Here is a 114,200-nt window from a genome sequence, read left to right as displayed (position 1 = left end):
AATTCCGCGACCGAAAGAACCGTCTTCCAAAAAGACTTCTGCTTCAACAGTCGGATTACCGCGAGAATCAATAACTTGACGCGCTTTAATATCTTTAATCAATGACATGATGATTTTCCTATTTTCTTCACTTAATTTTTTCGGCAATAGTTTAAAGGCCCGTTATGACATCAAGATGACAAACGCCTTTAAACACCAAGCAATTCGTTTTCAATGAAACCGTGCGACTTGACAGCGCTATCGATGGCTTTCAACGTTTCCAGCAACGGCTTCAGATTCCCCAACGGCCACATATTCGGACCATCACTCAAAGCGTTCTGTGGATCAGGATGCGTTTCCATGAACAGTCCGGAAATCCCGGACGCCATAGCCGCACGGGCCAGAACCGGAACCATTTCTCTCTGTCCGCCGGAAGTCGTTCCCTGTCCACCCGGTTGCTGAACCGAATGCGTCGCATCAAATACAACCGGACAACCGGTTTTTCTCATGGAGGCCAGCCCGCGCATATCGGAAATCAAGGTGTTGTAACCGAACGAAGTTCCTCGATCACATACCATAATGTTTTCATTACCGACTTCATGAGCCTTCGCCACCACCTGATCCATATCCCATGGAGCCTGGAACTGTCCTTTCTTGATATTGACCGGAATTCCTTGGCGGCAAACATTCTGAATGAAGTTGGTTTGGCGAACCAAAAACGCTGGCGTTTGCATGACGTCAACAACCGAAGCAACCTCATCCAATGGCGTGTCTTCATGTACATCGGTCAAGACCGGTACGCCGACTTCATCTTTGACTTTTTGCAGAATTCGCAGACCTTCTTCCAATCCCAGACCACGGAAACTCTTGGTTGAAGAACGGTTGGCTTTATCAAAAGAGGATTTGTAGATAAACGGAATACCCAACTCATCAGTTAATTCTTTCAATTTCGCAGAGGTTTCCATCGCCATGGTTTCAGACTCGATGACGCATGGGCCTGCAATCAGAAAAAACGGTTTGTCGATACCGACATCAAAATGACACAATTTCATATTCTTGGATTATCCTTGGTGATAACGATTGGCAGCTTCAACAAATGCCTTAAACAATGGGTGACCGTTTCGTGGTGTAGAAGTAAACTCCGGGTGGAACTGGCTGGCAACAAACCAAGGATGGTCCGGTAACTCAATTGTCTCGACCAGATTACCATCTTCGGAACGTCCGGCAAAATGCAGCCCTGCCGCTTCCAGTCGGGCAACATAGCCATCATTGACTTCATAGCGGTGGCGATGGCGCTCGCGAATATGCGTGCTTCCGTAGATAACCGAGATCTTGCTGCCCTCTTCCAGCTGGCAGTTCTGGCCTCCCAAACGCATGGTTCCGCCTAGATCGGTGGTTTCATCACGTTCGATTGTCTGTCCGTTTTCATCGGTCCATTCGGTAATCAGTGCCACAACCGGATGCGGTGTTTGAGAATTCAATTCTGTACTGTGCGCACCTTTCAGACCGGCAACATTGCGGGCAAATTCGACGACTGCCATCTGCATTCCAAGGCAGATCCCCAGATAAGGCACTTTATTTTCGCGTGCAAATTTAATGGCGCTGATTTTCCCTTCAACACCGCGCTCGCCGAATCCACCCGGAACCAAGATCGCATCTTTGTCCTGCAGGCAATCAACCCCTTTGGTTTCCAGTTCTTCGGAATCAATATATTCAATATTAACCTGAGTATGAGTGTGAATACCGGCGTGTACCAGCGATTCGATAAGCGATTTGTAAGCTTCGGTCAAATCAACGTATTTGCCGACCATAGCAATTTCGACGGTTGTTTTCGGGTGCTTCTGAGCATCGACTACCGCATCCCAGTCACTCAAATCAGCCGCCGGAACTTTCAGACCAAGTCGGTCGACAACCAATTCATCCAACCCCTGCTCATGCAACATGCGCGGAACTGCATAGATACTTTCGGCATCCAGCGAGTTAATAACGGCACGTTCTTCAACGTTGGTAAATAGGGCAATTTTACGTTTCTCGGCAGCTTCCAGTGCTAGCTCAGAACGACAAATCAAAATATCCGGCTGAATACCGATAGAACGCAGCTCTTTGACCGAGTGTTGTGTCGGCTTGGTTTTCACCTCGCCGGCAACTGCAATATAAGGTAATAGTGTCAGATGCATGAACAAAGAGTGACTGCGCCCGACTTCAAGGCTCAGCTGACGAATCGCTTCCAAAAACGGCAGTGATTCGATGTCACCAACCGTTCCACCGACTTCTACCAAAGCAACGTCATACCCTTGAGCGGCGCTTTTAATGCGATTCTTAATTTCATCCGTAATGTGTGGAATGACCTGAACAGTCCCGCCCAGGTAATCACCGCGGCGCTCGTTACGAATGACAGTTTCGTAAACCTGACCGGTCGAGAAACTGTTATGGCGAGTAAAGTGGCGCTGTACAAAACGCTCGTAATGCCCTAGATCCAAATCGGTTTCCGCACCGTCATCGGTTACAAATACTTCCCCATGCTGTAAAGGACTCATGGTTCCCGGATCAACGTTAATATACGGATCCATTTTTAACATACTTACTTTTAGGCCTCTGGCTTCCAGCAAAGCTCCAAGAGAGGCCGCCGCAATTCCCTTTCCTAAGGAAGAAACCACGCCACCTGTCACGAAGATAAATTTAGTCATCTATTCACACTTTTTAATGTTGGGAAATCGAAAGATTCGAGATATCAGAATGGAAGCGCATTATAGCTGATTTACGGATTTCCATCAATCAAATTTATTCGTTTGCATACTCAAAACTACCGATAAAATTTCTTGTGTAGCCCGCTATTTTTCAGGGTTGAACAACCCCATCCAACTCCAATAAAGCTTTTGCGAAACACCCCATTCCTTTTTAACAAAAAATTCATCGATGGAGGCATCGCCATGCAAACAATTTTGACAGCCTAGAACGGCAACAGGAACACCTTGCAAAGTTAATACCGGCCAATATTTTCTTTCCCAGACGGGAATGGAGCGCTGTTGAAAAAAGCCTTTCATTTGTTTGTTTTTAAAGCGATTTTTTTCGCTGATGCGATCAAGCGATTCAATCTTGTAATCACCGAACCTTTCAGCTGTTGGCACCGCATCCATATAAAAATACCAATAACCCGAACATGCATCACACTTGACAGAGAGTTCAGCCTTTCCTGCATAACGGTTATCCCAGCCAAGAGCAACCTTCGTTTGGGCAATGAAATCATCAAAGGGAATCGAAAAACCGTTCGGATTAGCCTTCAGGCAGTACAGACGATTGTGGTAAAACCATAAACTAGCTTGCGCCAAACGATATTCGGATTTCGCAGTCGATAAGTTCGCTTCACGAATTTCTCTCAGCCATTGATAATGTCGTTCCGACAAGACCAAACCGTGAACGCTCATCAACCAGAGACTGATAATATTCTTTAATTCTATCCAGTCGATATTCGGGTAATCCGTAAAATCAAAATAGAGAAAGTGATGTCCTTTGTCAAGTAGACTTCGTTGCGCCATTCTACGCAATAAAATATCCGCCTCACCCAAGTGTGAGCAAGCCTTTTGCACCTGCTCAAAGGCATGTTCCTCAAACTTGAGAACATGCGGTAGCAATTCATGCCGCACCCGGTTTCTTTCAAATGAATGATCCTGATTGCTAGGATCCTCGACCCAACGAAGTTGATAATAACTCGCATAGGCTTGCAATTGGGAATAAGGTACCTTTAATAACGGCCGCATAAGACTAAGTGTTTTCCGTCCATGATCATTAAGAGGCAACTCTACTTCTTGCCTGATCCCGGCCAACCCTTTAACCCCGGCTCCCCGCAGCAACTTTAGAAAAAAAGTTTCGACCTGGTCCCGTTGATGATGTGCCGTCAGCACTACATCATGTGGATGATCAAGAAGATCAAAAATGGCTTGATAACGCAGTTGACGAGCTCTGGCCTCAAGACCTGTTCTATGAGCTGAGTCGATTTGAATGGATTTTACGCGACAGACAACGTCGTAATCTTGACTCTGTCTAACGCAATGCTGACACCATTGTTCAGCCTGTTCGACCAATCCGTGGTTAATATGCACTGCATAAAATCGACCCTGCAACGAGGAAGAGGCTTGCAACAAATGCAGTAATACCGAGGAATCTAAACCACCGCTGTAGGCGAGAGCGAAATGTAAGTTTGGCGGCAGCCGCTCAAAAAAATCTGCGAACGACTGCTCAAGTTGAATAATTTCATCGGGCTTCGACGGATAATCCATACCAAGCCTCTAGGATTTATTGAATCTCAAAATTTCCGTAATCCATGTAACGCTGATAGCGGTTACCGACCAACTCTTCAATTGGCGACTGTTTCAGGCTGTTCAGCTGCGCAATCAGAGCATTTTTGACATTGTTGGCAGTTTGCTGCGGATCACGATGCGCACCGCCCAAAGGCTCGTCGATAATTTCATCAACCAACCCCAGAGATTTCAAACGCGGTGCAGTGATTCCCAGAGCTTCGGCCGCATCGGCCGCATTCGCGGCGTTTTTCCATAAAATTGAAGCGCATCCTTCCGGAGAGATCACCGAATAGGTGCTGTATTGCAGCATCATAGTGACATCGCCAACACCAATTGCCAGAGCCCCGCCGGAACCACCTTCACCGATTACGGTACAGATAATTGGAACTTTCAACTCGGCCATTTCAATCAGATTGCGAGCAATCGCTTCACTCTGACCACGCTCTTCGGCGTTGATCCCAGGATAGGCGCCCGGAGTGTCGATAAAAGTGACGATCGGCAAACCGAAACGTTCTGCCATCTTCATTAGGCGTAGCGCTTTACGGTAACCTTCTGGTCTCGGCATACCGAAATTACGACGGATTTTTTCTTTGGTATCACGTCCTTTTTCCTGAGCGATGACCATAACCGGCTGCCCTTCAAGGCGAGCCAGACCGGCAACAATCGCTTCATCGTCTGCAAAAGCACGGTCACCATGCAGCTCTTTAAAGTCGGTGAAAATTTGCCCGATATAGTCTAAAGCATACGGACGTTGCGGGTGACGGGATACCTTGGCGATCTGTACGTCGCTCAACTGGTTAAAAATGCTTCTGGTTAGATTTTTACTTTTTTCTTCAAGTGCCGAAATCTCTTGCAACAGATTCATATCTTCGCCGTCTAAGTGACGAAGTTCTTCAATTTTGGCTTCCAGTTCGGCAATCGGCTGTTCAAAATCTAAAAAATCCAATTTCATTCCGTCTTTCCGTTTATTCTAATAGGTTGAAAATTCCGCTATTCTAGCACCCTTTATCCAAGTTTGCGGTGAAAATCACCCTATAGCAGTTGATCTCATCAGTCGCCTTAAGCGATTTACTCTTCTGAATATTTTCGATTCGAAAAGCGAGATGGCTTTTAACCGATCCTCACTTGAGATTTGAGAATGAGCACGTACAATGCGCATTCGTTAATCGGGCTTAAACACATTAAAAAGAGATACAAACAAAATGAAACAGCGTTTTATTCGAACTATCATTGTGGCCGGTATGGCCACACTTCCATTCTCCGCCTCGGCAGTAGATACGGACTTAAAATACGGGCTAAGCGGTTCTGGCGAAATCGGCTTCACTAACAATACCGGTAATACCGAAAGCACTATTCTATACGCAGGTTTAAAAGGCAAATATGTTCAACCAGTGTATGAAATTCGCTCTCTAATCGAAGCGCAATACCAAAGTGAAAACAGCGTGCAAACTCAGGAGCGTTACCTTTTGGACGTACAGGGAAATCGTTTCTACTCGCGCGACAGAGGTTACTATAGTTATGTCGGCGCACGCTTCGAGAAAAGCCGTTTCGAATTTATCGATTTAGACTCGATTTACTCGTTAGGTCTGGGTAAAGACCTGTATAGAACTGAACAGACCAAGGCGACCGGTGAGATCGGTATCGGTTATCAGATTACCGATTACAGCTCATCAACCACAGAAAAAGATAGCGATCAATTGATTGGCCGTTTGAAAATCGATCTGGATCATAGCTTCAACGATGTTACCGCTTTTCATCAAGACCTGACCTTAACCACCGGCTATGACCAAAGCAAAGTTGAAAGCAATACCGGCCTGAAATTCAAAATTGCCGATCAGCTTAAATTATCGGCAACCTACAAATACCGCTATAACAGCAAACCTGCTGCGGGAATCAAGGATGTCGATACTCAAACCATCCTGACCCTGATCTACGATTTTTAATCGTCAACGATCAAAAAATCAAAACGCCCTTTAAAGGGCGTTTCAGCTTTATATCGATTAGCTCTGTGAACATTCCATACCAAGGCCTTGAAAAGTTTCCCCATCCTCCTTTATAGAGACGATTCTTTATAAGGCTTTAAATTACGATAAATTCGTAACATTGCTTGATGTCGTTTACTCTTCGAGAAAATCTCCCGCCCTGATTCAGCCCCCCAAAACAACTCTTCACCCTGCAAATTTGCCAAGGCTTTCTCAGTCAGTTCGGCACCAAATAGCAGCTGCATACCTTCAAGCAAAATTTCATTTTCCAGTACCGCCTCCAAACCATAATTCAAACTCTGATAAACCTTCGCCCAAGGGCTATCCGGCGAGACGAAATAGCCTATATCGCGGCCTAGATCCAACGCTTCCTGCCATTCTTCAGCAGCCAGACAACACCAGAATTTCAATTGAATAACATTCACATGCCCCCAAAAACTACCCGGATCCGGCATCAAGCCAATAATGGAAATAACTCCCTGATGATCGCTGTAACCAGCCTCATCTAACCAATCAACCAGCTGCATATAATTTTGTTTCTTAGGCAACTCAAGCAGCATTTGTCGCAAATGGCGACCCTGACTTTGATTTGAGTGCAACAGCTCATCTACAGGATAAACTTCCGACATGCCTGGAACGACTATGCGACAAGTCTCAAAGCCAAACTGGTTGTAATTCGCGGTATACACCTCATAACCAAGCTCATGCACCGTTTGACACAAAGCATCCCACTGTTGTCGAGTATCACCCGAAAAATCCCACTGTGTGAATTCATGATCATATTGGTGGCTAATGAAACGAGCATGAATCCAACCACTGGAATCGATAAAATGGTTCTCGAGGTTTTCCGCCGAAGCAACCAATTCTTCATCAAAAATCGGCACTTGAAAGCCATCCAGTTCACCCAGTTTCCGACCTTGCAAGGATTCGGTCAAGGTACGTTCCAAAGCAACTTCGAACATCGGATGAGCCCCGAAGGATGCGAAACAGCGCCCATACTGCTGCTCAAACAAAGTGACATTGATGACCGGAAAACGCCCGCCAAGAGAAGCATCTCTCACCGAAACTTCAATCCCTTCTGCCTTTAAAGCCTCAATCGCACTACATACGTTCGGATATTGTTGCAGAACCGATTGGGGTACTTCCGGCAGGCAGATATTCTCCTGCAAAATCGTATTTTTGACCCAACGTTCAAATACCTCTGACAATCCCTGCACCTGAGCTTCCAACGCGGTATTACCCGCCGACAAGCCGTTACTGGCATAGAGGTTACTCAACAGATTCATCGGAAAATAAACCGTTTCTCCACTCGACTCTTCGCTCATCGGAATGGCTCGAATAAAATCGCTATGGTCGTTAAAACTAAGTAAGTCGCTCCAATCCAGTTCATGCTGCTCATCATAGAACTTCCAAAGCCCGGGCGTCAGACAGAGACGCCAGTCTGTTTCGTTGAAATGCTTTTCCTGCGGGTAGTAGAGCCATTCATCTTCTTGTTCCATCAGCCAGTAGTCGGAAAAAAAGTAATTGGTCGACAAGCGTTCGAGAAATTCACCCAAAGCACTGGCCAGCGTCGCTTTCTCACTGGCTCCCTTGCCGTTTGTAAACAAGCCGGGGCAATGCTCATCAAAAATATGCAGCGAATGAATGTAAGGCACCGGATTTAAATGCGCTTTGTCATTAATCTGGAAATCGAGTTTTTGCAAAATCGATTGCATATTGGAAATCGAATTTTCCAGACACTCTTCTTTACCTTTGATATAGGTTAATTCACTCACTTTTCAGACTCCGTTCCTGGGCCAATACCGACCCGCCATAACCACAAGTTATGCAATAAATTTACTCTTAGCATGAACAAGTATTTTTTAATCCAATTCATTAGAAAAAGTCAGTAGAATCGAATATGACCTGTTTCCTTACTTTGAGGCTATTTTTATGAAAAACAAAACACTTCCGCTTGTTTTAGGATTAAGCTTTGCATCTTCTTTAAGCATTGCAGCGCCTCATCCAGGCCAGGAACTGCATGAAGCTGCTAACTGCATGTCGTGCCATGCGACGAAACCTTACAGTCCAGAAAAGACTACCAGCTTTCCCAATCTGGTCAAAACAGTCCAGTTCTGTAACGACAATTTGAACGCCGGCATGTTTGAAGATGAGATTGAGCAGCTCGCCGACTATCTGAACCAAACCTACTACCATTTCCCAAAATAGCGCTACGCGTATATTACAAAACAAAGGCCCTTTAAAAGGGCCTTTTATTTATAAAGATTTTTATTTATAAACAATCTTTATTTATCACGCTGCAAGTTGGCAAGATGTGCTTTCAGTGCAGCTATTTCATCTTTTCCTGCACGTTCAATACCCTCTTCGTACAACTGATTGCCTGCATCCGCGATGGCTTTATCAATCGCGTGAATCAAGAAGAGATTGCGCATGCTTTCATTAATCGCTTTCCAATTACGCTGCTTCTGCTTCCACAGTGAATACAATTGCGGCTCCTGTTTAAACAGAGCTTCGATATGTGACAGCAACTTGTTTAAAGGAGCAATCGTCTCAAAAGCATAGTAAGGACGACTGTTTTCACCGTAAAAGCTCTGACGATCCAGAATGGCGACATCCAGTGCCGGCCATAAAGCTTCAAGGCCGATCGCTTTGGCTTCTCGCTTGGCATTCTCAAGACGGTCTACCGTCATCATCGGCGCATCCGACTCCCAACGACCGAAGGCAATCGCCAGATTATAGCGTTCGATAAAGTAGTGTTTGCCATAATCCAGCTTCATCACGTCCTTGGCTTTTACAACATAATCCAAATCGGAACTGTCCAGATTAGTGGTATCGGTCCAGGCTTTCCAACCATTGCCTAAACTGGATTCCTGACCATGAACCGACTCTTCCTTAAGCATAGGCACACAGGACAAACCATAATCGTGACCGTGAACATATTCGGAGACGGAAATCCGGTAATCGCCATCAGACATTACCTTGACAACGGTACCGATAATAAAAGCATCACTACCAATGTCTGCAGCCGGAAAGCCGACAAAAACGGTTTCGCCTTCCTTAAAATCCGCAGCATGTACCTGAAAGGTCAGAAGCAGCAAGCTCAGAAAAACGCCTATAAATCCGTAACCATTTGGTTTTAATCGCCCACGCATTTTCATCAACATTCTATTTTTATCCTTTTATTTTTAGCCGGGTGAAGCGCATTCGACGGTCAGCCCCTGCTCATCAACTAAAAAATGACGTCACATCATAAATCAGTCAATAGCCATAGTGTCTTGAGGAACAGTGACGATCCAACCTCTAGGAATCGGTTTTTACTGCCAGGACATCGCATTTAGAATCATGTATTACCGCGTTGGTTGTCGAGCCGATCAATCGTCTCCAACCTGAAGTACCGTGATAACCCATCACAATTAAGTCGGCGCTACTCTGCTCGGCAAAAGCCAATATTTCGGAGGCAGGGTAACCGATTAAAGTCCGAAAGCTGTCTGCTTTATACCTTGTCGCCAATTCCGATAATTTTTCATCCGAACGTTTTACCCACCCGGTAGTAATCTCATCGTCCCATATTCCCGGCATGCCTGTTACGGCAATATCTTCCAGAACAGGATAAGTCGGCGCTTCTACCGTATGAATCAGAGTCAAGTGACTGGATTCAGCTTGCGCCAGAGCACGTGCGCGCATAATCGCTTGCACGCTCGATGGCGAAAAGTCTACCGCAACCACTATCTGCTTATATAAAGACATGATGATCTCTCCTTCACCTTTAAACAGGGCGCTTTCAGCTTATTCACAATTACTGTGGATAAGTGTGTGTGTAATAAAATAGTAACCGAAAAAAAACCAATAAAGTCTTAAACTTCTCTATCCCTGATTACTTTTTAAGCAATACTGTCCGTTTCTCACAAAGCCTGTCTGGCTCTACGTTCTTCCAGCGTTTCCGCGACATTATTGCGTAAATACAATGGCGCCGGAATTTGCTGATCGACGGTTTTCGCTTCTGCCATTTTCATTTGCGCCAGACGGCAAATTCCGTCAGCATGCGGCAGACTTGATAACCAGAATCCGGTACTTTTTGTCAGTTCAGGACAACATTGCTCGACATCTCCAACCCCGAATGCTGAAGCAGACAGGGAATTCAAAGCATCCTGCGGTGACAGCAATTGAACCGAATCGGCTTGCCAACCAGCCGATTGTGGAAAATAACGCCCTTTTTGTATATAAACTTCACCCATCCGCGCATCCAGCAACGCATTCCACTCAACCGCCTCACCGTCTGACAGTTCTTCAGGGTTTGCATTCATCAAAGCGCTATATGCCATCGCTTCCAGAGAAGATACAGCGATAACCGGGCAGTTCCAGCCAAGCGATAACCCCTGAATAACGCCGGCAGCGATACGAATACCGGTAAATGCACCCGGCCCTTCACCATAGGCTAACGCATCCAATTCGTTTCCTTCGATACCGGCTTCCTGCATAACCTCATCAACCATTTGCAAAACACGATGTGCATGCTTCTGCGGCAAGATCTCGTGGCGAACAAATAAGTTTTCACCATACGCGAGAGCAACAGAACAGGCTGCAGTCGAAGTATCGATACCCAAAATAGACCTTGTCATTTCATTTCTCCGACAATGCAAATATTTATAAATCTCAGTTAACCGTTTGATCGGTGACGGTTAACACTTCCAGAGCCGCTCCGGCCTCATAAACCCAAGGGAAATCGGGAAGACTATCGCGGATAACGTTACCGTATCCCTTGGTTGATAATCGGGGGTCACATAGCATTAAAACACCGCGATCTCCAAGATCACGAATCAAACGTCCTGCCCCTTGCTTCATAGCGATAACCGCTTCGGGCAGCTGAAAATGCACGAAACCGTTTAATCCTTTCTCTTTTAAATAGGCCTCGCGCGCCTGAACAATCGGATCGTCAGGCGGGGCAAACGGGATGCGGTCGATAACCACAAGCTTAAGTGCATCCCCTTTTACATCCACCCCTTCCCAGAAACTGCTGGTTCCGAGCAGGATCGCACTATTCGCTTCCTTAAAACGCTGCAATAACGTCAGTTTCGGCAGATCGCCCTGAACCAGAAGATTCCCCTTCCAATGCGTCTGTAAAATAGCCCTGGCCTCCTGCATCGCTTTATGACTGGTAAACAGCATAAATGCGCGACCGTCGGCGGCCTTGAGTAGAGGCCAGGCCGCCCGCAAACAAATTTTGATATAGTCGGGATTTCTCGGTTCAGGTAAACCGATTGGATGGTAGATGACACCTTGGGTTTGATAGTCGAACGGACTGGCCCAATTCACGCTCTTGGCATCATCAAGGCCTAACCTTTTGGCAAAATAATCGAACTGACCGCGGACGCTTAAAGTTGCCGAGGTAAACAACCAGGCCCCGCCTATTTCTTCACGTTGCCGGCTAAAAGCGGCTGCGACATTCAACGGGGTCAAAAACAGACGAAAACGGGCTTGAGAAGATTCGATCCAGCGCACGTTATTTTCCGATTGACTGTTTTGCCATTCTTTTAGCTGCACGGCGTACTCCTTGCAACGTTTATGGACGGCGCTAAGCTGCTTGCCACGTTCTTCCACGGATTTTAACGCATCGGTAACGGTATCCATCACCGCCAGCATACGCTTGAACGTTTGCTGGAAAGCGGTTTCACTTTCCAGCTGCGTCCAGGTCCAGCGCTTTTCCCACTTGCCGAGCGCCTGGTTTACCGCCAATAACTGTTCGGATATTTTATCCGCCAAATCCGCAAGTTGTTTGGACTCAGGGGCCTCCAAGCTTTGTGCCTGTTTGATATCACGCACCAGTTCTTCCAGTTGCGAACGGCTTAGCGAAAAGCCCAAAAATTGCGCGGCGATATCCGGCAGCTGGTGCGCCTCGTCAAACACATACACATCCGCCTCAGGCAAAAGCTCACCAAAGCCTTGCTCCCGTAAAGCCAAGTCCGCACAAAAAAGATGATGATTGACAACCAGGATCTCGGCTTCAGCCGCCTTTTGCTTGACTTGCGGGTAAAAGCAGCCGCCTTCTGCACTACACTCGGCCGATTGGCAAAATTCCATTCTGGCGGAAACCTTGCGCCAGATAGGGTCATCCTCTGCTACAGAATCCAGTTCGGCCCGATCACCGTTTAAGGTCTTGTCGTCGACCCATTCGCGAATTTTTGCCAGCTTTTTCCAGTCTTCGCGACTGTGCTGTTCGACGGTTTCGGCAATTTCCAAACGTTGCGGGCAAACATAGTTATCGCGCCCTTTAAGCAACCTGGCTTTGGACTTGATATCACATGCTTTCATCAGCATCGGCAGATCCTTCTGGATCAGCTGTTCCTGCAGAGTTTTCGTTGCCGTAGATAAAATGATTTTTTTCCCCGACAAGAGCGCCGGAATCAGATAGGCGAAAGTTTTCCCGGTTCCCGTACCCGCTTCAGCCAGGAGTGTAGAATCCTGTTGTATGGTTTCAACCACTTCAAGTGCCATGGCAATCTGCGCCTCTCGCGGTGCGTAACCCGGAATAGCCTTTTCCAAAGTGCCGCCGTTTTGCAGAACTGCACGCACCCGCTCCGCTAGCGGTTTGTTCGTTTTTTTCGCTTTGGCCGATTGCATGATCGGTTACAATCTCTTTACCCTAAATCAGCGCATTATACGCTATTCATCTTTCCTCTGGAAAAAGCACCAAAATGCTTTTCACCAGAAATTTTCCGGAAAACCCGGCAAAACACTGATTTAAAGCGACTTTTGCAGCAAAAATACTAGACAAAAAGCGTCGACACCACTATAATTCGCGTCTTCAAATATTTGAACCTAAGTCAGGTTGGTGTTGAATACCTGGCAATTATATGGATATATCTAATGAAAATTTTATCTTCTTTGAAATCCGCAAAGACACGTCACAAGGACTGTCAAGTTGTTAAACGTCGCGGTAAAGTATACGTTATCAACAAAACCAACCCTAAGTTCAAAGCTCGTCAACGTTAATTGACTGATGCGCCCGATATCTTTCGGGACAGCTTAGGAAACAAAAAAGGCGCACTGATCATGCGCCTTTTTTTATGCCCGAGTGGCAAAGAACTCGATCATGACCGGTAGAATTGGCGATCGATTTTTTCAACGATTTGTGAAATCTGGTCGGTATCGACCTTACCGATAAAATAATCGGCTCCCATATCCAATACCTCCCGAGTGTTGTTTTCACTGGTCATCGAAGTATGCACCACGATCGGCAAATGTCGGGTTCTGGCATTATTCTTCAACTCCTTAATCACCGTATGCCCAGAAGCTACCGGCATCTCCAAATCGGTAAACACGATTGAAACGGTGTCCAAGTCTTGCAACGATTCAATATAATCCAGCAACAATCTACCGTTATCAAAACTTTTGAACTTCAAACCAAGCTCTGTGAATACCATCGACATGTATTGCTGGATCGCCTGACTGTCTTCAGCAAACAGAATGGTTTTGTTGAGGAGAGATTGACTTAGATTAAGCTCTTTATTTTTAAGCTCTTGGGTACTACCGAGAATTTTTTTGGCCATGGTCGGCATGGCTTCAATCAATAGTTTTTCGATATCAAGAATAAAACAGAGTGCTTCACTGTCATCCAGATAGGTGTGATTGACGATCTGATTACGATTAACATCAACATTGTAATTTCCGGCAGGATGGATATTCGACCAGTCTTTCTCTTCAACGCCGTGGATATATGCCACGCGGAGACCAACCAGATGATGACTGAAATCGGAAACGATAATAATCGATTTTTCTCGTTCCTTTTCACTCATCGGAAACCCCATCCATTTCGGCAGATCAATGACCGGCAAATAGGTACCGCGTAATTCAATCATGCCTTCAATGAGATTGTTGGAATCCGGCACATGAGATAACGGATAAACCCTTCCCTCCAAAACTTCGCGCACTTTAAACACGTTCATACCGTAGTAAGCCGGCCGGACATCGTTGTGCGGAAACTGTACCTGAAAGACCATCAGACTCATTTGATTGTTTTTACTCAGGCGGGCGGTTTTTTCAATCTGGTCAAGAGAGGAAGACATGGATACTGACATAGAAGGCTCCTTAGCTGATGACTAAGGTAACGGCAGAAAACTCAGAACTTAACCGTTTTCACACTAAAAGCGGCTATTCTGCCTCGTCGGATAATAAAGCTTTAACGGGCTTAAAACTTCGACGGTAATCGGCAAGCAAACCATGATCGCGGATCGCTTGCAGGTGTTGCGGTGTTGGGTAACCTTTGTGACGGTCAAAGCCGTAATGGGGATAGCGTTCGTGCATCTCAAGCATCTGCCGATCACGATACACCTTTGCCAGAATCGAGGCAGCACTGATTTCAGGGATCTTATCATCCCCTTTGACGATTGCACGGCATTGAAACGCAACGTCCGGACAGCGATTGCCGTCGACATACAGATAATTAAACACATGCTTCGAAGTCAGTCTCTCAATAGCCCTTTTCATGGCAAGCATCGAAGCATGCAAAATATTCAATTGATCAATTTCTTCAGGTGTTGCGACTTCAATTGAATAGGCAATCGCTTGCTGCTTAATTTGCTCGGCTAGAAGCTCACGCTTTTTTTCCGAAAGCTTTTTAGAGTCGCGTAAAGGCAGGTCGCAGCCTGCCGGTAGTATTACCGCTGATGCCACCACATCGCCAACAAGAGGTCCACGACCTACCTCGTCAACACCGATGGTTAAGCCGTCCAGACATGGATAAGGATTCTGTGAGTCCAGATCAAAAAGCGAAATTTGCCTTTCCATTTAAACCAGTTTCGCCCAATCAATCACGGCTTCGGTCGCCAAGTTTGAGGCATCGCAGTTTAATGAATGATACTGTTTTTCAAATGCCTGCAATTGCTTTTCCCGCAACACCGGATCTTCAATCAGACGTTTCAACTCCTGATAAATGGCTCCGGAGGAGGCTTCATCCTGTATCAGTTCGGTAACCAATGTCTCCTGTGCCAATACATTCGGCAGCCCGACCCATTCTGTAGTTGACAAACGCTTCATAATCCAATGGGTGATCGGATGCAATTTAATGGCCAAAACCAGTGGACGACGCATCAAGGCACACTCCAAAGTAGCGGTCCCGGAGGTTACCACAGCCTGATCGCAGGCTTCCAAAGCCAGTTGAGACTGACCGTCAAGAAAATTAATGGCTAATTGAGGCGCACAACTTTGTTTAATTTCCTGCAAACGCAATCTGGCTCTTTCGTGTACACACGGCACCACAAATTGCATCTGCGGGTAATCCGTCTGTAAACGCGCGGCAGCGAGAAAATAAGGTTCGGCCATCTGTTCAATTTCACTCATTCTCGAACCGGGAAGAATTGCGGTTAACGGAGCTGATAAGTCAATTTGCAACTGCGCTTTAGCTTGTGCTTTATCAGGGAATTCAGGTACCTGATTAGCTAGAGGGTGACCGACAAATCTGGATGCAATGCCGTAACGGTCGTAATAAGGTGTTTCAAACGGAAACAAAACCAAAACGCCGTCAACCGCTTGCTTAATCTTAAGCAGACGCTTTTCTCGCCATGCCCACACTGACGGTCCGACATAGTGAACGGTAGGAATTCCCAACGACTTTAAGCGTTTTTCGACGGTGAAATTGAAATCGGGTGCATCAACACCGATAAAAACATCTGGACGAACTTCAGTCAGTCTCTGGATGAGTTGCTTGCGTAAACGAAGCAATTCCGGCAAACGTTTAAGAACCTCAAAAAACCCCATCACCGACAGACGTTCCATCGGAAACCAGGATTTCAGTCCGAGTTGTTGCATTTTAGGGCCGCCAATCCCGATAAAACGGGCTTGGGGAAAGCGTTTTTTGAGGCCGGCCATCAAGTCGGCGCCCAGAGTATCTCCGGACGCCTCGCCGGCAACCATTGCGATTAATGGAGAGGCATTCTCCGGCAGGGATATAAGATCCGAGTTATCGGACGATGCCACGTTTGGACTCTTCCAAGAAATCAATTAAAGGCGTCAGAGTTTGCTTTTCATCATTGATTGAACGCAATTCTTCAATCGAATCGGTCAAACGCTGACCAGAACGATACATACTTCTATAGGCGTTTTTAACCAGACGCAATTGATCGCTGTCAAAACCGCGACGCTTCATCCCTTCCAGATTAATGCCACGCGCCTGCGCCAGATTCCCGGAAACCACAACAAAGTTCGGAACATCCTGATTAATTACACTGCCCATACCGCAAAAGCTATGCGCACCGATTCGGCAGAACTGGTGAACCAGGCTATAGCCACCTAAAATTGCCCAGTCGTCGACAATAACATGTCCGGCTAAAGCAGCTGCATTGGCAAAAATACAGTTATTACCGACGATACAGTCGTGAGCAATATGCACTCCCGCCATAATCCAGTTACCGTTACCTATGACGGTTTTACCGATATCCTGGATCGTGCCACGATTTACGGTGACGTTTTCACGGAAGGTATTATCATCCCCAATGATCAAAAGAGTTGGCTCGTCACGATATTTTTTATCTTGAGGAGCCGCCCCGATACAGCCAAAAGGATAGAAACGATTGTTTTTTCCGATTTGAGTAGGACCTTGAATCACTACGTGAGAGTCCAAGATACATCCTTCTCCTAGAGTAACTTCACCTTCAATCACGCAATAAGGGCCGATTTTAACTCCCTCGGCAATCCGGGCCTTGGGATCGATTACCGCTGTTGAATGAATCAAGAGTTATACCTTTCTTTCCGCACACAAAAGATCGGCCGAAGCAATGATTTTGCCATCGACTTTAGTTGTACATTCGAACTTCCAGATACCGCGTTTGTTACCCAGAGTTTTAACTTCAAAATCCAAACGATCTCCAGGAACAGCAGGTTGACGGAAGCGACAGTTATCTACCGCAGCCAAATAATACATCGAGGTACCGTCCGGTTTAACACCTTGGCTACGAAAGGCTAAAATTCCCGTACATTGAGCCATGGCTTCAATAATCATCACACCAGGCATAATTGGGTTGTTAGGGAAATGTCCCGTAAACTGGGGCTCGTTGAAGGTTACGTTTTTATAGCCTTTTAAGCTTTCACCCTCAACATACTCCGTAACCCGATCAACCAATAAAAACGGATAACGGTGCGGTAAATATTCAAAAATTTCCTTAACTTCCATCATGCTTTACAAATCCAAGTTAATTGTTATGTTTTATCCTTATCCCTATAAGGCGGTATCAATTCTTCAGTCTTGTGAATCTTTTAAAGCCTGCAACTCTTTTTTGAGGGCTTTTAGTTCTTTAAACATCGAATCCAGATTTCTTGCTCTCGCAGCATTTCTTTGCCAGTCTTTGGCGTCTGTCACAGGGAAACCGCTATAAACACCAGGTTTGGTGATATCACTGGTTACACCGGACTTAGCCATAAAATGCACATTATCGCAAACCGTCAGGTGGCCGGCAAAACCAACCTGTCCGGCAACTGTGCAATTCGCACCCACTTTAGTCGTGCCGGCAAAACCGCTTAAGGCTGCAACGGCCACAGACTCACCCAAATAGCAGTTATGTCCGACATGTACCAGATTATCAATAATACAGTTATCATCCAGAACTGTATCTTCTATCGCGCCACGATCAACCGTTGAATTATTTCCGATAGAGACCCGATCACCTAGAATGACCCGCCCTATTTGCGGAATTCGATTCCACTGTTTCCCTTCTCTGGCCCAACCAAATCCTTCTCCGCCGATCGTCGCGCCGGATTTGATGTTGCACTCGTTGCCGATAATGCAATCGTTTTCGATGACGACATTCTTGCCGATGTAACAATTGGCACCGATTTTAGTCCCTTGAGCAATCGAAGTCCCGGCCTGAATATCGCAATCATCACCAATTTCCACTTCGGCTCCAATGACGACATACGGACCTATTCTGAGATTTTTTCCAAGCTTGGCCGTATCATCAATTAAAGCTGTAGGGTGAATTCCTCGCGGAGTTTGAATACGTGGATAGAGATATTGTGCACTCAAAGCGTACACATAGTAGGGGTTTTTAACTGCGATCGTGGCTGTTTTTGACGCCGAAACAAATTGCGGCGCTAAAATCACCGCCGAAGCCCGGGTTGTTTCCAGAGCTGACAAATATTTTTTATCATTAAAAAAGGCCAAGCTGCCAGGTTCAGCCTTATCTAAAGGCGCAACTTGCTGAATTTGAGTGTCAGCATCGCCGTTAAAAGTGAGCTCTATCCCCTTGGACTCTAAAAAACGAACCAGTTCGTTCAGTGTCACGATCCACTCCGTCGACTATTGATTAAACTCGGTACGCTGTTTCTGGCTTAACTCGGAAAGATGTTTTAGCACATCTTCGGTTACATCAATACGCTTGTTGGTATAGGCGATTCCTTCATACAGGATCAAATCGAATCCCTGCTGGCTGCCGATTTTTTTGATTGATTCGTTAACCAGTTTTTGCAATTTGGCTAATTCTTCATTGCGACGCAGATTTAAAAGTTCTTGGACATCATTGCGACGGCGTTGAATTTCTCTGGTTAAAAGGGCGATTTCCCGCTCTTTAGAAATCTTCTGAGCGTCACTCATGACAGTCTTGTTTTTTTGATAATCGTTTTGTAATTTTTCCAGATTAGCCCCAAGCTTTTTCAACTCTGCTTGTTGCGGTGCGAACTCTTTTTCCAGTTTGGCTGTTGCCGATTTAGCCTGCGGAGCTTGCTCCAATAACAGTGCAACATTCACCACTCCCAGCTTCACTGGCTCTTCTGCCGCCATACTTACCGGTGAAGACAAAGCCAGAATCATGGCCAAATAATAATTACGCAGTTTTAACATGAAAAAGCTTCCATATATTTTTTAATAACTTTTTGGATTGTACCCTAAATCCGGTCCCTGAGGACACAAAAGCAGGACAAAAGAAGTAATTTCCCCGGCCTTTGGCCCGGGTTTTAGAAACCGACCCCCAAGGTGAATTGGAATACCTGGGTTCTATCCGTACTGCGGTAGATGACTGGCTGAGCGAAACTGAACGATAGAGGCCCGACCGGAGTAATCCATGACACGCCCAGACCGGTAGAAGCACGCAATTCAGCGCTGTCAAAAGCATCCAAGTCCTTATAGACATTCCCGACGTCAAAGAACCAGCTCAAGCGAATATTACTGGAATCTTCAATGAATGGAACAGGGAAAACCAAACCTGTGGTGGCAACCGTTTTCAAGCCACCTCCTTTCGGGCGATCACTACCGTCAAGAGTCAGATCATAGCGCTCACCAAGTGAGTTCGGTTCAAAGCCGCGAACCGAACCGATACCGCCGACATAGAAGTTCTCATAGAAAGGCAACTCGCTAATATCACCGTAACCGTCTCCGTAAGAAATACCGGCTTTGAATTGTAAGGAAATATTTTCACTCAGCGGATAGAACCAGCTCTGGTCGGCGTAAACTTTATAGAAAGAGGCCTTGGAGGTTCCCGGCAGGACCGCCTCGAAAGAAAGACTGGTTTTCAATCCTTTAGATGGGAAATAGAACGAATTGGTCGAGTTATGAGACCACCCCATACTCAACTGAACCGAATTGGTGCTCTTGCCATATTCACTAACATAATCATGACAATAGGTGAAGCTGTCGGAACAGACCAGATCTTGCGAATCGAGTTTCAAACCGTAATTAATCGAGTTAGTCTCACTTAACGGATAACCCATTGAAAAACGCAAACCGAGGTTGTTGGTGGTGTAATCCGCAATATCCAACTCATCAGCATTGATCTCACGGAAATAGAAACCGGCTCCCAAGCTGACACCATCAGGTGTAAAGTACGGGTTGGTTAGACCGATATCGGCACTCTTTTTCGCATCAGTCGTAGCAATATTCAAATCCAGTTTATTACCGCTACCGATAAAGTTACGCTCTGACAAACCGATATTGAAACCTAACCCGTCAAGCTGCGATAAAGTCACACCGGCGCTGAAAGATCCGGTCGGTTGTTCTTCAACCTTGACAACCAGATCCACTTCATCATCCGAAACACGTTTGCTTTGGATATCACTCGATTTAAAGAAGCCAAGACGAGCCAAGCGCTCTTTGGATTGACGCACCGCTTTCAAGGAATAAGGCGCGCTTTCCAATTGGCGCAATTCACGACGAATAACATCATCACGGGTACGCGTATTACCCTCAATCTCGATACGGCGAATATAGACGCGACTTTTCGGCTCGACCTTGACACTTAGATCAATCGTGCGATTTTCTTTATTCAATTTCGAATCCGGTACCACTTCGGCGAAAGCATACCCTTCTTCACTCAAGCGTTCGCGTAAGTCCTTAACCCCGTCAATAACCGCACTGCGCGAAAATACATCGCCCTTTTTAAAGGTGATCAAACGCTCAACCTCTTCCTGAGGAACAATCGTGTCTCCTAGGAATTGAACGCTATTAATCGTATATTGCGGGCCTTCATCCATATTGATGGTAATAAAGACCTTGGTCTTATCATCTGACAAACTGACCTGACTGGATAGGATCTTAAATTCCGCATAACCGTGATCCATATAATAGGATTTAACGGTCTCGATATCGGCTTCCAACTTCGGTTTTGAGTATTTATCACCGTCACCGAACGTCGCATTTTCACTCATCTGCAGACGAGACTTCAAACGCTTGTCTGAATAGACATGGTTTCCGACCAGATTGATTCGACCAATCGTTGCGGGCTCACCTTCAACAATCTTAATTTTTAAATCGACACGGTTACGCGGTAACTCTTCGGAAATAATCTCAACACTTGCAGCGTAATACCCCTGGTTGTGATAACGACGCTTCAAATCGATAATGATTCTGTCCATATCCAACTGGTTGTAGATGCGCCCTTTTTTCAAACCCAAACTATCCAAAGCGTCTTTCAATGCATCGGAATCGATCAGATTATTCCCTTCCATCTTGATCTCGGCGATCGATGGACGTTCGACCACTTTAATGACCAGAGTACTATCATCTTTCTGAAGGAGAGAAACATCCTTGAAAAAACCGGTTTTATAGAGTCGTTCGATGGTTTCACGCGTCAGGCGACCATCCAAATTCTGCCCTGTGCGAAAAGGAAGGTAAGTACGAATGGTTTCTCCGCTAATACGGTTACCGCCCTCAATTTCAATTTTATCGACTACAAATGCATAACTGATGCTTGGAGCCAGTAATAGTGAAGCTAAAGCAGCAGAAACGGCCGCTTTCTTAAAACGAGCCCCATTAATAGAACGCTTATTTCGATTAACCATGAGATATTCTTATTAAATCATTAAACAGAGCGACAAACGTCAAACTCATTATCACAAAAAGACCGATCATCTGACCGATCTGCATAGCATTCTCGCTTACCGGAGAGCCTTTGACGATTTCGATCAGGTAATATAACAAATGACCACCGTCCAATACAGGGATCGGCAACAAATTTAAGATGCCGACACTTAAACTTAACAAACCCAAAAGACTTAAAAAACTGATCCAACCACTTTGTATGGCCTCGCCAGAGTATTGCGCGATACTGAGCGGCCCGGAAAGATGGCTTAGGCTAATATCGCCAAAAATGACTCTTTGCAGCATTTTAAGGCTCATTTCAAACATCGAACGACTATAGTTCCATGCTTCATTCAAAGAACCCCAAACGCCATAATCCAGATTCTGCACATAAGGCTGCATCGCTTCCTCTGTTACCAGCACGCCGACACCAGCCTGACCGATGGCTTTTCCATCCGCACCTCGGACCGAATTCAGCATAAGTTCATATCGCTGCTCCACACCGGCCCTTTCAATTTTCAAGGTAACTTGCTCGGCCGGACGGGCTTGCACCATCGCAACAAAATCCTGCCAATGTTGAACCGTCGTGCCGTTAAATGCCAAAATTCGATCGCCTTCGCGTAATCCAGCAAGCCCTGCGGGGCTATCCGCCAGTACTCGACCGACAACGGCGGGCATGGCAATGGCGGCAGGTTTTAATCCTAGCATTCCAAACCAAGGCTGTTTTTCTTCATCCAAACTCAGTGAAGCCAACGGAAGATTCAAAAAGAGACTCTTGGCTTGCAGCCCCGTAACCGGATCATACGGCTGTATTGTAATTTGCAAAGCAGTTTCTTGGGCAATTAAAGCCTTGAGTAAAGCTTGATGTAAAGACTTCCACCCCTGAATTGACTCGCCATCGGCTTCAGTAATTTGCCACAAAGGTGAAGAATCCAAATTCTGATTTTGCGCTTCCAGTTCCGCTGCCAAAGGTGAAGACGGCGGAACACTGTTAATCAGGGCTCTGACTTCAACCGGACCGCTCAAAAACATCAGCCAGAAAACGCCCAAAGCCAGAATAAGATTAATTAACGGCCCTGCCGAAACAACGGCTATACGCTTATATACCGATTGGCGATTGAAGGCCCGGGGCAGATCTTCAGCAGCGACATCCCCCTCACGCTCATCCGCAAACTTGACATATCCGCCTAATGGAATAGCGCCAATCTGGTAATCCGTCTCACCAATTCGACGCTGAAAGATCGCCTTGCCGAACCCGACTGAAAAACGCGTAACCTTGATATTAAACCAACGCGCTACTTGGAAGTGCCCCCACTCATGGACGGTCACAATCACACCCATCATCAGAACAAAACCGATTAGAGACCAGAGTACTGACGTCATAAGCTATGCCAAAGACCACATAAGATAGCTAAGAGGAAGCGCAATCAATAAGCTGTCGATACGATCAAGAATACCGCCGTGCCCCGGTAATATCTTGCCACTGTCTTTGATCGATACCTGACGCTTCAAGACACTTTCAAAAAGATCGCCGAACACTGATAAAACGGCAATAAAAGCCAACATAATCGCTGCCGGCAGGGCCGAATAATCACTACCTGCAAACATAGCAGACAGGCTCAGCCAACTGAAAACAAAGGCGACAAGAGCACCGCCGACCACGCCTTCCCAGGTTTTGCCGGGACTGACATGCCGGGCTAGCTTGTGTCTACCAAAGCGTTTACCGCTAAAGTAAGCACCTGTATCCATTGCCCAGACAACAGCCAAGCTGATCAACAGTATCCAAGGCGAAAAATCTTCTCTAAAGAAAACCAGTACATTAGTAAATACCGTGATTGCCAAAACACCACTGAGCAAAATTCCCACATCGATTTTCAGCCCAAAGCGACCGCCGGTAAATTGATAGCGCAACACAACCAATGCAGCCACAGCCAATTCAATCAATCCGAGCATCCACAAATCTTCCTGTTTAAGTAGATTCAGGAAAATAAAACTCAATCCGGTAACAAAAGCGCTGAAGACGCCACGCTGTAATTTTGAAGTCCAGCGACTAAAACCGGCCCACTCCCAAGCTGCCACGGCACCAAGCAACAATGCCAGCAACTCCCATAACCATTCTTCGATAAAGAACAGTGCCAGTAAGGATAACAAGGATAAGACCAGCGCGGTAATGACTCGCTGTTTTAGCATGATTGCACCTGCTCACTGGTTTTGCCGAAACGTCTTTCACGCGAAGAAAAAGATTTAACCGCTTGATCGATAGAGGCTTCGTTGAAATCAGGCCAGAGAGTGTCGGTAAAATAGAATTCGGCGTACGCCATTTGCCAAATCAGGAAATTACTGATTCGTTGCTCGCCGCCGGTACGGATCAGCAGATCCGGCTCCGGCAAGTCCGCCAGACTAATGTGTTTTGAAATATCGACTTCCGTCATATCTGCGATAGTTGACTGCGGATTGTGTTCTTGCCACTGTTTGACGGCATTCGCAATATCCCATCGTCCACCATAATTTGCCGCAATCGTCAGCACCAGGCCGGTATTGTTTTGCGTCATCTCTTCCGCTTTGGCTATGTGCTCCTGAAGAACCGGACTGAATGCACTGCGGTCTCCAATAATACGCAGCTTAACGTTATTATCATTTAGCTTAATAACTTCCTTTTGCAGCGCTTTCAAAAACAACTGCATCAACTTATTCACTTCGTCTTCAGGACGACGCCAGTTTTCAGTACTAAAAGCAAACAGAGTCACAGCCTTTACACCTATGACTGAACAGTGACTCACAACGCGTTTTACTGCATTCAATCCCTTCTGATGACCAACAAATCGAGGCAAAAAACGCTTTTTTGCCCATCGACCATTGCCATCCATGATTATGGCGATGTGTTGCGGAATAGAACGGTCCTGATCTGTTTTCGCCAAAATTAAACCCCATCTAAAAACAAAACGGCCGCAAAGTGCATTGACGCATCAAGCGACTTTGATAGGCCGTTACAACCAAGCGACTCTAAGAAACCACCCGGAATGAAATTCTGTCAATTATGCCGTAATTGCGCACAAATTTCGACTTTAATTTAGCAGCGTAAACCCTTACCGGCACTTCACAGGCCGCTAAAAACAAAAATCCGCGGAACGACTTATCATTCCACGGATTCTTTCGCTCGCTTTTAAACAGCGATTTCGAGCATAAAAAGAACTCAGCCGGAGTTAAACTTCCATCAAGGTGTTTTCTTTCTCGGCCAGAAGATCATCAACCTTCTTAACCATCTCATCGGTAATTTTTTGAATTTGATCCTCCGCGCGACGTGCTTCATCTTCGGTAATCTCTTTATCCTTAAGCAAAGATTTAATATCACCATTCGCATCGCGACGGACGTTGCGAATCGCTACACGCGTCTGCTCAGCTTCGGAGCGAGCAACCTTAGTCAAATCACGTCGACGCTCTTCTGTCAAAGGAGGCATCGGAATACGCATCATGTTACCAACGGTAACTGGATTAATCCCCAGATCCGACATCATAATCGCTTTTTCCACCTTAGCAACCATCGGCTGTTCCCATGGCTGAACCGTTAGAGTTCTGGCATCTTCCACGTTAACATTCGCAACCTGACTGATTGGAACTTCAGAACCATAGTATTCAACCATAACCGCATCCAAAATAGACGGATGAGCACGACCGGTACGAATTTTAGCAAAGTTCGCTTCCAAGTTTTCGATCGACTTCTGCATTCTGCTTTGCGCGTCTTGACGAATTTCATTTAACATATTTTTATTCTCCTGCACTTACCAGAGTGCCTTCATCCTCACCCTGAACAATTCGAATTACCGCTTGATCTTTAAACATATCGAACACGCGAATCGGCATATCATGATCACGACACAGCACGAAAGCGGTCATATCCATAACCTGAAGATTTTTCTGAATCACTTCGTCATAGCTCAACTTCGCGTAGCGGGTTGCCGTTGGATCCTTATTAGGATCCGCAGTGTAAATCCCGTCCACTTTTGTCGCTTTTAAAACAATATCCGCTCCAATCTCGACGCCGCGCAAGGCCGCTGCCGTATCAGTGGTGAAAAACGGACTGCCTGTACCTGCTGCAAACACCAGCACCTCTCCGTCAGACAGCTGTTTTTTTACCGCATTGGCATTAAAACCACTGGAGATTCCTTCAATCGACATAGCCGACAAAACCTGGGATTTCATTCCCATGCTCTCAATCACATCACGCAATGCCAGAGCATTAATGACCGTTGCCATCATTCCCATATGATCGCCAGTCGTTCTTTCGATGCCCGATCCCTGGATTTGCGCACCGCGAAAGATATTGCCGCCACCGACAACAATCCCGACTTCCACCCCTAAGTCGCGCAAAGCTTTTACTTGAGAAACCACATGTTTTAAGGTATTTGCATCCAAGCCAAAATCACCGTCACCCATTAGAGCTTCGCCACTAAACTTTAATAGTATTCTTTTGTACTTTAACGCCATCCTGGTTTCCTCATATTTCAAAGTAATTTTGTAAAAAGACGTCGTTCAAATCGACCCTTTACAAAAACACCTAAAACTAGCAGCAAGTTTGAACCTGCAAAAACCACATACAAAAAAGCCATAGCGACACCTATATAAATACAGATATCCACTATGGCCATTAATCAAGAAATGATTAACCGGTTACAGCTTTAGCTGCCAAAGCAACTTCTTCTGCAAAATTGGTTTCTTCTTTCTCGATACCTTCGCCAACTTCCAGACGGATGAAAGCAGAAACTGTTGCGCCGTTTGACTTCAACAACTTCTCAACCGTTTGATCCGGATCTTTAACGAAAGGTTGACCAACAAGAGTAATGTCTTGCAAGAATTTACGCATACGCCCTTCGATCATCTTCTCGATGATTTCCATTGGCTTGCCTGAAGATTGAGCTTGTTCGATTTGGAACGAGCGCTCTTTCTCGATAACGGTAGGATCCAGCTCGTCAGAAGAAACAGCCTGTGGCTTAACTGCTGCAACGTGCATCGCGATATCACGAGCCAATGCTTCGTCACCACCTTCAAGACTAACGACTACACCAATCTTCTCACCATGTTGATATTGACCGATTTGACCGTTGGTTTCAATCAATTCAACGCGACGGATACCCATGTTTTCACCGATCTTAGCGATCAATTCACGACGGGTTTCATCCACGGTTTTACCGGAAGCCATTGACTGAGCCATGATCGCATCAATGTCAGTAGTGTTGTTCGCAAGAGCGATTGCCGCAATTTCATCAGCGAAGTTTTTGAAATCAGCACCTTTCGCAACGAAGTCTGTTTCACAGTTAACTTCTGCGATCGCAGCCTTTTTCTTATCGTCAGCAATAGCGATAGCGATGACACCTTCAGCAGCAACACGACCGGCTTTCTTATCTGCACCAGCCATACCTTTTTTGCGAAGAAACTCGATGGCCGCTTCCATATCGCCATCGGTTTCATTCAACGCTTTTTTACAATCCATCATACCTGCGCTAGTGATTTCACGCAGTTCTTTTACCATTGCAGCAGTAATTGCCATGTTTAAATTCCTTTGGTTTTGGGTTAGAAACAGGGGATTCGACACCTCACCTTTTGGGCTGGTGCCGAAGAGGTTTGAAATTATTCAGCCGCTTTTTCTTCAGCTTCTACAAAATCATCACCTTCGATCGCAGTCGTGATAGTCGCCTTACCTTCATTGATCGCGTCTGCTGCTGCAGATAGGTACAATTTGATTGCACGAATCGCATCATCGTTACCAGGGATTACATAATCAACACCACGTGGGTCGTTGTTGGTATCAACAACACCGATTACTGGAATACCCAGATTTTTAGCTTCTTGCAAAGCAATTTTTTCATTACCGGTATCGATCACAAAAATGGCATCCGGCATAGCGCGCATATCTTTGATACCGCCCAATGACAACTCAAGCTTCTCTTTTTGACGAGAAAGCATCAACGCTTCTTTTTTAGTGATCTTTTCGAAAGTACCGTCTTGTTCCATTGCTTCAAGCTCTTTCAAACGCTTGATAGACTGTTTGATGGTTTTGAAGTTAGTCAACATACCACCCAACCAACGGTAATCAACATATGGCATACCGCAACGTTGCGCTTCTTCGGCAACCAACTCACGCGCAGCGCGCTTGGTACCAACAAACAAAACCTTACCTTTATTGGCAGCGATGCCGCCCATGTAGTTCAACGCATCATTGAACATAGGAAGGGTTTTTTCCAAGTTTACGATATGAATATTGTTACGCGCGCCGAAAATGTACTCAGACATTTTTGGGTTCCAATAACGAGTTTGGTGTCCGAAGTGAACACCTGCTTCAAGCATTTGACGCATGGTTACTTTAGCCATGAAAAATTCTCCAATTTTGGGTTAAGCCTCCATTTACCCCATAAACCGAACCAAAAAAGTCTCGCAATTTTGGCACCCCGCTTTATGTGTCGGTAAACGTGCGGATTTTCTGTTAAAATTCCTCTCAATCGAAAGGCGCGGCATTTATACCATATTTCTGCCTATTTCACAAATTCCAGACCCGTAAATCTATAAAAAATTAACCAAAAAGAACCTAAAGATGGCCATCAAAATCAAGACACCTGAAGAAATCGAAAAATTGCGCATCGCCGGTCGACTTGCGGCAGAAGTTTTAGAAATGATCGAACCCCACGTTGAAGTCGGTGTTTCAACCGGGGAACTGAACCGCATCATGCACGACCATATGGTCAATAAACAAGGCGTGATTCCGGCAACGCTAAACTATCACGGCTTCCCCGCTTCTAGCTGTATTTCGATAAACCAGGTCGTCTGCCACGGAATTCCGGATGACGGAAAAAAACTCAAAGACGGTGACATCGTCAACATCGACGTTACCGTTATCAAAGACGGTTATCACGGCGATACCAGTCGCATGTTCGAAGTCGGCGATGTCAAACCTTACGCCTCAAGATTGTGTCAGGTTGCACGGGAATGCATGTGGCTGGGAATCGAACAGGTAAAACCCGGGGCCTCACTCTACGATGTCGCTTTAGAAATTCAGAAGCATGCCGAAAAAAACAACTACAGCGTGGTTAGGGAATATTGCGGTCATGGAATCGGCGCCGATTTCCACGAAGAGCCGCAGGTCCTCCATTATGCCGCTCCTGAATTAAAAGACATTGTCCTTAAACCGGGCATGGTCTTCACGATCGAACCGATGATTAATTTGGGTAAAGCCGCCGTTCGCTTGCTTGGCGACAATTGGACGGTCATCACCAAAGACCGAAAATTATCGGCACAGTGGGAACATATGCTGGCGGTAACCGAAGACGGATACGAAATTTTCACTTTACGCCAGGGCGAAGAACCGGTTTTACCAGAATAATACCAGACCGCTAAAAGCCAATAACTACAAAGCAATCCGAGACCTTTTGTTAAATGAATTCAAACAATCGCCCATCACTGCCTAAATTTATTAATGCACTAAACGATTCGGAGTTATGTGACCGCGAAAAAAGTGCAGCCGGCAGAGAGGTCTTGAAGCGCTTTATCGACTATCAATTCCATCAATATGACGAAGGCGCGCCTGTTGCCGATTTAATCAAGGAACGCGCAACTTTCGTTGATCAGTTACTGAAAAAAATCTGGCACAGTTTCATCTGTAACGAAAACGCGGTTCTGGTTGCCGTCGGTGGTTACGGACGCGGGGAATTGCATCCCTATTCAGACATCGACCTGCTGATTCTTTGTGAAGATCCGAACCGTAACCAGACACCTATTTCAAATTTCATCACTTTTTTATGGGATATCGGCTTTGATGTAGGACACTCGATCCTCAGCATCGAAGAGTGTGTTGAAGAAGGCTCTCAGGACGTTACGGTTGCCACCAATCTGCTGGAAGCCCGCTGGATTACCGGTGATTACAGCCGCTTTCAGGCCTTGCAGGGCATCTGGAGACGCGAAGATTTCTGGGATAACAAAGACTTCTTCCAAGCCAAGTATGAAGAACAATTAGCCCGTCACAAGCGGTTTAACGACACCATTTATCAGCTGGAACCGAATATCAAGGAAAGTCCGGGTGGTCTGCGGGATATCCAGATGATCTACTGGGTAGCCAAACGTAAATTTCGGGCAAAATCGATCAACGAGCTGGTACAGCGCAACTTTCTGACTACCGAAGAATATTTGGAAATCGAAGCGGCAAACAAATACCTGAACCGCGTCCGATTTGCCCTTCAACGTTTGAAAAAACGTCGCGAAGACCGCCTCTTATTCGAACACCAGCAATCCATTTCCGAAAGCTTCGGTTACGTAGACAGTCCGGACAAAATGGCCGTCGAACAGTTTATGAGCGGTTATTACCGGAATGTTCAGAATGTCGTCAAATTGAACGAAATTCTCCTGCAACACTTCCGGGAAGAGTTTTTTGAGGAACATCTTCCGGTTATGAAGCCGATCAACAGCCGTTTTTGCTTGATAAACAATTATCTGGACATTGTGCATCCGCAAGTATTTTCGGATAATCCGACCGCCATACTCGAAGTGTTTATCGTTCTCGAGAGCCTGCCGGAAGTTCAAGGACTGCGCTCGAATGCAATCCGCTCCATTCGCGATCACCTGCACCTGATTAACGATGAATTCCGCCGCGATCCGATCAACAAAGCGCTCTTCATGGAGATTTTCCGCCAACCGAAAGGAATCAACGCCGCCGTTAAACGCATGCACGGTTACGGTATTCTCAGCGCCTATTTACCGGTTTTCAAAAAGATTTCCGGTTTAATGCAGTTTAATATCTTTCACGCCTACACCGTTGATGATCATACTATTTTGGTTATTCGCAACCTCAGACGTTTCTTTGTAGACGACTTCTCCTACGAATTCCCGACCGCCCACCAGATTGCCAAAACAATTTGTCGCCCCGAACTGCTGTTTTTAGCCGGTATGTTTCACGACATTGCCAAAGGACGTAAAGGCGATCACGAAATCCTCGGAGCCGCCGATGCACTGGAGTTTGCGCAAAATCATAATCTTTCGGAAAAGGACGCCAACCTGATCAGCTGGCTGGTTCGCTATCATCTTGAATTCTCTCATGTCGCTCAGAAAAAAGACCTCAGTGACCCGAAAGTTATTAATAAATTTGCGGAATTAATGCAGGATCAGGAACATTTGGACTATCTGTACCTGCTAACCGTTGCCGACGTCTGCGCGACGTCAAACGAAGTATGGAACGACTGGAAAAATTCGCTGTTTTTAGAACTTTACAACGAAACGTCAAATCGCCTTGCTCAGCAATCGGATGCACCGAAAAGCAAAGCGAAAAAAGCCCTGGTAACCCAAGAAAAAGCCAAAGAGATGCTTACCAAAAAGTCGCTTGGTGCCGAAAAATACCAGAAACTTTGGGACAGCTTAAGCGAAAGCGAGTTTTTCAGCCGACAGTCGGCTGCCGATGTGGCGCGTATTACTGAAAAACTCTATTCACTGGATAAAAACGCAACGCATATTTTTGTGCGCAGCCAATCGGCCCGCGGTGCCTCGGAATTAATGATCTATATGCCGGACAGGGATTTCCTGTTCGCCTATATTGCCAATGCGCTTGACCATCTTGGTCTGGATGTCATGGAAGCTCAAATCTTCAGCACCAGTGACAGCATGACATTGGTATTGATGTACTTTCTGGATAGAGAAGCTCACCAACGCATTGATTCACGAACCGAAGAGACCGTTTGCGATACCATTCGTGATCAATTGAACCATGACGATCTTCTGCCTGTAATGGGCTCGGCACGTTTGACTCGACGTATGCGCTGTTTTGAAACACCAACGGAAATCCTGTTCAATCACCTGAACGAGAAACGCAGCGAATTGATCATTAATACCAAGGATGTCCCCGGCTTGCTTTCACGTATCGGTCAGGCCTTAATGAAATGCAATATCCGTTTGCATGATGCAAAAATCATGACAGTCGGAGAAAAAGCCGAAGATGTTTTCATTATCAGTGATACTGATGAACTAGCAATCGATGATCCGGAATTAAAACAAAGACTTACCCATACATTGGCCGAATCAATCGAAAATTAAAACAGCCAGAGTGCACTCTGCGTATCTCTAACAGTCGGTCAATTTCGATATTCGAACAACTCAATGGCGTTTTGATCAAGATCCCGGAAAAACAGCGCTTGGCGACCGGATTTACTGCGAGTAAAAGCAATCCCTTTCGTCGTTAACCGGTCAGCAAATTCTTCGATAGAACTCACTCTTAAAGCCAGATGTTGATCTCGGCCTCCGTGTTGCGGTTTTTCAATAGTGGCATAAGGATTCGACAATTGCATTAAATGCACGCTCTGTCCCCCGCCAAGATCGAGCCAGTAGCCGGGAAACGCCAATTCAGGCCTTTGCAGCAGACTTACCTGCAAAATGTCCTGATAAAAATCCAAGGCTCTATCGGCGTCGGCAACCAGCACACTAACATGATCTAAACCAAGTACTTTAGACATAGGACAACTCCTGAAGGAGAGGGAATACATAAGCCATCTCTGATCAGAGATGGAAAAGAAGACAGTTACTCGGCCAGCAATGCCGAGTAACCAAACACGATATTTAAGTTTGAGCCAATCAGAACGATTTTCTCAACTTAAAACTAATCGTTGCTATGAAGCACACTATTCAAACCACCCCACAGAGTCCCGTCGGTCATGATCGCTTGAACTTTACCGTTCTGGCTATGACGGCGGAACAACAGTTTGGACTGGCCGGAAAGGTCACGTGCAGACACGATCGAACCGTCCGGCATTTCAACCTTGGTTCCCGCAGTCAAATACAGTCCGGATTCCACGATACAGTCATCACCCAGTGAAATACCCAAACCGGCGTTCGCACCCAACAAGTTACGCTGTCCCATGGAAATAACCTGCTTACCGCCTCCGGACAAAGTACCCATAATAGAAGCGCCCCCACCAATATCAGTGTGATCATCCACCACAACACCGGCAGAGATACGACCTTCGACCATCGATTGTCCAAGTGTACCAGCATTAAAGTTCACGAAACCTTCGTGCATAATGGTTGTCCCCGGAGCCAAATGTGCACCTAAACGTACACGATCCGCATCACCGATACGCACACCTTCCGGAACAACATAATCAACCATACGCGGGAATTTATCGATTGAAGTAATCATCAATTGAATCGGCTCTTCCGCAATGGCTTCACGCAGATTTTCTACTTCAGAAGGCAGAACCGGACCGGCACTGGTCCAGGCAACGTTAGTCAATAAACCAAATACACCATCAAGATTAATTTCATGCGGCTTGTAAGCGCATTCAGATAGCAAATGCAGACGCAGGTACGCATCTTCAGCTGATTGCGGAGCATCATCGACGGAAGCAATTTCTACAGTCACAAAATCACTTTTGATGATACCGGCCTTCAGAGCCAAACAGTTGCGGGCAATTTCTTTGTTGGAACGAGGGAACCACACATCCAAGGTTGCGCCGGTTTTCGCATCGCTGTAACGGTGTCCAATTCGCTTGATGGTCATAATTCTATTCTCTTTGAAAAGGTTAAAAACAAATAAACAGTGAAGTATACCTTCTTGCATGGAGAGATACAAAATTCCCCCGCTTCAATACATGAAACTCGCCACTGTTTTTTTATAAAAATTTAAAGTTTGGTGGTAGCTGAGACAGCGGGTATTTCTTGAAAATGTGGCTTTTAAATTTGTAGACCCAGAACAGGAAATTCTAATAAATTCCTAATGACTTCGACGATATTCAATGAGAAAGTTATGCATTTCTTCGGCCGGGATCGGCTTGCTAAAGAAGTAACCTTGAAAATTTGAGCAGCCCAATTGGCTGAGAAAATCGACTTGCTGCAAATTTTCCGCACCCTCAGCAATGATGTCTAGATTGAGGCTTTGCGCCAGCGCGATAATCGCTCGGACAATCGCTTCATCTTCTTTATCAAACGGCAAACCGTCGACAAAGGATTTATCGATTTTCAATTTGGAAATCGGCAGTTTTTTCAGATAAGAAAGAGATGAATAACCGGTACCGAAATCATCCAGGGATAATTTAACACCCAGACTTTCTACCTGCTTTAACACATTGATCGCTTGTGAAGGATTATCCATCAGTTCACCTTCGGTGACCTCAAGTTCAATGCAGGAGGCCGAAAAGCCCCCTTGCTCGATAAGGCCACTTAAATAACTGACAAAATCTTCGCGGATCAACTGCTTCATATTTAAATTGATCGACAAATGCCCCGGGTCAAGGCCTTCGTCAATCCATGCCGCAAATTCCTTGAAGGCTTTTTTCATGACATAGCGATCAAGATCGATAATGCTGCCGGTCGCGATCGCCAGCGGAATAAAGCGCCCTGGTGTGATAAAGCCAAGGCTCGGACTATTCCACCTGACCAAAGCCTCCATACCGATAATTTGCTGAGTGGAACTGTTTATCTGTGGCTGATAGTAGACGATAAATTCCTCGTTTTGAATTCCGGAACGGATATTGGCTTCCATATTCAGGCGTTCGAAGGCTTCTTCGGTCATCTCCTTGGAATAGTACTGAAAGTTATTACGCCCCAAATTTTTGGCACGATACATGGCTGCATCGGCATTTTTGAGCATATCGGTTGGAGTCTCGCCATTGTCGGGGTAGATACTGATACCGATACTGCAGCTAAGATGTAATTCATGATGATCTACCCTAACCGGCTGACGGAAGTTTTCAATCACTCTATCGGCAATATGGGACGCACTCTGCTCGTCCGGAAGATCGTCCATCAAAATCGTAAACTCGTCGCCTCCAAGGCGAGCTATGGTATCACCGCCGCGAATGAGGTGCTGCAGACGCTTGGCAATCGACTGAATAACCTTATCGCCGATATTATGTCCGAGAGAGTCGTTAATCTCTTTAAAGTAGTCGAGGTCGATAAAGAGGACTGCCAGCTTTTCGCCGTTACGTTGCGCCTGCTTAATACTATGCATCAATCGATCGTTAAACAGGCTTCGATTAGCCAGATTGGTCAAAGTATCGTGATTCGCCAGGTACTGGTGAAGATCCTTCTGTTTTTTCAGCTCTTCCTGTTGCTGAATGAGTTTTGACATATCCGTGTTAAAGCCGACAAATCGCACCGGATTCCCTTCATCGTCAAATATCGCTTTACCGCGCGAGGTTATCCATAACCATTGACCGGACTTGGTACGCATGCGGAACGTATTCTCATACACACCCTGACCTTTACTCTCCAGATAACGTTTAATTTCATACTGAGCTTTGTCGACATCATCCGGATGGATCATTTTTAGCCACTCTTCAAGAGTGTCAGGCATATCTTTACTTTGATAACCCAACATCGCTTCATACTGTTCCGAAACGTAGATTTTTCCTTCCTTGGCATTCCAGTCCCACAACCCGTCTCGAGTGCCATCGATCGCAAGCTGAAAACGCTCTTTAGCCGCCCGCAAGGCATCGCTTTTATCCATGAGCTGCTGCCTCGAAACCCGGGTTGCTTTGATCATATGGTTAATCGTCTGGCTCAGTACCCGTATCTCGTTAGGCCCTTTTATCGGTGCATATTCCAGCGGCAACCCTTCCGAATCACGCTGCGTGATCGCTTCGATAATATTCGTTAAGGGTTCGAGAAGGTGTAAACGCATCATTAAAAACAGCGTCGCCACCAGCAAGGCCGAGATCGCGAAAGTAGCCAGCAAATTTCTGTATATCAGATTATCCAGACGCTGGTGAAATTCGTGATCAGAGACTACTACGATTATCTTGCCGATTGACTGGCCAAGATTATTAACCAGCTCTTTTTCCGAAGTAAAATAGGCGTTTTGTAATTGCTCTCTTTGCAGAGAATCCTCCGGATCATAATCGACGACTTGCCAATTTTCGTCACGGATTTTTCCCTTTACATACACCTTCTTTCCAAGAATAGCCCCCATGTTTTTATCTTCGACAATCATCGCAAACAGGTGGCGATACTTAACCTCACTACCGATAAACTTGCTGTATTCGTTCACCGAGTAGGACGAGATCAAATCCTCGATATGCTCTTCTATGGTCAGCAAAGTATCCTGAACATTCGCTTTAATTTCCTGATCTATCCTCTGTTTTTCACCATGGTATGAAAGGAAAGTGGAAACCGACATAATCGCCAATACAGACAATACGATGATCATCCCTGCGATAACATAAATAGAATTGATTGGTTTGCGAATAGTTTTAAACATAAATTGTCATTCTAGCGGGATGAAACACCTAATACATTTCGCCGGATGATCGGCAGCAAACTGTCGATATTCTCAGCGGAAACAGATAGAACGGAAAGTTTTATTTCGTGTTTGACGGCTTTCCCCGTCAAGTGATCATCCAAAGCCTGCACGGATTTCTCTCCCATTAGAAACGGTTGTTGCATCGCAGCGCCAACTAGAATGTTTTTAGGAATAAGATCAAGAAAAACAGGTTCTGCGTCAAAGGTCAACAGAAGAATTTCACCTTCTTTTCCCGCTTGATGAATCGCATCCACCGCCCCTTGATAGCGATCCGATCCTTGTAACCAGATTGCGCGTAGCTGTGGCGTATTGCGAATTAACTCAAGACTATAGTGATAAGTTTCCCCGTAAGAAAAATCCTTTTGCTGGCGTATTCCAGCTCCCTTGATACCAGCTTCATCCAGTGCTTTGATAAAGCCGGCCGTTCTAGCTTTACCGTTTTCCCTCGATTGCGGAATGGCAATTATGCCAACGCTACCCTTCTCCCAACCCAGAGCTTGCATTTTTTCGGTCAATACTTTGCCGATCTCATAAGCTCCCTGATAATTATCCGAAGAGATATAACTCACATAATCACCGCTTTCGGTACCAATATCGGCTATGACAACCGGAATGCCCGCTTTTTGCGCGAATTCAAGAATCGTCGAACACGCTGAAGAATTCGTGGGGGAAACAATTATGCCGCTAACACGACTTTGAATCGCCTTAATAGTGTTTTGCAATTCCTGTTTAGCCAGGTTCTGCGCACTGTAAATTTCGATTTTGTAGCCGAGCTCTTCTGCTTGCTTGCGAATGCCGCGACTCATAATTTCCCAAAAAGGGATACGAATATCGGATACCAGATAAGCAAGCGTTTTTGTTTCTTGCTGCATTGAAACATCAACCTCGGCTTCAACTGCCAGAGAGCCTCTAAAAAAGAATAAAGATATAAAAATCAGTAAAATATGGACCGTTTTTTTCATGCTCGGATAAGGATTTCCTTGTACTTCATTTTATATATCGGCACTTTCTTAAAAAATTGTCCATTAAATCGGGATTTTCCTGAAATGAAATTTGTTTGCTCATTTCACAAGATCTAGAGGTTTGATGAAATACTTTACACTAACTAAAATCACCAAGGCTACTACGTTTGCCTTTAGAGAGTTAACCATTGGTTTTTAAATTACCTATTTTATGAGCATCTCTCTCTAGCATTCACAAACAAACCTGTGCAATTTGTCTATATAATGACCCCTCTTACCATGACTGACTCGACTATGTTTACTATGAAAATGTACGGCATTCCCAACTGCGACACAGTGCGTAAGGCGCGCAAATTTCTAGATGAAAAGCAGATTTCTTATGACTTCCATGATTTCAAAAAACAGGGTCTGTCTCTGGAAATCATTCAGCAATGGCTTGAACAACAACCACTGGAAATTTTGCTGAACAAAAGAAGCACCAGCTGGAAACAACTCGATGATCATCAAAAAGATTCCTTAACAAATGGTACGGATTTATCCATTCTGGTTGAAATACCGACGCTTATTAAACGCCCGGTTTTAGATACCGGCAGCAAGCTCATCGTCGGTTTCAACAACCAAATTTACGACGAATTGTGATCCTTGCTTTCAGCAGTTCCGTGCTTTCGAAAACAGCGGCCGTATAAAAGTTGATTAGACGCAAAAATCTTTTGCAGTTTCCTTCTCAACTAGGCGAATTCCTCCTACAATACGGTTATATTCTAATTTTACCTACTCAAAGTTAAAGATTGATGCCATGACCGAGACAATAGAACTTGCGCGAAAACTGATTCAAATCGATTCAGTCACCCCTGATGATAAAGGGTGTCAAGACCTCATTGCTTACTACTTGCAATCTCTAGGCTTTAAAAACGAATTCATGCCTTTTGGCGAAGTCAGCAATCTCTGGTCCCGTTTAGGTGAAAACAAACCTTGCCTGGTTTTTGCCGGCCATACTGACGTCGTTCCTACCGGCCCTGAAAGTTCTTGGACTCACCCTCCTTTTGCCGCACATATTGACGGAGATATGCTGTACGGACGTGGTGCTGCGGATATGAAAAGCTCCATTGCCTGCTTCATGGCTGCCTGCAAACGTTTTCTTACCAACTATCCGAATCCTAAGGGTTCGATCGCCTTTCTCATAACCAGTGACGAGGAAGGTCCGGCAGTGGACGGTACGGTAAAAGTCATTGAAAAGCTGGAAGAACGTGAAGAAAAATTCGAGTATTGCCTGGTCGGCGAACCGTCCAGCAGTAAAAAACTGGCTGACTCGATCAAAAACGGCCGCCGAGGTTCCCTGAGCGGAGCCTTAACCGTCAAGGGGATTCAAGGGCATATTGCCTACCCCGAATTGGCTGACAACCCGATCCACAATCTGGCTCCGGCACTTGAACAGTTAGTACAGGTTCAATGGGATCACGGTAACGAATACTTCCCGCCAACTTCCTTCCAGATCTCCAATATCAACGGAGGAACCGGAGCAACCAACGTAATTCCGGGTGAAGTTACAGTCTTGTTTAACTTCCGTTTTTCTACCGAACACACCGCAGAAAGCCTTCAGGAAAGCGTGCATGCGATCCTCGACCTTTACAATATCGACTACGAAATCGAATGGACGCTATCCGGTCACCCATTCATTACCGAAGCCGACGGCGATTTGATCAAAGCCGTTAACCAATCGGTAAAACAACGCCTTGGCTATGAACCGAAACTTTCAACCGGCGGTGGAACTTCAGACGGCCGTTTTATCGCACCGACCGGTGCGGAAGTCATCGAACTGGGGCCGCTAAATGCGACCATCCATAAAGTCGATGAATGCGTCAGCGTTACCGATTTGAATCTCTTAACAGATATATACTACGACCTGCTGGTCGATTTGATAGCTTAAGATTAAGCGGATACCACTATGACCGAAAGCGAATTGCCGTTTGAAATTCAAATGCTTCTGATCGTCCTGCAACTCTTCGCACTGGGCGTCTTTCTCTACCTGATCTGGCCCAACATTAAATCGGAAGAGTGGCGTAAAAAATTCATTGAAAATCGTACGGCCCGCTCAATTTTGATCGTATTTGTCTTGATACTGCTATTTGTCACCGGCTTGGGAAGTTTCTTCGACTATTTCTTTCCGGTAGAGCGACTGAAATAAACAGGCGTTTTTTGTTTACAGTACACATTAAAAAGGGGCTAAAAAGCCCCTTTTTAATTCCCTCTACTTCTTATGCACTTTTCAAAGCACTCAACGAACGCTGAATAAAGAATGCATACAGAAGCAGGATCACACCCAAGAAGACAATAACATATTGCGACGAAACCAGATTAGTGGCAAATACCAGCATAATCGCCGGCGGAGCAATCCATTTCAGATCGAACATTAAGGCACGTCCCCAGCCTGGCGATAATTGAATCTGGTTCTCTCTGATCATCGGCGGCAAACTCCAGGCGACAAACACCGAGATCAACAAACCGCCTAGAGGCAGCATGATATTTGCGGTCAGATAATCTACCGTATTGAAGAAGTTGCGATCTCCCAGAATATGCACATCCTGCCAGACATTGAAAGACAGAACCGACCCAATTCCTAACAACCAAATCAACAGCCCCATCCCCCAACTGGATTTAGCTCGACTGAAACCCCAGTTTTGCTCCAGCCAGCTTACTACCGGCTCCAGTAAAGAGATCGCCGAACTCAATGCCGCCATCACAACCAGAGCAAAAAACAGCGTACCAAAAAACCAGCCCCCGGTCATTTGTCCAAAGGCAACCGGCAATGTTTGGAATAATAGACCCGGTCCGGCACCAGGCTGCAGTTGATTAGCAAATACCACGGAAAAAATCACCAGACCGGCTAACAGTGCAACCAGAGTATCGGCAAAGGCAATTAATAACCCTGCCTTGGCGATCGACTGTTTTTCGGAAACATAGGAACCATACACCATCATGGTTCCCAAGCCGATACTTAAAGTAAAAAAGGCATGTCCCATAGCAACCAAAACCGCTTCCCAACTCAACTTGCCGAAATCGGGAGAAAACAGAAAACTGAAACTTTGACCAAAATAACCGGTGGTACTTGCATAGCCCAGTAGAACCAGCAAGATTAAAAACAGACCGGGAATCATAAAATTAATCGCCTTTTCCAAGCCGCTTTTGATCCCTTTGGAAACGATAAACACACTGATAAAAAGCGTAAAAGAATGCCAAAAGAGTAACTCGTACGGATTAGCCAACATACTGCTGAAGTGAGTTCCGGCATTTTCGGCACTGATATCGATAAAACTACCTTGCAGACTGTCGATAAAATAGGCAAAGGCCCAGCCGGCGATCACGGTATAAAAGGATAGGATCAACGCACCGGCCAAAACCCCGTTTACCCCCAGCAATGCCCACAGCTTGCTGACACCACTCTCCTTCGCAAGGTTGGCCATCGCCTGTACCGGATTTGCCTTGCCTGCACGGCCGAGAGCAATTTCCGACATCAGAACGGGAATCCCGATCAGTAATACACAAGCCAAATAGACTAAAACAAATGCACCACCACCATTTTCACCGGTGATATAGGGAAACTTCCATATATTACCCAAACCGACCGCAGAACCGACCGCCGCCATAATGAAAACAGTTTGCGACGACCAGGACACCTTAGAAAGTTTTAGTTGGCTCATCTATCTTCCTTTATAATAAAACCCACTTCTAAATTTATTATACATACACTAAAACACTATGCACATTCAGGCCAATTACTCGCTATTGCCGCATAACACCTTCAAAGTTCAAGCCAAAACGCTTTATTACGTTGAAATCAATAAACAGAGCGATATCTTGACCTTGAGAACCGATTTAACCCTTGGCTCGCTACCATGGAGAATTATCGGCGACGGCAGCAACCTGCTGTTCACCCAGGACTTCGAAGGCGTGACGATTCGCTGTACCTTCAATAAAATAAAAATCGTCAAGGAAGACGACGAAACCGTATGGATCAGCGTCGGCGCAGGTGTGAAATGGCACGATCTGGTAAGTTATACCGTGGAAAACGGTTGGTGGGGCCTGGAGAACCTGGCGTTAATCCCGGGAACCGTCGGCGCTGCTCCGGTACAGAATATCGGAGCTTACGGTTCGGAAGCGCGGGATTCGATCACCAGAGTACAAACCCTGCATATCTACAGCGGTCAACCGCGGGAATTTAGAAACGCCGAATGCGATTTCGGCTACAGAACCAGTATCTTTAAACAGGAATATCTCAACAAACTACTGGTACACCGAGTTACCTTTCGTCTCAAGAAACTCGGCCACGGCAAACCAAACCTCGTCTACGATCCACTTAAAAACGCTTTAAACGATTATCGTAAAGAAGAATTAACTCCGAAACACATCTTTGACACAGTGGTGCGTATTCGCCGCGAACGCCTGCCGGATCCCAGCCAACTGGGCAATGCAGGAAGCTTTTTCAAAAATCCCGTCGTCGATGCCGACTATCTGGAAAAACTGCAAGCCGACTACCCTGACATCCCGAGTCATAAAACCCTCGAAGGCAACTTTAAAATTCCGGCGGCCTGGTTAATCGAGCAGTGTAACTGGAAAGGTCACTCACGGGGACCTTGTGCTGTTTCCGGCAAACACGCTTTGGTGATCGTCAATCTTGGACATGCCAAAGGAAAAGACATCGAAGAACTCGCTCACCTAGTGCAGGAAGACGTTAACCATAAATTCGGCATCCACCTTGAACCCGAAGTCATGATTCTATAATAAAAAACTTATAACAATAAATACTGAGGAGAACACTCATGATGAACCGAAAACTTCGCCCGTTGCTGGCGGGAATGCTTATCTCTGCCAGCCTGTCTTACATTGTATGCCCTTCTTACGCTGCTACAGCCGATTGGCAGGTTCAAGAAGTCGAAGAAGGCAGTCCGGTACAAGTCTGGACCAAGGAAGTCCAAGGCTCGAACTTCAAGGCCTTCCGCGGAAGCGTTGAAATCAATGCCCCGCTTAAATCGGTTTTACAAACCATTCACCAAACCGACAAACTGCCGGAGTGGTATCACAATACCATCGAAGCCAAGAAACTCAAATCCATCAGCGAAGACGAATCGATCAACTATTCGGTCACGCATGCCCCTTGGCCGGTAAGCAACCGCGACAGCGTCGTGCATTCAACCACCAAGCATCAAGCCGACGGCAGTGTTCTAATTACTTTACAGGCCGAACCGAACGCCTACCCACCTCAAGAAGGCCGCATTCGCATCAGTAAACTGGATGGCTCATGGAAGCTGCAGCCGATCGATGACAATCACACCAAAGTCACCCTGCAAATTGCTGCCGAACCCGGTGGAGAAATTCCCAGCTGGCTGGCGAATGCCATGGTAGTGGATATGCCGTTTAATACGCTGAACAACCTGAAACAACGTTTGGAAAAAAAATAAAAACCAATTCATTCTTTCTCACACATCAAACAGTAAAAAAAACCGGCTTAATGCCGGTTTTTTTACTTTTAACTCTGTTTACTTTCAGATTGCCGAACGGTCGATATTGGAAAATTTTCCGGCCAGGATTCCAGATGTAAGCTGCGCGTCGGGAAGGCCATTTCCGCACCATGCAATTCAACGATTTCGCTGACCTTTAACAATACGTCCTGTTTGATCTCGTGGAACAAAATCCATTCGGTGGTTTTGGTGAAGGTGTAGATAAAGAAATCCAGCGACGATGGTCCGAACTGATTGAAGTTAACGATCAGTGTCTGTTTGTCATCGATATCCGGATGATCGATCAACATCTGTTTTACGTCGGCAATAATCGCGGCTATCTTGCCGACATCACTGTAACGGATTCCCATCGTCTCCTTAATTCGACGATTCGTCATGCGCGACGGGTTTTCGATAGAAATATTAGCGAAAATCCCGTTCGGAATGTACAAAGGTCGTTTATCGAACGTACGCACGGTTGTCATACGCCAGCCGATCTCTTCAACCGTCCCTTCAATATTCTTATCCGGGGAGCGAATCCATTCTCCTACCGTAAAAGGCTTATCCAAATACAGCATCAGGCCGCCAAGCACATTGCCAAGCAAATCCTTGGCCGCAAAACCGACTGCGATCCCCCCGACACCACCAAATGCCAGTAAACCGGTCAGGCTGACACCGAACGCATTAAGGAAAAACAGTCCCGTAAGAATAAAGGCCAATAGCTTGATAATTTTTGCCAACGCCTCGACGGTGACCTCATCCAGATTGTCATCCGCTCTCGCAACACGCTTCAGATGTTTTTCCAGACGTTGGACCAGACGGATGACAAACCAACCGAATGATAGTGTCAGAATCGTCGATTTAAAGGATTGGATATAAGGAATCAGGTCTGTATAAACATTCAACTGCAAAAGTAAGCTGGTTAAAGCCAAGACGGTACCGTTGACCCAAATAAAGAACGAAGCCGGCGACCGCGCAGCATCGACAATACTGTCCAACCAGATACGATTGCGCTTTAATAACTGCTGATGCAAGATTCTTAAAACACGACGCTGTATTGCATCGATCAGCGCCGTCAGCAGCAAAATACCACTGACAATCAACATCCAAACTTGCCCGCCAAACAAGGTAACCAAGTCACTCCATATCTGTGCTAGCCATTGCTCCATCTTATAAAAGCTCCTGCTGATCCAATGATTGATTCAATTTCTCGACCGTTTGCACGGCAGCCTGCCATAGTGGTTCATAGCGTAAACGGTCGTAGTGATATTTTCCATGTCCGTGCAAACGAATTAATCGAGCATGGTTTAAAGTCGTCGAATGCCATCTTAGTTGGCTCAGCACTTCGTCGGCTGCATTCGGGTCGTTACACACCAGCACCAGATCACAGCCGGCCTGCAACGCACTGTGCACTCTTTGCGTGACATTACCGAAAACCTGCGCCGCCTGCATACTCATGTCGTCGCTGATAATCGCCCCTTCAAAGCGACATTGCTTGCGTAATACCTGTTGTAGCCAATATTCCGAGAATCCGGCTGGTTTGGAATCGATTTTAGGATAAATGACATGCGCCGGCATAACGCCATCGATGCCCTTTTCGATTAAGCGTAAAAACGGCTGCAGATCATGCTGACGGATTTCCGGGAAATCGCGCTCGTCACGGGCGATTTCGAAATGCGTATCCGCCTCGATATATCCATGCCCCGGAAAATGTTTGGCTACTGAAGCCATTCCGGCGGCACGCATACCGTCCATTAACGCCTCGGCCAAACGACCGACAACGACATGTGATGCATCAAAAGCGCGATCGCCGATTACCTTGCTGCCGCCATAATCCAGATCGACAACCGGCGCAAAACTGAAATCGACACCAACTGACAAAAGTTCAACCGCCATCAACCAGCCTGCTTTATGCGCTGCCGATAGTGCTTTACTCTCGTCCTGATGATATAACAGACCCAGCTGACGCATCGGCGGCAAATGGGTAAAGCCCTTGCGGAATCGTTGTACTCTACCGCCTTCATGATCGACCCCGATCAGCAGTCGAGGATGGCGTAAATCGTGAATTTCCTTGCAGAGGCTGGTTAACTGTTCAACCGATTCAAAGTTACGGCTGAAGAGAATTACTCCGGCAACCATCGAATCCATCAAACGCTCTCTTTCGTGATTTTCAAGTTCGGTTCCGGCGATATCAACCATTAGCGAGCCCAACGGCATGGCTTTTCCGACCTGTTTTTCCATGTAATCGATTCCTTTCAATCACGATCTGAAATCTCTAGCAAATAAACCCGTTCGCTATATATTAACGAAATGGTAAACTGCTTTTTAAAACCTCAAATCGCTTCGCTGTTAAGAGTTCGGCATATCATATACTAAATAGCCTGCAAACATAACAGCCTGCCCCCACCATCCCGAGAAAGAGACATGGCTAAGTTACTTGGCATAGCGACCCACCAAAAATCGCGTGGCGATATTCAACTTCACGCGCAGGCTAAGCTGCAGCTTATGAATGGATTGAATGATTATAGAGGCAATCAGGACATCAACACAGCGGTAACGATTTTATCGCTCAAATCCTGGCAGAAAGCCTGTCGAGAAGCCGGTTGTCCCGATCTTCCATGGCAGGAAAGGCGCGCAAACCTGCTGATAGACGATATTCAATTCGATAAGGAAGATATTGGACGACAGCTCAAAATCGGTGCCGCTCTTCTGGAAGTGACCGAGGAAACCGATCCCTGCGGACGTATGGAAAAACTCTGTTCCGGTTTGAAACGTGCTCTATTTCCTGATTGGCGCGGTGGCGCTCGGTGCCGAGTGATTCTTTCAGGCGAAATCAAAATCGATGATACTGTCGAATGGCTTGATCCCTAATGTTTTAAGAATACCGCGAATCAGTGTCCGCGAGTTCGCTGGCGAACATCCAGACGATCGCGCCATTCGTCACCAATTAAATTCACCGCCAGCACCACCAGCATTAACGCCAATCCGGGTGCCAGAACCAGATGCGGCGCTACCAGTAAATAGCGGGTTCCTTCTTTAATCATGTTCCCCCAGGAAGCATCCGGCGGCTGGACTCCCAAGCCGAGAAAGGATAGACCGGCTTCGGAAATGACCGCTCCGGCAATTCCGAAAGTCGCTTCTACGCCGAGAGGCGCCAGCAGCAACGGCAAAATATGCCGTCCAAAAATACGCCACTGCGGAACCGCCAAGACCTTGGCGGCCATAATATGTTCGCGATGTCGCAGGCTTAACGTTTGCGCACGCGCCAGACGGGCATAGCCAACCCAGCCGACGACAACCAGCGCCAGAACCACATTCTCGATTCCCGGTCCGAGTACTGCCGCCAAAGCAATCGCCAGCAGCAGGCCGGGAAACGCCAGAAAAACATCAATAATTTTAGTGACGATGCGGTCGACCCAGCCACCGGTATAACCACTGTAAATACCGATAGCGGTGCCGATAATCGAGGAAAAAAACACTACACCAGCAGCGACTAAAAATGACGTTTGTGCGCCTAATATCAGCCGTTGCCAAACCGAGCGTCCGAGTTCGTCGGTTCCGAGAAACGCTTGAGAAGAAGGCGCCTGCAGGAATGCATTCAGATTCACTTCATTCGCTGATGGCCCTATGGCGAAACCGAACAGAGCTAATAAAACCCAGGCAGCAATAATAAGATAGCTGAATTTTCTTAACATTACTGCGCCACCCGAATTCTTGGATCCAACCACGCATACACCAGTTCGGTCAAACCGTTAATGGTAATGTAGGCAATACTCACCACCAGAATGCACGCCTGCACGACCGGATAGTCACGACGTTGAATCGATTCCACCAACAGCTGCCCTAAACCGGGCCAGTCGAATACCACTTCGGTAATCACCGCCCCTCCTAACAGAGTGCCAAGTTGTAATCCGAGAATCGTTACCACCGGCAGCAAAGCATTTAAAAGCGCATGTTTGCCGTAAACCCATTTGGAGGACAAACCTTTAGCACGCGCTGTACGAATATAATCTTCATGCAAGACCTCAAGCAAAGAGGCCCGTAACATCCTGGCAAGGATAGCTGCCAAAGCCGTACCAAGCGTGATCGCCGGCAAAATCCACGACAGCGGTTGATCGGCCCCGCTGACCGGCAGCCACGCCAAACCGATCGAAAACAGTAGAATCAGCATCGGCCCTAGCCAGAAATTCGGAATCGACACCCCGATAAGCGATACCGTCATTGAGAGATGATCCGGCCAGTGCCCCGATCTGAGGGCCGCGATAATCCCGAGGGGAAAAGCGATCAACACTGCGATCATTAGCGCCATTAAAGCCAGCTGTAACGTCATTGGAAAACGTTGTGCCAGCAGATCGCTGACCGCCTGCTGATAGAACAGCGATTGACCGAAATCGCCGTGAAACAGAATACCGCTCAAATAATTCCAGTACTGCTGCCAGATAGGCAGATCAAGTCCGAGCTGTCGACGCAAAACCTGCTCATCAGCCGGGCTCGCCCAATCGCCGAGCATGACCGCGACAGGATCCCCCGGAACCATATGAATGAGAAAGAAAACCAGACTGCCGACTAACCAGGAGACCAGCAAAATAGAAGCGAGCAGACGCAACAGATAAGACGCCATCACTTAGCCTCTGGCCGAATTTCGACAATCGATTGTTGAAGATAAAGGTTTTCAAAGACCACGTCTAAAGCTCGTTAATTCAGTTCAATACTGACTTCGGTAAAAGGCTCGACGCGATCAAATAGATCAATCACGTCATGGTTGCGCATCCGGATACAGCCGTGCGACAAAGGCACGCCCATAGGTTCACTGTCCGGCGTACCGTGAATATAGATATAACGCTGCATCGTATCGCAATTGCCAAGCCGGTTAAAGCCAATCTCGATCCCGCTTAGCCACAAAATACGACTTAATATCCAGTCTCTTTGCGGCGCACTTCTCTGCAAATCCTCGGTCAAAACTTCTCCGGTCCAGCGCCGTCCGACCAAAACCGCTCCACTCGGCAGATCGGTACCGATTTTTGCTCTGATCAAGTGCTTACCAAGCGGAGTTTGTCCCGAGTTTTTCTCGTTACCGACACCGTTTAATGCCGTGCTGACAGAGTATTCGCGAACCAAATCCGCACCTTGATAAAGACGCAAAGCCTGCTCGGTAATCGACACATGAATACGCATGACCTTACCTCTGTCAAACCGCAGTGCTTCTGCGAACAAACAGCAAACCGTCCAGACGGCCGTCCGGATATAAACGATAGCCTTCAATATCACTGCGAGAAACGGCATACTGATCTTCATACCATAGCGGCAACGCCGCCAGATCATCATACAGTCGCATCTGTAACTCGCGGTAAATTTTTGCCTGCTCGTCCATCGAAGAAGCCTCGGCCGCCTTGCGGATTAACTGATCGGTCTGCTTATCACGATAACGACCGCGATTAGCCCCTTTCGGCGGAATCGCCGCAGAATCGAATACATACTGAAAAATATCCGGGCTTTTCACCCCGACCCAAGCCAGACTGTACAGTTGGAAGCGTCCTTGCTTGATATCGTTATAGAAGGTTCCCCAATCATAGCTCTGAATATTTAAATGGATGCCGACCTCTTTCAATTGATCCTGATAGATGGTCGCCAAGCGGATTCTGGTCGGATCATTCGAGGTTTTGTAACTTAATTCGATTTCTCCTTCAAGCATTCCACCGTCTGGAGTCTGCACCTGCTTAAGCAGCGCCTTGGCTTTATTCGGATCGTAATTATAACGGTCTTCGGTATGCAAGCCACACCAGTGTTGCGGAGTCAGAATGCTCTGTGCCAAACGTGCATGCCCGGCAAACATCGCTTCAATAATTGCCGGACGATCAATCGCATGCGCAATCGCCTCGCGCAGCGGCAGCTGCCGCAGATAAGGGTCATCGAAATTGAAACCGACATAACCGAAATTGGTACCGTTATGCCACTGTACCCGTAAAACATCCTGCTGTTGACAATAGTTCACCAATTCCGGCGACAGATCGTTCTGCACCAGATCCAGTTCCCCCTTGCGAAGCTTCAACACGCGAACCGTGCTGTCTTTAACCGGAATAAAATGCAACTCGGTGTGATCGTTCTGCCTGCTCAAGATCAATTTTTGTTCATTAAAAAAGACGAACTCGCAGGCACCGCACCCTACCGGCTTTTGAGGAAAAGGATGATTTTGTTCAATCAGGTCGGCCGGCAGAATCCCAATCACCAAGCGTCCGACAAACAATGGATCAGGCTCGGACAGAAAGAAATCGATCCGTGTTTCATCCACAGCCGTCACTTCAAGTATGCCTTTTAGGGAACCACGGTGCGCAGACCCGAAGACTTTATCCAACAGACTTTTGTAGGTTGCGACGACATCTTCCGAGCTCAATTTTTTGCCATGGTGAAAAATCGGTTGTTCCAGCAAAGTGAAACGGTAATGCAGTGGATCAATCTCTTCCCAGGTCGCCAGATCGGCAACCGGAGCAAAACGTTCGTCAAAATCGATCAAACTGCGGTAGATCAGGCGATTTATTCTACTTGATAAGGCATCGGTTGCCTTGCGCGGATCCAACATTCTCGGCCGGGAGGTTACCCCAATTTTGATGGCATTATCTGAATTCTGACAACCATTTAAAGAAAGCAAGGCCGGCGAAAACAGCAACGCCGCACCTGTTTTCACACAGTTGCGGCGACTTTTTCCCATTTCAGATAAAGAGTGAAAGACGTTTTTCAATGATGCTTAAACTTAATTTTCGATCGGTGGCGCTTGCAACAAGGCATCGAAACGTTTCAAGTCTTCCGTATCCAACTCGCCCAGAGTCGAGTCCAGTCGCAGCTGGTTCAAAACCTGATTATGTACGGCTTCCAAGAGATTAGAACGGGCACTGTATTGATTGGATCTTGCCGTCAAAACTTCAAGAAGGTTATTCAGACCGACCTTATAACCCTCTTCAGCCGCTTCCAGGAAAGCGTCATTCGACTTAACCGCTTCACGCAATGCAGAGATCAAACTGATGCCACGTTCCAGATTACGGCCTTGTAAACGTGCGTTCAAACGCGCCTGATCGCGACTCTCACGCAATGCTTCTTTAGCAACTTCTGACTGATAACGTGCAGAACTCACCTGAGAACTGACCGTTCCACCGCTGTAAATCGGCATATTCACATTCACACCGATGCTGGCTTGAGTGCTGTCTCTATAAGTCGCTGCGGCTTTGTAATCCGAATAGTTGGCATCGGTCCATTTCGCCTGCAAAGAAACTACCGGCCAGTGCCCGGATTTTTGCGCTTCGACTTCCTGTTCGGCAACGCGAACCTGAGATTCGGCCTGCTTTACCGAAAAATTCTGCTGCTCCGCCTTCTGTTGAAGATTATCCAGATTCCAATCCATCTTCGGCAAAGCGGTTTGCATGTCTAAAGATTTCAAACTTGGAACGCTTCGGCCGATTAATTTTGCCAGCTGCTCGATCGAATTATCCAGCGTATTCTCGGCATTGATGCGATCTGAGCGCGACAAGTCATAGCTGGATTGTGCCTGAAGCACATCCACACGACTTGAAAGTCCGACTTCCGCCGAAGCCTGGGCACTTTCCAACTGCGTTTTATCCGCTTCTTCTTTTGCTTTAAACAATGACAGATTCTGTTGCGCCAACAGTACGGTAAAATAGGCTTCAGTCACGCGCAAAATCAAATCCTGCTGCGTATTCTGCAAAGCATACTTCGAGCTCTGCTGCACATATTTGGCCTGATCGTAACGCGCCCAGGCTTCGCGCTGATAGATCGCCTGATTCAACGTCAATGAAATGTCCGAAGCGTGAACGTCAACGGTATCGATTGAACTATCGGTTACCGAATAATTTCCGCCGGCAGCGATTTGCGGATAAAGCGCCCCTTTTGCCGCCTGGATCGACTCCTCATCGGAACGATATTGCGCATAGGCCTGAGCCAGAGTCGCATCATGACTTTCAGCCAGGCGGTAGATATCCATTAACCCCATGGCCGGAGCGGCTTGAACCGGTTGAACCGCAAATAACAGTCCCGCCAGACCAAGGGATTTTAAAACGGGTTTAAGCTGGTAATTTTTCATCATCACTCCATTGATTAAACGGGGTTTTACTCAAACTAATATTGTAATAGCGTGCCAGATGCGTCACTTCTTGACCGACCCACTCCGGCAACTCAACCTGATCCGTTTCGGATTCAAGCTCAACTTCAGCCACAATCAACCCTTGATTATCACCTAAAAATTCATCGATTTCCCAAGTTCTGCCTGCAAAATCGACTAAATAACGAATTTTTTCGATCACCGGGCCGACAGCCAGGGTTTTCAACATCTTTTCGCCGTCCGCTAACGGAATCTCATACTCATATTCGTCGCGGCTTAAACCGATTTCCAGGCTCTTGATATTGAGATTGGCTTTTTCGCCTTCGATACGTACCCGCACCGAACTGCGGCTTTGGCAATCAACCAGGTCGTTTAAATAGCCTTGTGCAAAATGTGTCTGTTTACGTGACAATGCTTTCCATGAATCACCCTGAACCAGATATTTACGTTCGATTTCTCTAGCCACACTTAAGCTCCGTAAACACCGGTTGAAAGATAACGGTCTCCGCGATCGCAGATTATCGTGACAATCAGCGCATCTTCAATTTCATTGGCCAGCTTCAAAGCTGCAGCAACTGCTCCACCCGAAGAAACCCCTCCGAAAATCCCTTCGATTTTCGCCAAATCACGCATAGTCGATTCCGCCAACTGTTGCGACATATCGATGATACGATCCACCCGCGTGGATTGATAAATTTTAGGCATATATTCGGTCGGCCAACGACGAATTCCTGGAATTGCCGCCCCTTCCTCTGGCTGAACACCGACAATCTGCACTTCCGGGTTTTGCTCTTTCAGATACATCGAGGTACCCATAATGGTTCCGGTGGTTCCCATGGCACTGACGAAATGAGTCACTTTGCCTTCAGTATCACGCCAAATTTCCGGGCCGGTGGAATGATAATGCGCCAAAGGGTTATCCGGGTTAGCAAACTGGTCAAGCATAAAACCTTCACCGGCAGCGACCATTTTTTCCGCAAGGTCGCGCGCGCCTTCCATTCCGTTCTGTTTGGAAACCGTAATCAATTCTGCTCCATAAGCGGCCATTGCCGCTTTGCGCTCCATGCTCATATTATCGGGCATAATCAATTTCATCTTATAGCCCTTCATCGCAGCCGCCATGGCAAGCGCGATACCCGTATTGCCGCTGGTCGCTTCAATCAGAGTATCGCCGGGTTGGATATCACCGCGCGCTTCGGCCTGATTGATCATATAGAGCGCCGGACGATCTTTTACCGATCCGGCAGGATTATTGCCTTCCAGTTTAACCAGCACTTGACTGCCGGTTGTTACCATTCTTTGTAATCTGACCAGAGGCGTATTTCCGACGCACTCCATGAGAGTCAATCCAGCCATTGTGTTTTCCATCTATCTATTTAAAAAGAATAGTGCATCCGAGTTTAGCCAATAAACCGACCTCAAAAGTGCAAATTTATCGCAAATCCACCTGCCAGCAGTAATGGCGTCGATACCGCCAATGCGACATTCAGCCCTAAAGCCGGCAGCATCTGCTGCTGTTCCATAGCGTCCGACCAATCGCGTAAACGATGTAGCAGCAGCAACGATAACAGCAAAGCTGGCAGCATACTTAGCAGTAATTGCGGTATTTGCACCAGATAGGCAACGACCAGAACCGGAACAAACGAAGCCCATAAAAACAGTTTAAAAATCTGCAAACTTCGGGCACTTCCCAAATGCATTAGCACATTGTAACGACCCACTTGCCGATCTGCCAGTCGGTCGGGGAATTGATTCAATAAAAGCAGGTTATTAACCTGAAAAAATACCGTCAAAGACAGCCAAAACGCCGTCCACGAAAATTGCCCGGCCAGAATCCACCCCATGCCTAGCAGCATAATAGGCCCGAATGCCAAGCCCGGCGAAACCAGACATAGCCAGGGTCTACGGGTTAACAGGCTGGTATAACTCACAACCAGTATGATCCCAAGCAAACCGAAAACAATCAGATACGGATTCAGGTGCGGCCAGATAAAGAGAGCCAAAATCGCTACCAAAGCGATGGCCGCCCTGCCAAACCACTTCACGGCAACTGCGGCCGCCGGATAATTTTGCAGGCTTTTACTGCCACCACTAAACGGAGTGGATTCAGTGATCGAATCCAACCCGGAACGAAAATCTTCATACTCATTTAACCAGTTAACGCTGGCATGTGCCGATAACGCCATCAACATCAACAGCAGAGCCAACGGCCAGTTGACGCTCTGAGTGGAAGCCACACTGACCGCCAAAATCGATAAACCGAAACTCAGTAGCAAAAACGCCGGTCTCGAAGCACCGAAAACCGCTTTGGCCACCATGATTTTTGATAAGGAAACATCTTCTGTAATTTTTTTCATACGCTAAATCAACCAGTTAAAAACCAATAAGTAACTCGTACTAAAGAATCCCCATTCCAGCCGAAACATTAACGGAATACTGTACAAAATTAAATATGACAGTGGGCCTCTTACACAAGACGAGCTCTTCTAAAAATTAAAACGACAAATAAAAAACAGAAACTTCTTGAAACGGAATTCAAGTTATTTCTACCACACAGGTTAAGGTTTATGTTTGCTAATCTCTCACTCAAATACAAAATTTTTATTACCGCAGTCGGTATCGGTCTGACGGTTGCAATCTTTGAAGGCGCCACCAGTTACTTCAGTAATGTTGTTCCGGTCAAAGAACGTGTTGAGAAACAGATGATTCAAAAGATGGACAGCCTTATCCGCGCAGAAATCGACTTTAAAGTGCAGGCCGGGATTATCGGATCAAGTGCGATCTCAATGGAGACTAAAATCATCGAGGCACTTCAGGTAGAAGACCGGGAAGAGCTGGTTCCCATCATCTCCGGCGTCCGCGACCACTATGCTAAACAGACTGATTATAAAAATATCGGCACACAGATTATGACGGCCGACGGTCGTTCGTTGATTAAGTCCTGGGACCCTGAAAGCTGGGGGCAGGATTTAACCAACAGCCCGCTGATTCAACGTGCTCTAAAGGAAAAGCATGCCTTCGGTTCTCTAGCGATCGGTGACCAAGGCGTTAGCGTGGTTGCCGTCTCGCCTATTTTCGATCATGCCAATAACGACGAATTTCTCGGCATGGCTTCTTTCAAGCAGGGCCTGAAGTCGGTCGTCAAAGATGTTAAAAAGACGGTTAACGGCGACTGGATTCTATTGATCGACCGCAACTACATTAAAAAAGTATACGGCAAAATGCCGGTACTGGACGGAAATACACCGGTTGGAACCCATTACATTCTGGCCAACAACAACTGGTTCAACCCGGAAGCGATCAAAACACTGCAGAGCGACTATCGTGAAATCAACGGTCAGGAGTCAGCGGTTTACCTGCATGGCCACCAAGTCATCGTCAATATTCCCGCCTACGACGAAGACAGCCATGTCATGGGACGCCACGTTTTCTTGATGGATGACAGTGAATATATGGCACCGATCCAGCAAGCCGAATTTGCCGCCTGGGAACAGCTTATCGTGCTTTCACTGGGCATTATCGCCCTCAGCTTGATTATCGTATACACAGTGATTCGCCTGGTAATCCGCCCACTAAGTGTAGTGCAGCAGCAAACCGACAAAATCTTAACCACCGGCGATTTCAGCTTGCGCATTCCGAACGTTTCCAAGGATGAGATCGGACAAACCGCCGTCGCCATCAACACTTTGCTTGGTCAGGTCTCAACCGCTCTGGACGAGGCTAACGACAGTGTCGCTGCTATGGCTAAAGGTGATTTCACCCAATGCATTCGTGGCGAATATCAGGGCGACCTGCACGCATTAAAAACCGGCGTAAACCAAAGTATCGATACTATTCAGAAAGTGATGGACGGTATTTCGCACATGATGCAAGCATTGCGCGAAGGCGATTATCAGTTCCGCCTTTCTTTGGAAACCAAGGGCGACTACGCGCGCATTATCAATGATGTACAGCATGCAATTGCGGAAACCGATGCCATTATCTCGGATATCAACCGGGTTATGACCGACATGCAGAACGGTCGCTTCCAATCTCGTGTTGAAGCCGATGCCAACGGACAACTGGAACAGCTAAAAGAGCGCATCAATACCTCTTTAGAGTCGTTGAATAATGCGATGAATGACATCATTCGTGTTGTCGGTGCGCAAAGTGAAGGTAATCTGACTCTGTCTATCGACAACGATTACCAGGGTGACCTGGCAACTCTGAAAAATGCCATTAATCAATCGGCAAAGACCCTGTCTGAAAGCATCGCCGTAGCGGTAAATGCCGCCAACAGCGTACAACATGAAGCCAACGATCTGGCCAAAGACGCCAATGACTTGAGTGGGCGCATTCAGGAACAGGCCGCGGCGATCGAAGAAACCTCTGCAACGATGGAAGAGATGAATTCGGCCGTGCAGAACAACACGGAAAACGCTCACCGTGCTTCACAGGTGGTACAACAGGTTCAGCACGAAACCTTGCAAGCCGATCAGGTAATGAAACGAACCATCGAAGCGATGAACGGTATTCACGAATCGAGCAACGAAATTTCCGATATTATCAGCCTGATCGACAGTATCGCATTCCAAACCAATCTGCTGGCGTTAAATGCCGCGGTGGAAGCTGCGCGTGCCGGTGAACACGGTCGCGGATTTGCGGTCGTTGCCGGCGAAGTCCGTGCTCTGGCGCAAAAATCTGCCGAAGCGGCCAAGGACATTAAGAACCTCATCGATGCCAACGTCGAACGTATCGGGCAAGGGACCGCTCTGGTAGACGAATCCGGTCAGGTCATGCAACAAATTACTCAGTCGATTTCCGAAGTAACGCGCATGATCCAACAGATCAGCCATGCTTCTTCGGAACAAGCGGAAGGCGTCAATCAGGTTTACCAGGCCATCAGCGACATCGATTCCGCTACCCAGCAAAACTCCACTGTGGTAGAACGCACTTCGGCCTCAGCAGCGAAAATGAATCATCAGGCCTCTGAATTAAGCATCAATATGGCGCACTTTAAAACCTAACCCCCCCAACCAAACGCTCCTTAACGGAGCGTTTTTCGTATTCGTTCAGTCGCTTCCAGTCGTTAATTTTTCCTGATAGGCATTCAATCTCTTGTACCACCCGGGTAGCCATCTGCGTTCGGCTTGCCAATCCTTTGCCAGACTGACTCTCAGGGCTAAACGGCTTTTTGCCGCGGAAACAAATTCTTCAAGCAGCTGGCCCTCTTGCATACCTTCGTGCCAGTTCATGGCCTGTAAAACCTGAATCAGCCCCCAACCTTCTCCTTGGTATCGCTCTTTAACAGAATCACCTAACCCTTTGAAATTGAAATAATCCACCACAGCCAAAGCACCTGACTCGAATGATAGTAAAGAGTTAAAACGCTTTTGCAAGTTGGTCTGCCCGACAAGCGCTTTGTTGCCGATTGCCTGTTGCCACTTCCTGAAAAAGCGAGTGAGGATAAATTCGCTTTGCAACGCCATGGTCTCTTTTAACCAGCCGCGAAAAGCTTTAGCCTGTTCCGAGCTCTGCCACAAAAGAAATTCGTCGCGATCTTTCCAGGGAGCATCCTGCAGCAAATTATTTCGTAACCATTCCGGTGCCGGATAACGCTCACTTACATAGGCCAGCATTTGAGGAAATGTCTCTTCAAACGCTGGATTCACTCCTTGAGGAAACCAGATAAAATGCCCGATTCCCAGTGATGGAAAGGCTTCATTTTCAGACCAGTAAAGCAGAAACGCTTCCTTAGAGGCGCATTCGTTTAAATAGATTCGCTGAGTCAGATGCTCTATCCAGGACGGAGGGAAATCCGATCTATGAGGAGTATTCAATACGAAAGCGTTATCTTGAGAATGGGCAACCGAATCTGTCGATTGAATGGTATCTTGCTGAGCCGATGCAGGCATACAGCAAGCAAAGATAAGACAACCGGCAATCCAGAGTTGCCGGCTTAAACGGATGGATTTCAAATCTTACCCATCATTCAGCTTGGTGGCTAGAATACCATCCATTTTGACAATCATCATGCGATACATTTCCATCAGATCGGGTACAACCGATTCCTGAACGGCTGGCATCGCTAAAAGCACTTCCGACCAATGTTTGCACTTTGGCAAACCTAGCAACAGATCAATCCCGCAAAGCTGCTTGATAAAATCCAAACGCATAAACAGAGGCGCAATAGTGGTGTCAATCAGGTGCAGCTGATCACCGGCAAAATAATCCCCCCCGCTATGCACACCTTCCAGTCGAGCCAACTTCTCCTTCACAGCAACTTGTTTTTGCTCGAACTCACCTTCTTCTTTGGCGGTTACCACACCGTGAGCGGCAAAAATAATTTCACTGCTAAAACTCATCCAGGCGCGATGCTTGGCTTTGATCAGGGGATCTTGCGGGTGCAGACTTGGCGGCGTAATTTCATCGACGAATTCCTGAATCACCGCCGACTCGAACAACACCTCTCCATCGGCTTTTAAAATCGGCACCTGACCTAACGGAGAAATCGCTTTAAACCATTCGGGAGGATCGTTGAGATCGATATAGGTAATATCAAAATCGACTCCTTTTTGCTTTAGCACAATCACCGCACGTTGCACAAAAGGACACAGTTTAAAGCTGACTAATTCAAGTTTCGATTGCATGACCCTCTCCTAACTAAGGTTCCTGTTTCTGGACATAGTGAATCGTCACTCCATCATAATGACTTGAACTTCAACTTCAATGCCCTGCTAGACAAAATAGTGATTTTTAAGCGGGGTGTAAATCGGCTCTCTCAGGGTCAATTCGCTTTCAAACAAGGTAATTCGGTCGACAAGCATCGGCATTTTGATAACGGCCAATTGCTCGGGAATATGCATGGAAGGCTGTTTACAGCGGACTTTTATTCGCCCGAGACTGATATGCGGCAGAAAATCGCGTTTTTTACCTTCCAAGCCCAGCGTCGCTAAATATGCTTCAAGCGAACTGAATAAGCGTTGGAGCTGAGTATTATTCTGCACGGAAACCACAATGGTGTGCGGATATGGACCGGAGGGAAACAATTCGACCCGATCGAGTTCAACTTCAAAACAAGGAAAGCCGTTTGCAAACCACGAATCCATCGCTTGAATCACCTGCTCGATTTTCTCTTCAGGCACATTCGCCCCTAGAAAATGTAGAGTCAGATGAAAGTTTTCCGGCAGAAACCACACGACCTGTTCGGCTCCGTGCTGCTCCTGCAATTTCTGCTGCACCCCTTCCAACATCCGGGAACAAGCAGCATCAATAGGAATAGCAATAAAGCTGCGCATAAAATATTCACATAAATTTCTGTGCGAGAATTTATATTCGGTTCAGGACAGCAATTGAATATTGCTTGAATTGTGCTCCCGCATGACACAATATTGCAATCCGATTTAACCGCTACGGCTGCTCTCTTTTGAGCTTCCAGTCTGCCAATTTCATAATCACCGGTTCTCGACCATTCTCCCTGAACCAGGAATCAACCGCAAACTGCTGCCGACTCTGATTCTCTTGAATAACGGCTGTCCAATGTATGTCAAAAAATAACGGACTGCGCACCACCTTGTCCCGAACATGGTGCCATTTAAGCCAGCCCTTTTTCTCAAAAAGCGTCAAATAGGTTGTGGTATTGGTTGATTCGTCGACGCAATCCATTTGTCCGGTTTCACCGGTTCCCGAGTTTTCCGCCCTATCATTTCCGGTTCCAAGCACCCGCCCAGCAAAACGTTCCATCAAGGCAATCGCACGAGCCAGTTTTATTCGTTCTTCCTCAGGGGACTCTGCCGGAGTTTCAAACAGTTTAGTAATTTGATTCCATTCCGTACCCTGCAACCACAGCTGCGCGACTCTTTTACAACCATAATCATAACAAACAGATACTTGATTCAAGGTATTGAGCAGCGGAGAGCCGGGCGGATTCTGTTGAATGGCGCAACCACTTAAAAAAATGCCAAGTGCGACAGCGACACCCCAACAAGACACACTGTTTTGCCGATTAAAGAGACTCAATTTCAGAACCTTAATTGTAATCTGCCCGATGCACTCATTTGATTGAATAAGACGTATCTGCCTCTTTTTTACAGGCGATAACAACAATATCGTCTACCTCCTGGTAAGTGCTGTGAATCCCCTTTTCATCGGTAAAACTCTCGGTTTTGTATCCCACACGATGCCGGACTTCTTTCACAATGTAGTCATCAAAATCAATATTCAAAGTGTGATTCACCGAAGGCAACACCTGCGCATTGCGAATCTTGATTGTTTTCAAAAGATGCGGCGGTTCCTGATTATCAAAGGTTTGGATTCTGTAATGTATTGTCATCGTTAAGTTCTATTATTGGTTGATTAGCTATTCGTCTAAGACAAATTTTAGATTTGCTCTGCATTAACGAAGAGATTTTTCCCAAATCACATACTCGTCATTTTTAATCGCTACTTGTAATAAATCGAGTAAAGGCCCAGCCCGGTGCGACACGCTGACCGAGTCATCGTCCCAACTATCTCCGTTTTGTGCACTTGGACTGGAAACGGCCTTACTTAAGCTATTAAACGCCTGCTCTACTTCTTCATCCGTCAAGGCGCCCGGCACGATTTCACTATGCCCCATTAAGGAGATTAAGTTCAAGGCAACCTGATCAAAATAACTGACATCGGGATGATCTTTGGTTTTAAACACAATCAAGTTCATTCTCCTATAAAAAAAGCGAAGTGGTTACCCGACTCCGCTTTTAATTTTTGACCATTTTAGATCTTGTCCGCTTTGACAAGTTCTTTGAATTTTTCGTAGAGGGTTTCGTGATCCTCGACCCGATCCGGATCGGTAATAATCACGTCCAGCGGACAGACGCTGATACAGGTTGGGGTGTCGTAAAAGCCGACGCATTCGGTGCATAAATCCGGATTGATCTCGTAGATTTTTTCACCCATCGAGATCGCCTTATTCGGACACTCCGGTTCGCACATATCGCAGTTGATACACCCTTTCAGGATTTTTAATGCCATGCGTATTTCCTGCCCTGATTAAGCAGAGGCTTTAGCGGCAGCTCTATTAACTGCGTCTTTCGCTTCCTGCTCATCTTTGGCTTTGCGCGCTGCGGCGTCGCGTTTCACGTCTCCACCCCAAGATTCGTTACGCATAATCAGGCCGAACAGCAGTGTTTCTTTATCCAAGTCCTTGAACGGGTTCGGAATGCGAACCAGCCAGCCGGAACCTTTGGCACAATCAACCACTTCGTCGTGATGGGTCTGCATATGATCCAAGACCATTGAAACATTACCGGCCGGTGTCATAATCTCGATCGAATCGCCAACGCAGAATTTGTTTTTCACATCGATTTGCAGCATGGAACGACCGTCGCGCTCGACGACATCGACCACTTCACCAACAAAACGCTGACGCTCGGATTTGGAAACGCCGTATTCATAGTTTTGATACTCTGAATGCACGTGACGACGCAGGAACCCTTCGGTATAACCGCGGCTTGCAAGGCTTTCCAGATCTTCCAACAGGGAACGGTCAAACTCTTTACCGGCCAGAGCATCATCGATCGCTTTACGGTAAACCTGGGCGGTACGCGCCACATAGTAATGCGATTTGGTACGACCTTCGATTTTCAGAGAGTGGACACCCATATCGACTAGCTCGGGGATCAATTCCACTGCGCGCAGATCTTTGGAGTTCATAATGTAAGTGCCGTGTTCGTCTTCAAACGCCGGCATCAATTCACCCGGACGCCCTTCTTCTTCCAACAGCATCATCTGATCGGTGGTTTCACCTTCGCCCAGAGTCGGCGCATAAGTATTTTGTTCCGGCGCTTCACGGCCGGTTGTCCCGGTCAAATCGGTAATATTATCGATCTGTACGTTATTCACCTGCACACCCACGACATCGCCGGATTCATCTTCTTTGGCTTCATAGGTGTTGTAATTCCAGCGACAAGCATTGGTACAGGTTCCCTGATTGGCGTCACGCTTATTGATATAACCGGACAGCAGGCAGCGACCGGAATACGCGATACAAAGAGCGCCGTGAACGAACACTTCCAGCTCCATCTCCGGCACCTTCTCACGGATCTCGCGGATTTCGGCAATCGACAATTCACGCGACAATACAACACGACGTACACCGTTGTTGTACCAGAATTTAACCGTTGCCCAGTTGACCGCGTTCGACTGCACCGACAGGTGAATTTCCTGCTCCGGATATTCGGCATGTACCATCGCAATCAACCCCGGATCGGACATAATCAGCGCATCCGGCTTCATGTCGATGATCGGTTTGATGTCTTTCATGTAGGTATTGACCTTGGCGTTGTGCGCCGCGATATTGGACACAACATAGAATTTCTTGCCTAATTCGTGGGCACGGGCAATCCCTTTGGCCAGATTTTCTTCGTCAAATTCGTTGTTACGTACACGCAAACTGTAACGCGGCTGACCGGCATAAACCGCGTCGGCACCATACGCGAATGCGTATTCCATATTCTTCAGCGTTCCCGCCGGAGAGAGCAATTCCGATTGAACTGCATTCATTTGAGTCTCTGCTTGCAAGGCAAATCTCCTACATGAAAGTTAAAATAAAAAGTGAATCGGGTATTTTACAATAAATCTGACAATTTTTCTTGCCATAACAAGTATTTATCGTCAATTTTCAGGCGCGCATTGGCCGGACTGGTTGAGGGCAGTGTTATCAACTGCAAAGCGGATTGGATCGAAGGGTCGAGCAACTGCTTTTTAAGCACTTGTGAGGTAAATAATTTTTCCGCCGCCTGACCGTTAAAAGCGACATGTTTTAATTGCGGAAAACGTTCAAAAAGCGTTTGAAAATCGTTTGCCTGCGGCGCTTTGATTGCCGAATCCAAACTGCCTTCACGCTCACAGAATTGCAGGACATCCCACAGCAGAATGCCGAGCTGCCGACAGGCTGCAATTTTATCATCAACCCCTTTCAGTTCACGATTGACCATGCGACCGATAATCGGCCAAAAGGCGTTACGCGGATGGGCATAATAAAACGCCTCTTCAAGAGAGGCGACGCTCGGCATGGTTCCCAGAATCAGCAAACGGGGTTGCGGCGGAATGATCGGCGAAAATCCCTGACAAAAATATGCCGATTGCTGCAGGTTACTCCCGTCGCTCATACCAGCTGAAACTTAACCTAATTCGATATAGGAAGTCGTTTGCTCTTCGGCGAATTCGCCAACCGGACGCGCCCACAGGTCATATTCGTCGGCGGCAACAATCTCAACTTTGACGAACTGACCCGGCTGCAGGTGGAAACCATCTTCGATAAACACTAGGCCGTCGATTTCCGGTGCGTCCGCCATAGAACGGGCAATCGCTCCCTCTTCGTCGATTTCGTCAATCAGAACCTGCATGATTTGACCGACTTTGGCCTGCATCTTATCGGCGGAGATACGCTGTTGGGTTTCCATAAAACGTTCCCAGCGATCCTGCTTGATTTCATCCGGCACCTGCTCGGCTAAATCATTGGCAACCGCACCTTCTACCGGCGAATATTGGAAACAGCCGACTCGATCCAATTGCGCTTCTTCAAGAAAGTCCAGCAGATCCTGGAACTCTTCTTCGGTTTCGCCCGGGAAACCGACAATAAAGGTGGAACGAATGGTTAGATTCGGAACCTGTTCGCGCCACTTTTTAATTCGTTCCAACGTCTTCTCAACATTACCGGGACGCTTCATCGCTTTTAGAATACGCGGATTGGCATGCTGTAACGGCATATCCAAGTACGGCAGAATCTTACCCTCAGCCATGAGAGGAATAACTTCTTCGACGTTCGGGTAAGGGTAAACATAATGCAGACGCACCCAGAACTCATCAACCCCACCCATTTCGCCAAGCGCTTCACACAGACCGACCATAGAGGTTTTGGTCGGACGACCTTCGGCAAATTCCATTTTGTATTTCATATCGACGCCGTAAGCGGCCGTATCCTGCGACACCACCAACAGTTCCTTGACACCGGCTTCTTTCAAACGCTTGGCTTCGGCCAGAACATCACTGACCGGACGGCTGACCAGGTCGCCACGCATCGACGGGATAATGCAGAAAGTGCAACGGTGATTGCATCCTTCGGAAATTTTCAGATAGGCATAATGTTTCGGAGTCAGTTTGATTCCCTGCGGAGGAACCAGATCGATAAACGGATTATGCGCCGGAGGCGCAATCACCTTATGTACTGCAGAAACGACTTCTTCATAAGCCGCCGGACCGGAAACGGCCAGCACTTTGGGGTGCACTTTCAGGATTTCTTCTTCACGTGCGCCGAGACAGCCGGTCACAATTACCTTGCCGTTTTCTTCCAAGGCTTCGCCGATAGTATCCAGCGATTCCTGCACGGCACTGTCGATAAAACCGCAGGTATTAACGATGACGGTATCCGCATCTTCATAACTATTGGTTAAGTGATACCCTTCGCTGCGCAGTTGGGTCAAAATTCGTTCGCTGTCTACGGTTGCTTTGGGACATCCTAAACTGACGACACCGACGGTTGGCTGCTGTCTTGACATAATTGCATACTCTAAATAGATTCAATTTGAAATTGCGCCTATTGTACCCGATTATGCCGCTACGCCTCAAAAAACCGGGCGTGATCAGCGATTCAATTCAGAGGCTAAAACGTTTAATGATCCGATGGCAGAGAGACGGCAATTTGCGTACCCTGAAACTTTTGCGCAGAAGTCTGCAAGCAGCTCTCAAGATGTTCGCACTGCATGCAATTTTTTGGATGGCATAAACGCAAACATAAAGCGCGTACAACATCACGCGAAGCACTATCCAGACACTTCAAATCACTTGGATGCAGTATTCCTGCTTCAAATAATTTGCTCAAATGCCTTTCATCCAGACTGATATTAATTTCCATAACTTCATCCTTTATCACTACGAAGCAAATCGCTTGTAAAACATACGCTTAAGATCCTTTTCTCAAACTTGATTACCTCTTATCTTACCTGATTTAAAAAAATAATTCTAATAGAAATCATTATCAATTAGATTGACTTATAAATAATTATGGCTAACATACGCAAATACGAATTGTTATTACTAACAGAATTAATTTTATCAGGGAGATAAGATAATGATGAAAAACAAGCTGACTGCCGGCTTAGTATCCGCTGCACTTTGCGCAACATTAGGTTTTGCTTCTACAGCTGTCCAAGCCGACGAAAACCTGCTTGGCTATACAGCAGGGGCCGAAACATTACCACAAGGCGCCAAAGAAGCTTACCTATGGATCACTCACCATGGCGATAAGAGACGCGGAGATTATCAGGCGCAAAGCGTACGTGCCGAATACGAATACGGTTTGACAAACCGAACCAGCATTGCGGCTTACCTGAATGCCTACCGTCTGGATTATGATTGCGGGGTCGGCTGTGCCGGTCCCCTATCCGATCCGGAAATCTCCGGTTCACAGCAAAGTTTTGATTTGAGCGGCGTATCTGCCGAAATCAAGCATATGTTGCTCTCCCCTTATGCAGACGGTCTTGGTGTCGCTCTTTACGGTGAATTGACCTACGACACGGTCGACAGTCTGACCGGTGAGAAAGGTCAAGGCTGGGAATTGGAAACCAAATTGATCCTGCAAAAGCCTTACCTCGACGGACAATTACAATGGCTGACCAACTTGGAACTGGAAGTGGAAAGCTGGAAAGCGGACGGACAAAAAAGCACTGAAATGGCAATTGCACCACGACTTCGCAGCGGTGTTTCATACCGTTTTGCTCCTAAGTGGTACATCGGTGCCGAAGGCTGGGTAGACCAGGAAATGCTTGATCCAACAGACGGAACCTGGACATTCGATCACTGGGACGCTTTCGCGGGACCAAGCATCCACTACGGCAGCAAAGATTGGTGGTTTACTCTGACCTACGCACAACAAATCGTTGGAACCGACGAAAGTGACGATAACCGTAACGGTCTGCACCTTGCTGACCACGAGAGTTATGAAACACGCCTAAAAATCGGTTATAACTTCTAAAATTTGGAATGATTGGGCTATTTCAAACTGAATGGCCCAATACATCTGGAATTGAACAGGCGGGACCCTTCCCGGTTTCGTCCTGTTGCCAAGACTTCCCCTTCCCACTCGTAATTTCATCCAAACCTTTCTCACCCAAACCTGCTAACAGCCATCTTTATAAAAATAAATATAATAAAAACTATTCTCATTTATATTGACTTTCAGATCAACAGCCTCTAATATATCAAGAAGACGAATTATTCTTATTTATATTTAAGAGATCAAAAGTCCTGACTTTCCCTTGCTGGATTCCGCTCTCCTGATACCCAGGGCTTTGAGTTCTTAATGTTAAAAGGAATTACGTAAAAGGTTATTCATGGTTCAACATACTGAATATTTTTCCATTTTCTCCTTAGGTTCAAGCTTAGCCCCCTTGACCTCCAAAGAGAAAATATCGGGAAATTTATTCAGCCATGTACAGGTTCCGCAAATCCATTCTGCCTTCAAGCGCCACCAGCTTCATTGCGATACGGCACGGCATTACGGATCTAAGAAACCCCATATTTCTGGAACTATTCGCCATGAATTTTTGGGATGCGTCAGAGTATTCCGATCAAACCGATACCGATCGTTATTTGATCGGAAACATGAAGTTGGAGTCAAGACTTTCACTTGACTCCCCTCTTTTTCAACACATTCTTTACGCTCGATTGCCGAGCGAATTCATTTAGTCATAAGCAGCATTAGCTGTTCGATATATAAGATATACAGGATCGACAATGAGATCGTTCTCACCTCTGTTTTTCATTCCAGTAGCCGCAATATGCACACCGGCGTACGCTGTGGAATACCTAACTGTCGAGCAGGCGCAAAAAGCCCTGTTTTCCCAAGCGGACCATTTCGAAGAGGCCTTTCTCGAACTGAATGAAGATCAACGCGACCAGATTAAAGATTTGAGCGACGTTCGCCAGCGCTGGAAAACCCAAAAGATGTGGAAAGCCTATCAAGGTTCCGAATTTTTGGGGTGGTTCATTGTCGATAAGGTGATCGGCAAACACGAATTCATCACCTACGCGACGGCATTAGATCCGAACGGCGGCGTCCTCTCTATCGAGATCATGGATTACCGCGAAAGCTATGGAAGCGAAATCACAGGTGCACCCTGGCGCGCCCAGTTCAAAGGCATTCAAGATCCGAACACGATCAGATTCAATAAGAACATCGCCAATATATCCGGGGCGACGCTCTCCTGCCGTAACGTCAGTAATGGCGTAAAAAGGTTATTGGCCATTTATCAACTGTTTTTAAAACAAGCCTGATATGACAACGCAATTAATTCGCCGTATGCGCCCACTGCTTGGGACTTTTGTAGAAATCAATGTCTATGCTTCTCTCGACAAACCGCAAACCGAGCTGGCGATTCGCAGTGCCTATGCAAAAATCGAGCGTATTCAAAACCTGATGAGCGCCCATGATCCGGCAAGCGAGCTAAGCAAACTGAACCACAGCAACGGAGAATGGGTCCCGTTATCTCTTGAAACCAGCGAAGTTCTCAGTCTCGGGCTCTACCTGCAAAATAAAACACAAAACCGTTTTAACTGTTTCAGTAACGCTTTTTTGGCTGATGAAGGCATTCTGCCGAACCTGCAGCCGACAAAAACGGCACAAATTCTTTCCGAAAACACTACACTTGTTGCCGAAGATCTGGAGATCAAAGGTCTGAAAGGTCGAGCAAAACGACCTCTTTTAATCAGTCTTGACGGCATTGCAAAAGGCTATGCAGTCGACGCCGCTGTCGAAATACTCCAGAAGCATGGGATCGAATCCGGCTGGATTAATGCCGGAGGAGACAGCCGTATTTTCGGCGACACGTCTTTGGAATGCATCCAGAGCAGCCAGAAAAATTTACAACCACTCTCCTCGCTCGGGCAACTCACCAACTGCGCGATTGCCACTTCGGAAGTCAGCGACAGCGAAAACCTATCCTACCCATCAAAAATAATCGATCACAAGGGCATCAGCCCTCCAACAGCAACCGTCACGATTATTGCCAAAAAAACCTGGCTGGCAGATGCTTTAACCAAGGTGTTTTTATTAACACCGCCTGAAGAGCATAAGCAGTTGGCACAAGTCTTCAAAGTCGATTATCATTATCGACTTCATTAACGACTCCTTCGCCGGTTAAATAACAACGAGCCGATTCAGACCTGCAACATGGGCAGTTGAATCCTGCGGCGGATAGCGAGTTTCTGTACTCCAGTATTAAATTAAGATATGAACGGCTACCCTAAAGGCTTTTTAATTTTTGTCACCGCTTTCCTGATAGCTTTATGGTTATCAGGTATTCTGCTGCTACCTTCGGTTGCGGTTTTTCGACTTGAATGGGATTACGACTGGCTGATGGATTTACCCTTCAGCAGCGGAGATTTGCGTCATACCATTACGACTCTGCATGCGATCTTTGCCTGGAGTTTTACCGCAATGGTCGGTGCAATCTGGACGATTCATATGCGCGGCCACTGGCGCCGTCGCGAAAATCGCTTTAGCGGCGGCCTGTTTTCGTTTTTATGGATTGCTCTTTTCATTTCGGCCTTGGGAATTTACTATTTCGGAGACCCGGATAATTCCCTGTACAGCAGCTTGATTCACAGCGCAGTTGGTTTGATGATCCCGCTTATGTTATGGCAACACAAGCGGTCCGGGGAAAAAGCGGTCGAACAAAACCGCTCTCCATCTAGAAAGGTTTGAAGACAACCAGAAACAAGATTCCGAAGGTCAAAAATAACGGTAATTCGTTCATCCAGCGATAATATTTTCCGTTATGCGTCAAACGGCCTTCTTCCATCTCTTTGACACGTCCTTTGCTCCACATATGGTAAACCAGCATCAAAACCACCAAAACAATCTTAGCGTGCAGCCATCCCATGCCCTGAGCAACCGGGAAATAGGCCAGCCATAGCCAGATTCCGCTGCCGATCGCCAGCATCATCATTAACGTCATGAATTTATAAAGCTTGCGCCCCATAATCGCCAGGCGAATCACCTCATGCCCCTCTTTTTGCCCCTCAACAAAGTGTACGAAAATCCTCGGTAGATAAAATATTCCCGCCATCCATGACATCACAAACAGAATATGAAAGGTTTTTAACCACAGCATAGAATCACTCCTTATTTCTATCCGACTAAAAGCATGCAGCCTGTATTGGTTCGCTGTATGATACCTTGTTGACAATATTAATACACCTAACCCAGGAAGAATTATGACTATTGCAAACGACAAAGTGGCTCTTTTTGAATATGTTCTAACAGACGATGCCGGTGAACAACTTGATGCTTCGAACGGCAACCCTCTGGCATACCTTCACGGCCACGGAAACATTATCCCAGGTCTGGAAAAGCAAATGGAAGGTAAGTCAGTCGGAGATAAATTTACTGCTAAGGTTCCGGCAGCCGAAGCATACGGAGAGCGTGTCGATGTTCTGGTGCAAACCGTTCCGAGTAACATGTTCCAGGGCGTGGACACGCTAGAAGTCGGCATGCGTTTTGAAGCACAATCCGAACACGGTATGCATTCAGTAGAAATTACCGAGATTGACGGCGATCAGGTTACCGTTGACGGTAACCACCCTCTAGCCGGTGTTGATTTGACTTTCAATGTTGAAGTCACCGGACTGCGCGACGCTACCGAAGAAGAACTAGAGCATGGACATGCTCATGGACCGGGTGGTCATCACCATCACTAATCGGTTTCAATCTGAAATAGAAAAGGCGCAAATTGCGCCTTTTTTATTGTCTCGTCTCCTATACCGACCAACAATTCTAGCCATCCCGCCAGGTATTTTCCTCGGAATGACCTCCTCTTATTGGAGTAATCCACATCTGCCATAAAGAGGTTAAAATCATCACTGTCGATGCCAGTGAATACCCGAAACCGCCGATAATAACGAAATAAGCGAAATTCGGATTGATTTTAGTCAGCCACCAGGATGCGATATCGACAATCAGGAAGGCGAACGGTGTAAAGATCAATAACGCTTTTACCCAATATTTAAACCCGATCGCCATTGAGAAAATCAGACCGATAAAGAAGAAAATAAAGGAAATACCGAAAAGGTGAATGTGAGAAACACGAGTTAAGGAACTGACCGAGGCACCTTCATCAACCTTGGCACGCTCTTTCATCACTTCGTACTTGGTAATATTCGGCAAACTTGGAATATTAGCGTGACACATCGCGCATTTGGCTTCGACAATCGGCTTGATGGTGGTTTTCCACTCTTCTTCCGAAGCACCGTTACGCGCCCATTTTATCAAGGTAAAATTTTCCTGCGGTGTCGCTTTATCTTTCATGGAACCGTTTAGTTTGGCTTCAAGCTTCGACCCTTCTCGATTTCCGTAATAGCTGTACACAATATCGTCAACCGATAAACCGAACTTACCGTCTGCCATACCGTGCGTCAGCATTATCTGCGCGCCGGCCATCAGCAACCCTAAGCCGGCAACCAATAAATATCCTGTAAACAACGATTTTATCGGCAGTGACAGACTAGGCAAATTTAACCAAGTTCCTTCCCTCATGTTTTGTATCCCTTATAAATATAGCCGCTAAATAATTTTCAAGCTCGCCGTGCACCCGCCGGCAAGCAAATCTTGTCGACCTCATAAAAACTGCCTATCGGACCGACTAAAATTACTATATATAGTGAACCTTTTATATTAGACCTACCAATAAAAAAAGGTTTTGCCGCCTTATAAAAAAAATCAATAAAAGGAAAAGGCCAGTTCAGCACGGAATTTGCGAATTAAAGGCCTGCAAAAGAAAGGGAAAAACCAAAAGAATAACGCAACTGGAAAGCTCGGAGAAAACTTCCATTTTTGCTTCAGGGTTTCTCAATCAAATAGTCTTCATAGTCGAGCTTACCGTTATCGACTACTACCGGAATTGCCGTCAAACCGACACCCGCCTGCCCGACACTGCCTCGATCACCGGAAACCAGCGGATGCCAATCCGGCAAACCTTGTCCACGGTAAATCATTCGGTAGGCACAAGAATCCGGTAACCAGTCGAATTCGGCAACACGTTGCAAAGTCAATTGAACGCAGGTCGGTACATTCACCGAACGATTAGCGTAATCGGTGCAGGCGGCAGTTTGCGGATCGGAATAAGGGCAGACGACGCGAGTATAGACGATCTCGTCCGTATCCTCATCCTGTAACTTCGTCAGACAGCACAGGCCACAACCGTCACACAGCGCTTCCCATTCTTCCTGACTCATCTGTTCCAGGGATTTATGCTCCCAAAAACGCTCTTGTAAACTCATTGTTATCCTTTATTTTCGTGCTTAAAGCAGATTCCACGGAGTTTGCCATACATCTAAAACCTCAAAAGTTTCCGAACGCAGGAATTCCTTTCCTTCCTTCGGCGGCAATACCCATTGATGCAATTGTCCTTTCCATTCGAAACTTAAGGCGTAAGCATGCAAATAGCCGCGATCCCACTGACGAGCCAACTCCGCATGATGGTAGCGTTCGTCGCCGATAATCGGAGCGGAGATGCTTTTTAGCGCGACTCTTAACTGGTGAGTTTTACCGCTTAGCGGCTTCAATAGAAACAGGCGTAATCCGGGCATGACACTGTGACTGATAAAACGCGTACTTGCCGGATTATTTCGGCTCGGTGCCAATTTATAGCTGCCTCGACGAGCACGCACCATATCACCTTGAATCAACCCCTGCTTTTTTTTCGGTTTTTTATCCGACAGTGCCAGATAATACTTCTGCACCAGATGCTGGCTGAACAGCTCCTGAAACTCCCTTGCCGCAGCAACCGTTTTACCGACGATCAACAACCCGGAAGTCATCTTATCCAAGCGGTGAACCGGATAAAGTTCAGAATAACCGAGCTGTTGTTTCAGACGCCATAGAACTCCATCCTGATCCACCGCCGGAGTCGAAAAAACTTCATCGTCTGGCGAAGAATCTCCATCTTGCTCCATCTTCTCGCTGCAGGTCTCCAGCTGCATACTGATCCCCTGTGGCTTATCGACAATCAGAAAATCGGCATTTTCAAAAATGATATTCACGACTCAATGCTTTAGTTAGATCTCGAATAAAAAAGACATAATTTAAATATTAAATACAACAACTTATGCATATTACTTAAATTAAACCCCATGATATTTTCAATCACTTGTAGTAAAAAACGCCTATTGTAACGCTATCCGTCTGTCTATTTTCCGCAACCGAAAGACTATTTTTTGCAATTCAGGTTTTGCTTTAAATAATCAATAAAGCGTCGTGCTCCGACGGACAGGTAACGATTCTGCGGATAGACGATATAACCATTTAACGACTGCTGTTTGTAATCTGTAAACAGCTCGACCAAATCCCCTTCCTGCAAGGCTTTGCCTACCAGAAAGTCCGGCAGTAGAGCCAGACCCTCTCCGGCCAAAACCATCTGTTTGATAAAGTCGCCGTTATTCGAACGAATACGTCCGCCAACATTCAATTTATGCTCTTTACCGTCGGTGGAAAGCATCTGCAGGCACGTCTGATTTTCATAGATCAGAAAAGGCGCATCACCGAGCTCTTTCAGTGTTTGCGGCATGCCATATTTTTCAATATAGGCAACACCTGCACACAGTCGATGCTCGATAGAAACCATTTTACGCGCTTGCAACCGGTTCTCTTCAAGCTCGGCAATTCGAAATGCCAGATCAAAGCCTTCTTCGATTAAATCCACCTTGCGATCCGAAAAGTCGACGTCGACCTGCAATTGCGGGTTCTGTTCAACGAAATCCTTAATCAGAGGCGATAAAAAGCTCATCCCGAACGATAAGGGTAAAGACACGCGTAAACGTCCGCATAACGGTGATTCACCGGCAAAAAACACACTGTGTAAATCGTTCAGCGCTTCTTCGACCAATAAAGCTTTTTCGTAGAAGCGCTGCCCTTCCGGCGTTAACGAAGATTTACGTGTCGTCCTCTGCAACAGTTTGGTTTGCAGGCGTTTTTCCAAATCAGCCAAACGTCGACTGACCGCCGACTTTGCCAAATTAAGCTGCTCGGAAGCCTTGCTCAAACTTCCCGCTTCGACAATGCGGATAAACACTCTGATTTCTTCAAGCTGGGACATAGATTGTTCTCACCTTGCGAACAAAGTTTTACTATAACTTATCTTTATCTCATATTCATGAAAAGTTAAGCTACTTCTAAACGCAAAATAACCACAAATCGATGCCATAAAGGGAGGCTACACTTATGAGCATTCAAACACGCCGCATTCAAAATACAACCCGTGGAATTGCCGCTTCGGACGGCGCCGGAGTGCAATTGACTCGACTGTTAGGTCATCCGCAGTTAAAAAATCTCGATCCGTTTTTAATGATGGATCACTTCGCATCTGATGATCCGGATGATTATATTGCCGGCTTCCCACCCCATCCGCATCGAGGCTTCGAAACCGTCACCTATTTGTTAGCCGGTTTGATGAAGCATCAGGACAATGCCGGGCATGAAGGAGTACTAAAGGCCGGAGGAATTCAGTGGATGACTGCCGGACGCGGAATCATTCATTCGGAAATGCCGCAACAAGAAAACGGCTTGTTAAGCGGCTTCCAGCTATGGATCAATCTTCCTGCGCAATACAAAATGATCCCGGCCGCCTATCAGGAATTCGAGCCCGAGCAGATTCCACGGGAAACACGCGATGATGCGCAATTAAAGCTGATCTGCGGACAAACCTCATTCGGCAACCGTGGAGCCGTCATCAACGATTACGTCAAAGCGCAATTCTGGGATATTTCTCTTGAAGCCGAGAAAAGCTTTATCGAACCGACTTCTTCAACCGCTACTTTGATGCTCTATGTCATCGAAGGCGAGCTGGAAATCGAAGGCAATACTCTGCGATCAGGTGATTTGTCAGCTCTCTCTCAGGGAACGGAATTTAAGGCAACGGCCGGTAATACATCGGCACGTTTTTTATGGATCAGCGGTGAACCGATTCATGAATCGATTGCTCAGGCCGGACCGTTCGTCATGAACACTCAGGCTGAACTCAAACAGGCGTTCGACGATTTTAAATCCGGACGTTTTTAAAACTTCTACCCGCCGGAGTTCGACTGCAACTTTCAGCTCCGGCATTTCATCAAACCACCATAAAACTGCCATAAAGCGGTAAAAACTTCGCAACATTTCCTTTTTAAAATCAAGAAACTAACCGTTTCACCTCCCTGATTAGTAACAGAAAGGAAAAATCATGCGTTACCGTTTTATTGCCTTAAGTGCCCTATCCGTCTCCCTCGGATTACTCTCAGCCTGTAACGAAAGCGACAGCCTGTTAACCACCGATGCCGAACCGTTTGATTTAACGATTCTTCACATCAACGATCACCATTCACATCTGGAAGAAGACAGTCTGAATATCGCCATCGGCACCGATGATGTCGAATTTGCCAGCGGCGGTTTCCCTCGTGTCGTCTCCGCCTTCAAGAGTCTGGAAGCGAATGCCGACAACGTACTCAAACTGCACGCGGGCGATGCGATCACCGGAACCTTGTACTACACCCTTTTCCAGGGTGAAGCCGATGCCGCAATGATGAATCAGGTCTGCTTCGACGCTTTTGCTCTGGGTAACCACGAATTTGATTCTTCTGACGAAGGTCTAAAAACATTTTTGGATTATTTGAATCCGGCTCAAGACGCTGTCTGCCCTAAAACACCGGTTCTTGCCGCAAATATCCAACCGGCTTTGGGAACGCCTTTGTATGCCGATGCCGATCACCCCTATCTGCAGCCTTATGCGATTAAGAACTACGGCAGCCAAAAAGTCGGTATGGTGGGAATCGACATTAAGAGTAAAACCCAAAACTCTTCAAGTCCTTTAGATACCACCGAATTCCTGGATGAAGTAACCAGTGCGCAAAATGCGATTAACGAGCTTAAATCTGCCGGCGTGAACAAAATCATCCTGTTAACGCACTATCAATACGCCAATGATCAGCAATTAGCGACCCAACTGGATGGTGTCGATGTCATCGTCGGCGGCGACTCGCACACCTTGCTGGGTGATTTCAGTTCATACGGTCTGAACAGCTCGGGAGCCTATCCGACCAAAACCACTGATATTGCCGGTAATCCGGTCTGCATCGTTCAAGCCTGGCAATACGCCCAGGTCGTCGGCGAGCTGAATGTCTCTTTCGACGGCGACGGTGTCGTCACCTCTTGTGAAGGGACTCCGCACCTGCTGATTGAGCCAAGCCAAGTCAATGCGACTGATGCAACGGAAGAACAGAAAAACGAAATCAAAGCGGTAATGGCCAACATGCCGAACCTGACCTATACCGAAGCCGACAGTTCGGCTCAAGAGGTCTTGCAGGTATATCAGGATCAAAAAACCGAATTGGGTCAGCAAAAAATCGGCGAAGCCTCCGAAGACTTGTGTTTGGAGCGTATTCCTGGTCAAGGACGCAGTACTCTTTGTACCGCTGACGAAACCAAGCCGCACGGTGGAGATATTCAAACACTTGTCGCACATGCTTTCCGCAAAATGGCGCTTCGCTCCGACATCTCGATCCAGAATGCCGGTGGCGTACGTATCGATGTTCCGCAAGGCGACATCAGCATTGAAACCGCCTATACGCTGCTACCTTTCGCCAATACACTGGTTGAGCTGACCATGACCGGTAGCCAAATTAAACAAGTGTTGGAAGAAGCGGTCGATTTCGCTCTTGATGCCGACGGTTCAACCGGAGCTTACCCATACGCAGCCGGTTTGCGCTGGGATATGGATCTAAGCCAATCCTTCGGTAATCGCTTGAGCAATCTGCAATTCAAAGCTCGTGACGGCGACAGTTGGACATCATTCGATCTACAGCAGCAATACGTCGTGGTAACCAATAACTATACCGCCGGCGGTAAAGACGGATATCTGACGTTTGCCGATATCCAGGGCGACGACTACGTCGACACTTACCTGGATTACGCGCAATCTTTCGTCGATTACGTCAAAGCGGAAACCGAAGCCGGCAATACCATCGACAAATTGCCGTATTCGGAATACTCCACGCAAAACTTTACCGATACCGACGGACAGTTCTATCCGACTCTAGCACCTTAAACGCCATTTTCTTCGTTTAAGCGCATTCAAAGCCGGGCTTCGACCCGGCTTTTTGTTTTACCGGTTCGGTACACCGAGAAATAAGTTTTTGCCGGTCGACTTCTAAATGGTTAAATAATAGACGAACAACCGTTTATCTAAACTATCCCCTTTCAGGTTCAACCGTCCATGCCCGAACTGCACTTAAAAATTCTCTCCAATATCAATGAGATTTCTGCCGAAGACTGGAACCGCCTGCACGGCAGCGACAACCCGTTTATCCAGCACGCCTTTTTGCATGCGCTCGAAGATAACGACTGTGTCGGTGCTCACTACGGATGGCTTCCGAAACACTTGATCCTGTATGAGGACACGCGCCCGGTCGCTGCCATGCCGCTATACGAAAAGCACAATAACTACGGAGAATTTGTTTTCGACCATGCCTGGTCACAAGCCTGGCAGCAGTTTCATACGCCCTATTACCCGAAACTGGTAAGTGCCATTCCCTATACACCGGCGACCGGCCCCCGTCTTCTGGTTGATGCGAGTCTTGCACAACAACAACGCTTGCAACTGCGTGACCAGCTGTGGCAGTCGGCAAAAGATTTCTGCGTACAACACGATTACAGCGGACTGCATCTGCTGTTTGCCGAAGAACAACATGGCGCTGCCCCCCTGAAATCATCATTACAACGCTGCGATATCCAGTACCAATGGTTCAATCAAAATTATGCCGCCTTCGACGACTTTCTTGCTCAGCTCGCTCCCAAGAAGCGTAAAAACATTCAGCGGGAGCGCAGAGCCATCGCGCAAAGCGGAATTCATATCAAAAGATTGAACGGGCATCAGGCAACTGCCGAAGATTGGCAGGCCTTCGACCATTTTTACCAAAAAACCTTTATCGACAAATGGAGTACGCCGACATTGAATCTCGGTTTTTTCCAGCAGCTCGGGCAAAGCCTTCCCGATTCGGTGCTGCTGGTACTGGCGTATGAAGACGATCGCTGTATCGCCGGCGCGTTAATGCTGCATTCTAAGGAAACGCTCTACGGACGGCACTGGGGCTGTATCGAAGAACGAAAATTCCTGCATTTTGAAACCTGTTTCTATCAAGGAATCGAGTATGCGATCGAACAGGGAATACGACGTTTTGAACCCGGTGCCGGAGGAGAACACAAAATCGCCCGTGGTTTTATCCCGGTCAAAACCCTATCCGCCCACGAACTCGCACCGCATCCATTGGAAAGCGCCGTTGCGCGCTTTTGTAATCAGGAAGCGGAACTCATCGAAAGAGACCTTGAATACCTGTGGCAGCACAGCCCCTATAAAGACAATCAAGCATTGCGAACGATGACCAAGGATTCATACTCTATTCATAGCTATACCGAACATTCATAGTTAAACTTTAATTAGGCCTGCTTAGAAATAAAAGACAAAACAGATTATGCACTCATCATTAAAAACACCTCTACCATCACGGTTCCGCACTCTGCTGCTTGCCGTGTTTTCCGCGACACTCATGACTTTTTCTCAACTGGCGTTGGCTGAAAATCCGAGTAGTTGCAATACAACTTCGGTACACACTCTGCCTGATTTCTCGCAATGTGCTCTTCGCTGGTCAAACGAACTGGAATTGGACGCCCGGCAAAAAATCGATCTGCAAAAAGCCGACTCCAGCTTTCTTAAGGAAAGTGCCGACATCCAGAGCCAAATCGATGAACAGGAAAAGAAACTGCAACGCCAATGGCGTCTTGACGAAGCCGATGCACTGATCAGCCAGACAGGCAATACATTGGCACAAAGCCGCCATAAATTGTTTCAAGTGAAATTGAGAAATTTAGAACAGGTTAAGAAGCTGTTATCGAAGGAACAGTACAAACTGCTCCTTCGCTTAATGCAACAAGAAGACTAACTATTACCTGTAAAACAGGCCAATAATTCATTACAGATATTACTCATAATCAATTGAATTAAAAGATTATTTTTTTAACAGAATTTTATTGTAAAACGCCAAAGAAACAATAATCAGGGCAACACCGATAATCAGATACAGGGCGTAAAGCATTTGCGCCGGATCGTGCAGAGCGACCTTGAACACCACCATTAAAGCTTCGATAGACAGCGCGATGATAATGGCGGTTAAAAACTTGGTCAGCAGTTTGGCGTCATCCTTTTTATCCGAATAGGCTTTGAAAATCACTTCCCTTTCCAGCAAGGTCTTCGCCAGATCAAAAATCGCCAAGCCCATCGTTAAGGCAATAATCGGTTTAAAGACGCTTTCCAGCGTATAGTCGGCCGGGTTAAGCAACTGCATGACGTAATCGTAAAAAGCATAGCCGATCGAGATGATCGAAAAGAACATCAATGAAATGCCGATCAGCAGATAAAAGAATTTGGTGACGCTGTTAAACATTTCGTGACGTTCAACCAGTCCGAAACGCATCAGTAGCTTGACCAGATTGAAATCAAAGAAATAGTAGTAATCCTTGCAGAACAGCATTACCGTTACGCAAGACTCTCCGGTTGCCGAACTAATGTACGGCGCACTGATTGAAACGTTCTGTTCTTTTTCTTCCACCTTGGCAACCAGGTAATCGCGACTTTTACCGATTACGCTTTTCTTGCGTTTATTGTGGAAGATGTTTGCAGAGATTTGCTGGAAGCTTTTATCGGTAATGTAAACCAGCTCCAAACTCGGTAAAACATGATAAAACTGCTGAATTCTAATCTCATCGATAGAAATATATTGACCGTTATTGCGGATGGTTTCGATCAAAAACTTTTCAATGTCTCCCTTATTCAGCTCATATAACTCAATGTACTCCTTCACTTTGTACCTCCCTTCCGATTGATTTGTTTTCAACGGAACACTTCATCTCTACATAAGCAAATTCTTATCCATTTAGGCGCAAAGCACGCAAAGGCATAGATAATCAGCTATAAATAAGATCAACGAAAAGCAATATCAAAACAAAAGAGGGCGAATGCACCAGAAGGAACCCATAGAAAGACTAAAGAACCGACAAACGAAAGTGGCCGATTCAATAGCGCAAATTGAATACTCTCGATCCCGGCTTACCGCTATGTTGACTCAATTAAGATTAACGGTCGGACCATTTAAAGAAATACGAGCCCAGTGCGATAAACAAGAGAGTCATTACACTAAGAATCGCCATCGGCTGCAGCAAATCAGATAAGCCCTCACCATCAATGGTGATCGCCCGTACCGCATCCAGCATATGGGTCAAAGGCAGCAACTGAGCCAGCCACTGCAAAATCGGATGGCTGCCCTCCAGCGAGAACCAGACACCCGACAACAGCATCATCGGCCATGAAAGCAGATTCAGCAGGCCGCCTGCCAACTCTTCGGAACCGACTCGTGCCGTCACGATCAAGCTCATGGCAATCATCGACAAACTGCCGAGTATCGTCACGACCAGAAGGTCAAAATAGCTGCCGTTCATGGCAAAGCCGAGAATCCAGTGACTGACCACAAAAATAACAGCGGCCAGAAAAACCACGATAATCAAACGTGATAATAGTTGCGCCAAAATAAATTCCACCGGTTTCAGAGGCGTCGCATTCAGTCGCTTCAAATAACCGCTTTTTCGATAACGCACTATAACGAAACCGACACCGAACAAAGCACCAAACATAATATTCATACCGATTACACCGGGAACCACCCAATCTATATAACGAATCGGATGATTCTCGGTATCATGCCGTTTAAGACTATGATCGATCCCCTGCAGCAATTGCTCGAGCATATAACCGTTCGGCGAGTCCAGATTAATCCAATAACCGCGTTCCTTATGTTGCTGATCGGGATTCAGATTAAGCAGCAGATCGACTTGATGCCGTGCAACCTTACCGATGGTTCCCTGAAAATCATCCGTTGCATAAAACTCGATATGCTTGAGACCCAAAAAAGGATGCAGCTGTTCATCCATTTGCCCCGAGGGGTGATAAACCGCAACTTTAAATAGCGGCTTTCCGTCACCATAAAACGCCAATGCCAAAGCAAATACCAGGAAAAACGGCATTATCAGGTTCCATCCCAGAGAGGAACGGTCTCGGAAGAATTCCAGATTCCGGCTATGGATAAGGGTAAATAATCGTTTCAACATCGGACTAGCTGCTCTTGGTTAATCTCGGGGAGATTGCATTAATTCTAAAAACAGATCTTCCAGAGTTCTGCTGCGGATTTTCAGCCGGTCGAGATTAATCCCGGCATGCAATAACCTCTTTAAAGATTCAGTTAAATTTTTACTTAAAATTTCGACCCTATCCTCATGAAAATAATAAGTTTCAAAGGGTTTATAATCACCAATATCCGACAAAGGCAATTCAATGATACTATCACCGAAATGCTTTGCCAGTAACTCGTCTGGACTTCCTTGAGCGATAATCTTTCCTTCGGACATGATCGCGATTTCATCGCAAAGCCTATAGGCTTCTTCCATATAATGCGTCGTTAAAATCACGGTTTTCTTTGCCGCCTTGATTTTATTGATCAAATCCCAAAATTGGCGGCGGGCATGCGGATCCAACCCCGTTGTCGGTTCGTCGAGAAAAATCACTTGCGGATCGTGGACCAAAGCCAGCGCCAGCAATAGCCGTTGTCTTTGCCCTCCGGATAATTTGGATGCGTCTCGATCCAGAAAGCCGCCTAAATCACAATCTTTAATCAAGGTTTGCAGATTGGTTTGCGTACGGTAGAAACTGGCAAACAGTTTAAGATTTTCCTCTACGGTCAAAAAATCCTGCAGTGCCGTACTCTGAAACTGTATTCCCGCAAGCTGCTTGAAATCCTTATCCATCGGTGTTCCGGCAAACAGAATTTCACCCGAAGTCTGAGATTTAATCCCTTCGATCATTTCAATCGTTGTCGACTTGCCAGCTCCGTTCGGACCGAGAAGTCCAAAACAACTTCCCGGCTTAATGGCAAAACTGATGCCATCGACCGCACGCAGTTTAGGATAATTTTTGACAAGATTACGGACTTCAATAACGGGTGTCGACACGGAATCCAAACTCCAAATTTAATAGCAAAAATAATTAATTATAGATTTAACCCATATACAAACAGGTGAAGCGGACTTTTAAACCTTCTTCAGGGGCAATCGGTAATCTAACGCTTCCGGTTATCTTGATAGCTCCATGCAAAACTCACATTTAAACTCATAACCTGTATTTTATGCGTTACTTATCGCTTAAGGTTTCGCTTTAGTTAAAATTCCCACCCCGAAAACAACCAGCAGCAGGCCGGCCAAGTGATACGAAGTAAAAGGTTCATGCAATAACCAGACAGCCATTCCCATGGTCATCACCGGACCTAAAGAGCCGATAATTCCGGTTTGCGCCGGACCGATTTTGTGAATCGCTTCGGCAATCATATAGCTGGGAACCACTGTACTGAACACCGCCAGCATCACCAGCCAGAACCAGGCTTTAGACGAGACGTCCAACTGACTGAAATCATGAAACAGCCCGAAATAGAGTAAAACGAACACACTTGAAATCGACATCGCCAGACTGGTAAACATCTGACTGCCGATTTTGGAAATCACCTGCTTGCCGAAAAGAACATAAAAAGAGAAACTCAGAGCGGCAAGGAAGACCATTAAAGTACCAAAAACGGTATCCTCTCCGGAGAAATTCAACTCTTCGACAAATACCAGCATCAGTCCCGAATAAGTCATAAGCAGTGACCAGATCACCGCTCGACTTAAAGGCGTCTTGAAAAAAATCGCGCCAAGGATGGCGACCATAATCGGATAGGTGAACAAAGTCAGTCTTTCCAATTGGGCACTGATCATCTCCAAGCCTTTCAAATCCAACCAGGAAGACAGGAAATAGCCGATAAAACCAAGAAAGGCAATCATCGGCAGAAAACTGCGATAACTTCGATCATCGCTACGCTTTTGCAACCAGATAAAGATGCCAAGATAGATCGGTAGGGAAATCGCCATTCGCAGAGTGATAACCGAATCGGTATTCAATCCTTCGGCGTAGAGAAATTTGATGAAAATCGATTTTAGAGAAAACAGCGCAGTACCAAATACCGCCAACATAAAACCGATCATATGAGGGCTGTAATCCTTATCCACCCGATCAGACCTTAAGTAAATACATGAAAATCATTCAGGACGATCATCCACTTTTCGCCCTGATTTATCTTATATGAGGGTTTTGACTTAAAAATCTTCCAATCGGTCGGCTAATTTTTCTATCGCTTTGGCTGCGCAAACCTCATCCTTTTCCCCTCCAGGTGCCCCACTTACTCCCAAGGCGCCGATGCGTATGCCGTTGCTCATAATCGGCACTGCTCCAATCAGGATAAGTACGCCGTCGACATGATTCAATTCAGGACGGATATCGCCGCGTAATTCGCGGAACTGACCGGATTTGAGACCGGACATAACGGTCGCATTGGCTTTCTCTTCGGCAATCTGCATAGTGAAACGCGATGCAAAATCGTCTCTCAGTACTGCCCGCCGATTACCATGACGGTCAACCACCACCGCGCTGACCGAGAAGCCGTTTTCCCGACAGGCATAAACCGCTTCACTGGCCAAATCGCGTGCCAGCTCCATGCCGATATTCTTCTCTTCCACCACATCCGCAGCGTAAAGATTTCCGGTCGCCAATATAGCAACAGACAAGCCTAAAAACACCGCGATTTTACTCCAATTCCCTTTCATATATCCTCCTGATGGCGTTTAAAATGTCTTGTAAAACACAACAAACCAACTGTAACCAGACACATCATCTTAACGCCAATTCATTGCTTCGAGAAGGAAATAAAACGCGACCTAACTGCCGGAAACAACTCCTGACAGCCTTAAACAATACCGAGAAGTAATCGTTCCTGTGGAATTCCGTTACTCGTCAGGGATTTTAGAGTATTCTTATGTATATCCCTTGCAATAAATTCTCTTGAAACGTCAAAACCGACGCGTTTCAGTACATGACCCAGCCTTCGTGAAACGGATTCTTATGAGTTTTTTATCCTTTATCACCCTTCTGCTTATCTACCAGTTAATCGGCGAATGGGTTGTCATTCAGTGGCACTTCGCCATTCCGGGGCCGGTTATCGGCATGCTCCTGTTGTTAATGACCCTGCTATTCAGACCGCCGTTGGCAAAAGAGATGCACTTTCACGCGCACCCTTTTCTGGCGCATTTTTCACTGATGTTTATCCCGGCCGGCGTCGGCGTCATGGTCCACTGGCCCAGATTACAGGCCGAATGGTCCGCAATTCTCGCCGCATTATTGATCAGCACCCTGCTTGGTCTGCTTGTCACCGGAGGCATTATGCTGCTGCTTATGCGGCTGTTCTCAAAAAATCGCAGTGAGGAATGACCATGAATACACACTCGGCATTCTGGGTTTATCTGTCAGCCAGCCCGCTTTTCGGGCTGACCTTAACCTTAGTCTGTTATCTACTGGCCAGTCGTTTGTATAAAGCGGCACGCTACAACCCGCTTGCCAATCCGGTACCGCTCGCCATCATCGCGATTATTTGTATTCTGTGGCTTTTGGAAATTCCGTATAAAGATTACTTTTCCGGTGCGCAGTTTATCCACTTTCTTCTTGGCCCGGCAACGGTTGCTCTGGCCATCCCGCTGTATTTTCAGCTAAATGCACTGAAAACAATCTGGCTGCCTTTGATTATTTCATTGGTGATCGGCATCAGTTTTTCCGGAGTCAGCGCCTATTACATTGCGCAATGGATGGGGGCAAGCGAAGTAACGCAACTGTCGATGATTCCAAAATCCGTCACGGCTCCAATCGCGATGGGCATCAGCGAAGGTCTGGGCGGTCTGCCAAGTCTGACCGCCGTATTTGTGGTTATTACCGGAGTCATCGGCGCCGTATTCGGTACCTGGTTATTACGCAAGGTCGGAATCCGTGGCGATGCGGTCAAAGGAGTCGCCATCGGCGTCACCGCCCATGGTTTGGGAACCGCACGTGCATTTCAGGTCAATCCACAAATGGGCGCCTTTGCCGGCTTATCGATGGCGCTGGCGGCTTCTATTTCGGCCTTTATTCTTCCGTGGGTTCTGGAATGGATCCGTTAGACTCCGCGAGGTTTTCCGGCATGAAAACCATACGGATTCCGATACATGCTAAGATAAATTGAAACGACAAACCGCTTACGGGGACACGATGCGACACCCATTATCAGACAGTAAACTCAGTCATATAAAGGCCGTGTTGCTCGACTTGAGCGGTGTACTGCATGAAGGCCAGAGACGAATAGATGGTGCACTTGAAACCCTCGAATGGCTACGCCGGCAAAATTATGTGCTGCGTTTTGTCACCAATACCGCTACCCAATCCCACCGTCAAATTTACCAGAAGCTTAAACGAATGGGATTCACACTGACAGATGCGGAATTATTTACTGCTCCGCAAGCGGCCAGGCAATATCTGCTCAAACATCACCTGAATCCTTTAGCGATTATCCATCCAAACCTGAAAGAAGACTTTTCCGATCTACAGACGGACAGACCGGACTGTGTTCTTCTGGGTGACGCCCAAGATGATCTAAACTATCGAAACCTCAACCAAGCTTTTCGCCTTATCGAGCAAGGTTATCCGCTGATCGGTATAGGGAAAAACAAATATTTTATGGATGACGATGGTTTGCAACTGGATGCCGGCGCGTTTATTCACGCTTTGGAATGGGCTGGAGGATGTTCGGCAATCATTATGGGTAAACCCGACCCGCACTTCTTTGCCGAAGTGGTCGATTCGACCGGTTTTAAGGCTGATGAATGTTTGATGGTGGGTGACGATGTAGTCAGCGATGTCAAAGGAGCCTTAGACGCCGGCATCGCAGCCTGTCAGGTAAAAACCGGAAAATTTAAGGAAAGTGATCTCGATCTTTTACCGGCGAATGCCTACCTTATCGAGTCCGTTAGAGAGCTGCCGCAATTACTGCAATCCTGAATTGCTCAGAATGTCAATCGACGAAGTTGTTTTTACAGTTCGTCTTCACCGACAACACGATTTCGTCCGCTGTTTTTTGCTTTGTAGAGCGCGTCATCGGAACGTTTGATAAAAAGTTCCGGCGCTTCGTCTTTGCGATAGTGGGCAACGCCAAATGACGCGGTAATCTGCTTTAACGTCTGCTCGGACCCTTTTCGCTTGAGCTGCGCCGTTTCAATCGCTTGTCGTTTACTTTCCGCAAGCTGCACTCCATCTATAAAAGAAGTGTTTTCAAGCAAAATCACAAACTCCTCGCCACCGTAGCGACAGGTCACCTGGCCGACCAGGGCATTTTTTTTCAAAAGATTGGCAAAATAGCGCAAGATACTGTCGCCGATTAAATGGCCGTAACTGTCATTGAACTGCTTAAAATGATCGATATCGCATAAAATAAGAACCGGTGCGCGTTCATATTCGCCGTTGTTGTAGGCACGCGTATAATCTTCCAACGCAAGGTTAAAGGCTTTTCTACTGCCGATCTCGGTCAGTTCGTCTTTTAACACTTCGGCCCGCGCATCAACCAGTTTTTTTCTTAATTCACTGATTTCTTGGTAATTCGTTGTCATCTGTTGTTTGAAACTTTCGCTTAACTCCTGCATCGATGACGCGCGATGACGTACCTGATCGGCTATTTCTTTGACTTCTTCCTGCGGCAACTGATGAGTTAAACGCTCGCTGCAGTTTTGCAATTCACTGGTCTGAACTTCCAGTTTCTGCGTCCAGGACTCCATTCTTCTGGCCATAACGCTCAGCAGACGTTTTAGAGCCTGATCGAAACCGATCGCTTCATTGACATCATCGCCTTCAAAATACGTCTGATACAGCCTTCTCCCCAAACGATCGCTATAGCCGTAGGGATCGCTGAGAGCCGCATCCATTTCCTGCCTGAACTTGGGGTTGTCCCCCTTAAAGTATTGATACCAAATATAGTAGTTCAGCGGAATCGGATTGATATCCTGCTCCTGAAAGATAGCCTCGATACGACTAAAAATCTTCAGCGCTTTTTCAAACGGGTCTTGAATGTCCAATAGTGTGGCGGAGGTCGACATACTTTTAAGTCTTGTGCAAATTAAACGGGAATATCGGTCGATAGTTCGAAACGCATGAATCGAGCATTCATTTAACTATAACGGCGAAAATCCGAAAAGCCGATGAATTTTTCCATACAAAATATTTTACCCGGCCTTTACAGCATTTTCGGTAAACTTGATCCCTTTTATCAGCAGCCATAGACAGAAAGCCAATTCGGCCAGTAACGGAATCGCATAAAAGGGTTCGATAAAGGCGATACTGTCAGGGAAAACAAAGCGAGCAGTACTGCCGCACAGATAGACCATCCCAGCCGCGACAAGACCGTAACCAAGCAGCGAAGGAAAATAACTCGCTTTAACGATTAAATAACCGAGAATAAAGTTGGAAACGGCAAAGAAGATTAACCCGAGATCGTAACCGTAGCGATGAAAATCCAGAAACATAAGTGCAATCGCATTTAACTGGGCACTATCCATGGCGCTCACATAAACCGAACCGTTCAATATCAGCACAGCCGCAAAATAGTTCAGCAAATTCATCCCCAGAATCGACGCCTGCATCAAACGAAAAACCATGGCGATCAGAGCCAAAGTTCGGTCAACCGGTTTAAGAAGTACAAACAGCAGCACCGCCAGGGCGACATCACACAGCAGCATAATCGAATCGGCAACAAAGCCGAGACGGAACAGAGAGTCGGAAGTCAATATCTTCGCAACAGTCGCATCCGCGTCACCAAAAACAATCAGATTGGAACGGATAAACAGTTCGCCGCTGATACCAAAAAAGATGATGACTAAATACAACAGACCTGCCAGCCTGGCATGCACCAGAGACGGCATTTGCGTGGAATCCGAGGTCATCTCAACCCTCCGTTAATTGAAAAGCGTCTTTTGCCCGATCACACCGAATCGGCTTTAATGTGGATCGAGGATCGAAAATCCCCTCTTTGCCAGCGCCATAAATACAGCAGAACCAAAGCCCCGATATTCGGGAACCATATCCAGGGACTACTCCAGGCTATTCCGTCAAAAAAGATGTCGGAGATCGGCCAGAAAACCTGTGTCGGAAAGAACTCGGCAGTATGAAAAGGCACATCCAATAAAATATGAAACGGCCAGGCCAGCATGACAAAAGCAAGATCTTTACGCCACAGAAATACCGCTCCTATCGCAATAAAAGCGATGACCCAACTATGAAAAATAGTGTAATTGGTGACGACCCAGTCGGGAATCGCCGCTAAATCAGGGCGTCCGAAACCGGTTGTAGCAATATGCCCCGGTAACCATAATCCAAATGAAAACAGATCCGGCATGGCACCAAAGAACATCGCCAACAAAAAAGTCCCGCGCTTGCCGAACAATCCTGCCCCCCATAAGGTATGACTCAAAGTATCCATATTGAAAAACTCCCATTTCGGTTAAACCGTTGAAAGAATTATTCGGCAAATCAAGTGAAAAACAAGGTTGAGTGATTGAACTTATAGCCGTAACCAAATGCAACAAAAATATATCTATATGATTTTTATATAGTTTACATAAAAGACAAGGATTTTTTGATTACAAAATCCCTTTTAATTTGGCGATGATAAAAGGAGAAAAGAAACTGACGACTAAAACGACAACGAATAGGTCGCCTTTAAACACGTTGAAGGTTTGCAGAATGTCGATCCATGTTTTGCCGACGACAAAATGCGCAAATAAGAATTCAAAGATCAGGGTCATAATAACCCATTGAAAACCAATAATAAAATAGACTTTACGTTTGTAAATTCCAATCAGGCTGAACAGCAGATAAGCCGTAAGAAAAACAATCAAAGACAAACTCAGTCCACTCAAAGGTAATGCCGCCTTCTCCCCCAAATAGGCAATCAGCACTTTCTCGCGAAAAGCGCCGTTCGCAATTGCCAAAGCGGCAATCACCAGCCAGATAAACGATGTTTTCAGGAATAGAACGCTACTCATGGTTTATCCACCGCAAGGATTGACCGAACAAACCGTTTCAAGCAGCCGAAGCGTACTATGCTTTATCTTGCTCGATACGTTTGTCATGTTTTAATTCAAATCCCTTCAGAATAACGAATGCAATTAATACAAAAATGAAAACCACCAGATACATCCACGCCAGACTCTGCAAGGTTTCGATAATGGTTCGGTAAACCTCCAGCGTCCAGCGTTCTGCGTTCAGCACCAAAACCTCGGCGCCTTCATGCGGGGCACTGATATAACGCTCCAACTGATAAATCCTCACGCCCCCTGAAATACCGACAACGAAAGCGGCAAATTTTATATATTTGGGCCAGACATCACTGATCGGGTCCTGAATAATACGATTGAAAATCGCCACCATCGGTTTTTCAAAACTTTTGACCACACCGTACGAAACCGCGACGGCCAAAAGAAAGGTAACTAATAACAGGGTAAAAAACATAGGTCCTCCGTTTAATCTATGCGGTTTCAGCCGCTTTTACCGGCATCTGCGAAACTTATTTCAAAAGCGGATCTTTTCCCAATTATAGTCTGTAGAAGATGAAGCGCAGTTGTTTCAGCAAAGGCTAATCTGTTTAACGGCATATGCATCGCATCGCCTGTTGCCCGTTTTTGCCTTATAACTCCCCTTTCAGGTATGCCTGGCGTTCCTGCTCAGGTAACTTTTCAATTGCATAACGCAGCATGGTTCGCGGCATGTTTTTATAGTGGCGATCTAAAAACTTTTTCTCTGTCGGCTGGTCTCGCTTACCGATCTCTCTAAGCATCCAGCCGGTCGCCTTGTGAATCAGATCATGTTTATCCTTGAGGAGGTGCTCGCACAGTCGCAGAGCGTCGTAAAAATCGTCCCGCTTAATAAAATAAAAGCTGGCAATGATTGCAATTCTCCGCTCCCACAAATCATCCGACCCCACCAAGTCGTATAGAACACTTCTATCCCGATCGGATAGATAGCCGCCAACAATATGGTGCGCGGAACTATCAACCAGATCCCAGTTATTGATGCATGCCGTCGATTCGAGATATAGCCGATAAACCTGTGTTTTACCGTCCCTGTCGGCACGATTAAAACGCTCGACCAGCAGCAGTAATGCAAACAGACGGATTTCATGAAACGGTGATGCAAGCAGTAACTTGATCTCGTCTAATGGCAAATCTGCATAGCGTTTTACCTGTTTGCGTAATTCCGGTACACGAATCCCCAGGAAAAGATCGCCTTCGCCATATTGCCCTGGACCGGTTTTGAAAAAACGCTGCGAATGCTCGGCAATAGCAGCATCGGCGATGGTTTGAAGGTTCTTTACGACCTGATCGGCTCTCATAGCACTCCTCAATTTAAACCATGATCAATCCATTCGTATCAATCACTTTCCATTAACGGAAAATAGCGCATTAATCAGCGCCGGTCGCCCGTCAAACGATATCGCGAGCTCCATTCCGTTATCCGCAACATCCACATGCAGGTGCGGTTCCAAAGAATTTCCGGAGTTGCCTACTTCGGCAATTAACTGGCCGGAAAAAAACCTTTCGCCAAGAGAAACGACGACGCTTCCCTGCCTCAAATGCGCTAATAAAATCATCTTTCCGCCACAATTCAAGCGTACATAATTACCCGGCTGATGCTGTAAATCCGGCTGACCCGGAATCGTATCCGGCCGTTGATTTTCCAGAGCATCCACCCAACCCTCGCAAGGACTATAAACACGCCCGCCAAAAATTCGGTAATCAAGCAAATCAGGTGATACCATCCGCTTCGCACGATTGCCGAACCGGTTAAGCTGCACGATATCGACAGCATACTTTTGGCCCCCAAAGAATGGAATGGGTTAGACAATGGATTGCTGCCGCCATGTAAAATGGCATAGTCGCTGTTCTTTAGCGGAAAAACCAGATTGACTGCCGAAGAAAACCACAGGCGCTCGCTCAACACTGCAGCATTCGCTAAAGTAAAGCAAATCGCAAGCAAAAAAGGTACGGCAAAATGCCGGTCATTTCGACTTACCACTGACAAACCTTTTATTCCTTTCCGGAAATTACCGTCCAGCATGGCTAACGCCAAAATATCTTCGCCTTTTCGAACTTGAATCATTAATATAAATTAATCACTTTCAATTAGTTAACATAATACCAACCCCAGCAGTCAAATCAGGTCTCTGTTATGTCGCAACGTACACTCTATAGTTTCCCCCTTTCCGGTAATGCCTATAAAATCCGTTTACTTTTATCCATGCTCGAACTTGACTATCAACTGGTTAATATCGATTTGACGAACGGTGAAAACCTCACGGAGGAATTCATTACCCTCAACCCTCGCGGGCAAGTTCCGGTATACAAAGATGGGGAAAATGTTATTTGGGATTCGATGGCTATTCTTTTCTACCTGGCGCAGAAATATGGCGATGGGAAGTGGTTTCCGGAAGATGTACAGGAAGCAGCTCGGGTAATGCAATGGCTGGCGGTTTCCGAAAATGAATTGTTATACGGATTGGCCAGAGCACGGGCGACCTTACTGCTCGATCGCCCCTTTAACCTGGCGCAATGCCAGACGGAAGGTCGATCCGGTTTGTCGATCATGGAGCAACATCTGACATCGAATCTATGGCTGGCGGCAGATAAACCGACTATTGCCGATATCGCCTGCTATCCATATGTGTTGATGGCGCCGATGGGTGAAATCAGTCTGGACGACTATCCGAATGTTCAAGTATGGCTGGAGCGATTTGCCGCCCTGCCCGGCTGGATTGCCATGCAGCAATAAACAGAATAAACAGCGGGAATGCAATTCCAGCTTTAACCGGGCGAAGTCAGTTTCAGTCCGATAATTCCGATGACAATCAAGGCAATGCTCAGCATGCGGATCGCATTCATCGGTTCCGAAAATAAAATAACACTCAAGATGACCGTCCCGACCACCCCGATTCCGACCCAAACGGCATAAGCTAGGCCGACCGGTAGATACTTCATAACCCAACCGAGCAGTACCAGGCTCACCAGCATTGCCACTATGGAAAGTGCACTCGGCCAGAATTTACTGAAACCGTCTGCATATTTCAAGCCGATTGCCCAGCCGACTTCCAGTAATCCCGCCAAAACTAAAGCTACCCATGCCATCTAAATCGAACCCCAAAATAATAAAAAAGATTTCCGCAATCTTACCGCAAACCACCGTATCACTTTAACCAAAAATAATATTTTTTTACTAAAAGGAAAAATAATTCTGGATTTAATCCTCCTTCTGAACAGTCATTTACTGTCATCAAACGAAAACCCGCTATACAGCTGAGAGGTAATACGATGAGGTAATCGGCTTTAAGGCGATTCAGCCAAATAACATCCAATTATGCTAAGATGCCATACTTTCAAGTGATTTAAGACCACATTTAAGACAAAGTAAGGAAGATAAATGTCCGAAAAATACACTAGCTCGGCTGACATTGTCAGCTATAGTTTAGGGCGCCAAATGGGCGACCAGTTTGCCTCAGATCCGTTCGACGGCATGAATCCGCAGGCGATCGCCGAAGGTATCATTGACACTCTATCCGGCAAACCAAGTCCTTTCAGCCAGGATGATCTTCAGAAAGCCTTTCAGGAAATCAATGATGTGATGCAAGCCAAAGCAGCCGAAAAAGCACAGAAAGCAGCGGCGGAAGGTGAAGCATTCCTGACTGAAAATGCCAAAAGAGACGGTGTCATCGTTACCGAGTCCGGTTTGCAGTATGAAATTATTGTCGAAGGAAACGGAGAAAAACCATCAGCTGAGTCGGTCGTATCAACCCATTATCACGGTACACTGATCGATGGTACGGTCTTCGACAGCTCGGTTGAACGCGGACAACCGGCGCAATTCCCGGTCAATCGCGTCATTGGCGGCTGGACCGAAGCTCTGCAAATGATGCCGACCGGTTCAAAGTGGAAATTGTATATCCCGCATAATCTGGCTTACGGCCCGCAGGGTTCAGGCGGAACCATCGCCCCTTATTCAGCTTTGGTTTTTGAAGTAGAACTGTTGGAAATCGTCAGCTAAGCATTCTCTAACATCTTCTGAATAGCGAAGCTTGATTCCCAAGTTTCGCTACCCTCTCTGAAAACTCTTCTTCAAACCACTTGAAATCCAATCTCATCGTCAGCATAAAAGGGCTTCCCGCAGCCGTTTTTTTGTTATCTGAATAAAAATCTTGCTGCCTTCAAATTCCCCCTCTAAGGCAATCATATGAGAGAAATTAAATTTCCATTTTTGGAACATATTGGCGCAGCCCTCAAAGACTTTCATAAAGGATCAGCTGAAGTTGAACTACTTGTTCAACCCTACCATCTACAGCATTTGGGGTTTGTACACGGCGGTGTTATATCGACACTGATGGATAATACCGGCTGGTACGCAGCGGTTTCAAACCTGGACCCGGGATTTACTTCAGTCACAATGGAAATCAAAATCAACTACCTAAAACCTGCCTCGGGGAAACATCTGCTTGCTTCCGCCGAAGTCAAAAGACAGGGACGAAAAATCTCTTTTGTCACCATTGAACTGCATGATGAGGGGCAACTAGTCGCTTACGCTACAGGCACCTATGCAATATTACCGGAAGCAATCGATGGGGAATGAGATAGGCAAGGGAAAAACGTTAAAGCCGCCTTTCTGCGGAGGTTTTAGTCTTCTTTAAAAGCCATAAAGATAAAACCGGATTATAAACCGGCTTCTTGATAGCTCTCTGCCTATTTATTTCTGGTGATCACCATCAGAATAAAAGCAACAGCGAAGATCCCGAAAAACAGTAGCAGCGAAAAATCGAATTTCATATTTTCCTCCCTCGCTATAGCGATATTGCGCTTCGATATCCAATACCGAACTGCAAATATTTTATAAACCGCCGCCGTTAAGCCAGGACTTCCTCTACCCTTTGGCGTAGTTCTGGCAGGAGTTCTTCCTCAAACCATGGATTCTTTTTTAGCCAGATATTATTTCTCGGGCTCGGATGCGGCAGAGGGATTTTATCAGGCCAGTAATCCTGCCAGTTTCTAACCAGATCGGTTACCGACAAACCCGTTTTACCGAAATGATAATCCTGAGCATAACGCCCGATTACCAGCGTCATTTCTAACCGATCCATCCTCTCCAGCAACTTCTGACGCCAGGCAATCGCACATTCAGGTCTTGGCGGCAGATCGCCGCTTCGTCCGCTTCCCGGATAGCAAAATCCCATCGGCAAAATCGCAATGCTCTGCGAATCGTAAAACTGCTGCCGATCAATTCCCATCCACTCACGCAGACGATCTCCGCTGGCATCATCGAAAGGAATACCCGAAGCATGCACTTTTCTTCCCGGTGCCTGTCCGGCGATCAGAATTCTGGCATCCGGATGATATTGCAGCACAGGCCTCGGTTCGTGCGGCAAAGCTGCTTCACAAATCCGGCAATGACGGATTTCTTCCAATAGAACAGCGGTCGGTATCATTCCGGCAATCCCTATTTCTTCGCCAGCCAGCGATCAAGTTGATTGGCAAAGGCCTGACGGTCTTTTTGATTCAAAGCATCCGGTCCACCGGTTTGAATACCGCTTGAGCGCAGGGTTTCCATAAAATCGCGCATATTCAAACGCGCACGGATATTACTTTCGGTATACAGCTCACCACGCGGATTGAGGGCTAAAGCCCCTTTGGCAATCACTTCCGACGCTAGTGGAATATCGGCGGTAATGACCAGATCTCCGGCATGGCATTGCTGGACAATCCAGTTATCGGCGACATCGAATCCGGATTCGACGTGTCGAAACTGCACCCACTTGGAAACCGGCACCCGCATAGCGTGATTGGCTACCAAAGTGAGCAAGGTTTGCGTGCGGTTGGCCGCTTTGAACAGAATCTCTTTAATCACTACCGGACAAGCATCCGCATCAACATATATCTGTTTCATGATTTTAATTATTTCTCATGTTTTCCGGTTAGACGGTAAATATCACCGGCATCGGTGCCAATATAAATTTTTCCCGAAGCATCCACCGCCAGACTGCGGATACGCTGTTGTATATTCTGCAAATAGCGGGTTTCTTTAACCGCTTGCAGCTTTTCATCCAGTTCAACCCGATTGAGGTGGCGCAATTTAAGCGCCCCGGTTAACAAACTTCCCTGCCACGCCTTGAACTCGCCACCACGATACAGCAACAGGTCGCTCGGCGCGATCGAAGGAATATACACCTTAGCCGGCTCCTGCATTCCGTTTTTATGTTTGACGCCGACATCGATATCCGCGAAATACTCTTGCCCTTGAGACACGATCGGCCAACCGTAGTTTTTACCTTTTTCGATCAGGTTAATCTCGTCGCCCCCGCGCGGTCCATGTTCGATTTCCCACAATTTTCCGCTGACAGAATCATAAAACAGCCCCTGCGGATTGCGATGGCCGTAACTCCATATCTCGTCGCGTGCCTGCGAATTTCCGACAAAAGGATTATCTTCCGGCACCGAGCCATCCATGTTCAAACGAATAATCGTTCCGATGTGGTTACTTAAATCCTGTGCCGGCGAACGCAGTCCCCGGTCTCCGATCGAAAAAAACACATGTCCTTTTCCGTCAAAGGCGATGCGACTGCCGAAATGAATATTCCGCAAGCTGGCCGAATCTCCGACTAGCAGATCCTGCCAATCGGTAACGGAATCCTCGCCAAGTTTCGCTCTGGCCAAAGCAGTTTGTGCCTGAAGCAATCCCGGTTTGCTATAGGTAAAATAGAGCCAGCTGTTTTTCCGGAAATCAGGAGGAACCGCCACGTCCAATAAACCGCCTTGTCCTTGAGCGTGAACCTCCGGCAGTCCCTGCAACCAGGAAACTTTATTGCCGTTTAGATCCAGCACCCCGAGCCAGCCGTCCCGTTCAGTAAAAATCAGCCGTTGGTCATCGATAAAATCCATTCCCCAAACTACGCCGAGATTTCCAACCAGCTTCTCAAGATGCAACGACATTTTTTCGGAGCCGTACGCACTCAGGCAAAAGCATAACGAAAAGAGGATAAAAGGCATAATCAGACGCATAATCGACTCCTGCTTAAAAGACCTGTCTTATCGTGTACAGCATAAAGCAAAAACCTTAGCGGATTGACTAAAACCCACCCCCGAAAAGCGAAACCAACGGGTTTCTGCCATCGTGATAACCGCAACCACAGATTGCCATACGCCTTGCAGGCTGCGTATAATCGCAACATTGTTGTGAGCGGAGTCGACATGCAGGAATTTCATAGCCTCATCCTTATATCCGGCGGTCTTGGCCTCTTCCTGTTAGGCATGATTATTATGACCGACGGCTTGAAAAAACTTGCCGGCGATCAAATCCGTTCCGCACTGTTTCATTTTACGCAAACTCCGACATCCGGGGCCCTTACCGGAGCCATCAGCACTGCCATAGTACAATCTTCCAGCGCAACAACTGTGGCTGCGGTCGGTTTTGTCGGTGCAGGCCTGATGACTTTCAGCAATGCCCTCGGCGTAATCTTCGGCGCCAATATCGGTACGACGATGACCGGTTGGATGGTCGCCCTGCTCGGCTTTAAATTTTCCATCGATACGATCGCCATGCCGATTATTCTAGTCGGGGTTCTGTTGCGCCTGTTTTCGAAGGGGAAAGTAGCGCAAACCGGCTTGGCGATTGCCGGTTTCGGTCTGATATTCGTCGGTATCGAGACCATGCAAGCCGCCATGGCGGGAATGCGCGATTTTATCGATTTTTCCCAGCTACCGGCAAATAATCTGATCGGCCAACTTCAATTGCTCGTTTTAGGCCTGACCTTCACCTTGATCACTCAATCTTCCAGTGCCGGTGTCGCCGTGACCCTTACCGCCCTTTTCACAGGCATGATCGAATTCGAGCAAGCCGCCGCCCTGGTTATCGGGATGGATGTAGGAACGACCGCCACGTCAATCATCGCCACAATCGGCGGTACGGTCGGCGCCAAACGCACCGGATATTCGCATGTATTTTACAACTTGATTACCGCCATAATGGCCCTTATGCTGATCACGCCCTACACACTTGTATGGGAGTATTTGGCTCCCGGCAGTTTACAGCAGAATGCGGAAATCGCTCTGGTCGGCTTCCACTCTCTGTTTAATCTGCTCGGAGTCATTCTGATCTTGCCGTTTACCAAGCAGTTCGCCAATCTGATGTATAAACTGGTTCCGCAGACCGGCAGCAATTATATCGATCGCTTGGACAAACAGCTCCTGCAAACGCCGGAACTGGCGTTGACCGCGGCGCAAAACACCCTTCTGGACTTGATGCGTGCCCTGGTTAACGAATTGAATTATTTAACCGGCAAACAACCGCTGAAAACGTTCCATTCGGATTTAACGCAATTACAGCAGGATCTCGATCAAACCCAGTACTATCTGGATGCCATTCATCTCAACCAGAACGAAAGTCACTTGTGGAAACGCCTGATTTCGATGATTCATATGCTCGATCATCTGCAAAGACTGCATGAACGCTGCGAAGAAGAATCCGACCGGGCCAAGGCAAGCAAATTGTTCCCGACTTTGCAGCCGACATCCAATCGCATGGCCGAGGATATTGAAAAGCTGTTACAGCAGATTTTGCAAGGGGATTGGGCCGCTACTTTGAAGCTCACCGAAGAGCTGAACCAGTTCATCGAGCGCGACGCCGAATTTTATCGGCATAAAATGGTCGATCGCATGGGGCAAGGCGAAATCAGTGCCGATCAATGCTGGGACTCGCTGGAAGCGATCCGCTGGATGAAACGGGTCAGCAATCACCTCTACCGAATCAGCTATCATTTGCAGCAGATGCTTTTAAGCTCGGGGAAATAAAGAAATAAACTTCTGGGCCGAGCTCTTCCCAAAAGTGCTACGCGATCTGCAAATGACTGAGTTTCAATTCAATCAAAGAATCCAGCACCCGATCCGCCATCTGCCGCATAGGCTCATGATAATGCAATTCGGAAGGAACCCCTATGACTTGCATTCCCGCGGACCTTGCCGCCATAGCCCCGGTAGGAGAATCTTCCAGAGCCAGTGCAGCGGATGCCTTAACATTTAAGGTCTGCAAAGCCTGCAGATAAATATCCGGTTGCGGCTTACCGGCTGTTACCTGCTCGGAAGATAGAACACAGCTGAAAGCATCGCGGCAACCTAAGCTGGAAATAACGGTTCGACACAAACGTATCGGAGCGTTCGAAGCCAAACCGATTTTGATTCCTGACTCCCGACACAAAATCAAAGCCTCGAAAAAACCCGGTTTGGCGATACAGTTTTGCTGCAACAGAGAATCGACTTCTTCGATTACCGCCATCTCGGCCTCACGCTTACTGATGCTTTTCCATGGCGACAACTCATACCAGTAATCGGTGACCGCTTTAGTAGTCAGGCAAGCCGTCTCACGCTGGTTTTCATCGGTAACGCTGCATCCCAGCGAAGAAAAGACGTTTTTCTCCGCCTGTTTCCAATGGGGCTCCGAATCCACGATCAGACCGTCCATATCGAAAATGACTGCTTCAATTAACTGCATAATTAACGCTCATAGTGCCTAATCGAGCTGCGTGTAAGCAAGTTTAAGGTGTTGATACAGCTTGTCGCCGGAAAAGTTCGACATCTCGCGAATGATCTCAAACATCACCACATTGTCTTCCTTTCCGTCCCAAACCTTAATATAGGTTCCCTCTTTGTAACCGTGATCCTGACGAAATTTGTTCAACACGTTTTTCGCCATATACAACTGATAGAGTTGGGCAAAATCCAAAGCGGCGACGGCGCAGGAATCAAAAAAGCATCCAAGCAGTTTTACAAGATAATCTTCGTCAACCGGGTCTGTTTGCAAAGCAACCGTCATCATCGCTTCATGCATCGCTATCTTCTGCATCAGTTGCGAGTCCCTATCGACAGCGTCCTTTTGACTGGCGGCATCTAAAGCGGCAATCAACAGTTCGGCTGCCTGATCGATCTCAAACTTCTCCAAAGCCAGACTCAAAATGAAATGCCAGATGTCGACCAACTCGACGCGGACATTTTCCTCGTCCACTGCCGCATCGACACTTTTCCAATGCTTCCACGGATAGCTGTCGATCAATTCCGCGGTTTCCATGTAAATACAGCGGCGCCAATCGATTGTCTTACCTAGTTGAGTTAGGCCAGAGCGCCATTCGGCACCGTTCGTCGCTACGTTTAACGCGCTCTGCATTTGCAGCATTTCACGAATGAATTCACTCGAATTTTGACTTTGCATACTTTTGTTACAACCTTTATAAAACTTCCGACCGTTCCAAACCCTTGCCGATCGAGAATCCTTTGACTGAAATATCAAGAGGCACACGATAGCAGATCCCCTGCTTTTTTTACACCTGTGGCACTATATCGATCCGCTATTTCTAATATTGAATTCTCTTTTTGACTAACTGTTCGAATCGCAAAGACCGTTCACACTTCGCCCAGCGTAAAAAAACAAAAAAGTGATAAGATAGCCGGAAAACAATAATTAAAATCTCGCCAAGAGCACCTCATAGATGAATATTGAACACTACTCGATTTTTCTGATTACCACTCTATTGCTGGTTATGGTTCCCGGCCCGTCGGCAATGGTCGCTTCGGCGCAAGGCGCATCGCTGCAATCCAAAAAAGCATTTATCGGGGTTCTAGGCATCGCTTCGGCAGACATCGCTTTCTTCGCCCTGTCGGCAACCGGTATCGCAACGCTTATTATCGCCTCGAGTACCATGTTTATGGTGATTAAATGGCTGGGCGTCCTGTTTCTGATCTATCTCGGCCTGTCGGTTCTGTTCAGCAAATCCCCGGCAATCAAATTCGACGGTCAAAAAACCGATGGCAAGGCCTGGAGTCTGTATACGCGCGGATTGATCATTCAATTCGCCAATCCGAAAGCCTTGATGTATTTTTCCGCCCTGCTACCGCAGTTTATCGATCCGGACAAACCGCTGACTCAGCAAATTCTGATTATGGGATTCAGCCTTTTCCTGGCGGACCTTCTGGTATACAGCTCCTATGCTTTTATGGGCTCTTATCTGGCTAAACAAAAATTAAAAAGCTGGGCGGTCGGACTGATCAATAAAACCGCCGGCACGGCTCTGCTTTACACCGGTTTTAAAATGGCGCTTCTGGATAACCGCCATCCGTAAGACAGCTGCCTGTTTTAGCAAGGCAATTAGCTAAGCAAGACCAGATTTGGAATAAATTTATTCATCTGCAGATGAAAAAAATCAATCTAAACAAGAATAAGCTTGATTAACATAAACACCTCTCGACTAAACTCAAAACAGGATGTTCTCATGAAGTTAGAATCCATTGCCTTGCATACCGGTTATCAATCGGAACCAACCACCAAAGCCGCCGCCGTACCGATTTATCAAACGACTTCCTATACCTTCGACGATACGCAACACGGCGCCGATCTGTTCGACTTAAAAGTTGCCGGCAATATCTACTCGAGAATTATGAATCCGACCAATGCGGTTTTGGAGCAGAGAGTCGCGGCCATGGAAGGCGGCATCGGCGCCTTAGCGCTTGCTTCCGGTATGACGGCAATCACCTATGCCATTCAGGCGATTACCCAGGCAGGAGAAAATATCGTCAGTACCAGTCAGTTGTACGGTGGAACCTATAACCTGTTCGCACACACCTTCCCGCGTCAGGGTATTGAAGTGCGCATGGTCAAAGCCGATGACTTCGACGGTTTCGAAGCGGCTATCGATGAAAAAACCCGTGCTATTTACTGCGAGTCAATCGGCAACCCGGCCGGTAATGTGGTCGACTTGGAAAAACTGGCTGAAATCGCCCATCGCCACGGTCTGCCTTTAATGGTCGACAATACGGTTGCTACGCCTTATTTATGCCGTCCGTTTGATCTGGGAGCCGACATCGTTATTCATTCACTGACCAAATACATCGGCGGCCACGGAACCACGCTGGGCGGAGCGATTATCGATTCGGGGAAATTTGACTGGGCTGCGCATGCAGATCGTTTTCCGGTTATGAGTGAGCCGGATCCTTCCTATCATGGTGTCAGCTATACCAAAGACATCGGTGCGGCTGCCTATATCGCCCGCTGCCGTGTCGTACCGCTGCGCAATACGGGTGGAGCTCTATCTGCACAAAGCGCTTTCCAACTGATGCAAGGTCTGGAGACGCTTGGATTGCGTATGGAAAGACACTGTGAAAACACCTTTAAGGCTGCGGAATATCTGAAACAGCACCCTAAAGTGTCCTGGGTGAACTATGCCGCACTTCCTGACGACAAATACCATGCCCTGTGCCAGAAAATCACCAACGGCAAAGCCTCCGGTATTCTGAGTTTCGGAATCAAAGGTGGCCGTGAAGCCGGCGCACAGTTTATCGATGCACTGCAAATGATTTTAAGACTGGTTAATATCGGCGATGCCAAATCTCTGGCCTGTCACCCGGCAACCACAACTCATCGTCAGTTAAATGCTGAAGAACTGGAAAAGGCGGGCGTTTCCGAAGACCTGGTTCGTCTTTCGATCGGAATCGAGCACATTGACGACATTATTGCCGACATTGAACAAGCACTTGATAAGGTCAGTGTGTAAAAAGACTTCGATAAAGAATAAAACGTTCAACTGCACGCTGTCATAAAAAAACCGCGATAATCGCGGTTTTTTTATTTTCAAAATCCTTCAGGATTCAGAGAACAGCGTGTCTGCTACCTGAAACCCAGATTTATTTCAGCAAGCAGTTTTTAGCGAACTCGGAAGCTTCATTTGCAGTCCATTCACCTTTTGGTTTTTCTTTCATCTCGGCACACCACTCATCACTGCCCACTTCTGCAGAACAACCGGCCATAAAAACTGCCGAACCAAATAAGGCCGAACCCAACAAAATTGCATACATTGCTTTCATATTCTCTTCCTTGTTTTGAACATCGCTCTCAATAAGCTCTATAACTATATCCGAAAAAAAACGCTGTAAAAAACCAACCGTTGCTTTTCGTACCAGGAATTTTATTGATTGACGTCAATTTCCCTGTTTTTAAACTCCTAATCCATTCTAAAGCCTGTTGACAATACTCTTTTTCATGTAAAAATGATTCTCATTAATACAAAATCATCTTTTATTAAAATACACGAGGAGAACATCATGTCTGTAGCCAATCAACTTAAAAGCATCCAAGCCAACGCCCACGCCTACTACCTGCAACTGCACCAGGTACACTGGTTGGTTCAGGGATCGCGCTTTCAAGCGATGCACGAAATGACCGAAAGTTACTATGAACGCATGTCGGAATTATATGATGATGCCGGCGAACGACTTTTGCAAAAAGGGCTGCTACCGATTTTAAACCAAAAAGAGCTGTTACAAGCTTCCACTATCGCCGAGCTGACAGCTACTCGCTTCAATGAAAAAGACGTATTGGAATATGTTGAAGCAATGCTTAATCATTGGTCTACAAGCTTTAAAGCCCTGGCTGCAGCGGCGGAAGACGAAGATGACAGAGTCACTACCGCCATGGCCGACGGACAACTGGAAACTCTGGAAAAAGACATCTGGATGCTGAAAGCCACTAAAGGCGAAGCGGCTTACCTGTAAACGACTGATCGCGTCTTTTTTGTCTGCCTCAATTCATCGTAATGATAATTGAGGCGGCCTTTCATAAGACCTCTTAATATTATCGCCGGGCACTCGGCAAAATCTTAGCTATAATCACCATTGATTTAATATACTGCTAAGAAATTCCATGTCATTGATACAACCTGCCAACAAACCTTTCGCACCATCAAGTGAAGAAAACAAACACGTCATCCTGCAAGCCATTCAAACATATTTAGACAACCGAAAAACGGTTCTGGAAATCGGTAGTGGTACCGGACAGCACGCGGTCTATTTTGCCGAACAGATGCCGCATTTAATCTGGCAGACTTCGGATCTGCTTGAAGCCCACTCAGGCATTCAACAATGGATTGCCGACTCGGGATTAGAAAATGTCATGCCTCCTATCCTGTTGAACGTTTCGGAAGATAACTGGCCGACATCCCAATACGACGCCATTTTCAGTGCCAATAGTTTTCATATTATGGGCAAAAACAACGTTGAGGATTTCTTTGAATATGTCTCTAATGTATTGAACGACCAGTCCATTATTATGATTTACGGCCCTTTCAACTACAATGGACACTACACCAGCGACAGTAATGCCCGCTTCGATCAATGGCTGAAACAGCGCGATCCAAACAGCGGCATCAAAGACTTCGAATGGTGTCACCAACTCGCCCAGAAAGCAGGACTATCTCTGCTGAACGATATCCCGATGCCGCAAAACAACCGTATTCTGGTTTGGCAGAAGTAAAGTAACTGGATTCCCGCCGATACACTTATTACGTAATTTTAATCCGTAAGAATTCACGTAGCTTATACAGCCGGCGCTTTGCATATTTCCTTTGGCTTGAATAGTGCTACTGTGAGCAATACCTCCAATTCAAACGATGGAAGAACATAAAAAATGGTGTCATTCGATTTTAGTAAACCGAGTATTTTGCGGAATATGTTCCTGACCTACACAGGTGCGGGACTGTTGATGGGGTCTGTGTTCCCGTTGTTTGCCAGCCTCTTCGTCAATTTCAAAGAAGGCATGCTGCTGTGGTTTGTGATTGGCTGTATCTTCGCAGGTATCTCGATCGGAATCTTTAACTACTGGCTATTGAAAGAGCGCCTTCTGAAACGTCTGATGCGAATCGGCGAGGTTGCAAATGCGATCAGCAAAAATGATATTTCTTTGAAATGTACACTGGAAAGTCATGATTTTATTGGAGATATGGCGAAGAGCTTCAACTTGATGGCAGCGAACCTGCGAGAGATGGTCAATCAGATCAAACAGGTAACGGACGAGCTAAACGAAGCTTCCGGCGGCATGATGTCAATCTCCAAAAACACCCATGACGGCGTCAATGCCCAGAAAGCAGGAACGGAAAAAGTTGCCGCCTCCATCAATAATATGAGTGACATTGCGATTGAAATGTCACGCAATACTTTGGCCGCCACCGAAGCCGCCAAGCAGGCCGAAGAAGCCACCGATGCCGGTACCGAAGTCGTCAACCAGACGATTTCATCGATTCAGGCGCTGGCGGAAGAAGTCGAACAAACCTCTACGGTTATTAAGAACCTGAAAGCCGACAGCGAAAACGTCACTTCGGTACTATCGGTGATTAAGGACATTTCCGAGCAAACCAACTTACTGGCGCTGAATGCGGCAATCGAAGCAGCCCGTGCCGGTGAACACGGTCGCGGATTTGCCGTGGTTGCCGATGAAGTTCGTGTACTGGCCGGAAAAACCCAGGAATCGGCAGTACAGATCGAATCGATTATCGCCCAGTTGCAAACGGTTGCCGATGAAGCGGTCACCGTTATGCATAACGGTCAAAAGCAAGCCTTGCAAAGTGTCCAGCAGGCAAATAATGCCGGCGATGCGCTGGCCGTGATTGCCGAAGCGGTCAAAACCATCACCCAGAAAAACCTGCAGACCGAAAAATCGGCCGACATGCAGAAACAGCAATCCGAGCAGGTGAAAGCCAATATGCAAGAGATTCAGAAGGTCAGCTACGATGTTGCCTTTGGTGCCGATCACACTGCGGATGCCTGCCAAAAAGTGACTGCCCACGCTGCCGAATTGCAGAAATTAATTCAGCAATTCAAAACCAAAACGGCTTAACCGCCGATTATTCCGCTACCAGAATAAAAAAGGTGCCTTTAAGGCACCTTGTCGAGTTGACCGGTTTTAAGCCAGACAACGAAACCCTTTCAATAATTTTTTACCTGCTCAATCCAATACGCCTTTTTCTCGGGTTCCAGAAAAGAAGCCTCAAAACTGTTTATTGCCAGTTGTTTCAATTGCTGATCATTCATCCGCAAACTTCGGCGCATGGCCGCAAAATTCTCGTTGATATATCCACCGAAATACGCCGGGTCATCCGAGTTAACGGTGACCGCCAAGCCTCTGTCCAACAACTGCAAAATATTGTGCTCGGCCATCGTATCGAACACTCTCAGCTTGATATTCGATAAAGGACAAACCGTTAACGGAATCCGTTCTTTAACCAATCGATCCATCAACGCTTCATCGTGAATACACTGTACACCGTGGTCGATCCGCTTAACGTGCAGCAAATTCAATGCGCCGGTGATATAACTCACATCCCCTTCCTCTCCGGCGTGCGCAACCGGAATAAAGCCTTCTTCAATCGCGCGGGCAAAAACACGCTGGAATTTTTCAGGCGGATTGCCCAGTTCGCTGGAATCGAGCCCGACACCAATAATCTGATCTTTGTACGGCAATGCCTGATCGAGCGTTTTCATCGCCTCTTCTTCACTCAGGTGGCGCAGAAAACATAAAATCAATTTAGAACTGATACCCAATTCGTCTTCACCGCGTTTTAGCGCCGTGGTAATACCGGACAACACGGTTTCGAATGCGATTCCCCGGGCAGTATGAGTCTGGGGGTCAAAGAAAATTTCTGTATGCACCACATTATCTTCTTTGCATTTAAGCAGATATGCCCAAGTCAAACTCGTAAAGTCGGATTCATCCTGCAAAACCGCCGCACCGGCGTAATAGATATCCAGGAAACTTTGCAGGTCGGTAAATTGGTATGCTTGACGGATTGCATCGACACTATCATAAGGCAAACTCACATGATTCTTTTGTGCAAGTTCCATCATTAGCTCGGGTTCCAAAGTACCCTCTATATGCAAATGTAACTCTGCTTTCGGTAGTTGTAGCATTGCGTCTTCCATAAACTTTACCTCTTATTATTGTTATTCGGTGACGTCCAAGTTCCTTTTCAGTATAGACAAAGAACGGACCGGAACGAAAGCTCAAAACCGCAAAATATCATTGCTGTGCCTTCTCAATCCCCCTTTCCGGCACGGATCTCCTAAAACCATTAACCTTAAATGAGTTATTCATAGTCGACTAAATAGCAAAAAGCCTGCAAAACGCAGGCTATAATGAGATTTATTTAAAATCCGCGAGAACCGATTAAACATGAAAGCATTGCTCCGCAAACTTTTCGCCCCGATTCTGAACCCTCTAGAGCATGGCGATGATGATTTCATTTACAAACCGTCCCACAGAACGATCCTGATCATTATGGGCGTGATTTTTTTCATCCTCTCCGGCGTCGCGCTGTTTTTCACCTTCAAGGTAGATCAGATGGTCGTTCTGATCCCGACACTGGTATTCGCGGCAATCGGTTTTGTCAGTCTGATCGTCGCAACAGTCGGAAACGATAAGGCCGTCTCAAAGATCTGGCGTAACCGTTAAACCTTTTCGTCAATCTCTTTCCCCTGGCGAAGAATTCTGTAAGACTACAATGTTCTTTTAAAGCGGGCTCTTGTCCGCTTTTTTCCAACGCAACGTTTTCATCAGCAGACTTTGTTTAGAGTAAAGTCATGCTTGATGACTTTATCTCTCCATCACTTAGCAGTACCATAAAATTTCATTCATTGCATAAACTATCGATTGAGTTCAGTCGATGATTTGAGTTTCACTCCACATAATCACAATCGTGAAAGGAGGTTGCGAATGTCTTATCAAATCAATGCTATCAGGCTCTTCAAATGGCTTCTGCCGCTGCTGACTTCACTGATATTGATCGCTCCAAATGCGATGGCACAGGAAAAAGCCTATCCGGACAATATCATCACCGTTCAGAAAACCAAAAATATCAAAATCGTCTACGACATCAACCAAAATGAGTCGGCTGCCGGTATCGGCAAGGGACTCTACTACGTGCGCGGCTTGCTCGAAGCCTACAAAAAACAAAACGTTCCGATGAAAGAGCTGCATATCAGCGTCGTCATCCACGGCGATGCCGGCTATTGGCTGTTAAATGAGGAGAAGTACCAGAACTTTACCGGCAATCCGTTTGACGTAAACCCGAATACCAAAGTCGTTCAGGAGCTGATCGATCACGGCGTCAGTGTGGAAATCTGCCATGTCACCATGAAAGCGCACCACTGGAAACCGGAAGATATTCTGCCCGGCGTAAAAATCGTTTTTGACGCCTATACCCGAATAATCGATCTGCAACAGCAAGGATACACTTACATTAAGTTCTCTTAAGCGGAGGCGAATCAAAGGGGGAGCGATTTTCCCCTTTGATTTTTCTTTTCAACCGCTCAACATCTGGCTAATCCACCCTTTACTGAACACGGTGAAAACTGCCGTTAAGTAATCGCCAGCCATTCAAAGACGATTTTTCTCAATCGATCTGAAGCAGTGTTAATAAAGCTATAAACGGCTAATCCGGCCACACGCGATTGGATCGCATGGGCGTAATTGTTTCGGCAACCTCTTCTACCGCTGGCGACGTTTTTTCCACCGGCGGTTTTGTTGGTGCTTTGGCTGGTGCTTTTCGGGTCGTTCTTCTTCTGGTTGTTGGCAGCGTCTTTGCCGTTACAGTCGTTTCGGTTGCTTCCCCGTCAGCATTTTCTTCGCTTGGATTTGTTTTTGCACGACGTACGCTGTCGGCTAATTTCGAACCGGTCGTCGCTCTGGTTGTTTTTGCAGTTGTCATACTACCTCCTCAATAATTTCATCTATCTCTTGCGCTGCGGTTTCACCGCGCTTGCCCATGCAATAAACGCTGAGACCTTCTACTGCGGCATTGCGATATACCGCCCGGCGACGCACGCCTCCCTGCAATGCCGGAATATCAAACTCTGCCAAAGCTTCTTTCATTGCGGTTGACAGTGCGCTGCGCGGTTCCAGCTGATTGACCACAATATAGGGTTTGAGGTTCCGGTTACGCAGCTTGGCGTGTTCAATCGCCTCCGCAATGCGGATACTGGCCCATAAATCCACCGGCGAAGGCAGTACCGGAATCAAAACCGTTTCCGAGAGATTCAATGCCGCTGGCATCACGCCGGTTTCCAACGTCGGCGGACAGTCGATAACAATAAAATCGTAATCCTTAGCAAACCGTTCCGCTTCGCGTGTCAGCTGACCTCCGACGGAAATCACCGATACCGGAAACGGCTTTTCATCCGAAGACAAACTGCTCCACTGACACGCCGAACCTTGAGGATCGGCATCGATTACCAGGACTCGACCGCGTTTTACCAGGCCGGCTGCAAAATTCATACTGAGGGTCGTTTTACCGGTTCCCCCTTTTTGATTGGCAATAGAAAAAATACGTGCCGACATGAAATCTTCCAAAAATTAAAACGTATCCGTTTGACCGTGGATCGGCCTCAGCCAACCGGAGTAAACGGGAACTATGAAAAATTTAAGTATTGCAGATTACAGACGGGATAGATTGCTTTCTTCTACTCAAAAAAACAATCGATCAGAAAGAAAAACCGGCAGGTTCTCTATAGGTGGCTTATGGATTATCGCAAAGAATGTCTGTAAATCGATAGACGGATCCACAGACTTCAAAAGAAAATAATGAGATGTCAGTTGCGCGAAAAATAATCGGCGCTTACAGAAGCGTGAAAATCTCTGCTTCGGGTAATCTCGATTTTGGCAGGGATGCATTAAAATCATCCTCGGTATGGTAGCCGAGAGCAACTACTGCCTGAGCACTATACCCTTTTTCGGTTAAGCCGAATTCTTCATTTAAAGCGGCCATATCCACGCCTTCGATCGGCACTGCATCCACACCCAATACACCGGCACCCAAGAGAATGGTTCCCAGATTCAGATAGACCTGCTTCTGCATCCAGCACTCGGTATCACCGAAAGTCACGCGATGCAGATCCGCATAAAATTGGCGCGCCTTGCGAACCCCTGCTCGGCTTTCAGGATTCGGAAAACGCCCGTCACTCTCTTCCTGATCAGTTACCTTATCCAGATAATCGTCTTCCATTTGCGTTTTGGCACAGAACAGGATCACGTGCGACGCATTGAGAATTTTCGGATGATTGGCGGCATAGGCTCCTTCCGCCCCTTTTGCCAAACGCATTTTGCCTTGCGGATTATCGGCAATAATAAAATGCCACGGCTGCGAGTTTACACTCGACGGACTGAATCGCAGCAGTTCTTTGATCTGCGCAAAGACTTCATCCGGAATACGTTTATTGCCATCAAACTTTTTAGCCGCATAGCGACGTTTGGCGATTTCAGCCAGATTCATCGGAAAACTCCTTCGTTGAGATTCATCATCATAATAGATTCATTGAGCACTATCATAGGTGATCAAGCTAAAGGCAGACAAGAATTAAAAGTTTGCAATAACGGTGATCTGACGGAAAACGAAAAGTACCCGGCCAACAAGGTGCATTGCATGTTTTTTATGATTCATTTGCACGCGTTATTACGGAAAACAACTCATACAAACATCATAAACATTCGCTAAGCCATTAAAAAAATTAAGAATTTTTACCAGAGCTATTGTAATTGCTCAGACGGATTTTTAGATACCTTGATCGTGCCGTTAATTTTTTGAGTGCTAACCTATGTCCACCAATCAACCTGAACCCGATTCTGCCGCAAAGCATACAAACAGTCATTTAGATCCTGAACTTAATGCCTTTTTCGACATTCTCAAACCGCTCATTCGCGAACCTTCGGTTGTCGGCAACGAGCACTCTTTCTTCCGGGTTCTTCGTCGCGAACTGGAAGAGCTCGACGTCGAGGTACAAAATTTTCACGGCGTTTTAGTCGCGCAAGGCAAACGCCCCAACGACCTCTACCTCTCGGCACATATCGACCGTCACGGCCTGCTGTGTACCGGCCCTAACGAATTCGAATATGCCGCCTTCATTGCCGCCAATCAGGGTGAAAACATGACCGATTCTGCTTCGGCCAACATGCTGAATCAGATTGAAAACCGCTTTCAAGGCGAAAGAGTCCAAGCCCATCTTCCCTATACCGGCACCTATCTCGGACAAGGCGTTATCACTCACGCCTATATCTGTCCACGGCGAAAAAACCTGATCTTCGAAGTGGACGGTCTCGATTATCTCCAGCCTGGAACCCCTATCTCCTTTCTGGACCGACTGAAAATCGAAAACGGGCTCATCTCCTGCCAACTGGACAATGTCGTCAGTGCGGCTTTAATCCTCTATCTATTCCGCAAAGGTTTTCAGGGAACAGGCCTTTTCACCGCCCAGGAAGAATGCGGCCGAAGCTGGCGATTTGCGCTCAGCTGGTTTAGACGGCAAGAAATCGAAACGCAGAGACTTTTAGTACTCGATACCAGTCCGTATGCTACACGTGAAGACGCCGATGCCCAACAGATCGTGCTACGTAGAAAAGACGCCAATGGACTATTTTCTGAAGCCATTACCCTGGAACTGGTCGAACACTGCGAAAAGCTGGGCCTGAGTTACGGCTTCAAGGACGAATACATCGAACGCCAGAACAAGACGCTTGGTCGCAGTCTACCTCTCGGCCGAACCGAACTTGGCCGGATTGCTTCGGCAACCGACGGCGCCATCAACGGTGCGACCCTACAAATCCCGACAACCGGCTACCACACCGCTAATGAAACCGCTTCGCTCAGTGCCATTTCCGGCATTCTTACCCTGCTGACCGACTATGTAATCTAGCTTCGATCAAACCAAACGACCTAAGAATCAAGCTGTATCGGTAAACGTCGATTACCCCATCTGCCGGGCTGTTCATTAAACACGCCGGCAATTTCGCAACCACAGTTTTTGCAGCAACCTTTATGCTCTGAATCCGTCGTTCCATCACAGCATTCGAGTTGCCAGTCGGTAATTTCATAATACTGACGTCCGATGAGTTTTTCGCCACAAGCCGGGCAATAGGTCGCTTGCCCTTCCGGATTAAAAACATTCCCTGTATAGACGTATTTCAGACCGGCCTGCATAGCGATCTCGCGGGCAATTTCCAGCGTCGATACTGGTGTCGGAGGATTATCCATCATACGGTAATCGGGATGGTAGGCACTAAAATGCAGGGGAATTTCATCGCCGCAATGTTCGATAATCCACTGGCACATCGCTTCAATCTCCTCAGGGGAATCGTTCTCCCCCGGAATCAACAGCGTCGTCAATTCCAGCCAGCAGTCGGTTTCGTTAGCGACATACTCGATGGTGTCCAATACCGGCTGCAGCTTGGCACCTGTGAGCTTTTCGTAAAACCGGTCGCTAAAGGCCTTCAAATCGATATTGGCGGCATCCATCCACTTAAAAAATTCCTTTCTCGGCTCCGCACTGATATAACCGGCGGTAACGGCGACGTTCTTAATGCCCCGCTCTCGGCATGCTTTGGCGGTATCGATTGCGTACTCGTAAAAGATAATCGGGTCGTTATAGGTATAAGCCACCGAAGAGCAGCCGTGGCTTTTTGCGGCTTCCGCCAGTGCCTGCGGTTCGGCCTGATCGAGTAATCTGTCCATATCGCGTGCCTTGGACATATCCCAATTCTGGCAGAATTTACACGCCAGATTGCAACCGGCAGTACCGAATGACAACACCGAACTTCCCGGTAAAAAATGGTTGAGAGGTTTCTTCTCGATTGGATCGATACAAAAACCGCTTGAGCGTCCGTAAGAGGTCAGCCACATGCGATCGTCCTTTCTTCCGCGAACAAAACAAAAACCGCGCTGCCCTTCATGCAGTTTGCATTCTCGGGGACAGAGATCGCACTGAATCAAGCCGTTATCCAGCGCATGCCAGTGTTCTACCGGCACGACCGAAGGATGGGCTAAATCGATATTTTTCATTTTTAATTGCCTTGAAAACTTGAAATCATGCATCTATATATGAGGATAACTTATTAAAATTTCAAGGAATGATTACGTGAATCATATCAATCATGTCAGACCTGCCGCAGTAGCCGGGCTGTTCTATCCCGCGGACGCTTCTCAATTGCATGGGTGGCTGAAGCAGGCGTTGGGAACGACCAATACCACTGCCGAAAATGACGATAAAAACCTCATTCCTCGTGCGTTGATTGCCCCACATGCCGGTTATATCTATTCCGGCGGTACGGCTGCCAAAGCATTTCGACTGTGGGCACAAGCCAGCGATCAGATCAAAACCGTCGTTGTCATGGGACCGGCACATCGTGTCGGTTTCTACGGCATGTCGACGGTCGATTTCGACGAACTGGAAACCCCTCTCGGTAATTTAAAACTCGCCACCGATCTGCGTGATCGCTTAATGAGCGCTTTCCCCTATCTGCGTTTCCACAATGCCGCTAACGAACCGGAACACAGTCTCGAAGTCATGTTCCCTTTTATCAAGGAGTTACTACCCGATGCAAAAGTTCTTCCTCTTTTGAACGGCAGTATCTCCGCCGAAGAAGTCAAAGATGTTCTCGCTTCTTTATGGCAAGAAGACGGCGTGTATTTTGTTATCAGCAGCGATCTCAGCCACTTCCACCCTTACGCGGAAGCCCAGGCTATCGACGCCGAAACTGCCGATATGATCGAATCGGGACAATGGCAAACGCTCGATGGTGAACATGCCTGCGGCTACAAGAGTATTCAAGGTTTACTGGCAATGAGTGAAGACGTGTCATTGCGCGTAGAGTCCATAGAACGAGTGAATTCCGGCGATACTGCCGGGAGTAAAAACAGCGTGGTCGGTTACGGTAGCTGGGCGATCTATCAAGAGACGGAGCAGAAGCAATGAAACTGGATAAACAGCAACAACGAAATCTGCTTTCGATCGCCAAACAAAGTATTAATCAAGCCTGGCAACTCGAGCCGCAAAGCGAATTTTCCCGATTCGCCGGAAAATATTTAGGTGATCAAAGCCTAAAGGAAGACGGAGCAAGTTTCGTTACTCTGGATAAAGCCGGACAGCTTCGCGGTTGTATCGGTTCACTCGAAGCGGTGCGCCCTCTAGCGGAAGATGTATTCCGTAACGCTTTTAGCGCCGCCTTTCATGATCCACGCTTCTCACCGCTGGAAGCGCATGAAACGGGACAGATCAAAATAGAAATTTCGACTTTGAGCGTTCCGCAAGCCATAGAAGGATGTGACAACAAGCAAACGTTGTTACAGCAGCTGCGTCCATTCGAAGACGGTTTGATTCTGACCGATGGTTTCAAACGAGCGACTTTCCTGCCTTCGGTCTGGGAACAACTGCCCGAGAAAAACGAATTTGTCGACTACCTGATGCGCAAAGGCGGCATGTATGCATGGAGCGATTCTATGCGCTGCGAACGCTACACCACCTTTAAGTTCTCAGCCGACTGGGAACAGATTGAAACCTAAAAAACTGCCTCGACGTTTAACTTGGAAAGCTTCTTACCTGAAGCTTCCCATTTTAACGAATCGTACTTCCTTGCCGTTTAATCGCACTTTGCAGAGTCTGGCTGCAAGGATTCTTGCAATTGTGCGATTTCGGCAAAGTCGGCATTGCGCCATTCACCCGGTTCTAATTCGCCAAGCGAGAAATGCATAATTTCGACTCTAATTAAGCGCTCTACCCGATTGCCGACACTCTTCACCATTCTTCTGATTTGACGGTTCAAACCCTGAATCAGCACAATTTCAAAGGCATTTTCGGCCAGTCGATGAATCGGACAAGGCAGAGTCCTCTGTCCCAATATTTCCACTCCCGCCGCCATCTGAGCCAGCGACGCGTCACAAATCGGCCTTTCCAGCCAAACCCGATAACGCTTCGGATGTTCAAACGACGGCTGCAAAATCCGGTTTACCCACTCGCCCTGATTGGTTAACAGCAACAAACCTTCGGAATCTTTATCCAGACGACCGACTACCATTAACTTATCGTCCAGCGGCAACTGACTGGGCAAGTTCCCTTCAACAGAACGATCATGCGTACAAACCACGCCCCGTGGCTTGTGGTAAAGCACGACCCTCATTTCAGGTTCCCCCAAAATCAACCGCCCATTGACAGCAATCTCATCTCCGTCGCCCACTTTTAGGCCAACCTCTGCCTTCTTACCGTTCACTGTCACTTCACCGGCAAGAATCAAACGATCCGCCTGACGTTTGGAACACACACCGCTTTGACTTAAAAATTTATTGATTCGCATGCTTATGAATCGACTCACGCCTGAAGCAAATTTTTAATTGCGCAAAGATGCGGTGATTCGTTTGGATTTGAGTAGAGAATCCAGTACATCCTCGATTGAACCGAAAGACAGATCACTGGCGATAAGCGTTTTTGTTGCACAGCCTTCTTCCTGCATAACCGCAATCCCCAAGGCAGCATTTTCAAGCATCAGAGCATCATTCGAACCATTACCGACCGCCACACAGCTTTGTGCTCCCAACTGATCGACATAAGCTTTTTTCTGCCGATCCTGATCCCGTTGGCCGATGACGGTGATCTGAATAAAATTACCCGAACAGGCTGCATGCACCGAACCGTGGGTATCTGCGGTAATCACATGGATCTGCAACTGCTGGGAAAGTTCCCGTAATTTAGACAGAACATTGGGTTTGACCATTCCGTCACAGGCGATCGTGCCGTTGTAGTCCAGTACCAGATGCTGCAATTGCAAAGTTTCGTTGCCAGGTATTTCAATCTGTAACATTTTTATCCCTGTTTGTATCTTGTTGAGGCCGCTTTATTATCAATTAAATCAGGACAAAATATAGGGATTATCCAAATAAAAAAGCCTGCGAAAGCAGGCTGAAGACATGATTAACCAAAATCGGATTCATTCGGAGCAGGCAATTTTCTCGTGAAGAATTAAGTTATTACCAGTCACTCGGCGCAACGCCGTTCTCCAGAAGATGCTCATTTATCAAGGTAATGACAAATTTCGGGGTAAATTCATCATGCGAGATATCTTCGATCCACTCGGGATTGCTAAAACCGCCGTACGCATCCGGTTCAAAATAGGCATAGCCGACCTTATATTCATCCCCGTAACGCGCAAACATCAAGATAAATTTCTTGGAATTCGCCTTGTTCTTCAATTCGCAAGTTCCGTTGTCATTGGTTTTAAAAACGATCTCAGCGGCATCTTCGCCTTTGGCATATTCGGCCATTGCCGATTGCACCGTTATATATAAATCATCATAGCTTTGAATCACAAGACTCTCCTGTAAGACATATTCCTGCCAATAATTATGAATGAATCCAGTCAAGATTTTAGCAATATCAATCATAGCAACTTATCGATATTGCAAATAGATACCACTGATCATCATCTATAAATCAAATAACGGTGCGCCGATTACAGCCCTGACTCAATAGTGGCTCTGTGCTAATAGACTCAATTAAGAGCACACTTACATGGGGGAATTAAACTGCAAAATACCAGAAGAAAATTCAGCGTTTTTATCAAAGCGAATAGGTAATCCGATATCGGTGAACAGAAAGCCGTACAATACACTCAATTTACGAGTAAGCTGCATATCCGTTATTCTCCGAATCGCTTTGCAATCCACTCATCCCAAACAGGCGCGATCATTCATCGCCCGCTTTATGTATTGAGACCGAATGAAATTTACCGAACTTGGCTTAAACGCACACATTACCCGAGCCATCAGCGACGCTGGCTACACCTCTCCTACACCGATTCAGGAACAAGCCATCCCGGCGATCCTTGAAGGTCATGATCTTATGGCTGCCGCACAAACCGGTACCGGCAAAACCGCCGCCTTTACCCTGCCGATGCTAGAAAGACTCGCCAAAGGTCGCAAAGCCAGATCCAACCAGGCACGCGCTCTGATTCTGACACCGACCCGGGAACTGGCTCTGCAAGTCAGTGAAAGCGTGAACACCTACGGTAAAGAACTGTTTTTAAGCTCCACGGTCGTATACGGCGGCGTCAAAATCAATCCGCAGATGCAAAAACTGCGTTCCGGCGTGGATATTCTGGTAGCGACACCGGGCAGACTGCTTGACCTTTATCAGCAAAACGCCGTGCGCTTCGATCAACTGGAAATGTTGGTGCTGGACGAAGCTGACCGCATGCTTGACATGGGATTCATTCGCGACATTAAAAAGATTCTGACACTGCTGCCGAAAGAGCGCCAAAATCTGCTGTTTTCGGCAACCTTTTCCGATGAAATCCGTGCTCTGGCAAAAGGCTTGGTGCAAAACCCGGTTGAGATTTCCGTTACCCCGAAAAACTCCACCGCGGAAACCGTCAAACAAAAAATTTATGTTGTCGACAAAGCGCAGAAAACCGCTTTGCTGATTCAGTTGATGAAAGATCATGCCTGGTATCAGGTATTGGTGTTCACCCGCACCAAACACGGCGCCAACCGCCTTGCCACCCAACTGGAAAAAAACGGCATTAAAGCCAGCGCCATTCACGGCAATAAAAGCCAGAATGCCCGTATTCGCGCATTGAACGAATTTAAAGACAATCAGCTGCAAGTCCTGGTCGCCACCGACATTGCCGCACGCGGTATCGACATCGATCTGCTGCCGCACGTAGTCAACTTCGATCTGCCGCACGTTTCGGAAGATTATGTTCACCGTATCGGCCGTACCGGCCGTGCCGGAGAAAGCGGAGAAGCCATTTCTCTGGTCTGCGCAGAAGAACACAAAGAACTGGTCGGTATCGAAAACTTGATTAACCAAATCCTGCCGCGTGAAATTGTCAAAGGCTTTGAACCGAAAAATCCGCTTAGCGAATCCAGATTAGGACTGAAAAAGAAAAAACCGAAAAAGCCTAAGAAACCGAAGGAGTGGCAAGAAAAATCGGCGGAGGAAAGCGGCAATGCCAGACAAACGGAAAAACCTGCCGAACAGCCGGCACAAGCTAAGCGACCGCCGCGCCGCCGTCCGAAACCGCAAGGACAAAATCCGCGAGGACAGAAGCCTCAAACCCAAAAACCTCAAGGAACAAAACCAAACGGTGAAAGTCCGTACAAAGG

General features: G+C 46.8%; 124 protein-coding genes (1 of these 124 running past the window's edge). 40 read left to right on the top strand and 84 right to left on the bottom strand.

Annotated elements, in window-relative coordinates:
• The 5 genes from eno to H8792_RS00595 form a co-directional block, all read right to left on the bottom strand.
• Positions 1 to 108, bottom strand: partial view of a phosphopyruvate hydratase gene (gene eno / locus H8792_RS00615; protein ID WP_194947201.1) — the 5' portion only. Its footprint begins 1,173 nt before the window's first position; only the first 108 of its 1,281 coding nucleotides appear in the window; it begins with the start codon at positions 106 to 108; its stop codon lies beyond the left edge, outside the window.
• A gap of 80 nt (positions 109 to 188) precedes the next feature.
• Positions 189 to 1,031: a 3-deoxy-8-phosphooctulonate synthase gene (gene kdsA, locus H8792_RS00610; RefSeq protein WP_194947200.1), complete on the bottom strand. Its 843-nt coding sequence runs from the start codon at positions 1,029 to 1,031 to the stop codon at positions 189 to 191.
• Between the two features lie 9 nt (positions 1,032 to 1,040).
• Complete coding sequence (locus H8792_RS00605; protein WP_194947199.1) at positions 1,041 to 2,666, bottom strand: CTP synthase; 1,626 nt, start codon at positions 2,664 to 2,666, stop codon at positions 1,041 to 1,043.
• A 144-nt stretch (positions 2,667 to 2,810) separates the two neighbouring features.
• Positions 2,811 to 4,256 (bottom strand): tRNA lysidine(34) synthetase TilS, encoded by a 1,446-nt coding sequence (gene tilS, locus H8792_RS00600; RefSeq protein ID WP_194947198.1) that lies wholly within the window; start codon positions 4,254 to 4,256, stop codon positions 2,811 to 2,813.
• A gap of 16 nt (positions 4,257 to 4,272) precedes the next feature.
• A complete protein-coding gene (locus H8792_RS00595; RefSeq protein WP_194947197.1) occupies positions 4,273 to 5,229 on the bottom strand; it encodes an acetyl-CoA carboxylase carboxyltransferase subunit alpha in 957 nt (318 codons plus the stop codon).
• A gap of 250 nt (positions 5,230 to 5,479) precedes the next feature.
• Here H8792_RS00595 and H8792_RS00590 point away from each other — a divergent pair, with 250 nt between their 5' ends.
• Positions 5,480 to 6,220: a DUF481 domain-containing protein gene (locus tag H8792_RS00590; RefSeq protein ID WP_194947196.1), complete on the top strand. Its 741-nt coding sequence runs from the start codon at positions 5,480 to 5,482 to the stop codon at positions 6,218 to 6,220.
• Positions 6,221 to 6,330: 110 nt separating this feature from the next.
• On the opposite strand, the gene ycaO is transcribed toward H8792_RS00590, so the two are convergent.
• Positions 6,331 to 8,034 (bottom strand): 30S ribosomal protein S12 methylthiotransferase accessory factor YcaO, encoded by a 1,704-nt coding sequence (gene ycaO, locus H8792_RS00585; RefSeq protein WP_194947195.1) that lies wholly within the window; start codon positions 8,032 to 8,034, stop codon positions 6,331 to 6,333.
• 157 nt (positions 8,035 to 8,191) lie between these two features.
• On the opposite strand from ycaO, the gene H8792_RS00580 reads away from it, so the two are divergent.
• Complete coding sequence (locus tag H8792_RS00580; protein WP_194947194.1) at positions 8,192 to 8,467, top strand: hypothetical protein; 276 nt, start codon at positions 8,192 to 8,194, stop codon at positions 8,465 to 8,467.
• A 77-nt stretch (positions 8,468 to 8,544) separates the two neighbouring features.
• On the opposite strand, the gene H8792_RS00575 is transcribed toward H8792_RS00580, so the two are convergent.
• The 4 genes from H8792_RS00575 to H8792_RS00560 form a co-directional block, all read right to left on the bottom strand.
• A complete protein-coding gene (locus tag H8792_RS00575; RefSeq protein WP_194947193.1) occupies positions 8,545 to 9,423 on the bottom strand; it encodes a hypothetical protein in 879 nt (292 codons plus the stop codon).
• Between the two features lie 136 nt (positions 9,424 to 9,559).
• Positions 9,560 to 10,006 carry a universal stress protein gene (locus H8792_RS00570; RefSeq protein ID WP_194947192.1) on the bottom strand — a complete coding sequence of 149 codons (447 nt, stop codon included), beginning with the start codon at positions 10,004 to 10,006 and terminating at the stop codon, positions 9,560 to 9,562.
• A gap of 155 nt (positions 10,007 to 10,161) precedes the next feature.
• Entirely contained in the window at positions 10,162 to 10,878 is a 717-nt protein-coding gene (gene tsaB / locus H8792_RS00565; protein WP_194947191.1) for a tRNA (adenosine(37)-N6)-threonylcarbamoyltransferase complex dimerization subunit type 1 TsaB, read from the bottom strand.
• 34 nt (positions 10,879 to 10,912) lie between these two features.
• The gene (locus tag H8792_RS00560) at positions 10,913 to 12,877 is read right to left on the bottom strand and encodes an ATP-dependent DNA helicase (RefSeq protein WP_194947190.1); all 1,965 of its coding nucleotides are present in this window, start codon (positions 12,875 to 12,877) and stop codon (positions 10,913 to 10,915) included.
• Between the two features lie 246 nt (positions 12,878 to 13,123).
• Here H8792_RS00560 and ykgO point away from each other — a divergent pair, with 246 nt between their 5' ends.
• Positions 13,124 to 13,249 (top strand): type B 50S ribosomal protein L36, encoded by a 126-nt coding sequence (gene ykgO, locus H8792_RS00555; protein ID WP_084205718.1) that lies wholly within the window; start codon positions 13,124 to 13,126, stop codon positions 13,247 to 13,249.
• 98 nt (positions 13,250 to 13,347) lie between these two features.
• On the opposite strand, the gene H8792_RS00550 is transcribed toward ykgO, so the two are convergent.
• The 15 genes from H8792_RS00550 to rpsB all read right to left on the bottom strand — a co-directional run bounded on the left by H8792_RS00550 (position 13,348) and on the right by rpsB (position 27,902).
• The gene (locus tag H8792_RS00550; RefSeq protein ID WP_228766857.1) at positions 13,348 to 14,334 is read right to left on the bottom strand and encodes a chemotaxis protein; all 987 of its coding nucleotides are present in this window, start codon (positions 14,332 to 14,334) and stop codon (positions 13,348 to 13,350) included.
• 73 nt (positions 14,335 to 14,407) lie between these two features.
• Positions 14,408 to 15,043, bottom strand: coding sequence for a ribonuclease HII (gene rnhB / locus H8792_RS00545; protein ID WP_194947189.1), 636 nt, complete (start codon positions 15,041 to 15,043; stop codon positions 14,408 to 14,410).
• On the bottom strand, positions 15,044 to 16,231 hold the full coding sequence (lpxB, locus tag H8792_RS00540; protein WP_324187579.1) for a lipid-A-disaccharide synthase: 1,188 nt from the start codon (positions 16,229 to 16,231) through the stop codon (positions 15,044 to 15,046).
• Positions 16,215 to 16,985, bottom strand: coding sequence for an acyl-ACP--UDP-N-acetylglucosamine O-acyltransferase (lpxA, locus tag H8792_RS00535; RefSeq protein WP_194947188.1), 771 nt, complete (start codon positions 16,983 to 16,985; stop codon positions 16,215 to 16,217). Before lpxA ends, lpxB begins: the two co-directional genes overlap by 17 nt.
• 3 nt (positions 16,986 to 16,988) lie before the next feature.
• A complete protein-coding gene (gene fabZ, locus H8792_RS00530; RefSeq protein WP_194947187.1) occupies positions 16,989 to 17,426 on the bottom strand; it encodes a 3-hydroxyacyl-ACP dehydratase FabZ in 438 nt (145 codons plus the stop codon).
• 63 nt (positions 17,427 to 17,489) lie between these two features.
• Positions 17,490 to 18,530, bottom strand: a complete 1,041-nt coding sequence (lpxD, locus tag H8792_RS00525; protein WP_194947186.1) for a UDP-3-O-(3-hydroxymyristoyl)glucosamine N-acyltransferase — start codon at positions 18,528 to 18,530, stop codon at positions 17,490 to 17,492.
• 15 nt (positions 18,531 to 18,545) lie between these two features.
• On the bottom strand, positions 18,546 to 19,085 hold the full coding sequence (locus H8792_RS00520; RefSeq protein ID WP_194947185.1) for an OmpH family outer membrane protein: 540 nt from the start codon (positions 19,083 to 19,085) through the stop codon (positions 18,546 to 18,548).
• A gap of 113 nt (positions 19,086 to 19,198) precedes the next feature.
• Positions 19,199 to 21,517 (bottom strand): outer membrane protein assembly factor BamA, encoded by a 2,319-nt coding sequence (gene bamA, locus H8792_RS00515; protein ID WP_194947184.1) that lies wholly within the window; start codon positions 21,515 to 21,517, stop codon positions 19,199 to 19,201.
• Positions 21,510 to 22,919 carry an RIP metalloprotease RseP gene (rseP, locus tag H8792_RS00510; protein ID WP_194947183.1) on the bottom strand — a complete coding sequence of 470 codons (1,410 nt, stop codon included), beginning with the start codon at positions 22,917 to 22,919 and terminating at the stop codon, positions 21,510 to 21,512. The genes bamA and rseP overlap by 8 nt, the downstream gene beginning before the upstream one ends.
• 3 nt (positions 22,920 to 22,922) lie before the next feature.
• Positions 22,923 to 23,726 (bottom strand): phosphatidate cytidylyltransferase, encoded by an 804-nt coding sequence (locus H8792_RS00505; protein WP_194947182.1) that lies wholly within the window; start codon positions 23,724 to 23,726, stop codon positions 22,923 to 22,925.
• Positions 23,720 to 24,454 (bottom strand): isoprenyl transferase, encoded by a 735-nt coding sequence (locus H8792_RS00500; RefSeq protein WP_267463287.1) that lies wholly within the window; start codon positions 24,452 to 24,454, stop codon positions 23,720 to 23,722. Before H8792_RS00500 ends, H8792_RS00505 begins: the two co-directional genes overlap by 7 nt.
• Positions 24,455 to 24,739: 285 nt before the next feature.
• Positions 24,740 to 25,297 carry a ribosome recycling factor gene (gene frr / locus H8792_RS00495; protein ID WP_194947181.1) on the bottom strand — a complete coding sequence of 186 codons (558 nt, stop codon included), beginning with the start codon at positions 25,295 to 25,297 and terminating at the stop codon, positions 24,740 to 24,742.
• 4 nt (positions 25,298 to 25,301) lie between these two features.
• Positions 25,302 to 26,021: a UMP kinase gene (gene pyrH / locus H8792_RS00490; RefSeq protein ID WP_194947180.1), complete on the bottom strand. Its 720-nt coding sequence runs from the start codon at positions 26,019 to 26,021 to the stop codon at positions 25,302 to 25,304.
• Positions 26,022 to 26,196: 175 nt separating this feature from the next.
• Positions 26,197 to 27,081, bottom strand: a complete 885-nt coding sequence (gene tsf / locus H8792_RS00485) for a translation elongation factor Ts (protein WP_194947179.1) — start codon at positions 27,079 to 27,081, stop codon at positions 26,197 to 26,199.
• A gap of 80 nt (positions 27,082 to 27,161) precedes the next feature.
• A complete protein-coding gene (gene rpsB, locus H8792_RS00480; RefSeq protein WP_194947178.1) occupies positions 27,162 to 27,902 on the bottom strand; it encodes a 30S ribosomal protein S2 in 741 nt (246 codons plus the stop codon).
• 220 nt (positions 27,903 to 28,122) lie between these two features.
• On the opposite strand from rpsB, the gene map reads away from it, so the two are divergent.
• Together map and glnD are read left to right on the top strand one after the other, a co-directional pair.
• On the top strand, positions 28,123 to 28,908 hold the full coding sequence (map, locus tag H8792_RS00475) for a type I methionyl aminopeptidase (protein ID WP_194947177.1): 786 nt from the start codon (positions 28,123 to 28,125) through the stop codon (positions 28,906 to 28,908).
• 53 nt (positions 28,909 to 28,961) lie between these two features.
• Positions 28,962 to 31,601 carry a [protein-PII] uridylyltransferase gene (glnD, locus tag H8792_RS00470; RefSeq protein WP_194947176.1) on the top strand — a complete coding sequence of 880 codons (2,640 nt, stop codon included), beginning with the start codon at positions 28,962 to 28,964 and terminating at the stop codon, positions 31,599 to 31,601.
• Positions 31,602 to 31,639: 38 nt separating this feature from the next.
• On the opposite strand, the gene H8792_RS00465 is transcribed toward glnD, so the two are convergent.
• The 4 genes from H8792_RS00465 to H8792_RS00450 all read right to left on the bottom strand — a co-directional run bounded on the left by H8792_RS00465 (position 31,640) and on the right by H8792_RS00450 (position 36,671).
• Positions 31,640 to 32,017 carry a VOC family protein gene (locus H8792_RS00465; protein ID WP_194947175.1) on the bottom strand — a complete coding sequence of 126 codons (378 nt, stop codon included), beginning with the start codon at positions 32,015 to 32,017 and terminating at the stop codon, positions 31,640 to 31,642.
• A 143-nt stretch (positions 32,018 to 32,160) separates the two neighbouring features.
• Positions 32,161 to 33,060: a DapH/DapD/GlmU-related protein gene (locus H8792_RS00460; protein ID WP_194947174.1), complete on the bottom strand. Its 900-nt coding sequence runs from the start codon at positions 33,058 to 33,060 to the stop codon at positions 32,161 to 32,163.
• Between the two features lie 213 nt (positions 33,061 to 33,273).
• Positions 33,274 to 35,757: a GGDEF domain-containing phosphodiesterase gene (locus H8792_RS00455; protein WP_194947173.1), complete on the bottom strand. Its 2,484-nt coding sequence runs from the start codon at positions 35,755 to 35,757 to the stop codon at positions 33,274 to 33,276.
• Positions 35,758 to 35,768: 11 nt separating this feature from the next.
• Entirely contained in the window at positions 35,769 to 36,671 is a 903-nt protein-coding gene (locus tag H8792_RS00450; RefSeq protein WP_228766856.1) for a substrate-binding domain-containing protein, read from the bottom strand.
• Between the two features lie 369 nt (positions 36,672 to 37,040).
• Here H8792_RS00450 and H8792_RS00445 point away from each other — a divergent pair, with 369 nt between their 5' ends.
• From H8792_RS00445 to H8792_RS00435, 3 genes are all read left to right on the top strand, one after another.
• Entirely contained in the window at positions 37,041 to 37,400 is a 360-nt protein-coding gene (locus H8792_RS00445) for an arsenate reductase (RefSeq protein WP_228766855.1), read from the top strand.
• 157 nt (positions 37,401 to 37,557) lie between these two features.
• Complete coding sequence (dapE, locus tag H8792_RS00440; RefSeq protein ID WP_194947171.1) at positions 37,558 to 38,688, top strand: succinyl-diaminopimelate desuccinylase; 1,131 nt, start codon at positions 37,558 to 37,560, stop codon at positions 38,686 to 38,688.
• An 18-nt stretch (positions 38,689 to 38,706) separates the two neighbouring features.
• Complete coding sequence (locus H8792_RS00435) at positions 38,707 to 38,946, top strand: hypothetical protein (RefSeq protein WP_194947170.1); 240 nt, start codon at positions 38,707 to 38,709, stop codon at positions 38,944 to 38,946.
• A gap of 70 nt (positions 38,947 to 39,016) precedes the next feature.
• Here H8792_RS00435 and H8792_RS00430 read toward each other — a convergent pair whose 3' ends face one another.
• Complete coding sequence (locus tag H8792_RS00430; RefSeq protein WP_194947169.1) at positions 39,017 to 40,459, bottom strand: sodium-dependent transporter; 1,443 nt, start codon at positions 40,457 to 40,459, stop codon at positions 39,017 to 39,019.
• 58 nt (positions 40,460 to 40,517) lie between these two features.
• Here H8792_RS00430 and murB point away from each other — a divergent pair, with 58 nt between their 5' ends.
• Together murB and H8792_RS00420 are read left to right on the top strand one after the other, a co-directional pair.
• Positions 40,518 to 41,540 carry a UDP-N-acetylmuramate dehydrogenase gene (murB, locus tag H8792_RS00425; RefSeq protein ID WP_194947168.1) on the top strand — a complete coding sequence of 341 codons (1,023 nt, stop codon included), beginning with the start codon at positions 40,518 to 40,520 and terminating at the stop codon, positions 41,538 to 41,540.
• 38 nt (positions 41,541 to 41,578) lie between these two features.
• Positions 41,579 to 42,217: an START domain-containing protein gene (locus H8792_RS00420; RefSeq protein WP_194947167.1), complete on the top strand. Its 639-nt coding sequence runs from the start codon at positions 41,579 to 41,581 to the stop codon at positions 42,215 to 42,217.
• Positions 42,218 to 42,285: 68 nt separating this feature from the next.
• On the opposite strand, the gene H8792_RS00415 is transcribed toward H8792_RS00420, so the two are convergent.
• Together H8792_RS00415 and nagZ are read right to left on the bottom strand one after the other, a co-directional pair.
• A complete protein-coding gene (locus tag H8792_RS00415) occupies positions 42,286 to 43,425 on the bottom strand; it encodes a mechanosensitive ion channel family protein (protein ID WP_194947166.1) in 1,140 nt (379 codons plus the stop codon).
• 1 nt (position 43,426) lies between these two features.
• Entirely contained in the window at positions 43,427 to 44,497 is a 1,071-nt protein-coding gene (gene nagZ, locus H8792_RS00410; protein ID WP_194947165.1) for a beta-N-acetylhexosaminidase, read from the bottom strand.
• Between the two features lie 183 nt (positions 44,498 to 44,680).
• Here nagZ and H8792_RS00405 point away from each other — a divergent pair, with 183 nt between their 5' ends.
• Complete coding sequence (locus H8792_RS00405) at positions 44,681 to 45,127, top strand: MOSC domain-containing protein (RefSeq protein WP_194947164.1); 447 nt, start codon at positions 44,681 to 44,683, stop codon at positions 45,125 to 45,127.
• Between the two features lie 20 nt (positions 45,128 to 45,147).
• Here the strand turns inward: H8792_RS00405 and H8792_RS00400 are convergent, their stop codons facing one another.
• The 8 genes from H8792_RS00400 to H8792_RS00365 all read right to left on the bottom strand — a co-directional run bounded on the left by H8792_RS00400 (position 45,148) and on the right by H8792_RS00365 (position 52,720).
• Positions 45,148 to 45,951 (bottom strand): ABC transporter permease, encoded by an 804-nt coding sequence (locus tag H8792_RS00400; protein ID WP_194947163.1) that lies wholly within the window; start codon positions 45,949 to 45,951, stop codon positions 45,148 to 45,150.
• Positions 45,951 to 46,877 (bottom strand): nickel ABC transporter permease, encoded by a 927-nt coding sequence (gene nikB / locus H8792_RS00395; RefSeq protein WP_194947162.1) that lies wholly within the window; start codon positions 46,875 to 46,877, stop codon positions 45,951 to 45,953. Before nikB ends, H8792_RS00400 begins: the two co-directional genes overlap by 1 nt.
• A gap of 74 nt (positions 46,878 to 46,951) precedes the next feature.
• Complete coding sequence (locus tag H8792_RS00390; RefSeq protein WP_194947161.1) at positions 46,952 to 47,431, bottom strand: L,D-transpeptidase; 480 nt, start codon at positions 47,429 to 47,431, stop codon at positions 46,952 to 46,954.
• A 13-nt stretch (positions 47,432 to 47,444) separates the two neighbouring features.
• A complete protein-coding gene (locus H8792_RS00385) occupies positions 47,445 to 48,833 on the bottom strand; it encodes an ABC transporter substrate-binding protein (RefSeq protein WP_228766854.1) in 1,389 nt (462 codons plus the stop codon).
• 171 nt (positions 48,834 to 49,004) lie between these two features.
• Positions 49,005 to 50,345: a TolC family outer membrane protein gene (locus H8792_RS00380; protein WP_228766853.1), complete on the bottom strand. Its 1,341-nt coding sequence runs from the start codon at positions 50,343 to 50,345 to the stop codon at positions 49,005 to 49,007.
• Complete coding sequence (locus tag H8792_RS00375; protein WP_194947159.1) at positions 50,326 to 50,829, bottom strand: CYTH domain-containing protein; 504 nt, start codon at positions 50,827 to 50,829, stop codon at positions 50,326 to 50,328. Before H8792_RS00375 ends, H8792_RS00380 begins: the two co-directional genes overlap by 20 nt.
• Before the next feature lie 2 nt (positions 50,830 to 50,831).
• Positions 50,832 to 51,719, bottom strand: a complete 888-nt coding sequence (gene cysM / locus H8792_RS00370) for a cysteine synthase CysM (protein ID WP_194947158.1) — start codon at positions 51,717 to 51,719, stop codon at positions 50,832 to 50,834.
• 62 nt (positions 51,720 to 51,781) lie between these two features.
• A complete protein-coding gene (locus H8792_RS00365; protein ID WP_194947157.1) occupies positions 51,782 to 52,720 on the bottom strand; it encodes a prenyltransferase in 939 nt (312 codons plus the stop codon).
• Positions 52,721 to 52,930: 210 nt separating this feature from the next.
• Between H8792_RS00365 and H8792_RS00360 the strand changes: the two genes are divergently transcribed.
• On the top strand, positions 52,931 to 55,369 hold the full coding sequence (locus tag H8792_RS00360) for a methyl-accepting chemotaxis protein (protein WP_194947156.1): 2,439 nt from the start codon (positions 52,931 to 52,933) through the stop codon (positions 55,367 to 55,369).
• A 45-nt stretch (positions 55,370 to 55,414) separates the two neighbouring features.
• On the opposite strand, the gene H8792_RS00355 is transcribed toward H8792_RS00360, so the two are convergent.
• The 11 genes from H8792_RS00355 to H8792_RS00305 all read right to left on the bottom strand — a co-directional run bounded on the left by H8792_RS00355 (position 55,415) and on the right by H8792_RS00305 (position 63,237).
• Positions 55,415 to 56,257 carry a hypothetical protein gene (locus H8792_RS00355; RefSeq protein ID WP_194947155.1) on the bottom strand — a complete coding sequence of 281 codons (843 nt, stop codon included), beginning with the start codon at positions 56,255 to 56,257 and terminating at the stop codon, positions 55,415 to 55,417.
• Between the two features lie 66 nt (positions 56,258 to 56,323).
• Positions 56,324 to 56,992, bottom strand: coding sequence for a glutathione S-transferase family protein (locus tag H8792_RS00350; protein WP_194947154.1), 669 nt, complete (start codon positions 56,990 to 56,992; stop codon positions 56,324 to 56,326).
• An 87-nt stretch (positions 56,993 to 57,079) separates the two neighbouring features.
• Positions 57,080 to 57,640 carry an RNA 2',3'-cyclic phosphodiesterase gene (gene thpR / locus H8792_RS00345; protein ID WP_194947153.1) on the bottom strand — a complete coding sequence of 187 codons (561 nt, stop codon included), beginning with the start codon at positions 57,638 to 57,640 and terminating at the stop codon, positions 57,080 to 57,082.
• Positions 57,641 to 57,752: 112 nt separating this feature from the next.
• Complete coding sequence (locus H8792_RS00340) at positions 57,753 to 58,361, bottom strand: hypothetical protein (protein WP_194947152.1); 609 nt, start codon at positions 58,359 to 58,361, stop codon at positions 57,753 to 57,755.
• A gap of 34 nt (positions 58,362 to 58,395) precedes the next feature.
• Positions 58,396 to 58,674, bottom strand: coding sequence for a hypothetical protein (locus tag H8792_RS00335; RefSeq protein WP_194947151.1), 279 nt, complete (start codon positions 58,672 to 58,674; stop codon positions 58,396 to 58,398).
• 63 nt (positions 58,675 to 58,737) lie between these two features.
• Complete coding sequence (locus H8792_RS00330; protein ID WP_194947150.1) at positions 58,738 to 59,040, bottom strand: DUF1840 domain-containing protein; 303 nt, start codon at positions 59,038 to 59,040, stop codon at positions 58,738 to 58,740.
• Between the two features lie 56 nt (positions 59,041 to 59,096).
• A complete protein-coding gene (locus H8792_RS00325) occupies positions 59,097 to 59,354 on the bottom strand; it encodes a YfhL family 4Fe-4S dicluster ferredoxin (protein WP_194947149.1) in 258 nt (85 codons plus the stop codon).
• A gap of 18 nt (positions 59,355 to 59,372) precedes the next feature.
• Complete coding sequence (trhP, locus tag H8792_RS00320; protein WP_194947148.1) at positions 59,373 to 60,884, bottom strand: prephenate-dependent tRNA uridine(34) hydroxylase TrhP; 1,512 nt, start codon at positions 60,882 to 60,884, stop codon at positions 59,373 to 59,375.
• 65 nt (positions 60,885 to 60,949) lie between these two features.
• A complete protein-coding gene (locus H8792_RS00315) occupies positions 60,950 to 61,492 on the bottom strand; it encodes a DNA-deoxyinosine glycosylase (RefSeq protein ID WP_194947147.1) in 543 nt (180 codons plus the stop codon).
• A 12-nt stretch (positions 61,493 to 61,504) separates the two neighbouring features.
• Positions 61,505 to 62,881 (bottom strand): 30S ribosomal protein S12 methylthiotransferase RimO, encoded by a 1,377-nt coding sequence (rimO, locus tag H8792_RS00310; RefSeq protein WP_194947146.1) that lies wholly within the window; start codon positions 62,879 to 62,881, stop codon positions 61,505 to 61,507.
• A gap of 113 nt (positions 62,882 to 62,994) precedes the next feature.
• Positions 62,995 to 63,237: a hypothetical protein gene (locus H8792_RS00305; protein ID WP_194947145.1), complete on the bottom strand. Its 243-nt coding sequence runs from the start codon at positions 63,235 to 63,237 to the stop codon at positions 62,995 to 62,997.
• A 216-nt stretch (positions 63,238 to 63,453) separates the two neighbouring features.
• On the opposite strand from H8792_RS00305, the gene H8792_RS00300 reads away from it, so the two are divergent.
• From H8792_RS00300 to H8792_RS00285, 4 genes are all read left to right on the top strand, one after another.
• Entirely contained in the window at positions 63,454 to 64,356 is a 903-nt protein-coding gene (locus H8792_RS00300) for a DUF6662 family protein (protein ID WP_194947144.1), read from the top strand.
• Positions 64,357 to 65,180: 824 nt separating this feature from the next.
• On the top strand, positions 65,181 to 65,657 hold the full coding sequence (locus tag H8792_RS00295) for an FMN-binding protein (protein WP_324187578.1): 477 nt from the start codon (positions 65,181 to 65,183) through the stop codon (positions 65,655 to 65,657).
• A gap of 1 nt (position 65,658) precedes the next feature.
• A complete protein-coding gene (locus tag H8792_RS00290) occupies positions 65,659 to 66,504 on the top strand; it encodes an FAD:protein FMN transferase (RefSeq protein ID WP_194947142.1) in 846 nt (281 codons plus the stop codon).
• Between the two features lie 108 nt (positions 66,505 to 66,612).
• Positions 66,613 to 67,086, top strand: a complete 474-nt coding sequence (locus H8792_RS00285) for a hypothetical protein (protein WP_194947141.1) — start codon at positions 66,613 to 66,615, stop codon at positions 67,084 to 67,086.
• Here the strand turns inward: H8792_RS00285 and H8792_RS00280 are convergent.
• Positions 67,073 to 67,495, bottom strand: a complete 423-nt coding sequence (locus H8792_RS00280) for a CopD family protein (RefSeq protein ID WP_194947140.1) — start codon at positions 67,493 to 67,495, stop codon at positions 67,073 to 67,075. The genes H8792_RS00285 and H8792_RS00280 overlap by 14 nt on opposite strands.
• A 103-nt stretch (positions 67,496 to 67,598) precedes the next feature.
• On the opposite strand from H8792_RS00280, the gene H8792_RS00275 reads away from it, so the two are divergent.
• Positions 67,599 to 68,081, top strand: a complete 483-nt coding sequence (locus H8792_RS00275) for an FKBP-type peptidyl-prolyl cis-trans isomerase (protein ID WP_228766852.1) — start codon at positions 67,599 to 67,601, stop codon at positions 68,079 to 68,081.
• A 76-nt stretch (positions 68,082 to 68,157) separates the two neighbouring features.
• Here the strand turns inward: H8792_RS00275 and H8792_RS00270 are convergent, their stop codons facing one another.
• From H8792_RS00270 to H8792_RS00255, 4 genes are all read right to left on the bottom strand, one after another.
• Positions 68,158 to 68,916 carry an elongation factor-1 alpha gene (locus H8792_RS00270; RefSeq protein ID WP_194947139.1) on the bottom strand — a complete coding sequence of 253 codons (759 nt, stop codon included), beginning with the start codon at positions 68,914 to 68,916 and terminating at the stop codon, positions 68,158 to 68,160.
• A 302-nt stretch (positions 68,917 to 69,218) separates the two neighbouring features.
• On the bottom strand, positions 69,219 to 69,659 hold the full coding sequence (locus tag H8792_RS00265) for a YcgN family cysteine cluster protein (protein ID WP_194947138.1): 441 nt from the start codon (positions 69,657 to 69,659) through the stop codon (positions 69,219 to 69,221).
• A gap of 21 nt (positions 69,660 to 69,680) precedes the next feature.
• On the bottom strand, positions 69,681 to 70,421 hold the full coding sequence (locus tag H8792_RS00260) for a pseudouridine synthase (protein ID WP_324187577.1): 741 nt from the start codon (positions 70,419 to 70,421) through the stop codon (positions 69,681 to 69,683).
• A gap of 167 nt (positions 70,422 to 70,588) precedes the next feature.
• Positions 70,589 to 71,473 carry a LysR family transcriptional regulator gene (locus H8792_RS00255; RefSeq protein ID WP_194947137.1) on the bottom strand — a complete coding sequence of 295 codons (885 nt, stop codon included), beginning with the start codon at positions 71,471 to 71,473 and terminating at the stop codon, positions 70,589 to 70,591.
• A gap of 125 nt (positions 71,474 to 71,598) precedes the next feature.
• Here H8792_RS00255 and H8792_RS00250 point away from each other — a divergent pair, with 125 nt between their 5' ends.
• From H8792_RS00250 to H8792_RS00235, 4 genes are all read left to right on the top strand, one after another.
• Positions 71,599 to 72,435 (top strand): pirin family protein, encoded by an 837-nt coding sequence (locus tag H8792_RS00250; RefSeq protein WP_194947136.1) that lies wholly within the window; start codon positions 71,599 to 71,601, stop codon positions 72,433 to 72,435.
• 160 nt (positions 72,436 to 72,595) lie between these two features.
• Positions 72,596 to 74,455: an NAD nucleotidase gene (gene nadN / locus H8792_RS00245; RefSeq protein WP_194947135.1), complete on the top strand. Its 1,860-nt coding sequence runs from the start codon at positions 72,596 to 72,598 to the stop codon at positions 74,453 to 74,455.
• Positions 74,456 to 74,623: 168 nt separating this feature from the next.
• Positions 74,624 to 75,832, top strand: a complete 1,209-nt coding sequence (locus H8792_RS00240; RefSeq protein WP_194947134.1) for a GNAT family N-acetyltransferase — start codon at positions 74,624 to 74,626, stop codon at positions 75,830 to 75,832.
• 46 nt (positions 75,833 to 75,878) lie between these two features.
• The gene (locus H8792_RS00235) at positions 75,879 to 76,346 is read left to right on the top strand and encodes a hypothetical protein (protein ID WP_194947133.1); all 468 of its coding nucleotides are present in this window, start codon (positions 75,879 to 75,881) and stop codon (positions 76,344 to 76,346) included.
• 66 nt (positions 76,347 to 76,412) lie between these two features.
• On the opposite strand, the gene H8792_RS00230 is transcribed toward H8792_RS00235, so the two are convergent.
• From H8792_RS00230 to H8792_RS00210, 5 genes are all read right to left on the bottom strand, one after another.
• Positions 76,413 to 77,264: a hypothetical protein gene (locus tag H8792_RS00230; protein ID WP_194947132.1), complete on the bottom strand. Its 852-nt coding sequence runs from the start codon at positions 77,262 to 77,264 to the stop codon at positions 76,413 to 76,415.
• Positions 77,265 to 77,535: 271 nt separating this feature from the next.
• On the bottom strand, positions 77,536 to 78,564 hold the full coding sequence (locus tag H8792_RS00225) for an ABC transporter permease (protein WP_194947131.1): 1,029 nt from the start codon (positions 78,562 to 78,564) through the stop codon (positions 77,536 to 77,538).
• 18 nt (positions 78,565 to 78,582) lie between these two features.
• A complete protein-coding gene (locus tag H8792_RS00220; RefSeq protein ID WP_324187576.1) occupies positions 78,583 to 79,461 on the bottom strand; it encodes an ABC transporter ATP-binding protein in 879 nt (292 codons plus the stop codon).
• Positions 79,462 to 79,650: 189 nt separating this feature from the next.
• Positions 79,651 to 80,547 (bottom strand): DMT family transporter, encoded by an 897-nt coding sequence (locus H8792_RS00215; protein ID WP_324187575.1) that lies wholly within the window; start codon positions 80,545 to 80,547, stop codon positions 79,651 to 79,653.
• 87 nt (positions 80,548 to 80,634) lie between these two features.
• The gene (locus H8792_RS00210; RefSeq protein WP_194947129.1) at positions 80,635 to 81,141 is read right to left on the bottom strand and encodes a GlcG/HbpS family heme-binding protein; all 507 of its coding nucleotides are present in this window, start codon (positions 81,139 to 81,141) and stop codon (positions 80,635 to 80,637) included.
• A 295-nt stretch (positions 81,142 to 81,436) separates the two neighbouring features.
• On the opposite strand from H8792_RS00210, the gene H8792_RS00205 reads away from it, so the two are divergent.
• From H8792_RS00205 to H8792_RS00195, 3 genes are all read left to right on the top strand, one after another.
• Entirely contained in the window at positions 81,437 to 81,802 is a 366-nt protein-coding gene (locus H8792_RS00205; RefSeq protein ID WP_228766851.1) for a CidA/LrgA family protein, read from the top strand.
• A 2-nt stretch (positions 81,803 to 81,804) separates the two neighbouring features.
• Complete coding sequence (locus H8792_RS00200) at positions 81,805 to 82,521, top strand: LrgB family protein (protein WP_194947128.1); 717 nt, start codon at positions 81,805 to 81,807, stop codon at positions 82,519 to 82,521.
• Positions 82,522 to 82,609: 88 nt separating this feature from the next.
• Complete coding sequence (locus H8792_RS00195) at positions 82,610 to 83,395, top strand: TIGR01458 family HAD-type hydrolase (RefSeq protein WP_194947127.1); 786 nt, start codon at positions 82,610 to 82,612, stop codon at positions 83,393 to 83,395.
• A 32-nt stretch (positions 83,396 to 83,427) separates the two neighbouring features.
• Here H8792_RS00195 and H8792_RS00190 read toward each other — a convergent pair whose 3' ends face one another.
• From H8792_RS00190 to H8792_RS12525, 8 genes are all read right to left on the bottom strand, one after another.
• The gene (locus H8792_RS00190) at positions 83,428 to 84,483 is read right to left on the bottom strand and encodes a diguanylate cyclase (RefSeq protein ID WP_194947126.1); all 1,056 of its coding nucleotides are present in this window, start codon (positions 84,481 to 84,483) and stop codon (positions 83,428 to 83,430) included.
• A 126-nt stretch (positions 84,484 to 84,609) separates the two neighbouring features.
• The gene (locus H8792_RS00185) at positions 84,610 to 85,326 is read right to left on the bottom strand and encodes a DUF4386 domain-containing protein (protein WP_194947125.1); all 717 of its coding nucleotides are present in this window, start codon (positions 85,324 to 85,326) and stop codon (positions 84,610 to 84,612) included.
• Between the two features lie 38 nt (positions 85,327 to 85,364).
• Entirely contained in the window at positions 85,365 to 85,862 is a 498-nt protein-coding gene (locus H8792_RS00180; RefSeq protein WP_194947124.1) for a hypothetical protein, read from the bottom strand.
• Between the two features lie 160 nt (positions 85,863 to 86,022).
• Positions 86,023 to 86,427, bottom strand: coding sequence for a hypothetical protein (locus tag H8792_RS00175; RefSeq protein ID WP_194947123.1), 405 nt, complete (start codon positions 86,425 to 86,427; stop codon positions 86,023 to 86,025).
• A gap of 55 nt (positions 86,428 to 86,482) precedes the next feature.
• A complete protein-coding gene (locus tag H8792_RS00170; protein ID WP_194947122.1) occupies positions 86,483 to 86,893 on the bottom strand; it encodes a hypothetical protein in 411 nt (136 codons plus the stop codon).
• Positions 86,894 to 87,068: 175 nt separating this feature from the next.
• Entirely contained in the window at positions 87,069 to 87,773 is a 705-nt protein-coding gene (locus H8792_RS00165) for a DNA alkylation repair protein (RefSeq protein WP_194947121.1), read from the bottom strand.
• 42 nt (positions 87,774 to 87,815) lie between these two features.
• Positions 87,816 to 88,130, bottom strand: a complete 315-nt coding sequence (locus tag H8792_RS00160) for a M23 family metallopeptidase (RefSeq protein WP_324187582.1) — start codon at positions 88,128 to 88,130, stop codon at positions 87,816 to 87,818.
• On the bottom strand, positions 88,046 to 88,510 hold the full coding sequence (locus H8792_RS12525; RefSeq protein WP_228766886.1) for a hypothetical protein: 465 nt from the start codon (positions 88,508 to 88,510) through the stop codon (positions 88,046 to 88,048). Before H8792_RS12525 ends, H8792_RS00160 begins: the two co-directional genes overlap by 85 nt.
• Positions 88,511 to 88,609: 99 nt before the next feature.
• On the opposite strand from H8792_RS12525, the gene H8792_RS00155 reads away from it, so the two are divergent.
• Entirely contained in the window at positions 88,610 to 89,209 is a 600-nt protein-coding gene (locus H8792_RS00155) for a glutathione S-transferase family protein (protein WP_194947119.1), read from the top strand.
• A 32-nt stretch (positions 89,210 to 89,241) separates the two neighbouring features.
• Here H8792_RS00155 and sugE read toward each other — a convergent pair whose 3' ends face one another.
• Positions 89,242 to 89,562, bottom strand: a complete 321-nt coding sequence (gene sugE / locus H8792_RS00150) for a quaternary ammonium compound efflux SMR transporter SugE (RefSeq protein ID WP_194947118.1) — start codon at positions 89,560 to 89,562, stop codon at positions 89,242 to 89,244.
• Positions 89,563 to 89,854: 292 nt separating this feature from the next.
• On the opposite strand from sugE, the gene H8792_RS00145 reads away from it, so the two are divergent.
• Both H8792_RS00145 and H8792_RS00140 read left to right on the top strand, forming a co-directional pair.
• Positions 89,855 to 90,475 carry an FKBP-type peptidyl-prolyl cis-trans isomerase gene (locus tag H8792_RS00145; RefSeq protein ID WP_194947117.1) on the top strand — a complete coding sequence of 207 codons (621 nt, stop codon included), beginning with the start codon at positions 89,855 to 89,857 and terminating at the stop codon, positions 90,473 to 90,475.
• A 186-nt stretch (positions 90,476 to 90,661) separates the two neighbouring features.
• The gene (locus tag H8792_RS00140; protein WP_194947116.1) at positions 90,662 to 91,054 is read left to right on the top strand and encodes a PaaI family thioesterase; all 393 of its coding nucleotides are present in this window, start codon (positions 90,662 to 90,664) and stop codon (positions 91,052 to 91,054) included.
• 271 nt (positions 91,055 to 91,325) lie between these two features.
• Here H8792_RS00140 and H8792_RS00135 read toward each other — a convergent pair whose 3' ends face one another.
• From H8792_RS00135 to H8792_RS00120, 4 genes are all read right to left on the bottom strand, one after another.
• On the bottom strand, positions 91,326 to 91,904 hold the full coding sequence (locus H8792_RS00135; RefSeq protein ID WP_194947115.1) for a uracil-DNA glycosylase family protein: 579 nt from the start codon (positions 91,902 to 91,904) through the stop codon (positions 91,326 to 91,328).
• Positions 91,905 to 91,915: 11 nt separating this feature from the next.
• Positions 91,916 to 92,362, bottom strand: a complete 447-nt coding sequence (locus H8792_RS00130; protein ID WP_194947114.1) for a YaiI/YqxD family protein — start codon at positions 92,360 to 92,362, stop codon at positions 91,916 to 91,918.
• An 8-nt stretch (positions 92,363 to 92,370) separates the two neighbouring features.
• Complete coding sequence (locus H8792_RS00125) at positions 92,371 to 93,405, bottom strand: PQQ-dependent sugar dehydrogenase (protein WP_228766850.1); 1,035 nt, start codon at positions 93,403 to 93,405, stop codon at positions 92,371 to 92,373.
• Between the two features lie 96 nt (positions 93,406 to 93,501).
• Complete coding sequence (locus H8792_RS00120; protein WP_194947112.1) at positions 93,502 to 93,678, bottom strand: hypothetical protein; 177 nt, start codon at positions 93,676 to 93,678, stop codon at positions 93,502 to 93,504.
• Here H8792_RS00120 and H8792_RS00115 point away from each other — a divergent pair.
• Positions 93,664 to 95,262, top strand: coding sequence for a Na/Pi cotransporter family protein (locus H8792_RS00115; RefSeq protein ID WP_194947111.1), 1,599 nt, complete (start codon positions 93,664 to 93,666; stop codon positions 95,260 to 95,262). The genes H8792_RS00120 and H8792_RS00115 overlap by 15 nt on opposite strands.
• Positions 95,263 to 95,299: 37 nt before the next feature.
• On the opposite strand, the gene hxpB is transcribed toward H8792_RS00115, so the two are convergent.
• Together hxpB and H8792_RS00105 are read right to left on the bottom strand one after the other, a co-directional pair.
• Positions 95,300 to 95,959, bottom strand: a complete 660-nt coding sequence (gene hxpB, locus H8792_RS00110; protein WP_194947110.1) for a hexitol phosphatase HxpB — start codon at positions 95,957 to 95,959, stop codon at positions 95,300 to 95,302.
• Between the two features lie 18 nt (positions 95,960 to 95,977).
• Positions 95,978 to 96,673 carry a dUTP diphosphatase gene (locus H8792_RS00105; protein WP_228766849.1) on the bottom strand — a complete coding sequence of 232 codons (696 nt, stop codon included), beginning with the start codon at positions 96,671 to 96,673 and terminating at the stop codon, positions 95,978 to 95,980.
• Between the two features lie 277 nt (positions 96,674 to 96,950).
• Here H8792_RS00105 and H8792_RS00100 point away from each other — a divergent pair, with 277 nt between their 5' ends.
• Both H8792_RS00100 and H8792_RS00095 read left to right on the top strand, forming a co-directional pair.
• Positions 96,951 to 97,580, top strand: a complete 630-nt coding sequence (locus H8792_RS00100; protein ID WP_194947109.1) for a LysE family translocator — start codon at positions 96,951 to 96,953, stop codon at positions 97,578 to 97,580.
• Positions 97,581 to 97,730: 150 nt separating this feature from the next.
• Entirely contained in the window at positions 97,731 to 99,008 is a 1,278-nt protein-coding gene (locus tag H8792_RS00095) for an O-acetylhomoserine aminocarboxypropyltransferase/cysteine synthase family protein (RefSeq protein ID WP_194947108.1), read from the top strand.
• Positions 99,009 to 99,138: 130 nt separating this feature from the next.
• Here the strand turns inward: H8792_RS00095 and H8792_RS00090 are convergent, their stop codons facing one another.
• Positions 99,139 to 99,318, bottom strand: a complete 180-nt coding sequence (locus tag H8792_RS00090) for a DUF3012 domain-containing protein (RefSeq protein ID WP_194947107.1) — start codon at positions 99,316 to 99,318, stop codon at positions 99,139 to 99,141.
• Between the two features lie 237 nt (positions 99,319 to 99,555).
• Between H8792_RS00090 and H8792_RS00085 the strand changes: the two genes are divergently transcribed.
• From H8792_RS00085 to H8792_RS00075, 3 genes are all read left to right on the top strand, one after another.
• A complete protein-coding gene (locus tag H8792_RS00085) occupies positions 99,556 to 100,005 on the top strand; it encodes a Dps family protein (protein ID WP_194947106.1) in 450 nt (149 codons plus the stop codon).
• Positions 100,006 to 100,153: 148 nt separating this feature from the next.
• Positions 100,154 to 100,762, top strand: coding sequence for a DUF938 domain-containing protein (locus tag H8792_RS00080; RefSeq protein WP_194947105.1), 609 nt, complete (start codon positions 100,154 to 100,156; stop codon positions 100,760 to 100,762).
• Between the two features lie 153 nt (positions 100,763 to 100,915).
• Entirely contained in the window at positions 100,916 to 102,121 is a 1,206-nt protein-coding gene (locus tag H8792_RS00075) for a methyl-accepting chemotaxis protein (RefSeq protein ID WP_194947104.1), read from the top strand.
• An 89-nt stretch (positions 102,122 to 102,210) separates the two neighbouring features.
• Here H8792_RS00075 and H8792_RS00070 read toward each other — a convergent pair whose 3' ends face one another.
• Complete coding sequence (locus H8792_RS00070; RefSeq protein ID WP_194947103.1) at positions 102,211 to 103,203, bottom strand: adenosine deaminase; 993 nt, start codon at positions 103,201 to 103,203, stop codon at positions 102,211 to 102,213.
• Positions 103,204 to 103,453: 250 nt separating this feature from the next.
• Here H8792_RS00070 and H8792_RS00065 point away from each other — a divergent pair, with 250 nt between their 5' ends.
• The 3 genes from H8792_RS00065 (at position 103,454) to H8792_RS00055 (ending at position 105,003) form a co-directional block, all read left to right on the top strand.
• The gene (locus tag H8792_RS00065) at positions 103,454 to 103,732 is read left to right on the top strand and encodes a hypothetical protein (RefSeq protein ID WP_194947102.1); all 279 of its coding nucleotides are present in this window, start codon (positions 103,454 to 103,456) and stop codon (positions 103,730 to 103,732) included.
• Positions 103,733 to 103,993: 261 nt separating this feature from the next.
• Positions 103,994 to 104,533 (top strand): DsrE family protein, encoded by a 540-nt coding sequence (locus H8792_RS00060; protein WP_228766848.1) that lies wholly within the window; start codon positions 103,994 to 103,996, stop codon positions 104,531 to 104,533.
• A gap of 206 nt (positions 104,534 to 104,739) precedes the next feature.
• Entirely contained in the window at positions 104,740 to 105,003 is a 264-nt protein-coding gene (locus H8792_RS00055; protein WP_194947101.1) for a hypothetical protein, read from the top strand.
• Here H8792_RS00055 and parA read toward each other — a convergent pair.
• Positions 104,984 to 105,616, bottom strand: coding sequence for a ParA family partition ATPase (gene parA / locus H8792_RS00050; RefSeq protein ID WP_194947100.1), 633 nt, complete (start codon positions 105,614 to 105,616; stop codon positions 104,984 to 104,986). The two genes, H8792_RS00055 and parA, sit on opposite strands and share 20 nt — an antisense overlap.
• Before the next feature lie 277 nt (positions 105,617 to 105,893).
• Entirely contained in the window at positions 105,894 to 106,547 is a 654-nt protein-coding gene (gene nfsB, locus H8792_RS00045; protein ID WP_194947099.1) for an oxygen-insensitive NAD(P)H nitroreductase, read from the bottom strand.
• A gap of 322 nt (positions 106,548 to 106,869) precedes the next feature.
• On the opposite strand from nfsB, the gene H8792_RS00040 reads away from it, so the two are divergent.
• Entirely contained in the window at positions 106,870 to 107,964 is a 1,095-nt protein-coding gene (locus H8792_RS00040; protein ID WP_194947098.1) for a peptidase M42, read from the top strand.
• A 20-nt stretch (positions 107,965 to 107,984) separates the two neighbouring features.
• On the opposite strand, the gene amrS is transcribed toward H8792_RS00040, so the two are convergent.
• The gene (gene amrS / locus H8792_RS00035; protein WP_194947097.1) at positions 107,985 to 109,106 is read right to left on the bottom strand and encodes an AmmeMemoRadiSam system radical SAM enzyme; all 1,122 of its coding nucleotides are present in this window, start codon (positions 109,104 to 109,106) and stop codon (positions 107,985 to 107,987) included.
• Between the two features lie 76 nt (positions 109,107 to 109,182).
• On the opposite strand from amrS, the gene amrB reads away from it, so the two are divergent.
• Both amrB and amrA read left to right on the top strand, forming a co-directional pair.
• Positions 109,183 to 110,019, top strand: coding sequence for an AmmeMemoRadiSam system protein B (amrB, locus tag H8792_RS00030; RefSeq protein ID WP_194947096.1), 837 nt, complete (start codon positions 109,183 to 109,185; stop codon positions 110,017 to 110,019).
• Positions 110,016 to 110,606, top strand: coding sequence for an AmmeMemoRadiSam system protein A (gene amrA, locus H8792_RS00025; RefSeq protein ID WP_194947095.1), 591 nt, complete (start codon positions 110,016 to 110,018; stop codon positions 110,604 to 110,606). Before amrB ends, amrA begins: the two co-directional genes overlap by 4 nt.
• Before the next feature lie 77 nt (positions 110,607 to 110,683).
• On the opposite strand, the gene H8792_RS00020 is transcribed toward amrA, so the two are convergent.
• From H8792_RS00020 to H8792_RS00010, 3 genes are all read right to left on the bottom strand, one after another.
• Positions 110,684 to 111,394 (bottom strand): pseudouridine synthase, encoded by a 711-nt coding sequence (locus H8792_RS00020; RefSeq protein ID WP_194947094.1) that lies wholly within the window; start codon positions 111,392 to 111,394, stop codon positions 110,684 to 110,686.
• Positions 111,395 to 111,427: 33 nt separating this feature from the next.
• The gene (locus H8792_RS00015; RefSeq protein WP_194947093.1) at positions 111,428 to 111,898 is read right to left on the bottom strand and encodes an HAD family hydrolase; all 471 of its coding nucleotides are present in this window, start codon (positions 111,896 to 111,898) and stop codon (positions 111,428 to 111,430) included.
• A gap of 166 nt (positions 111,899 to 112,064) precedes the next feature.
• Positions 112,065 to 112,403, bottom strand: coding sequence for a hypothetical protein (locus H8792_RS00010; protein ID WP_194947092.1), 339 nt, complete (start codon positions 112,401 to 112,403; stop codon positions 112,065 to 112,067).
• Positions 112,404 to 112,812: 409 nt separating this feature from the next.
• Between H8792_RS00010 and H8792_RS00005 the strand changes: the two genes are divergently transcribed.
• On the top strand, positions 112,813 to 114,200 hold a 1,388-nt coding region (locus tag H8792_RS00005), incomplete at its 3' end, for a DEAD/DEAH box helicase (RefSeq protein WP_194947091.1).

The sequence above is a fragment of the Thiomicrorhabdus heinhorstiae genome (assembly GCF_013391765.2).
GTDB classification, from domain to species: domain Bacteria; phylum Pseudomonadota; class Gammaproteobacteria; order Thiomicrospirales; family Thiomicrospiraceae; genus Thiomicrorhabdus; species Thiomicrorhabdus heinhorstiae.
The sequence above is the reverse complement of the archived record's forward strand: the minus strand, read 5'-3'. Positions and strand labels throughout refer to the sequence as shown.

Coding starts and splice junctions, on each gene's coding strand:
- H8792_RS00450 (WP_228766856.1), bottom strand. CDS start 36,671: ATGCAGCAAGAAACAAAAACGCTTGCTTATCTGGTATCCGATATTCGT.
- H8792_RS00550 (WP_228766857.1), bottom strand. CDS start 14,334: ATGTCAGTATCCATGTCTTCCTCTCTTGACCAGATTGAAAAAACCGCC.
- H8792_RS00080 (WP_194947105.1), top strand. CDS start 100,154: ATGTCATTGATACAACCTGCCAACAAACCTTTCGCACCATCAAGTGAA.
- H8792_RS00120 (WP_194947112.1), bottom strand. CDS start 93,678: ATGAAATTCCTGCATGTCGACTCCGCTCACAACAATGTTGCGATTATA.
- H8792_RS00435 (WP_194947170.1), top strand. CDS start 38,707: ATGACCGAAAGCGAATTGCCGTTTGAAATTCAAATGCTTCTGATCGTC.
- H8792_RS00280 (WP_194947140.1), bottom strand. CDS start 67,495: ATGCTGTGGTTAAAAACCTTTCATATTCTGTTTGTGATGTCATGGATG.
- H8792_RS00290 (WP_194947142.1), top strand. CDS start 65,659: ATGACAACGCAATTAATTCGCCGTATGCGCCCACTGCTTGGGACTTTT.
- H8792_RS00185 (WP_194947125.1), bottom strand. CDS start 85,326: ATGACCTCGGATTCCACGCAAATGCCGTCTCTGGTGCATGCCAGGCTG.
- H8792_RS00135 (WP_194947115.1), bottom strand. CDS start 91,904: ATGATACCGACCGCTGTTCTATTGGAAGAAATCCGTCATTGCCGGATT.
- thpR (WP_194947153.1), bottom strand. CDS start 57,640: ATGCGCAGCTTTATTGCTATTCCTATTGATGCTGCTTGTTCCCGGATG.
- H8792_RS00145 (WP_194947117.1), top strand. CDS start 89,855: ATGTCCGAAAAATACACTAGCTCGGCTGACATTGTCAGCTATAGTTTA.
- H8792_RS00225 (WP_194947131.1), bottom strand. CDS start 78,564: ATGTTGAAACGATTATTTACCCTTATCCATAGCCGGAATCTGGAATTC.
- glnD (WP_194947176.1), top strand. CDS start 28,962: ATGAATTCAAACAATCGCCCATCACTGCCTAAATTTATTAATGCACTA.
- H8792_RS00300 (WP_194947144.1), top strand. CDS start 63,454: ATGATGAAAAACAAGCTGACTGCCGGCTTAGTATCCGCTGCACTTTGC.
- H8792_RS00195 (WP_194947127.1), top strand. CDS start 82,610: ATGCGACACCCATTATCAGACAGTAAACTCAGTCATATAAAGGCCGTG.
- H8792_RS00210 (WP_194947129.1), bottom strand. CDS start 81,141: ATGAAAGGGAATTGGAGTAAAATCGCGGTGTTTTTAGGCTTGTCTGTT.
- H8792_RS00015 (WP_194947093.1), bottom strand. CDS start 111,898: ATGTTACAGATTGAAATACCTGGCAACGAAACTTTGCAATTGCAGCAT.
- tilS (WP_194947198.1), bottom strand. CDS start 4,256: ATGGATTATCCGTCGAAGCCCGATGAAATTATTCAACTTGAGCAGTCG.
- H8792_RS00205 (WP_228766851.1), top strand. CDS start 81,437: ATGAGTTTTTTATCCTTTATCACCCTTCTGCTTATCTACCAGTTAATC.
- H8792_RS00335 (WP_194947151.1), bottom strand. CDS start 58,674: ATGACAATACATTACAGAATCCAAACCTTTGATAATCAGGAACCGCCG.
- H8792_RS00235 (WP_194947133.1), top strand. CDS start 75,879: ATGCACTCATCATTAAAAACACCTCTACCATCACGGTTCCGCACTCTG.
- H8792_RS00430 (WP_194947169.1), bottom strand. CDS start 40,459: ATGAGCCAACTAAAACTTTCTAAGGTGTCCTGGTCGTCGCAAACTGTT.
- H8792_RS00465 (WP_194947175.1), bottom strand. CDS start 32,017: ATGTCTAAAGTACTTGGTTTAGATCATGTTAGTGTGCTGGTTGCCGAC.
- H8792_RS00580 (WP_194947194.1), top strand. CDS start 8,192: ATGAAAAACAAAACACTTCCGCTTGTTTTAGGATTAAGCTTTGCATCT.
- sugE (WP_194947118.1), bottom strand. CDS start 89,562: ATGGCATGGGTAGCTTTAGTTTTGGCGGGATTACTGGAAGTCGGCTGG.
- H8792_RS00180 (WP_194947124.1), bottom strand. CDS start 85,862: ATGGATACTTTGAGTCATACCTTATGGGGGGCAGGATTGTTCGGCAAG.
- fabZ (WP_194947187.1), bottom strand. CDS start 17,426: ATGATGGAAGTTAAGGAAATTTTTGAATATTTACCGCACCGTTATCCG.
- H8792_RS00390 (WP_194947161.1), bottom strand. CDS start 47,431: ATGCGTATTCATGTGTCGATTACCGAGCAGGCTTTGCGTCTTTATCAA.
- H8792_RS00570 (WP_194947192.1), bottom strand. CDS start 10,006: ATGTCTTTATATAAGCAGATAGTGGTTGCGGTAGACTTTTCGCCATCG.
- H8792_RS00315 (WP_194947147.1), bottom strand. CDS start 61,492: ATGAGCGACGGGAGTAACCTGCAGCAATCGGCATATTTTTGTCAGGGA.
- pyrH (WP_194947180.1), bottom strand. CDS start 26,021: ATGGCGTTAAAGTACAAAAGAATACTATTAAAGTTTAGTGGCGAAGCT.
- dapE (WP_194947171.1), top strand. CDS start 37,558: ATGACCGAGACAATAGAACTTGCGCGAAAACTGATTCAAATCGATTCA.
- H8792_RS00405 (WP_194947164.1), top strand. CDS start 44,681: ATGGCTAAGTTACTTGGCATAGCGACCCACCAAAAATCGCGTGGCGAT.
- rpsB (WP_194947178.1), bottom strand. CDS start 27,902: ATGGCTAAAGTAACCATGCGTCAAATGCTTGAAGCAGGTGTTCACTTC.
- H8792_RS00460 (WP_194947174.1), bottom strand. CDS start 33,060: ATGACCATCAAGCGAATTGGACACCGTTACAGCGATGCGAAAACCGGC.
- parA (WP_194947100.1), bottom strand. CDS start 105,616: ATGTCGGCACGTATTTTTTCTATTGCCAATCAAAAAGGGGGAACCGGT.
- hxpB (WP_194947110.1), bottom strand. CDS start 95,959: ATGCAGTTAATTGAAGCAGTCATTTTCGATATGGACGGTCTGATCGTG.
- H8792_RS00605 (WP_194947199.1), bottom strand. CDS start 2,666: ATGACTAAATTTATCTTCGTGACAGGTGGCGTGGTTTCTTCCTTAGGA.
- H8792_RS00595 (WP_194947197.1), bottom strand. CDS start 5,229: ATGAAATTGGATTTTTTAGATTTTGAACAGCCGATTGCCGAACTGGAA.
- tsf (WP_194947179.1), bottom strand. CDS start 27,081: ATGGCAATTACTGCTGCAATGGTAAAAGAACTGCGTGAAATCACTAGC.
- H8792_RS00350 (WP_194947154.1), bottom strand. CDS start 56,992: ATGCAATCGAAACTTGAATTAGTCAGCTTTAAACTGTGTCCTTTTGTG.
- H8792_RS00455 (WP_194947173.1), bottom strand. CDS start 35,757: ATGTTTAAAACTATTCGCAAACCAATCAATTCTATTTATGTTATCGCA.
- trhP (WP_194947148.1), bottom strand. CDS start 60,884: ATGAATGCAGTTCAATCGGAATTGCTCTCTCCGGCGGGAACGCTGAAG.
- frr (WP_194947181.1), bottom strand. CDS start 25,297: ATGTTAAATGAAATTCGTCAAGACGCGCAAAGCAGAATGCAGAAGTCG.
- H8792_RS00085 (WP_194947106.1), top strand. CDS start 99,556: ATGTCTGTAGCCAATCAACTTAAAAGCATCCAAGCCAACGCCCACGCC.
- H8792_RS00445 (WP_228766855.1), top strand. CDS start 37,041: ATGACTGACTCGACTATGTTTACTATGAAAATGTACGGCATTCCCAAC.
- H8792_RS00040 (WP_194947098.1), top strand. CDS start 106,870: ATGTCCACCAATCAACCTGAACCCGATTCTGCCGCAAAGCATACAAAC.
- H8792_RS00275 (WP_228766852.1), top strand. CDS start 67,599: ATGACTATTGCAAACGACAAAGTGGCTCTTTTTGAATATGTTCTAACA.
- H8792_RS00140 (WP_194947116.1), top strand. CDS start 90,662: ATGAGAGAAATTAAATTTCCATTTTTGGAACATATTGGCGCAGCCCTC.
- H8792_RS00270 (WP_194947139.1), bottom strand. CDS start 68,916: ATGAGGGAAGGAACTTGGTTAAATTTGCCTAGTCTGTCACTGCCGATA.
- H8792_RS00355 (WP_194947155.1), bottom strand. CDS start 56,257: ATGCCTGCATCGGCTCAGCAAGATACCATTCAATCGACAGATTCGGTT.
- cysM (WP_194947158.1), bottom strand. CDS start 51,719: ATGGCTGGATTGACTCTCATGGAGTGCGTCGGAAATACGCCTCTGGTC.
- H8792_RS00075 (WP_194947104.1), top strand. CDS start 100,916: ATGGTGTCATTCGATTTTAGTAAACCGAGTATTTTGCGGAATATGTTC.
- murB (WP_194947168.1), top strand. CDS start 40,518: ATGCACATTCAGGCCAATTACTCGCTATTGCCGCATAACACCTTCAAA.
- H8792_RS00070 (WP_194947103.1), bottom strand. CDS start 103,203: ATGGAAGACGCAATGCTACAACTACCGAAAGCAGAGTTACATTTGCAT.
- H8792_RS00100 (WP_194947109.1), top strand. CDS start 96,951: ATGAATATTGAACACTACTCGATTTTTCTGATTACCACTCTATTGCTG.
- H8792_RS00520 (WP_194947185.1), bottom strand. CDS start 19,085: ATGTTAAAACTGCGTAATTATTATTTGGCCATGATTCTGGCTTTGTCT.
- H8792_RS00255 (WP_194947137.1), bottom strand. CDS start 71,473: ATGTCCCAGCTTGAAGAAATCAGAGTGTTTATCCGCATTGTCGAAGCG.
- amrA (WP_194947095.1), top strand. CDS start 110,016: ATGAAACTGGATAAACAGCAACAACGAAATCTGCTTTCGATCGCCAAA.
- H8792_RS00095 (WP_194947108.1), top strand. CDS start 97,731: ATGAAGTTAGAATCCATTGCCTTGCATACCGGTTATCAATCGGAACCA.
- H8792_RS00165 (WP_194947121.1), bottom strand. CDS start 87,773: ATGAGAGCCGATCAGGTCGTAAAGAACCTTCAAACCATCGCCGATGCT.
- H8792_RS00175 (WP_194947123.1), bottom strand. CDS start 86,427: ATGAGTAGCGTTCTATTCCTGAAAACATCGTTTATCTGGCTGGTGATT.
- H8792_RS00380 (WP_228766853.1), bottom strand. CDS start 50,345: ATGAAAAATTACCAGCTTAAACCCGTTTTAAAATCCCTTGGTCTGGCG.
- H8792_RS00560 (WP_194947190.1), bottom strand. CDS start 12,877: ATGCAATCGGCCAAAGCGAAAAAAACGAACAAACCGCTAGCGGAGCGG.
- H8792_RS00265 (WP_194947138.1), bottom strand. CDS start 69,659: ATGAGTTTACAAGAGCGTTTTTGGGAGCATAAATCCCTGGAACAGATG.
- H8792_RS00285 (WP_194947141.1), top strand. CDS start 66,613: ATGAACGGCTACCCTAAAGGCTTTTTAATTTTTGTCACCGCTTTCCTG.
- H8792_RS00365 (WP_194947157.1), bottom strand. CDS start 52,720: ATGAAAAAAATTACAGAAGATGTTTCCTTATCAAAAATCATGGTGGCC.
- map (WP_194947177.1), top strand. CDS start 28,123: ATGGCCATCAAAATCAAGACACCTGAAGAAATCGAAAAATTGCGCATC.
- H8792_RS00415 (WP_194947166.1), bottom strand. CDS start 43,425: ATGGAGCAATGGCTAGCACAGATATGGAGTGACTTGGTTACCTTGTTT.
- H8792_RS00170 (WP_194947122.1), bottom strand. CDS start 86,893: ATGTTTTTTACCCTGTTATTAGTTACCTTTCTTTTGGCCGTCGCGGTT.
- H8792_RS00190 (WP_194947126.1), bottom strand. CDS start 84,483: ATGTCGACCTCCGCCACACTATTGGACATTCAAGACCCGTTTGAAAAA.
- H8792_RS00055 (WP_194947101.1), top strand. CDS start 104,740: ATGGGCGTAATTGTTTCGGCAACCTCTTCTACCGCTGGCGACGTTTTT.
- H8792_RS00590 (WP_194947196.1), top strand. CDS start 5,480: ATGAAACAGCGTTTTATTCGAACTATCATTGTGGCCGGTATGGCCACA.
- amrS (WP_194947097.1), bottom strand. CDS start 109,106: ATGAAAAATATCGATTTAGCCCATCCTTCGGTCGTGCCGGTAGAACAC.
- H8792_RS00325 (WP_194947149.1), bottom strand. CDS start 59,354: ATGGCATTAAAAATCCTGAAAGGGTGTATCAACTGCGATATGTGCGAA.
- H8792_RS00115 (WP_194947111.1), top strand. CDS start 93,664: ATGCAGGAATTTCATAGCCTCATCCTTATATCCGGCGGTCTTGGCCTC.
- H8792_RS00155 (WP_194947119.1), top strand. CDS start 88,610: ATGTCGCAACGTACACTCTATAGTTTCCCCCTTTCCGGTAATGCCTAT.
- H8792_RS00200 (WP_194947128.1), top strand. CDS start 81,805: ATGAATACACACTCGGCATTCTGGGTTTATCTGTCAGCCAGCCCGCTT.
- nikB (WP_194947162.1), bottom strand. CDS start 46,877: ATGGCGTCTTATCTGTTGCGTCTGCTCGCTTCTATTTTGCTGGTCTCC.
- tsaB (WP_194947191.1), bottom strand. CDS start 10,878: ATGACAAGGTCTATTTTGGGTATCGATACTTCGACTGCAGCCTGTTCT.
- H8792_RS00020 (WP_194947094.1), bottom strand. CDS start 111,394: ATGCGAATCAATAAATTTTTAAGTCAAAGCGGTGTGTGTTCCAAACGT.
- H8792_RS00420 (WP_194947167.1), top strand. CDS start 41,579: ATGATGAACCGAAAACTTCGCCCGTTGCTGGCGGGAATGCTTATCTCT.
- H8792_RS00105 (WP_228766849.1), bottom strand. CDS start 96,673: ATGCAAAGTCAAAATTCGAGTGAATTCATTCGTGAAATGCTGCAAATG.
- H8792_RS00305 (WP_194947145.1), bottom strand. CDS start 63,237: ATGGAAATTAATATCAGTCTGGATGAAAGGCATTTGAGCAAATTATTT.
- H8792_RS00400 (WP_194947163.1), bottom strand. CDS start 45,951: ATGTTAAGAAAATTCAGCTATCTTATTATTGCTGCCTGGGTTTTATTA.
- bamA (WP_194947184.1), bottom strand. CDS start 21,517: ATGGTTAATCGAAATAAGCGTTCTATTAATGGGGCTCGTTTTAAGAAA.
- H8792_RS00330 (WP_194947150.1), bottom strand. CDS start 59,040: ATGAACTTGATTGTGTTTAAAACCAAAGATCATCCCGATGTCAGTTAT.
- H8792_RS00250 (WP_194947136.1), top strand. CDS start 71,599: ATGAGCATTCAAACACGCCGCATTCAAAATACAACCCGTGGAATTGCC.
- H8792_RS00125 (WP_228766850.1), bottom strand. CDS start 93,405: ATGTCGTTGCATCTTGAGAAGCTGGTTGGAAATCTCGGCGTAGTTTGG.
- kdsA (WP_194947200.1), bottom strand. CDS start 1,031: ATGAAATTGTGTCATTTTGATGTCGGTATCGACAAACCGTTTTTTCTG.
- nfsB (WP_194947099.1), bottom strand. CDS start 106,547: ATGAATCTGGCTGAAATCGCCAAACGTCGCTATGCGGCTAAAAAGTTT.
- rseP (WP_194947183.1), bottom strand. CDS start 22,919: ATGACGTCAGTACTCTGGTCTCTAATCGGTTTTGTTCTGATGATGGGT.
- nadN (WP_194947135.1), top strand. CDS start 72,596: ATGCGTTACCGTTTTATTGCCTTAAGTGCCCTATCCGTCTCCCTCGGA.
- ykgO (WP_084205718.1), top strand. CDS start 13,124: ATGAAAATTTTATCTTCTTTGAAATCCGCAAAGACACGTCACAAGGAC.
- H8792_RS00385 (WP_228766854.1), bottom strand. CDS start 48,833: ATGTTGGATCCGCGCAAGGCAACCGATGCCTTATCAAGTAGAATAAAT.
- rimO (WP_194947146.1), bottom strand. CDS start 62,881: ATGTCAAGACAGCAGCCAACCGTCGGTGTCGTCAGTTTAGGATGTCCC.
- H8792_RS00130 (WP_194947114.1), bottom strand. CDS start 92,362: ATGAAACAGATATATGTTGATGCGGATGCTTGTCCGGTAGTGATTAAA.
- nagZ (WP_194947165.1), bottom strand. CDS start 44,497: ATGGAAAAACAGGTCGGAAAAGCCATGCCGTTGGGCTCGCTAATGGTT.
- H8792_RS00240 (WP_194947134.1), top strand. CDS start 74,624: ATGCCCGAACTGCACTTAAAAATTCTCTCCAATATCAATGAGATTTCT.
- rnhB (WP_194947189.1), bottom strand. CDS start 15,043: ATGGAAAGGCAAATTTCGCTTTTTGATCTGGACTCACAGAATCCTTAT.
- H8792_RS00505 (WP_194947182.1), bottom strand. CDS start 23,726: ATGCTAAAACAGCGAGTCATTACCGCGCTGGTCTTATCCTTGTTATCC.
- H8792_RS00060 (WP_228766848.1), top strand. CDS start 103,994: ATGTCTTATCAAATCAATGCTATCAGGCTCTTCAAATGGCTTCTGCCG.
- H8792_RS00090 (WP_194947107.1), bottom strand. CDS start 99,318: ATGAAAGCAATGTATGCAATTTTGTTGGGTTCGGCCTTATTTGGTTCG.
- H8792_RS00360 (WP_194947156.1), top strand. CDS start 52,931: ATGTTTGCTAATCTCTCACTCAAATACAAAATTTTTATTACCGCAGTC.
- H8792_RS00575 (WP_194947193.1), bottom strand. CDS start 9,423: ATGTTGATGAAAATGCGTGGGCGATTAAAACCAAATGGTTACGGATTT.
- H8792_RS00065 (WP_194947102.1), top strand. CDS start 103,454: ATGAAAGCATTGCTCCGCAAACTTTTCGCCCCGATTCTGAACCCTCTA.